Source organism: Microcystis sp. LEGE 00066, from assembly GCF_015207925.1.
Classification (GTDB): Bacteria; Cyanobacteriota; Cyanobacteriia; order Cyanobacteriales; family Microcystaceae; genus Microcystis; species Microcystis ichthyoblabe_A.
The window spans coordinates 1-95858 of the sequence record NZ_JADEVX010000002.1; the positions used below are offsets into that span (position 1 = coordinate 1).

Annotated in this window: 99 protein-coding genes, 1 tRNA gene and 7 pseudogenes; 65 read left to right on the plus strand and 42 right to left on the minus strand. The window is 42.0% G+C overall.

Annotated features, from left to right (window positions below; genetic code table 11):
• Positions 1 to 24: 24 nt before the first annotated feature.
• The gene (locus IQ224_RS00315) at positions 25 to 822 is read right to left on the minus strand and encodes a glutathione S-transferase family protein (RefSeq protein WP_002744215.1); all 798 of its coding nucleotides are present in this window, start codon (positions 820 to 822) and stop codon (positions 25 to 27) included.
• Between the two features lie 128 nt (positions 823 to 950).
• Between IQ224_RS00315 and IQ224_RS24775 the strand changes: the two are divergent.
• The 5 genes and pseudogenes from IQ224_RS24775 to IQ224_RS00335 all read left to right on the plus strand — a co-directional run bounded on the left by IQ224_RS24775 (position 951) and on the right by IQ224_RS00335 (position 4526).
• Positions 951 to 1131: pseudogene (locus tag IQ224_RS24775) on the plus strand (hypothetical protein).
• Positions 1132 to 1258: 127 nt separating this feature from the next.
• Complete coding sequence (locus tag IQ224_RS00320) at positions 1259 to 1687, plus strand: RimK/LysX family protein (protein WP_002744208.1); 429 nt, start codon at positions 1259 to 1261, stop codon at positions 1685 to 1687.
• Positions 1688 to 1942: 255 nt separating this feature from the next.
• Positions 1943 to 2866, plus strand: coding sequence for a restriction endonuclease (locus IQ224_RS00325; RefSeq protein ID WP_002744200.1), 924 nt, complete (start codon positions 1943 to 1945; stop codon positions 2864 to 2866).
• 75 nt (positions 2867 to 2941) lie between these two features.
• The gene (locus IQ224_RS00330) at positions 2942 to 3523 is read left to right on the plus strand and encodes a phycobiliprotein lyase (RefSeq protein ID WP_036400992.1); all 582 of its coding nucleotides are present in this window, start codon (positions 2942 to 2944) and stop codon (positions 3521 to 3523) included.
• A 250-nt stretch (positions 3524 to 3773) separates the two neighbouring features.
• Positions 3774 to 4526 (plus strand): phycobilisome rod-core linker polypeptide, encoded by a 753-nt coding sequence (locus IQ224_RS00335; protein WP_002744197.1) that lies wholly within the window; start codon positions 3774 to 3776, stop codon positions 4524 to 4526.
• An 89-nt stretch (positions 4527 to 4615) separates the two neighbouring features.
• Here IQ224_RS00335 and mnmA read toward each other — a convergent pair whose 3' ends face one another.
• The gene (gene mnmA / locus IQ224_RS00340; RefSeq protein ID WP_194032333.1) at positions 4616 to 5674 is read right to left on the minus strand and encodes a tRNA 2-thiouridine(34) synthase MnmA; all 1059 of its coding nucleotides are present in this window, start codon (positions 5672 to 5674) and stop codon (positions 4616 to 4618) included.
• Between the two features lie 102 nt (positions 5675 to 5776).
• Between mnmA and IQ224_RS00345 the strand changes: the two genes are divergently transcribed.
• Positions 5777 to 6421 (plus strand): hypothetical protein, encoded by a 645-nt coding sequence (locus IQ224_RS00345; protein ID WP_194032334.1) that lies wholly within the window; start codon positions 5777 to 5779, stop codon positions 6419 to 6421.
• A 377-nt stretch (positions 6422 to 6798) separates the two neighbouring features.
• On the opposite strand, the gene IQ224_RS00350 is transcribed toward IQ224_RS00345, so the two are convergent.
• Positions 6799 to 7776, minus strand: a complete 978-nt coding sequence (locus IQ224_RS00350; RefSeq protein WP_194032335.1) for an alpha/beta fold hydrolase — start codon at positions 7774 to 7776, stop codon at positions 6799 to 6801.
• Positions 7777 to 8420: 644 nt separating this feature from the next.
• Here IQ224_RS00350 and IQ224_RS00355 point away from each other — a divergent pair.
• The gene (locus tag IQ224_RS00355) at positions 8421 to 9275 is read left to right on the plus strand and encodes a universal stress protein (RefSeq protein WP_194032336.1); all 855 of its coding nucleotides are present in this window, start codon (positions 8421 to 8423) and stop codon (positions 9273 to 9275) included.
• Between the two features lie 3 nt (positions 9276 to 9278).
• Here the strand turns inward: IQ224_RS00355 and IQ224_RS00360 are convergent, their stop codons facing one another.
• Together IQ224_RS00360 and IQ224_RS00365 are read right to left on the minus strand one after the other, a co-directional pair.
• Positions 9279 to 9452 carry a hypothetical protein gene (locus tag IQ224_RS00360; protein WP_194032337.1) on the minus strand — a complete coding sequence of 58 codons (174 nt, stop codon included), beginning with the start codon at positions 9450 to 9452 and terminating at the stop codon, positions 9279 to 9281.
• Positions 9433 to 9783 (minus strand): site-specific integrase, encoded by a 351-nt coding sequence (locus tag IQ224_RS00365; RefSeq protein WP_194032366.1) that lies wholly within the window; start codon positions 9781 to 9783, stop codon positions 9433 to 9435. The genes IQ224_RS00360 and IQ224_RS00365 overlap by 20 nt, the downstream gene beginning before the upstream one ends.
• A 313-nt stretch (positions 9784 to 10096) precedes the next feature.
• Here IQ224_RS00365 and IQ224_RS00370 point away from each other — a divergent pair, with 313 nt between their 5' ends.
• From IQ224_RS00370 to IQ224_RS00400, 7 genes are all read left to right on the plus strand, one after another.
• Positions 10097 to 11434, plus strand: a complete 1338-nt coding sequence (locus IQ224_RS00370) for a hypothetical protein (RefSeq protein ID WP_228036039.1) — start codon at positions 10097 to 10099, stop codon at positions 11432 to 11434.
• 308 nt (positions 11435 to 11742) lie between these two features.
• Entirely contained in the window at positions 11743 to 12237 is a 495-nt protein-coding gene (locus IQ224_RS00375; protein ID WP_228036040.1) for a hypothetical protein, read from the plus strand.
• 195 nt (positions 12238 to 12432) lie between these two features.
• Positions 12433 to 12819, plus strand: a complete 387-nt coding sequence (locus IQ224_RS00380; protein WP_036403435.1) for a hypothetical protein — start codon at positions 12433 to 12435, stop codon at positions 12817 to 12819.
• 120 nt (positions 12820 to 12939) lie between these two features.
• Positions 12940 to 13155 carry a hypothetical protein gene (locus IQ224_RS00385; protein WP_036403432.1) on the plus strand — a complete coding sequence of 72 codons (216 nt, stop codon included), beginning with the start codon at positions 12940 to 12942 and terminating at the stop codon, positions 13153 to 13155.
• Entirely contained in the window at positions 13148 to 13585 is a 438-nt protein-coding gene (locus tag IQ224_RS00390) for an aspartyl protease family protein (protein ID WP_190357128.1), read from the plus strand. Before IQ224_RS00385 ends, IQ224_RS00390 begins: the two co-directional genes overlap by 8 nt.
• A 380-nt stretch (positions 13586 to 13965) precedes the next feature.
• On the plus strand, positions 13966 to 14241 hold the full coding sequence (locus IQ224_RS00395; RefSeq protein ID WP_002749638.1) for a hypothetical protein: 276 nt from the start codon (positions 13966 to 13968) through the stop codon (positions 14239 to 14241).
• Positions 14238 to 14609 (plus strand): clan AA aspartic protease, encoded by a 372-nt coding sequence (locus IQ224_RS00400; RefSeq protein WP_002788766.1) that lies wholly within the window; start codon positions 14238 to 14240, stop codon positions 14607 to 14609. Before IQ224_RS00395 ends, IQ224_RS00400 begins: the two co-directional genes overlap by 4 nt.
• A 183-nt stretch (positions 14610 to 14792) precedes the next feature.
• On the opposite strand, the gene IQ224_RS00405 is transcribed toward IQ224_RS00400, so the two are convergent.
• Positions 14793 to 17003 (minus strand): hypothetical protein, encoded by a 2211-nt coding sequence (locus tag IQ224_RS00405; RefSeq protein ID WP_194032340.1) that lies wholly within the window; start codon positions 17001 to 17003, stop codon positions 14793 to 14795.
• A gap of 295 nt (positions 17004 to 17298) precedes the next feature.
• Here IQ224_RS00405 and IQ224_RS00410 point away from each other — a divergent pair, with 295 nt between their 5' ends.
• Together IQ224_RS00410 and IQ224_RS00415 are read left to right on the plus strand one after the other, a co-directional pair.
• The gene (locus IQ224_RS00410; protein ID WP_002744188.1) at positions 17299 to 17511 is read left to right on the plus strand and encodes a hypothetical protein; all 213 of its coding nucleotides are present in this window, start codon (positions 17299 to 17301) and stop codon (positions 17509 to 17511) included.
• A 2-nt stretch (positions 17512 to 17513) separates the two neighbouring features.
• Positions 17514 to 17942 carry a type II toxin-antitoxin system VapC family toxin gene (locus tag IQ224_RS00415; RefSeq protein ID WP_002744187.1) on the plus strand — a complete coding sequence of 143 codons (429 nt, stop codon included), beginning with the start codon at positions 17514 to 17516 and terminating at the stop codon, positions 17940 to 17942.
• Positions 17943 to 18571: 629 nt separating this feature from the next.
• Here IQ224_RS00415 and IQ224_RS00425 read toward each other — a convergent pair.
• Both IQ224_RS00425 and IQ224_RS00430 read right to left on the minus strand, forming a co-directional pair.
• Complete coding sequence (locus IQ224_RS00425) at positions 18572 to 18748, minus strand: hypothetical protein (protein ID WP_002744185.1); 177 nt, start codon at positions 18746 to 18748, stop codon at positions 18572 to 18574.
• A gap of 64 nt (positions 18749 to 18812) precedes the next feature.
• Entirely contained in the window at positions 18813 to 20345 is a 1533-nt protein-coding gene (locus tag IQ224_RS00430; RefSeq protein WP_194032341.1) for an NHLP bacteriocin system secretion protein, read from the minus strand.
• 597 nt (positions 20346 to 20942) lie between these two features.
• Between IQ224_RS00430 and IQ224_RS00435 the strand changes: the two genes are divergently transcribed.
• From IQ224_RS00435 to IQ224_RS00485, 11 genes and pseudogenes are all read left to right on the plus strand, one after another.
• On the plus strand, positions 20943 to 21545 hold the full coding sequence (locus IQ224_RS00435; RefSeq protein WP_084990063.1) for a DUF3782 domain-containing protein: 603 nt from the start codon (positions 20943 to 20945) through the stop codon (positions 21543 to 21545).
• A gap of 245 nt (positions 21546 to 21790) precedes the next feature.
• Positions 21791 to 22456, plus strand: coding sequence for a DUF3782 domain-containing protein (locus tag IQ224_RS00440; RefSeq protein ID WP_084990062.1), 666 nt, complete (start codon positions 21791 to 21793; stop codon positions 22454 to 22456).
• Positions 22457 to 22660: 204 nt separating this feature from the next.
• Positions 22661 to 23242: a DUF3782 domain-containing protein gene (locus IQ224_RS00445; protein ID WP_002744178.1), complete on the plus strand. Its 582-nt coding sequence runs from the start codon at positions 22661 to 22663 to the stop codon at positions 23240 to 23242.
• Between the two features lie 175 nt (positions 23243 to 23417).
• On the plus strand, positions 23418 to 23855 hold the full coding sequence (locus tag IQ224_RS00450; RefSeq protein WP_194032367.1) for a hypothetical protein: 438 nt from the start codon (positions 23418 to 23420) through the stop codon (positions 23853 to 23855).
• A 17-nt stretch (positions 23856 to 23872) separates the two neighbouring features.
• Complete coding sequence (locus IQ224_RS00455) at positions 23873 to 25246, plus strand: NB-ARC domain-containing protein (protein ID WP_194032342.1); 1374 nt, start codon at positions 23873 to 23875, stop codon at positions 25244 to 25246.
• Positions 25227 to 26372: a tetratricopeptide repeat protein gene (locus IQ224_RS00460; protein WP_194032343.1), complete on the plus strand. Its 1146-nt coding sequence runs from the start codon at positions 25227 to 25229 to the stop codon at positions 26370 to 26372. The genes IQ224_RS00455 and IQ224_RS00460 overlap by 20 nt, the downstream gene beginning before the upstream one ends.
• 44 nt (positions 26373 to 26416) lie before the next feature.
• Positions 26417 to 27646, plus strand: a pseudogene (locus IQ224_RS00465) (tetratricopeptide repeat protein); the annotation flags it as partial.
• Positions 27647 to 27735: 89 nt separating this feature from the next.
• The gene (locus IQ224_RS00470) at positions 27736 to 27978 is read left to right on the plus strand and encodes a DUF433 domain-containing protein (RefSeq protein WP_002744173.1); all 243 of its coding nucleotides are present in this window, start codon (positions 27736 to 27738) and stop codon (positions 27976 to 27978) included.
• Positions 27975 to 28343 carry a DUF5615 family PIN-like protein gene (locus tag IQ224_RS00475; RefSeq protein ID WP_002744172.1) on the plus strand — a complete coding sequence of 123 codons (369 nt, stop codon included), beginning with the start codon at positions 27975 to 27977 and terminating at the stop codon, positions 28341 to 28343. Before IQ224_RS00470 ends, IQ224_RS00475 begins: the two co-directional genes overlap by 4 nt.
• A 136-nt stretch (positions 28344 to 28479) precedes the next feature.
• On the plus strand, positions 28480 to 28737 hold the full coding sequence (locus tag IQ224_RS00480) for a hypothetical protein (protein WP_002744171.1): 258 nt from the start codon (positions 28480 to 28482) through the stop codon (positions 28735 to 28737).
• A gap of 1 nt (position 28738) precedes the next feature.
• Complete coding sequence (locus IQ224_RS00485) at positions 28739 to 28969, plus strand: HNH endonuclease (RefSeq protein ID WP_228036043.1); 231 nt, start codon at positions 28739 to 28741, stop codon at positions 28967 to 28969.
• A 111-nt stretch (positions 28970 to 29080) separates the two neighbouring features.
• On the opposite strand, the gene IQ224_RS00490 is transcribed toward IQ224_RS00485, so the two are convergent.
• Positions 29081 to 29614, minus strand: coding sequence for a DUF2062 domain-containing protein (locus IQ224_RS00490; RefSeq protein WP_194032344.1), 534 nt, complete (start codon positions 29612 to 29614; stop codon positions 29081 to 29083).
• 53 nt (positions 29615 to 29667) lie between these two features.
• Between IQ224_RS00490 and mnmE the strand changes: the two genes are divergently transcribed.
• Positions 29668 to 31041, plus strand: coding sequence for a tRNA uridine-5-carboxymethylaminomethyl(34) synthesis GTPase MnmE (mnmE, locus tag IQ224_RS00495; RefSeq protein ID WP_194032345.1), 1374 nt, complete (start codon positions 29668 to 29670; stop codon positions 31039 to 31041).
• A gap of 62 nt (positions 31042 to 31103) precedes the next feature.
• Here the strand turns inward: mnmE and IQ224_RS00500 are convergent, their stop codons facing one another.
• From IQ224_RS00500 to IQ224_RS00510, 3 genes are all read right to left on the minus strand, one after another.
• Positions 31104 to 31421, minus strand: coding sequence for a DUF4164 family protein (locus IQ224_RS00500; RefSeq protein ID WP_016514447.1), 318 nt, complete (start codon positions 31419 to 31421; stop codon positions 31104 to 31106).
• Between the two features lie 112 nt (positions 31422 to 31533).
• Positions 31534 to 31842, minus strand: a complete 309-nt coding sequence (locus tag IQ224_RS00505; RefSeq protein WP_002744166.1) for a DUF4164 family protein — start codon at positions 31840 to 31842, stop codon at positions 31534 to 31536.
• A 112-nt stretch (positions 31843 to 31954) separates the two neighbouring features.
• A complete protein-coding gene (locus IQ224_RS00510) occupies positions 31955 to 32230 on the minus strand; it encodes a polyhydroxyalkanoate biosynthesis repressor PhaR (protein ID WP_084990060.1) in 276 nt (91 codons plus the stop codon).
• 368 nt (positions 32231 to 32598) lie between these two features.
• Here IQ224_RS00510 and alr point away from each other — a divergent pair, with 368 nt between their 5' ends.
• Positions 32599 to 33795, plus strand: a complete 1197-nt coding sequence (gene alr / locus IQ224_RS00515; protein ID WP_036400981.1) for an alanine racemase — start codon at positions 32599 to 32601, stop codon at positions 33793 to 33795.
• A 209-nt stretch (positions 33796 to 34004) separates the two neighbouring features.
• On the plus strand, positions 34005 to 35309 hold the full coding sequence (locus tag IQ224_RS00520) for a cytochrome P450 (RefSeq protein ID WP_036400995.1): 1305 nt from the start codon (positions 34005 to 34007) through the stop codon (positions 35307 to 35309).
• A gap of 90 nt (positions 35310 to 35399) precedes the next feature.
• Here the strand turns inward: IQ224_RS00520 and IQ224_RS00525 are convergent, their stop codons facing one another.
• Entirely contained in the window at positions 35400 to 37391 is a 1992-nt protein-coding gene (locus IQ224_RS00525; RefSeq protein ID WP_036400978.1) for an AarF/ABC1/UbiB kinase family protein, read from the minus strand.
• A 526-nt stretch (positions 37392 to 37917) separates the two neighbouring features.
• On the opposite strand from IQ224_RS00525, the pseudogene IQ224_RS00530 reads away from it, so the two are divergent.
• Positions 37918 to 38784, plus strand: a pseudogene (locus tag IQ224_RS00530) (ISAs1 family transposase); the annotation flags it as partial.
• A gap of 480 nt (positions 38785 to 39264) precedes the next feature.
• Here the strand turns inward: IQ224_RS00530 and arsC are convergent.
• The 4 genes from arsC to IQ224_RS00550 all read right to left on the minus strand — a co-directional run bounded on the left by arsC (position 39265) and on the right by IQ224_RS00550 (position 41528).
• Positions 39265 to 39663 (minus strand): arsenate reductase, glutathione/glutaredoxin type, encoded by a 399-nt coding sequence (gene arsC, locus IQ224_RS00535; protein WP_002744149.1) that lies wholly within the window; start codon positions 39661 to 39663, stop codon positions 39265 to 39267.
• 23 nt (positions 39664 to 39686) lie between these two features.
• The gene (gene arsH / locus IQ224_RS00540) at positions 39687 to 40334 is read right to left on the minus strand and encodes an arsenical resistance protein ArsH (protein ID WP_002744148.1); all 648 of its coding nucleotides are present in this window, start codon (positions 40332 to 40334) and stop codon (positions 39687 to 39689) included.
• 19 nt (positions 40335 to 40353) lie between these two features.
• Positions 40354 to 41085 (minus strand): MIP/aquaporin family protein, encoded by a 732-nt coding sequence (locus IQ224_RS00545; protein WP_194032346.1) that lies wholly within the window; start codon positions 41083 to 41085, stop codon positions 40354 to 40356.
• Positions 41086 to 41189: 104 nt separating this feature from the next.
• Entirely contained in the window at positions 41190 to 41528 is a 339-nt protein-coding gene (locus tag IQ224_RS00550) for a helix-turn-helix transcriptional regulator (protein ID WP_002744139.1), read from the minus strand.
• A gap of 194 nt (positions 41529 to 41722) precedes the next feature.
• On the opposite strand from IQ224_RS00550, the gene psb30 reads away from it, so the two are divergent.
• The 4 genes from psb30 (at position 41723) to IQ224_RS00570 (ending at position 47678) form a co-directional block, all read left to right on the plus strand.
• Positions 41723 to 41842, plus strand: coding sequence for a photosystem II reaction center protein Ycf12/Psb30 (psb30, locus tag IQ224_RS00555; RefSeq protein ID WP_002736367.1), 120 nt, complete (start codon positions 41723 to 41725; stop codon positions 41840 to 41842).
• A 243-nt stretch (positions 41843 to 42085) separates the two neighbouring features.
• The gene (locus tag IQ224_RS00560; protein ID WP_194032347.1) at positions 42086 to 44413 is read left to right on the plus strand and encodes an NACHT domain-containing protein; all 2328 of its coding nucleotides are present in this window, start codon (positions 42086 to 42088) and stop codon (positions 44411 to 44413) included.
• A gap of 10 nt (positions 44414 to 44423) precedes the next feature.
• Positions 44424 to 45575: a hypothetical protein gene (locus IQ224_RS00565; RefSeq protein ID WP_194032370.1), complete on the plus strand. Its 1152-nt coding sequence runs from the start codon at positions 44424 to 44426 to the stop codon at positions 45573 to 45575.
• A gap of 546 nt (positions 45576 to 46121) precedes the next feature.
• Entirely contained in the window at positions 46122 to 47678 is a 1557-nt protein-coding gene (locus IQ224_RS00570) for a pitrilysin family protein (protein ID WP_194032348.1), read from the plus strand.
• A gap of 270 nt (positions 47679 to 47948) precedes the next feature.
• Here IQ224_RS00570 and IQ224_RS00575 read toward each other — a convergent pair whose 3' ends face one another.
• Entirely contained in the window at positions 47949 to 48350 is a 402-nt protein-coding gene (locus tag IQ224_RS00575) for a DUF2203 domain-containing protein (RefSeq protein ID WP_130756923.1), read from the minus strand.
• A 72-nt stretch (positions 48351 to 48422) separates the two neighbouring features.
• Here IQ224_RS00575 and IQ224_RS00580 point away from each other — a divergent pair, with 72 nt between their 5' ends.
• Positions 48423 to 48704: a DUF6439 family protein gene (locus IQ224_RS00580; protein ID WP_002744124.1), complete on the plus strand. Its 282-nt coding sequence runs from the start codon at positions 48423 to 48425 to the stop codon at positions 48702 to 48704.
• On the opposite strand, the gene IQ224_RS00585 is transcribed toward IQ224_RS00580, so the two are convergent.
• The 5 genes from IQ224_RS00585 to menA all read right to left on the minus strand — a co-directional run bounded on the left by IQ224_RS00585 (position 48701) and on the right by menA (position 54151).
• Positions 48701 to 49102 (minus strand): anti-sigma regulatory factor, encoded by a 402-nt coding sequence (locus IQ224_RS00585; RefSeq protein WP_194032349.1) that lies wholly within the window; start codon positions 49100 to 49102, stop codon positions 48701 to 48703. The genes IQ224_RS00580 and IQ224_RS00585 overlap by 4 nt on opposite strands.
• Before the next feature lie 341 nt (positions 49103 to 49443).
• Positions 49444 to 50811: a 23S rRNA (uracil(1939)-C(5))-methyltransferase RlmD gene (gene rlmD, locus IQ224_RS00590; RefSeq protein ID WP_194032350.1), complete on the minus strand. Its 1368-nt coding sequence runs from the start codon at positions 50809 to 50811 to the stop codon at positions 49444 to 49446.
• Positions 50812 to 50813: 2 nt separating this feature from the next.
• Complete coding sequence (locus tag IQ224_RS00595; RefSeq protein WP_002744112.1) at positions 50814 to 51266, minus strand: DUF29 domain-containing protein; 453 nt, start codon at positions 51264 to 51266, stop codon at positions 50814 to 50816.
• Positions 51267 to 51322: 56 nt separating this feature from the next.
• Positions 51323 to 53017 carry an ATP-binding protein gene (locus IQ224_RS00600; RefSeq protein ID WP_002750369.1) on the minus strand — a complete coding sequence of 565 codons (1695 nt, stop codon included), beginning with the start codon at positions 53015 to 53017 and terminating at the stop codon, positions 51323 to 51325.
• Between the two features lie 225 nt (positions 53018 to 53242).
• Positions 53243 to 54151, minus strand: a complete 909-nt coding sequence (gene menA, locus IQ224_RS00605) for a 2-carboxy-1,4-naphthoquinone phytyltransferase (protein ID WP_002744108.1) — start codon at positions 54149 to 54151, stop codon at positions 53243 to 53245.
• A gap of 229 nt (positions 54152 to 54380) precedes the next feature.
• Here menA and IQ224_RS00610 point away from each other — a divergent pair, with 229 nt between their 5' ends.
• On the plus strand, positions 54381 to 54674 hold the full coding sequence (locus tag IQ224_RS00610) for a hypothetical protein (protein ID WP_002735877.1): 294 nt from the start codon (positions 54381 to 54383) through the stop codon (positions 54672 to 54674).
• On the opposite strand, the gene hrcA is transcribed toward IQ224_RS00610, so the two are convergent.
• Positions 54661 to 55737, minus strand: a complete 1077-nt coding sequence (gene hrcA / locus IQ224_RS00615) for a heat-inducible transcriptional repressor HrcA (protein ID WP_002744107.1) — start codon at positions 55735 to 55737, stop codon at positions 54661 to 54663. The two genes, IQ224_RS00610 and hrcA, sit on opposite strands and share 14 nt — an antisense overlap.
• A gap of 301 nt (positions 55738 to 56038) precedes the next feature.
• A complete protein-coding gene (locus tag IQ224_RS00620) occupies positions 56039 to 56377 on the minus strand; it encodes a rhodanese-like domain-containing protein (protein ID WP_002744103.1) in 339 nt (112 codons plus the stop codon).
• Between the two features lie 535 nt (positions 56378 to 56912).
• Here IQ224_RS00620 and sbcC point away from each other — a divergent pair.
• The 3 genes from sbcC (at position 56913) to recJ (ending at position 62558) form a co-directional block, all read left to right on the plus strand.
• Positions 56913 to 59936, plus strand: coding sequence for an exonuclease subunit SbcC (sbcC, locus tag IQ224_RS00625; RefSeq protein ID WP_194032351.1), 3024 nt, complete (start codon positions 56913 to 56915; stop codon positions 59934 to 59936).
• Positions 59937 to 59955: 19 nt separating this feature from the next.
• Complete coding sequence (locus IQ224_RS00630; protein WP_002744101.1) at positions 59956 to 60210, plus strand: MoaD/ThiS family protein; 255 nt, start codon at positions 59956 to 59958, stop codon at positions 60208 to 60210.
• 65 nt (positions 60211 to 60275) lie between these two features.
• Positions 60276 to 62558, plus strand: coding sequence for a single-stranded-DNA-specific exonuclease RecJ (recJ, locus tag IQ224_RS00635; protein WP_002744100.1), 2283 nt, complete (start codon positions 60276 to 60278; stop codon positions 62556 to 62558).
• A 44-nt stretch (positions 62559 to 62602) separates the two neighbouring features.
• On the opposite strand, the gene IQ224_RS00640 is transcribed toward recJ, so the two are convergent.
• Positions 62603 to 63550, minus strand: a complete 948-nt coding sequence (locus tag IQ224_RS00640; protein ID WP_002744099.1) for a fused MFS/spermidine synthase — start codon at positions 63548 to 63550, stop codon at positions 62603 to 62605.
• 313 nt (positions 63551 to 63863) lie between these two features.
• Here IQ224_RS00640 and accA point away from each other — a divergent pair, with 313 nt between their 5' ends.
• From accA to IQ224_RS00655, 3 genes are all read left to right on the plus strand, one after another.
• On the plus strand, positions 63864 to 64853 hold the full coding sequence (gene accA / locus IQ224_RS00645) for an acetyl-CoA carboxylase carboxyl transferase subunit alpha (protein WP_002744097.1): 990 nt from the start codon (positions 63864 to 63866) through the stop codon (positions 64851 to 64853).
• Between the two features lie 137 nt (positions 64854 to 64990).
• Positions 64991 to 65281: a nucleotidyltransferase family protein gene (locus IQ224_RS00650; RefSeq protein ID WP_002744096.1), complete on the plus strand. Its 291-nt coding sequence runs from the start codon at positions 64991 to 64993 to the stop codon at positions 65279 to 65281.
• Positions 65271 to 65624: a DUF86 domain-containing protein gene (locus IQ224_RS00655; protein ID WP_002744095.1), complete on the plus strand. Its 354-nt coding sequence runs from the start codon at positions 65271 to 65273 to the stop codon at positions 65622 to 65624. Before IQ224_RS00650 ends, IQ224_RS00655 begins: the two co-directional genes overlap by 11 nt.
• Positions 65625 to 65656: 32 nt before the next feature.
• Here the strand turns inward: IQ224_RS00655 and IQ224_RS23705 are convergent.
• The 3 genes and pseudogenes from IQ224_RS23705 to rplU form a co-directional block, all read right to left on the minus strand.
• Positions 65657 to 65734 (minus strand): annotated as a pseudogene (locus IQ224_RS23705) (PEP-CTERM sorting domain-containing protein); the annotation flags it as partial.
• 101 nt (positions 65735 to 65835) lie between these two features.
• Entirely contained in the window at positions 65836 to 66105 is a 270-nt protein-coding gene (gene rpmA / locus IQ224_RS00660; protein WP_002744094.1) for a 50S ribosomal protein L27, read from the minus strand.
• 34 nt (positions 66106 to 66139) lie between these two features.
• Positions 66140 to 66529, minus strand: a complete 390-nt coding sequence (gene rplU, locus IQ224_RS00665) for a 50S ribosomal protein L21 (protein ID WP_194032352.1) — start codon at positions 66527 to 66529, stop codon at positions 66140 to 66142.
• 195 nt (positions 66530 to 66724) lie between these two features.
• Here rplU and murQ point away from each other — a divergent pair, with 195 nt between their 5' ends.
• The 8 genes from murQ to xth all read left to right on the plus strand — a co-directional run bounded on the left by murQ (position 66725) and on the right by xth (position 72907).
• Entirely contained in the window at positions 66725 to 67645 is a 921-nt protein-coding gene (gene murQ / locus IQ224_RS00670) for an N-acetylmuramic acid 6-phosphate etherase (RefSeq protein WP_194032353.1), read from the plus strand.
• A gap of 27 nt (positions 67646 to 67672) precedes the next feature.
• Positions 67673 to 69163, plus strand: a complete 1491-nt coding sequence (locus tag IQ224_RS00675; RefSeq protein WP_194032354.1) for a site-2 protease family protein — start codon at positions 67673 to 67675, stop codon at positions 69161 to 69163.
• A 180-nt stretch (positions 69164 to 69343) separates the two neighbouring features.
• Complete coding sequence (locus tag IQ224_RS00680) at positions 69344 to 69721, plus strand: DUF4164 domain-containing protein (RefSeq protein ID WP_194032355.1); 378 nt, start codon at positions 69344 to 69346, stop codon at positions 69719 to 69721.
• 109 nt (positions 69722 to 69830) lie between these two features.
• On the plus strand, positions 69831 to 70409 hold the full coding sequence (locus IQ224_RS00685; RefSeq protein WP_046662998.1) for a triacylglycerol lipase: 579 nt from the start codon (positions 69831 to 69833) through the stop codon (positions 70407 to 70409).
• A gap of 94 nt (positions 70410 to 70503) precedes the next feature.
• Positions 70504 to 70884 (plus strand): hypothetical protein, encoded by a 381-nt coding sequence (locus IQ224_RS00690; protein ID WP_185240450.1) that lies wholly within the window; start codon positions 70504 to 70506, stop codon positions 70882 to 70884.
• Between the two features lie 69 nt (positions 70885 to 70953).
• Positions 70954 to 71412 (plus strand): 50S ribosomal protein L9, encoded by a 459-nt coding sequence (rplI, locus tag IQ224_RS00695; protein ID WP_002737358.1) that lies wholly within the window; start codon positions 70954 to 70956, stop codon positions 71410 to 71412.
• Positions 71413 to 71511: 99 nt separating this feature from the next.
• Positions 71512 to 72096, plus strand: coding sequence for a chromophore lyase CpcT/CpeT (locus tag IQ224_RS00700; protein ID WP_002744084.1), 585 nt, complete (start codon positions 71512 to 71514; stop codon positions 72094 to 72096).
• A gap of 22 nt (positions 72097 to 72118) precedes the next feature.
• Positions 72119 to 72907 carry an exodeoxyribonuclease III gene (gene xth, locus IQ224_RS00705; protein ID WP_194032356.1) on the plus strand — a complete coding sequence of 263 codons (789 nt, stop codon included), beginning with the start codon at positions 72119 to 72121 and terminating at the stop codon, positions 72905 to 72907.
• Positions 72908 to 72919: 12 nt separating this feature from the next.
• Here xth and IQ224_RS00710 read toward each other — a convergent pair.
• Positions 72920 to 73150, minus strand: a pseudogene (locus IQ224_RS00710) (transposase); the annotation flags it as partial.
• A 231-nt stretch (positions 73151 to 73381) separates the two neighbouring features.
• A complete protein-coding gene (purM, locus tag IQ224_RS00715; RefSeq protein WP_194032369.1) occupies positions 73382 to 74407 on the minus strand; it encodes a phosphoribosylformylglycinamidine cyclo-ligase in 1026 nt (341 codons plus the stop codon).
• 583 nt (positions 74408 to 74990) lie between these two features.
• Between purM and lysA the strand changes: the two genes are divergently transcribed.
• From lysA to IQ224_RS00740, 5 genes are all read left to right on the plus strand, one after another.
• Positions 74991 to 76394 (plus strand): diaminopimelate decarboxylase, encoded by a 1404-nt coding sequence (lysA, locus tag IQ224_RS00720; RefSeq protein WP_194032357.1) that lies wholly within the window; start codon positions 74991 to 74993, stop codon positions 76392 to 76394.
• Between the two features lie 22 nt (positions 76395 to 76416).
• A complete protein-coding gene (cdaA, locus tag IQ224_RS00725) occupies positions 76417 to 77337 on the plus strand; it encodes a diadenylate cyclase CdaA (RefSeq protein WP_036400954.1) in 921 nt (306 codons plus the stop codon).
• Positions 77334 to 78083, plus strand: coding sequence for an isoprenyl transferase (locus tag IQ224_RS00730; RefSeq protein ID WP_194032358.1), 750 nt, complete (start codon positions 77334 to 77336; stop codon positions 78081 to 78083). Before cdaA ends, IQ224_RS00730 begins: the two co-directional genes overlap by 4 nt.
• A gap of 240 nt (positions 78084 to 78323) precedes the next feature.
• Positions 78324 to 78638: a DUF1825 family protein gene (locus IQ224_RS00735; protein ID WP_002738222.1), complete on the plus strand. Its 315-nt coding sequence runs from the start codon at positions 78324 to 78326 to the stop codon at positions 78636 to 78638.
• A gap of 130 nt (positions 78639 to 78768) precedes the next feature.
• The gene (locus tag IQ224_RS00740) at positions 78769 to 79881 is read left to right on the plus strand and encodes a hypothetical protein (RefSeq protein WP_194032359.1); all 1113 of its coding nucleotides are present in this window, start codon (positions 78769 to 78771) and stop codon (positions 79879 to 79881) included.
• A 16-nt stretch (positions 79882 to 79897) separates the two neighbouring features.
• Here the strand turns inward: IQ224_RS00740 and IQ224_RS00745 are convergent, their stop codons facing one another.
• The 3 genes from IQ224_RS00745 to speB form a co-directional block, all read right to left on the minus strand.
• Entirely contained in the window at positions 79898 to 80947 is a 1050-nt protein-coding gene (locus tag IQ224_RS00745) for a Rieske 2Fe-2S domain-containing protein (RefSeq protein WP_002735996.1), read from the minus strand.
• 80 nt (positions 80948 to 81027) lie between these two features.
• Positions 81028 to 81101: transfer RNA gene (locus IQ224_RS00750), tRNA-Val, on the minus strand.
• 46 nt (positions 81102 to 81147) lie between these two features.
• The gene (speB, locus tag IQ224_RS00755) at positions 81148 to 82047 is read right to left on the minus strand and encodes an agmatinase (protein ID WP_194032360.1); all 900 of its coding nucleotides are present in this window, start codon (positions 82045 to 82047) and stop codon (positions 81148 to 81150) included.
• 484 nt (positions 82048 to 82531) lie between these two features.
• On the opposite strand from speB, the gene IQ224_RS00760 reads away from it, so the two are divergent.
• From IQ224_RS00760 to IQ224_RS00770, 3 genes are all read left to right on the plus strand, one after another.
• Entirely contained in the window at positions 82532 to 83368 is an 837-nt protein-coding gene (locus IQ224_RS00760; protein WP_002750346.1) for a lysozyme, read from the plus strand.
• 715 nt (positions 83369 to 84083) lie between these two features.
• Positions 84084 to 84347, plus strand: coding sequence for a DUF433 domain-containing protein (locus IQ224_RS00765; RefSeq protein WP_084990057.1), 264 nt, complete (start codon positions 84084 to 84086; stop codon positions 84345 to 84347).
• Positions 84331 to 84657, plus strand: a complete 327-nt coding sequence (locus IQ224_RS00770; protein ID WP_084990056.1) for a DUF5615 family PIN-like protein — start codon at positions 84331 to 84333, stop codon at positions 84655 to 84657. The genes IQ224_RS00765 and IQ224_RS00770 overlap by 17 nt, the downstream gene beginning before the upstream one ends.
• Before the next feature lie 32 nt (positions 84658 to 84689).
• Here the strand turns inward: IQ224_RS00770 and IQ224_RS00775 are convergent.
• Positions 84690 to 84992: pseudogene (locus tag IQ224_RS00775) on the minus strand (arginase family protein); the annotation flags it as partial.
• 349 nt (positions 84993 to 85341) lie between these two features.
• On the opposite strand from IQ224_RS00775, the gene IQ224_RS00780 reads away from it, so the two are divergent.
• From IQ224_RS00780 to IQ224_RS00800, 6 genes and pseudogenes are all read left to right on the plus strand, one after another.
• Positions 85342 to 85569: a hypothetical protein gene (locus tag IQ224_RS00780; RefSeq protein ID WP_002744072.1), complete on the plus strand. Its 228-nt coding sequence runs from the start codon at positions 85342 to 85344 to the stop codon at positions 85567 to 85569.
• A gap of 53 nt (positions 85570 to 85622) precedes the next feature.
• A pseudogene (locus IQ224_RS23710) lies at positions 85623 to 85839 on the plus strand (hypothetical protein).
• Positions 85840 to 86022: 183 nt separating this feature from the next.
• On the plus strand, positions 86023 to 86478 hold the full coding sequence (locus IQ224_RS00785; RefSeq protein ID WP_228036045.1) for a hypothetical protein: 456 nt from the start codon (positions 86023 to 86025) through the stop codon (positions 86476 to 86478).
• A complete protein-coding gene (tnpA, locus tag IQ224_RS00790) occupies positions 86475 to 86918 on the plus strand; it encodes an IS200/IS605 family transposase (protein WP_002740761.1) in 444 nt (147 codons plus the stop codon). Before IQ224_RS00785 ends, tnpA begins: the two co-directional genes overlap by 4 nt.
• Positions 86919 to 87204: 286 nt before the next feature.
• Complete coding sequence (locus tag IQ224_RS00795) at positions 87205 to 87378, plus strand: DUF4160 domain-containing protein (RefSeq protein WP_002744071.1); 174 nt, start codon at positions 87205 to 87207, stop codon at positions 87376 to 87378.
• The gene (locus IQ224_RS00800) at positions 87338 to 87601 is read left to right on the plus strand and encodes a DUF2442 domain-containing protein (protein ID WP_036400951.1); all 264 of its coding nucleotides are present in this window, start codon (positions 87338 to 87340) and stop codon (positions 87599 to 87601) included. The genes IQ224_RS00795 and IQ224_RS00800 overlap by 41 nt, the downstream gene beginning before the upstream one ends.
• A gap of 407 nt (positions 87602 to 88008) precedes the next feature.
• Here IQ224_RS00800 and IQ224_RS00805 read toward each other — a convergent pair whose 3' ends face one another.
• The 7 genes from IQ224_RS00805 to IQ224_RS00835 all read right to left on the minus strand — a co-directional run bounded on the left by IQ224_RS00805 (position 88009) and on the right by IQ224_RS00835 (position 95670).
• A complete protein-coding gene (locus IQ224_RS00805) occupies positions 88009 to 88593 on the minus strand; it encodes a HEAT repeat domain-containing protein (protein ID WP_002744069.1) in 585 nt (194 codons plus the stop codon).
• Between the two features lie 6 nt (positions 88594 to 88599).
• Positions 88600 to 89391 (minus strand): HEAT repeat domain-containing protein, encoded by a 792-nt coding sequence (locus IQ224_RS00810; protein WP_194032361.1) that lies wholly within the window; start codon positions 89389 to 89391, stop codon positions 88600 to 88602.
• A gap of 84 nt (positions 89392 to 89475) precedes the next feature.
• On the minus strand, positions 89476 to 89676 hold the full coding sequence (locus IQ224_RS00815) for a DUF4926 domain-containing protein (protein WP_194032362.1): 201 nt from the start codon (positions 89674 to 89676) through the stop codon (positions 89476 to 89478).
• Positions 89669 to 89947: a type II toxin-antitoxin system Phd/YefM family antitoxin gene (locus IQ224_RS00820; RefSeq protein ID WP_194032363.1), complete on the minus strand. Its 279-nt coding sequence runs from the start codon at positions 89945 to 89947 to the stop codon at positions 89669 to 89671. The genes IQ224_RS00815 and IQ224_RS00820 overlap by 8 nt, the downstream gene beginning before the upstream one ends.
• A 106-nt stretch (positions 89948 to 90053) precedes the next feature.
• The gene (locus IQ224_RS00825; RefSeq protein ID WP_194032364.1) at positions 90054 to 93245 is read right to left on the minus strand and encodes a HEAT repeat domain-containing protein; all 3192 of its coding nucleotides are present in this window, start codon (positions 93243 to 93245) and stop codon (positions 90054 to 90056) included.
• Positions 93246 to 93512: 267 nt separating this feature from the next.
• Positions 93513 to 94247: a M15 family metallopeptidase gene (locus tag IQ224_RS00830; protein ID WP_193956388.1), complete on the minus strand. Its 735-nt coding sequence runs from the start codon at positions 94245 to 94247 to the stop codon at positions 93513 to 93515.
• Between the two features lie 31 nt (positions 94248 to 94278).
• Positions 94279 to 95670: an NAD-dependent malic enzyme gene (locus tag IQ224_RS00835; RefSeq protein ID WP_194032365.1), complete on the minus strand. Its 1392-nt coding sequence runs from the start codon at positions 95668 to 95670 to the stop codon at positions 94279 to 94281.
• Between the last annotated feature and the right edge of the window lie 188 nt (positions 95671 to 95858).

Sequence of the window (95858 nt, forward strand, 5' to 3'; positions counted from 1 at the left end):
CCCCACCACCCTAGTCAAGCTCTGCTATTCGATCTGGATAGAGGTGGGGGAATCGATGGGAGGGGTGGAACTCCCCGGGGTAATAGTTTGACGGTATTGACTATAAAGACGGTCGCGCCAGACAAAAAAGCCCTCGTAGGCGCTATTATCAGCTAACCCCGGAATCCCCTTGCCTTGCAATTCCGGGGGTAAGTTGAGATAGGAACCCTGGGGAAACTGAAGCAGTACACTTAATCCCGCCACGGCTAAATCGGCTAAAGTGGGCTGATCACCGACTAAATAGGTACGATTGGCTAAAATGAGGTTCAAAGCTTCTAAGTCCTGTTGTAGCCCTTTTTTAGCGGTATTGATAGCATCTTTTCCCAGACCTACACCCGTCCCAAAAATATCAATTAATTCCCCCGGCAAGGAACCCAGCAACAAGCGCATAAAATCGGGAGTTTCCCGGGGTAAAAAGGCGGTACGAAAGTTTTGATTTTGAGCAAAAGCGCCGAGAAAAGCGGTTCTTCCTTTTAATCCCAGGGATTCATCGGCCCATTCTTCGATTAATAAACATTGACCCCGTTGGAGGGGATCTGTGGGTATAATTGGTTTTTCAGGATACTTGCGATCGAGATAAAAAGCAATCTCCGTCGAGTCGGCAATATAGGTATCACCATCCTTGAGAACGGGAACCTGTCGCTGTCCAGAAAGACGGAATAATTCTAATTGTCCCACCCCCGGCACCACGTCCCTTTTTTTATAGGCAAGTCCTTTATAGTCGAGGATGAGACGAACTTTCTCGCAATAGGCAGATAGTTCAAATTGATAGAGTTCTAGCATGGGATGATATGGCCTCTCGATAAATCAGTTTCTCCCTGATTACTCTAACCCTATCGGGCATCGGTCGTCTAAACTTAAAGACTTTACTCCGATTTTACTCAAACATTTGTGGTTCTTCGGTTTGTGTTATGCAATGGACGGGGGTTATAAGGGATGAAACCCTTATAGAAACAGACATTACCGCAATTTTTGTCAATTGTTTGCGATCTGGAGCGAACTAATCAATTAAGTCTCTTGCCAGATAAGGATTTAGTCGATTTATGCCCCCCTATCGAACCATACCAAGTAACGAAGAAGCAGATGTTTTAAATTCATACCACACCCAGGAGTTTGAATGGTCTAATTGTAGTCGCTCAAATTCAATCTGTAAACTTTTAGAGGGAGGAAATTAAGAATTCTGCTACATTAATGAATATTCTAGACGAGAGACAAAAAAATGACCCTCGATCGAGTGATCGTCGGTTGGCGAGAATGGCTCGATTTACCCGATTTAGGCATTACCAAAATTAAGGCCAAGATTGATACAGGCGCTCGCTCCTCGGCCTTACACGCTTTTCATCTGCATCCTTTTCGAGATGGCGATCGCAATTGGCTGCGCTTTCAAGTTCATCCCTACCAAAAAGATAGTCACCACACTGTCACCACCACCGCAGAAATCCTCGAATGGCGACAGGTAAAAAATTCCGGGGGTCAAAGTCAACTACGTCCCGTTATCAGAACAAGTGTATTGCTCGGCGGTCGTCAATGGGCGATCGAATTAACCTTGACTAATCGCGATGTCATGGGTTTTCGGATGTTATTAGGACGAGAGGCCCTGAAAAAAGGCTTTCTTGTCCATCCGAATCAGTCTTTTTTACTGAGTTAAGTTTCTGGAGAGTTATCAGATGTGAGTTTTTAGTCCACTGTTTACTGTTTACTGTTCACTAAAAAGGCTCCACTGCTTTCCTATACCTTTTAAACAAGATTTAGTATTAGATGCCCATAATATTGATTCTCTCTCAGATTCTTGAGGAATGCCTCTCGACATTCTTAATAATTTCAGGTGTATTATTATCTATCTAAATTCTTGGAGTTTGTTGCTGTATAATTGTGATGACTGCCCCTGCTTTTTATCTGAACTATGCCCATTCCCGATTTTCAATCGATTATGTTGCCCCTATTAAAAATACTTGCAGATGGCAAAGTTTATAAATATCGAGAAATTTTTGAAGCCTTGGTCAGAGAGTTTCAAGTCACGGAAGCGGAAAGAAAAGAAATGCTTCCCAGTGGACAACAAAAAATTTTTGCTAATCGAGTCGGTTGGGCAAAAACCTATTTAAAGAAAGCGGGATTAATTGAGTCACCCCAAAGGGCAACTTTTGTAATTTCTGAGAAAGGAAAAGAAATCTTATCTCAAAATCCTGCTCGAATTGATACAAAATTTCTCAGGCAATTTCCTGAGTTTCAAGAATTTACTAGAGTCAATAAGCAAAATGAAACTATTACTCTTGAAAGCAATTTATCAACTTCTGATCAAGAACAAAATCCCGAGGAATTACTAGAAAACTCCTATCAAGAAATTCGTCAAGCATTAGCAACAGACTTACTTTTTATTCTGCGAAAATTATCCCCAGATGCGTTTGAAAAATTAGTAGTAGAATTACTGGTAAAAATGGGTTATGGTGGCTCGATTAGAGATGCTGGTAAAGCGGTAGGTAAGAGCGGTGATCAAGGGATTGATGGGATAATAAAAGAAGATAGACTCGGTTTAGATATAATCTATATTCAAGCCAAAAGATGGGCTGATAATAATGCCGTTGGTCGTCCAGAAATCCAGAAATTTGTCGGGGCATTAGCGGGACAAGGAGCCAAAAAAGGTATTTTCATCACCACTTCCTATTTTACCCAAGATGCTTTAGAATATGCTCCTAGAAATGAGATAAAAATAGTGCTGATTGATGGGGAAGAATTAGGTCAATTGATGATTGATTATAATTTAGGTGTATCGACCCAAAAAATCTATGAAATCAAGAGAATTGATCATGATTATTTTGGGGATGAATGAGAGAGAGAGGGGAACAAGGGTTACAGAAAACGACGATGGCGTTAAAATAGATGGAAAAAATAGAGGATAAAAACTATGGACGGGATGACCTTTTTTCAGAAAAGTGCGGGACAGTGGAAATCTCAGCGCACCACCCATCATTTACCCTTTCGACGCTCAGAAACTGGCGATTCCGAGATTTATGTGGAAGCTTTAAGCGCCGATAACCCGAAAATTATCGCTATCTGTGAAATGCACGAAGTGGATCCCGCTAAGACTGTGGGGGGTGCCTTTGTCAGTTGGGATGGTTCGATGCAGTGGGACAAAGAAGACGAAAATCATCAAGGAACCACCATTTTTGCGCTAATTCCCGATGAAAATAATCCCCAAGCTGGTGTTCTGTTGCGGGAGCGAGGTTATGCGGAAATCGTTCCCGTGGCGGGCCGTTATCACATTGATGAACAGGAAGGTTTAGTCTTAATTACAGAATACGAAACTATGACCTCGATCGAGCGTTTTTGGTTTGCCGATGCCGATTTACGTCTCCGCACTAGCACAGTTCAACGTTTTGGCGGTTTTAATACGGCCACTTTCTGTGCTGAATCCCGCAATCAGTCATCGGAGTCAGTCTCTAGTGATTTCCCCGAACCATCATCCTATTCGATTAGTGGCTGGTAAATTCAGTTATCAGTTATCAGTCATCAGTCATCAGTCATCAGTCATCAGTTTTTTCTCCCATCTCCCCGCTCCCCGCTCCGGCGCTCCCATCTCCCTGCTCCCTGCTCCGGCGCTCCCATCTCCCTGGATGGTAAGCAAGTTTTCTTAACAATTGTAAGAATTTTTAATATTTCTTTTCTAGTTGACACCTACTCCCTTATCATTAGGAGGAAAGTTTTTTAAGCATTTCTAAGGATACGGAGGTTTACCCTTGGCCATTCCTCTTTTAAATTACGCCCCCAAGTCCCAAAACGTGCGGGTAGCTGGTTATGATGTCGGTGGAGACGAAAAACCGAAAGTTTACACGACAGAAAATGTCCTCTCCCCTACCGACCTGGACGATTTAATCGAAGCCGCTTACCGTCAGATTTTCTTCCATGCCTTCAAATGGGATCGGGAACCCTTCCTCGAATCCCAATTACGCAATGGACAATTATCGGTGCGGGATTTCATTCGTGGTTTACTGTTATCGAAAACCTTCTATAACAGCTTCTACGAGAAAAACAGCAACTATCGCTTTGTCGAACAGGTAGTACAAAGAGTTCTCGGTCGCGATGTCTATAGCGAAAGAGAAAAAATTGCTTGGTCGATTGTCGTTGCCACCAAAGGGATTCAAGGTTTTGTCGATCAACTTCTCAACAGTGACGAGTATCTGCAAAGCTTTGGTTATGATACCGTTCCCTACCAACGTCGTCGCACCCTGGCCAGCCGCGAAATTGGTGAACGTCCATTCAACATCACCTCGCCTCGCTACGATGGCTACTATCGTGGTATTTTGGGCTTCCCTCAAATCGTTTGGCAGAATGCTGTCCGTCGCTATGTTCCCCAAGAGCAAAAACCCAAAGCTGGCGATCCTTCCAGCTTCTTGGCTATGGCCCGGGGTCTCGGTAGCGCCAAAGGCAATCCTGTACCAAGAGTCTCCGCTATGAATATTAACATCGAGGCTTCTGTACCCCGTCGTTAATTTTTAGCTAAACCTGCCGGGGAGAGTCCCTAATTGGCAGAATGACCTGCGAACCATAATCAGGTTATTCTGTGAATTGGTGGCTCTCCCTATGGGGTTGCTCCTGAGATAATCCCCCCACCGAGGACGATTTCCCCTTCATAAATCACGGCTGCTTGGCCCGGGGTGATACTAAATTGTGGTTCATCGAAAACCAGCTTCACTTGATTATTTTCTAGGGGGATAACATTAACGGGAACAGCCGGAGAACGATAACGGACCTGTACTTGAGCGCGGATAGGGGTGGTGGGTTGAGCAATAGAAACCCAGTTCATCCGTCCGACAAGACAATCGGCACTAACGGCACTTTCGCGATTACCGACGATAACCCGATTCATGACGGGATCCAGTTTTACCACATAGAGGGGTTCGGCGGCGGCGATGCCGATGCCTTTGCGTTGTCCGATCGTATAATGATGGATGCCGCTATGTTTACCCAAAACTTTGCCATCGAGATCGACGATATCCCCCTCACTAACAGCGATATACTTATCCAAGAACGATCGCATAGTTCCGTGAGCTTCAATCAAGCATAAATCCTGACTATCGGGTTTATCTGCCGTTTTTAAGCCGAATTCCTGGGCAATTCTGCGGGTTTCTGCCTTGGTTTGTTCTCCCAAGGGAAATAAAGTCCCACGCAGTACATCTTGAGTTAGATCATAGAGAAAATAGGATTGATCTTTATTTTTATCGACGGCACGCAGCAGTTGATAACGGTTATTTTCAGGAGAAAAACGAATTCTGGCGTAGTGACCGGTGGCAATAGTGTCCGTTTCTAGGGTTTCCCTAGCATAATGCAGCATCGGGCTAAATTTTACCGCTTTATTGCACTGAGAACAGGGCAGCGGTGTGATTCCCGCTTCGTAACCGGAAACTAGATAATCAATAATTTCTTTTTGGAAAAGCTCGCGACTATCGACGATATGATGGGGAACCCCCAACTGCTCACAAATAAAGGCCGCATCTACCATTCCCTCGGAGCAGCATTGACCTTTACCCTTCATTAACCACAGGGTCAAGCCAATAACATCATAACCTTGAGCGTGTAAGGCGGCAGCGGCAACAGAGCTATCCACTCCCCCTGATAGACCGACAACAACTTTTCCCATAAATCTTGTAATGATTTTTAACCAATATACTTTCTAGACTAGCATCTCCTACTTTAAAATTTGGACATGGTGTACCCAAATTTCGTGTGAGGACAAACCAGCATGATAAGAACAAACTTACTGTTTTTCTCGGCTTTATTTTGGTTAAAAGTCGGGATAATCGCTCAAGGAACGCTGCTGCTAAAAGCAAACTTATCTTTTGCCCAGAATCTTTATCCCGGTCGTCGTTTGCCCCCACCCCCGGCGGTGAGACAACCAACTAAACGTTCAGACAGTCCCAGTGCTGTTAATTGTTCCCAATGTTCACCCTTAAATTTACCCCTCGTTAATTCTCCATCAGTTCGCCCCCCGGTGGCGGACGCAGTTTCCGGTAATCAACCCCTGAGAGAATACGTTTTTCAAGCTCCCGCTACCGTGCGTCCTGCCGATGCTACGCTGGTTAATAATCATAATCGTCAAACTGTCAATCCACCTGCTCCCACACCGCAAAATCGCACCAATAAACCCCCTTCTCCCCCACCACAGCAGCGGGTTATTGCGACTAATCAACTCTTTCGGGTTGAAGTTCAGAGTAATAGTGCAGCAGCGTTGGCAAAAATTCAAGAAATTGAACCCCTCGCATTTATCCGCGCGGGAGAAAATGTTATTCAAGTGGGGTTATTTCAGCAACAATACCAAGCTAAACAACGGGTACAAGATTTAACTAAACAGGGTTTTAGCGCTCAGATTATTACCCTCAATAATTAGGGTATGCTGAAACAGTCTGTTGGTGGGGTGTAGGGTTTGGGGTGTAGGGTTTTATTCCCCCCCGTTCACTCCAATGGCTGACACTTTTTGATATCAAAAAAGTCTAAAATTTTTATCCAACAAGGTTTTTAGATTTATTCAGCAAACCCTAATTATGCAATAATTCTCTAGAATTTCAGCTAATCTCGATCGAATCTCTTGCCTCTTGCCTATCCTAACCAAAAAGTTAATTTTACCCTATTAAGTAGTCGGACATAAATTCTGTTGTCTATCTTAAGAAATGTAAATTGCCGCAATTCTTACTGACGACCGGCTCCTGACAACCGGCTACTGACTCCTTACCCCACAGTTAACTTTACTTTTGTCCAACTACTTACCTAGCACACAGGGTTAATTTTGTCAAGCAAAATTCTGACCGCATCGATGATCACATCTGGTTGATCCATCCAGACAAAATGACCACTTTTATCCGCTTGTATTTCCATAAAATCTTTGGATAACTTGCCTAATTCTAGGTGCATCTCCTCCCGGAGTTGGTTGGCACTTTTGAGGGGAATAAAGCGAGTCCAAAGGGAAGGTTTAAAAAAAGAATTAGCTTTAATACTAACTATCGGTAAATTACCGAAATTGTTAGCCTCACTTACCTGACGAGCGCTTTGGTCGAGATTAAGCATTTCTCTACTCATCGTCATCCAGTGTTTAGCGCGACAGAAAGAACGCTTAACTCGATCACAAGAATCCGGGGAAAAGCGACGCAATTCTGGTTTTAATAATTCAAAAACTCCCATAACTCTCAAAACTCGGATAATGCCTAAAATTGAGCCAATAATCGACATCCAAAATCCAGAGATGAAAAATAATTTTAATGCCTTTAATGCTGGGGACATTTTCAGCATTCCTTTGTCGTGTAAACCGTCGGTGAGTACCAAACCTACTACTTTTTCTGGGAAGAGATAAGCATACAGTCGAACATTATAACTGCCAAAAGAATCACCAACTAAAATATAAGGTGGCTCTATTTTTGCTTGGGTAAGTAATTGATCTAATTCCTGAACAATTTGGTAGCTAGTTCGGGGATAGGGACTAGAATCGCTCCAACCATAACCCGCTCGATCATAAATAAAAACCCTAGCCAATTGTGACAATTCTTCTATCAAAAAATATCCCTCAATTCCCCCTAAACTATGGTCAATAATAATAGTGGGACTAGCCTCTCCCGCTAGACAAAAATGTAGGCGATATTTACCCAGATTAATCAAATTACCCGGCGGTGCTTTTTGTTCTTCTAACCAAACAGATAACGTCTGATAAACTGTCGTCGCTACTAGGATAATTACCCGAATTGATAAAGACATAACTAGACCTCTTGTAAAAATCAAAAATTCTCGTGGTTGCTGGAGAAGTAAGAATGATTAAGTAGCTGGTTATAATTCAATTAAAAATGAATTTTAGGTTCGATCCCCCCTGCCCCCCTTGATCTGTCCTTTAGTCACATCTTTCTTAACATTTCAAACCTTTGTAGCACAAGGCTTTCAAGACTCGGTTAACAATTTGTAATATTCCTTGTTGACACCCTTACAAAACAAAGAAAAAACTGAAATCAAGTCAGGATAAGGATTGGAGTGCTTGCTGCAAAAATTGTTAAGAAAGATCCCTATAAGGGATAGCTTGATAAGGGGGGTGTCTGACAACTTTCAACACCTACCTACTTAATCATCAATTAAATGGTCGATTTAGCTGTGATTAAAAGAGAGCGCCAGCATTACAGGCACAATATAATACAAATGAACGCTTGACACGATGATTTTGAGCCAAGGATTTCTAGTCAATTAAGCATAAATACTTAAAACACCCTCAATTGCGAGCTGCTACGCAGTGCCTTCGGCATCGCATTTACCTAAGAAAAAGTGCTTAATAAGTTGTTAAATTTCGGGAACAACATTAGCAGTATGCTGAAAATTAGCGAAAACCATTAAGATCATAGACCGAGTTTAATCTTATGCTAGAGAAAATACTATACGCTGATTCCGGCGCAGGTCAAACCCAAGAAATGCTACAAGCATTGATGGATCTCCCGGCTATCCGGAAAGCGTCGATTACCATTCTCCGGGTTGTTCCCCCTCAGATTACCACCGAAGCTCTGGCCAGTAAATGGGAAGAAGGAACCCAAATGCTGACTAAAATCCTGCAAGAAGTCAAAATTGAACCCAGCAAAGTCTCCACGATTCTGCGCCAAGGAGATCCCAAAGATACCGTCTGTCAAGTTGCCGACGAAATCGGGGCCGATTTGATCCTGATGGGTTCCCGAGGACTGAAGCGACTGGAGGCAATTCTAGAAAATTCCGTCAGTCAATACGTCTTTCAACTGACTAATCACCCGATGTTATTGGTAAAAGACGATATTTACGTCAAAAAAATCAAAAAGGTGATGGTAGCTCTCGATAAGTCTAGCTCGGCTGATTTAGCTCTCGATCTGGCTATTTATCTCCTGCGAGACTATCCTTCAGCAGAGTTAATTCTGGCCCGCGTCAACCCCGACTTAAAACCGGAATTTGCCCCCACTTCCGCCAAAGAAATGGAAGAAAACCCGATTTTAGGGCCAGCAGTAGTAAAAGTAAAACGGATGAATATACCCCATCGCTGCGTGGTGACGGGGGGTAAACCGGGGGAACAACTGTGCAAACTCGTCGATGATTATGGTGTCGATCTCTTACTGTTGGGGTCGCCGGATCGCCGTCCTTCCGTGGCTAAGAGTTTACCGGATCTCGATCGCCTTCTCGGTACTTCCCTCTCGGATTATGTGCGGGTTAATGTCAATTGTCCCGTCCTTTTAGCTAGAAAAGAAGGGATTTAGCCCCTATTGGGTGTAGGCAGCTAAGTCTTGACTCATTTGATTTAAGTTGCTGGCAATGGCTTTCATCGTCATAAAAGCCGAGCTAAAGGCGATTAGCTCATTTAAGGGATAACTTCGACTCTCAACCCGCAAGCTCAGTAATTGCTTCTCAAGAGATTCAATTTCTTCGATGAGCAATTCTAACTTTGGTGGGTTGAGAATTACCTAGGCAGCGATCGCAGTCTGTTGTGCGATCGCTAAAATCATCAGCCATTTTTACTTCTTTGGTGAGGACGGTGGGCAGGCGTTTGGAGCGTTTTGCCCGTAAATATGCACCGATATTTTCCAGTTCAATTTTAAGAACTTCCCGATAAAGGAAGAGGATGGCGTTGAGGGCTTGGTTTTGGGTGGCGGCGGCAACGTTTTTGTCAACGGCAAGATGGGTCAAAAAGGACTTGATCTCTTCTTTTCCCATCTCACGGGGATGTTTTTTCTGATGGAAGAGCAGATAACGCTTAATCCAGTCCAGATATGTTTGTTCGGTGCGGTAGGAGTAATGCGGTAGGGCGGATCGTCTCTCGCACTACGTCTAGGAGTTTTCGGGGTGGGGGAGGGTTCATAACAGAGTACGCTAATCGGCATAACACGCTTATCGTAATATTATACGGAAAACTTCTCGCGATCGCTCCATTTGAGCGTAATATACGAAAAGATTCTTAAAAAAATGTGTATTTGGCGTGATATACGGAAAATTTCCGCATAATATATAGTTAGACCACTCTACTCAATCGGCATTGATCTTTGTTACACCTAATGCCAGAAGACTAGCTTAATTAAACATGATGAAAAATATGCAGCCACTCAACGTTGATGCAATTATTCCACTCAGCCTTGATGAAATCATTCAAACAAACTATGCCTCAGGGATAACTTACGATAAATCTAATAAATTCGACATTGAGCAAGCCATGGAACTGGCTAACTTAGTAAGAATTTCATATAAAGATTACGAGAACTGCGAATCTTACCAAAAGAGTAAGACAACAAAAGATATTATATTAAAATCAGGACTTTATTTAAAAACTGATTCTTTGATTAATCAAAAAAGACTAAAAGAGTATCAAATAAGCGAAGTTCAAACCGTTGAATCGAGGAAAAAAGAATACGAAATATTAGATACTTTTTGTTATACTTCTTTCCATTTATGGCCACCTTTTATAGACTTCTTTAATCATAATACTTCGAGATTTGGTTTTATCGCGAAAGATTGTTCGGAAAAAAAGGCTTCCAAAAACCTTTATCTTATTTTTAGAGGGACTCGTGAAGCGGCTGAGTGGATGAATAACCTTCAGCCCCACCAAATTGGTGTCCTAACACGCAACAAAGACCGAAGTGAGTGGAACAAATCTCTTCTAACTAGAGAAAGAGTGCATTGGGGATTTCATAAAATATATTCAAGTTTTCATCCTGGGCCTTTTTGGTATCGCAGATTTCTATTTGGCTTATTAGATATAAACTTTCTTTTTTCACTGCCAGGGACTATACATAGATATCTCGTATGTAAAAAATGGTCATTAAAAGATAATGATAAAACAAAAAACATATCCATAAATGAAGAGTTAGATCTTAATACTATAAATTCATCAAAATCTATAATTAAAATTATTGAAAAAACCATTATAGATGAGTTAAATAATGATAGTTCTATATCTTCTATTTACATAAGTGGGCATAGTCTGGGTGCAGCTTTAGCAACTATCGCTACGTATCATCTAGCGCAAAAAATTAACCATCCAATTTATCTTTATTCATTTGCATCGCCAAGGGTAGGCAATGATGCCTTTGAGCAAAATCTGAAAGAAAAAACTAATGTTAAATGTTATAGATTAGCAAATAGCGAAGATAGTGTTCCTAACGTACCTCCATCTAGTCTAATTGTAAACGGTCTTGAAATGCCAAAAGAAAATATAGCAATCTCCTTTATTAAGCAAATAGGAGATAAGCTAGTGAATTTTATTACAGGTAATATCAGAAATCAACCTTTCACTCACATTGGTATACCGATTATTTTTACTTGCAATACTGGTCGTATTTCAAGTAACCATAATATGAATGCAACGTACAGCAAAGTAATTGAAGAAGCCATTGATAGTAAACAAAACACTAATAGAGAAGCTTAAATTATCGAGCCTGCCGTTATTCACCTCAAACTTAACTCTTTTCTCACGCAAAAATATTTTGTTTTTCTGTATGAATATTGATTGTGCGTTCAATCGTAAAAATGTTAGTTACCTAGATCGCATTGTCTGGTCTAACACTTCATTGCAGCGGAGCGGGGGGCATAAAATCAGTTATGATTGAAAGTGCAAAGCCGCCCGCTGAATTCAAAGCCGTTAGACCGCTAAATCATCTGTCAGGGCGCAGTCAAAAATGCGTTCTCTTTAGATTTCATTACCTTGAGTGCTTATTTCTCTGCGCTGTTGAAAACATGAAGAAATATTTTTCATCCCATCGATTTCTCAAAAAAATTGTTCGTTTGAGTGGTATCTTTTTTGCTGTAGGCTCTTTCAGCTACCCAAATATTTCATTAGCCTCTGGGTACTATGCTGGAGTGCAAGCTGGTGTACTTCTAGATGTTTTTAACAAAGCTCAGGACAAGCAAAGTCCCACAAGTTGCGCTAGTATAGGGTCTGAGTGGCAAAAAGGATATTTAACTGAATTTTGGGATCGTGGGATAAAATACGAAGGACAAGTTTTTTTCACTACTTCCAATGGGGTTAGTTATATTCGCTGGCCTGATTCTAATGATTGGTTTCGATTGAATCTAAAAGGTAATAACTTTCAATTTAAAAGAGGAAAGAATTGGCAAGATTATACAGGAACTTGCTTTGTGCATAACGGTGATTTTATTGTTTCTGGGAGTATGTTTTCGCACCCTGACCAAGTCAACGGGAGATTCCATTTAAAATTATTTAGATATTGAATATTTCGTAAGCATTCAGGGGGTGGTGAGAGCATAATATATTTACAGCTTATAAATCAGTGCGATCGCCGCTCTTGTAGGGTGCGTTAATGAAATGTAACGGTGCGATCTACGTCATTCTACTATAGTAAAAGGATTTTATTGCTATGCTAGAGATTAAGTGTCAGCAGTTATCATAGATAGGCGGTTCATATCGTGGACATTGTAATTGAGTCAACGAGCGGATTTGAAAAGTATCTTGACCAACTGGGCAAAGACGACAAAGCTATAACAGTCAAAAAAATCAATGATTGTGCCAGTCTATTCCCAACTCAAAAAAAGCACGTTTATCGTAAGCTTCATCGCTTCCCTCTGTTATCAGGACTAAATGGATATGAATCTTCTCTGTACACGTTGAAGGTTTCGCAAAAGCTAAGGGTGATTTTAGCGATCGACGAAGATCCTATTTTTGGACAAGTTATATTTACCCTTTTTCGAGTAGTGAAGTGTGATGACCTTGCCAAAACATATCAAAGCATTGCAAAGTCTCTGTACCAAGAAATATCCCATCATCATGATCGAGAAATAGCTCAACTCTCATAATTTTTTTATGGTACAAACTCCGCCGATTCAAAAATGAAACGCATCAGGTACAATCAGCTAATACCGCTGCCCCGGACTGGAGCGACTACAATAGAAAAGTAACCCTAGCTTCACGAGTATATGGTTTCATCAAAATTAATCGCGACATTAAGAGAACTGAGCCGCTCAGACAAGTTTTACATTATGCAGTTTCTGATCTCTGAGCTAGCCCAGCAGGAAACCGAGCTAATTAAGCCTGAACAAGCTTATCCAGTATGGTCTCCCTATGGCGCGGATGAGGCTGCGGATACAATGTTAAAAGCGCTACAGGCTACCAAAGCTCAAAACCATGCCTAACACCGAGCGGTATCCATTTCTTGCTGGCGATGCCACTTTAGGTGAAGCTAGTTTTCGCCCCTACTTGCCATTCACCCTGGTTCATCAACAGGTTTCTATTGCAGCATCCGGACTGCTGGACACTGGTGCAAGTGTTAATGTGCTGCCGTATTCAATAGGGGTCGAGCTTGGGTACAATTGGGAACGACAAACAACAGCACTGAGTTTGACAGGAAATTTGGCTCAGTACGAGGCGCGTGTCGTGCTTGCCCAAGCCGTCGTTGGGCAGTTTGAGCCTATTCAACTGGTTTTTGCTTGGACACAGGCTACAAATGTTCCGCTCATTCTGGGGCAGGTGAATTTTTTTATGGAGTTCGATGTTTGTTTCTACCGTTCACAGCTAGAGTTTGCAGTTAGCCCTAAAGTTAGCCCTAAAGCTCTTTTGGAGTAGGTTGTTGATGTTCTTGCCAGCCACCTAACACTGCGTGGCAGCGGACGAAAGCTGCTGGTGCTGAGTTAGAGGTTATCTGCCGCCGCTGCACTTCACCGTTAGACAGCCGCAAAAACTTATTGAACAGACATAGGAGAGAAACTCATGAGTTCAAGCTGAGCAACAAGAACCACATCATGTCCAGTATCAATTAGAAATCTCGCAGTGATTGCGTAAACGTCTCAGCAGTTCTCATTTTAAGGTTTCATGACATTAAAACCCTTGCACCTAGAGGGGTTAATAATTCTTAACGAATCTCTAGATCGCTGAAACAACGCAAAATCGTTTCAAAATGAGAATTGCTGGGTTAAAATGGAGAAGGCAGTCAATGGGGCAAGGCTATGACAGTTCGGCAAAGGCGTTACAGCAAAGAGGAGATCGCTCGTCGGGGGAAAGAACTCTACGAGTCTGGCATTCGGCAGCAAGTCGAAGCGGGTAATGAGGGTAAAATTATCGCGATCGACATCGAAACCGGAGATTTTGAGGTTGATGAAACGGTCGTAGCTGCAACCAATCGGCTATTTGAGCGTAACCCTGATGCCCAGCCTTTTGGAATTCGGATTGGACACCGTGCCGTGTATCACTTTGGTTCGCGGAGCTTAAAGAAGAATTCATGATACACGGAGTTGTGAATTTGCGCCGTGAAGCTACACTTTCCCTTGTAGTTGGTAACTACTCATCTGGTCAGAGGGAATTCATCAATACCGTGATTGATACCGGGTTTGATGGCTTTCTGTCTTTACCATCTGAAATCATCACTCGCCTGGGGTTGCCTTGGACGATCTCCAATCCAGCGACTCTAGGCGATGGTAGCGAAGTCTTGTTTGATTTTTACACTGCAACAGTCATTTGGGATGGGCAATATCGCGAGGTTGATATCGCAGCATCAGAGACAGAGCCGTTGCTCGGAATGGCGATGCTCTACGGTTATCGATTGCAGGTGGATAATGTTGAGGGCGGCATCGTTGAGATCAAAGCATTGTGATCCCATTAAGAAGTGCGATGCCGAAGGCACTGCGTAGCAGCACGCCGCTCTTGTAGGGTGCGTTACGGCGAATTATTAATTTTAGTTTTTTGACTAAATTGATAGCCGCCTAACGCACCCTACACTCTGAATATACAGCCCTGAGAGCAGAAATCCTTCAGGCTGATAATGTTTGCCTATTACCTATTGGGTGTAAGCAGGTAAGTCTTGACTCATTTGATTTAAGTTGCTGGCAATGGCTTTCATCGTCATAAAAGCCGAGCTAAAGGCGATTAGCTCATTTAAGGGATAACTTCGACTCTCAACCCGCAAGCTCAGTAACTGCTTCTCAAGAGATTCAATTTCTTCGATGAGCAATCCTAACTTTGGTGGGTTGAGAATGACCTGGGCAGCGATCGCCTCAGCCATTTCATCAAAAGCGATCGCAGTTTGTTGTGCGATCGCTTGTAATTCAGGTAAAAACTTTTGTCGTATCGGTTCAGGAAGCGGTTGCTGTAGCCCATCTTGTAAAGCATCCAGTTGAGCCAAGAGTTTTTGTTCGTAGCCGATGGAGAAATTCCAAAAATTTTGGTGTTTGGTTGCTAAAACTGTGGAAATTTGTTCGAGACTGGCAATCTTAACCGAGGCTGGATGTTGAGCGATCGCCCCTGTGATGGCCTGCTTCAGTTGGGCGATATCTGACGGTGGTATCGTATCCTGAAAATAGCCTGACAGCAGTTTTTGATATAGCTGTCCCATTTTCTTAAAAGTCACAGAAAAATCTGTTTCCAGTTGGTTTGTAGCCGATTTTGTCATAAATACAGTGGTCAGCAACACCCCCAGAAACGCGCCTACGGGAACTGAAATTAGTGCGGCCCAAATTCCTTGCTCGAAAAAAGGAAAAATATCCTTCCCGATGGCATCGGCTGCTACAATCGCACCGATGCGAGCGATCGGCGTAAACCCCAGCCAAGCACAACTGAAGTAGGCGAAAAAATAAGCCAGACTGCTACTAAAAGGATTATAACCAAAGGACTTGACCAACAGGTAAATACAGAGAATCGTCAAACTCAAGGAAACAGTGGCCGCCCAACCGATTGCGATCGCTCGCCCCCGTGTCGGTTGAATGACAGTGACCACTGCACCTATTATCACAATATCTGCCACTTTTTCGTAAGCAGAAGGATAGGGAAACTCGATGTGACGAATAATAGCCAGTAACAAACCAATAACCAGGCCAAGACTGACAATTTCTCTCAGGCGTTTTAGGGGTATAGGGGCCCATTTGGGAAAGGTAATCAGGTGTCTTCGCCTGAAAGTTGCAGTTACTTTGGTTTTATCGATTATCCTGCCTCCTAATCCCTCGCATTGTTGAATAAATCGAGATACAAGTTGAATAAATTGATAAAACTGTAGTGATTCTTGAACATCATACCGATCAATCTCTCCACTGGTTCGGAGATGATCAAGTTTACCCCCAATATTCGCTAAATCTTCTTCTAATTCTCTGAGGTAAGGGGTAGCTAAGATTTTTTTGGCGTTACTCATATCCCTCAAGTTATCAAAGCTGTCGGTAAGATGAGTCGCCAATTGGTGAAATTCCGCCCTGAACTGATGCACTAAATTTTGTTCATGCTTTTCGCCTTTAAAAGCCATCAGATCAGCTAATTGTCGAGTCAATTGGTTCTGAATTGCCAAGATTTCACTCCAATTTTCTGCCACCAATATCTCACTACCGAATTCATGGGTTGCTTTTGTGAGCATTGAAAGGCTAGTTTGTGTTGATTTTTTAATCTGATTGAGTAAATTAAGCTCGTTCTGCTCAATAGAAAGAGGATAATCCCGCTCGTCGCCATCAGTTTTTAGGTAGCGATCGAGGATTTTTTGGAACAAGTGCGGTATATCTTGAAGGATTCCCATCAAGTTCCGGTTGAGATCGGATCGAGTATTCTGAGGCCAAAATAGTAAGGCCACAGCAATTCCCACAGCGATTCCGATCCAGTTATCGATGAGGCGCGATCGCAAATAAAGCCAGATATTTTGTTGTGCTGATGTTCCTACCACTCTCATGGCAATTAAAGCGCCCAGTAGTGTGGCTTGGGAATAAGCGGCTTGCCATCGGTAAGTTTCAGAGATCAGGGCGGCTAAAATGTAGGTGAGAGAGGGAATGACAAAAAAACTTGAGCCTTGGATTCCGTAGGCGTTCACCAGGATAGCGGCAATGATTCCCCCCAAAGCACTTCCCCCCAAACGCCCCAAACCTGCGGCGATCGCACCTCCCATCGATGGCTCAATCAGTACAGATACATAGCCAAAGACGGGATAGACAAAGTTGTCTAATACATTTCCTCGGTGCCAAAAGAAACTCGTTAAGAGAGCAGCACCCAAGGAAAATTTCAATCCCTGTCTGATCATTAGCCCGTTTTTACTGTCCAAGGTATCTCTATATCCTTTTTCGACTTACTCATTTTACCCATTAATCGGTCGCTCAATCCCATATAAAATCAGTGCCAAAAACGTCACCAACCAAAACCAAAAATAGATTGTTGGTGCGGTCGCAACGCGCTCGCTACGCGAGATCGCCTATCTTGTTGGCTGCATTAGTGAATTACAACACACCTTATTTTTGTTTATATTGACATTGACTTGGACACAGATACAATTTTTTAGTTAGACTACAGAGTAATAACTTTCAATCTGGGAGAAGCCCATGCTAGACACAGCAACACTTGAGCAGCGCTTGATAACCCTTGAGCAAGTAGTTTTTGATCTTCAACATAAATTTGAAAGTCAGTCTAGCTCCGACAATTGGCTTGATAAACTCATAGGTTCAATCTCTGATGACTCAGCTTTTCTTGAAGCTCTAGAGTATGGACGTGCATTTCGACAGTCAGACAAACCTAATGATGACGCTGACAAATAATCGTGAAATATTTGCTCGATACCGACCACATCAGCTTTCTACAGCGCCGTTCCAATTCAGAGTTTATTCGATTAACTTTGCGGATGTCACAACATTCGCTCTCTGACTTTGCTTTATCAGTTATTAGTTTTCATGAGCAAGTAATAGGCGCTCATAGCTTTATCAATCGCGCCCAAACAAATACTGATATCGCTCGTGGATATACGCTGTTGTTAGAAACTCTCAACAGTTTTGCAAAGGCTCCAGTTTTACCATTTGATGCTAAGGCGATCGCCATATTTGACGAGATGCGAAGTCAGAAAGTTCGTGTATCTACAATGGACTTGAGAATTGCCGCGATCGCCATTTCTAACAACTTGGTATTACTTACCCGAAATACTGGCGACTTCAGTAAAATTCCGAGATTAATAACCGAAGATTGGACGGTGTAGGGCAAACTCACGGTAATAGCGATCGCCTTTAGAAACTGAGGAGGCTGACTATGGATCAAGATTACTAAGACAAAGGCTGCGGCGATAATCCACCCCTTAAACCACCAAGTCCACCATCAAGGGACTTGCGCTTTGATAATGTACCTTTTGGGCGAACGCAGTTCGCCCCTACATTGTGGACAAAATCCGTTACTGTAGGGGCGCAATGCTTGCGCCCTCCGATCGCTCAGGTTTGCCGATCACCCTAAGTAGGGGGAGAGCCTTCGAGATGTTAGGGACTTGCGCTTTGATAATGTGCCATCTGGCTGGTCTGGTTTTTCTACGGAGCGATTTTCTGGCTGGGATATTATTTATTTCTACGCCAGTCCCTAACCGTTTATTCTAGTCCAGTCGTTGTTTCTTTAAGCTACTTGCGGTCGCAACGCGCTCGCTACGCCAGATCGCCTGATGGGGTGACAAGCGGCTTGAAAATGAGACAGGGGGTAGGAGGTTTCTCCTGAAACACCGAACCCAACAGACAATCCCCCAATCCAAAATCCCCTGATCAATAGACTTCTCCAATAACTGTGAAAATAAGGGCTAAAGCTCTTACTACAGGCCGATCAAAAATCTTTTTTAGAGATGTCTATTTACCCATTAATCGCTCGCTCAATCCCATATAAAATCAGTGCCAAAAATGTCACCAACCAAAACCAAAGCTGAGGAGGCTCACTATGGATCAAGATGACTAAGACAAAGGCTGCGGCAATAATCCACCACTTAAACCACCAAGTCCACCATTGAGAACGTTTTTTCGGATTTTCCATATTAGGTTCAACCGTTTATTCTAGTCGTTGTTTCTTTCAGCTACTTACGCTCGCAAGATTGTGGTTAACGGTCGTACACCCCTGTAACCCAGCGAAAAGCAGGGGTTATGTAACTCACTAAAGAACGCTCTTCTACCACAGCATGGACATCTGCGGTGGTCCCGTTGGTAATTCTTTGGGGCGCTCCCTTAGCTTGAGTCCAGTAAAAACCACTCGGTGTATTCCGATCGACCTTCAGCGCTAAAGTGGCTTTGATAACACTTGCATTCACGGGTATAGGCTTATCGCGATCGTCTTCATCCCTACCCAGAAACAGCTTGCTGGCCAGTTCATGACTTCCCACTATATTTGCCAGTTCTGCCACAGTTACCGGCTGCTGATCGACGGAAACGACCTTAGCGACGATACCCCCATAGCGTTCGCGATCATAGAGATCGGGAACGACTTCTACTTCCTGGCCCGGTTCTAATCGTTTGGCATCACCACTCTTAAACAAAGCTACCACGTTGGTCTTAGCCTTTAGATTAGAGACTTCTAACGTACCGATGCGCCCCCCCGGAGCCAGAACTTCCCCCGGATTAACAGATAAGTCTAAAATCTGGCCGTTGTACAGACTCACTACATTTTTGTTGGCTTGAATAGTGGTTTTTAACGTATTAATCTCTCGTTGCTGGTCAGCGATCGCATTGTAACGAAGAATATCACTGGCTGTATCTTGCAGGTCTATTTGCCGTTTTTCTGTGTTTAGTATATTATTCTGGGCCGTCAATGCGTTCATCTGCGCTCGCAGGCTTTCATCAACCCCCTTAAGGCGATCGAGTTCTATTTGGACGCGATTGATACTATTAGAAGCCTCTAGATTATTGAACTGAAATAAATAGGAGGGAAAATCTAGCTTGGCGACGGCCCCCTCTTCGATAAGTTTATCGTAGGCGGCTAGTCTTTCATCCGTTGAGTTCTGGAAATTTTTAAGGTATCGAGCATGGGAGAGATAAGCTTCTCGCTGTTTTTGATTACTGGCTAATTGAACTTGAAGTGCTTTAATCTGAAGCTGATTGGCCTTTTGCTGGCGCTCTATTGAGGCTGCATTCAATTGACGACGACTCACTTCAATAGAGTCAACTCTTTTATCCTGCTGCTTGAGATCTGCTAGTCTATCCTTTTTATCCTTTAATTCTGTTTCTAATTCAGGAAACTCTAAAGTTGCCAGTAATTGCCCTTTTTTGACAGAATCTCCGGGTTGAATTAGGAGGGTTAACACTCGCCCACCTTGACGGGGTTCGATATTAACAATAGAACGAGGAATCAAAATGACCGCTCGTCCTTGAATAGGAGTCGGAATCTTGCCAACTATCGCCCAATAACTCAATCCTCCGAGCAAAAGACCCACCGGCATTAAGCGCAGGATTATCTCCCCTAATCTTCCTGTTGGCTCCGAATATTTAAACGTTTTTTCCGAATTAATTTTAGGATCAATTCCCGTTTTTATTTGCTTATTATCCTGATGTTCTATTCTAGCCTGCGTTGTTTTCTTCGCACCCATATCTGGCTGCTGATGATTCTGATCAGACATAGATTCGGCTTGATTTTTTGCCATTGTAATGAATAAAAATCACTTAATTTGTAACATGATAAACATTCAGAGAATATTACTTTAGACTAGAAAAATCCCCTGAAAAAATCGCTCAAGCTATTTTTGACATAAGATAACTAGGCTACCTCGAAAGATTTACCGAAGGCTCAAACCTTTAAAATTTCCTGTAAGAAACCTAATAAAGTAGTACACTTGATGCGACCTAAAACAACCTAATAGGGATCAAGTGTTTGAGTCCAACACCCCGACTAGAGAGATAATCTATCGAAGGAGTTTACACCATTCCAGCTTCTAACTTACATAAGGCGTACAGTTCCATTGTAACCGTTCAGGGCGGGGATGTCAAGCCGCCAGTGGCATTGACTCCGTGGAAGAACTCTCCTAGGGCAGCAGAGAGAGCCACGGATACTACTCTCTCACAGTAGCGGCTCTTTTCTAAGTCTTTTTAGATTACTAGATTTTGTCCCCTCCTGAACTAGGGTTGATTCATTGTAGGGTTGATTCATGAATCAACCCTACCCCCTGAACGGTTACTTCAAGGGAGAAAAAGCGATCGGGCTATAATAGAGAAAATTTCATTTTAACTTGAGAAAATTCATTATGACAGCTACTATTGAAGACATTCGGGAAATACTAAAGGAATTGGCCCAATCCCAACAAGAGTTATCCCAATCCCAACAAGAGTTATCCCAAGCTCAACAAGAGTTATCCCAAGCTCAAAAAGAAACGGATAAACAAATCAAGGAAACGGATAAACAAATTAACAGAGTTAGTCAGCAGATTGGGGAGTTGGGCAATCGTTTAGGAGAATTTGTCGAGTGGCAAGTACGTCCTGCGGTGGTGCGTCTATTTCAGGAGCGGGGTATTGATGTGCATGAGTTTCACCCCGGCATTTCGGTAAAACGGGATAATGAGGGTTTAGAGATTGATCTATTAGTAGTGAATGATACCGATGCCATTTTAGTGGAGGTCAAAAGTAAGTTAACTCAAAGAGATGTGGATGAGCATTTACAACGTTTGGCTAAGTTTAAGCGGTTAATGCCGCGTTTTCGAGATGTAAAAGCTTTGGGAGCGGTGGCAGCGATGATTGTTCCCAATGAGGTGGCGAGTTACGCTTGTCGTCAGGGTTTATTTGTGTTGGTGCAGTCAGGGGAAAATGTAATAATTTTAAATGATGCGGAGTTTACGCCCCAGATTTGGTAGGTTTAGCTTTTTCTCGAAATCTTCTAGGTTCTGTGTGATCAGTTTAACTTACATTATGAGCGATCTTTGTGTCCTTTGTGTCTTCGTGGTTCCTTCCACTCCCTTGCTAGGAGAAATATATCTTAAAATACATTTTACCCACCAAATCCAAGAGAGCCGATTCCATTCCTGCCAATAATCAACGCTAAAATTATACTAAATCCCTTGAGTATCGGCTACATCACTTTAACTTGAGAAAATTCATTATGACAGCTACTATTGAAGACATTTGGGAAATACTAAAGGAATTGGCCCAATCCCAACAAGAGTTATCCCAATCCCAACAAGAGTTATCCCAATCCCAACAAGAGTTATCCCAATCCCAACAAGAGTTATCCCAATCCCAACAAGAGTTATCCCAAGCTCAACAAGAGTTATCCCAAGCTCAAAAAGAAACAGATAAACAAATCAAGGAAACGGATAAACAAATTAACAGAGTTAGTCAGCAGATTGGGGAGTTGGGCAATCGTTTAGGAGAATTTGTCGAGTGGCAAGTACGTCCTGCGGTGGTGCGTCTGTTTCAGGAGCGGGGTATTGATGTCCATGAGTTTCACCCTGGTATTTCGGTAAAACGGGATAATGAGGGTTTAGAAATTGATCTATTAGTAGTAAATGATACCGATGCCATTTTAGTGGAGGTCAAAAGTAAGTTAACTCAAAGAGATGTGGATGAGCATTTACAACGTTTGGCTAAGTTTAAGCGGTTAATGCCGCGTTTTCGAGATGTAAAAGCTTTGGGAGCGGTGGCAGCGATGATTGTTCCCAATGAGGTGGCGAGTTACGCTTGTCGTCAGGGTTTATTTGTGTTGGTGCAGTCAGGGGAAAATGTAATAATTTTAAATGATGCGGAGTTTACGCCCCAGATTTGGTAGGTTTAGCTTTTTCTCGAAATCTTCTAGGTTCTGTGTGATCAGTTTAACTTACATTATGAGCGATCTTTGTGTCCTTTGTGTCTTCGTGGTTCCTTCCACTCCCTTGCTAGGAGAAATATATCTTAAAATACATTTTACCCACCAAATCCAAGAGAGCCGATTCCATTCCTGCCAATAATCAACTTAACTTGAGAGAAATTCATTATGACAGCTACGATTGAAGACATTCGGGAAATACTAAAGCAATTAGCTCAATCCCAACAAGAGTTATCCCAAGCTCAACAAGAGTTATCCCAAGCTCAAAAAGAAACGGATCAACAAATCAAGGAAACAGATAAGCAAATTAACAGAGTTAGTCAGCAGATTGGGGAGTTGGGCAATCGTTTAGGAGAGTTTGTTGAGTGGCAAGTACGTCCTGCGGTGGTGCGTCTATTTCAGGAGCGGGGTATTGATGTGCATGAGTTTCACCCCGGCATTTCGGTAAAACGGGATAATGAGGGTTTAGAGATTGATCTATTAGTAGTGAATGATACCGATGCCATTTTAGTGGAGGTCAAAAGTAAGTTAACTCAAAGAGATGTGGATGAGCATTTACAACGTTTGGCTAAGTTTAAGCGGTTAATGCCGCGTTTTCGAGATGTAAAAGCTTTGGGAGCGGTGGCAGCGATGATTGTTCCCAATGAGGTGGCGAGTTATGCTTGTCGTCAGGGTTTATTTGTGTTGGTGCAGTCAGGGGAAAATGTAATAATTTTAAATGATGCGGAGTTTACGCCCCAGATTTGGTAGGTTTAGCTTTCGTTCCACCCCTTCGCTAGGAGAAATTTATCTTAGAATACATTTTACCCACCAAATCCAAGAGAGCCATGAGAGTGGAGAGATTGAAAATTTAGAGATTTTATTTTTCTCCAAACGTTTAGAGTCTCAAACCCAATTTGAATTACTATTAGAGGAAAATTTAAAAATGACTGAGCCATTAACAGCAGGTTTACTGATCACCTTAGCAGTACAAGAGTTTGTGAAGTCTGGGACGGGGGATTTAGCGAAACGGTTTACGGCTGAAGCTTTGGCTAAGATTCCTGTTTTATGGGAAAAAATCAAAACTCGCTTAACAGGAAAATCTTCTAAAGTTGATGAAGCATTGGCTAAGGTTGAGAGGGGTGATAGTACAGCCGTTGAAACCTTGACTAAAAATTTAGATGTGATTTTAGATGAAGATCCTGCTTTTGCGAAAGAGTTAAAAGTTTTAGCGCAGACAATCCAAGCGGGTAAAATTCAGGATAATAGTAGTATGATTCAAAATAATTCTGATAATGCTAAAGGTTGGCAGACAAAAGTTGAGGGGGGAACTGCCTATATTGGAGAGATTCACATTAACCAAGGTCAACAACCTAAAACTTAAATCGAGGCTTATTGTCAATGACTGACCTAATTTCTGAACTTTGCCAATTGACGGCGGAAATCCTGCAAGATAATCCCCAAGCGGATCTCGCTCGATTGGTGGCGTTGGTCAAAACCAACATTGATGCTAATTCACAATTAACTGAGGCAATTCAAGATGATCGTCGGTTAGTTCAGATTAACAAAGGAGATGCAAAGGGGTTTCAAACCTTGGTAACGGGGGGAATTGCCAATATTGGGATTCACTTAAATGATGTTAATCGGGAGACTTTACAAGAGGTTTTGCGAGAAGCTTTAGAGGATTTATTGAAGTCGTTGCAACCTATGGGTATTCCTGAGAATATTCCCCGTAGTGGTGTGACCAAGTTTGTAGGAAGGGAAGATGAACTTCTTACCCTACATAACCAGTTACAGCAAAATAAGGTAGTGGCGATTTCTGCGATCGCGGGAATGGGCGGTGTCGGGAAGACAGAACTGGCGATTCAGTATGCTGATTTGCATCAAGAAGATTATCAGGGTGGCTTATGTTGGGTGTTTGCAAGAGATGTCAATATTGGTATTCAAATTGTGAGTTTTGCTCAGGCAAAAATCGAGCTTAAAATTCCTGATTGGATAGATAAAATTGAGGATCAGGTTTCTTTTTGCTGGCGTAATTGGCGATCAGGGAATGTGTTGATTATTTTGGATGATGTGGTCAATTATCCCATGATTGAACCCTATCTACCGCCGAAAGATTCACGTTTTAAGGTCTTGATGACTACGCGGTTAAAGTTTGGTTCTCCAATTCAAACGATTCCCCTAGAAGTTTTGAGTTTGGAAAATGCGTTAGAGTTATTAGAATCTATTATTGGCAAGGAACGCATCGGTAAAGAGCCAGAAATTGCAGAAACGCTTTGTCGCTGGTTAGAGTTTTTACCGTTAGGATTAGAGTTAGTCGGGCGTTATTTGAATGAGGTTCCAGATTTATCTTTATCTACTTTATTATTTCGGTTACAGGAAAAAGCGAAAAAACGTCAAACTCTCAAACATAAGGCTCTAGAAATTGAGAAAGAAACTCGAACTTCTACGGCTAAATTAGGGGTGGAATCTGCTTTTAATTTGAGTTGGGATTTGTTGGACGAGTTGAGTCAACATTTGGGCAAATTATTAAGTTTGTTTGCTAATGCACCGATTCCTTGGGAGTTAGCAGAACGAGTTGAGCAAAAATATTATTTAATGTATCCTGAAAAGGGCGAGTTTGATCTTGATGAATTAGAATTGGCGAGGGCAAAACTGCTCCGGTTTCATCTCTGCCAAAATATTGATCTACAGACTTATCGTTTACATTCTTTAATTCGAGAATTTTTTAGAGGCAAACTAGAAGGAGAAGAAGATGTTACAAACATTAGTTAAAGTTAAGCAAGAAACCGAGGCAGACCAACTAAAACGAGCCTTTGTTAAGGTAATGGTTGAAGTAGCCCAAAAGATTCCTCAGACCCTAACTCTCACAGATGTTAAGCAAGTATCCTCTGCTATTCCTCATCTTGCAGAAGTAGCCACCAATTTTAATATTTTGCTAACAGATGAGGATTTAATCTGGCCTTCTACTGGTATTGCAAGATTTTACGAAGGACAAGCAAACTATCAGGAGGCATTGGTTTGGTGTCAGCACTGTTTAGAAATTTTAGAATCTCGTCTGGGGAATGATCATATTAATGTCGCTACTAGCCTTAGCAATCTGGCAAGAATTTACCGATTACAGGGAGAATACAACAAAGCCGAGCCTCTGCTAAACCGAGCGCAAAAACTGACACAATTAGGCGAAAACCATCTCTTTACAGGAACTTGCTATAACGACTTAGGCTTACTGTATCGTCTAATGGGACGGTATGAAAAAGCCAAAACTTACCATAAACAAGCCTTGGCTATAAGGCTGTCACAACTAGGAGAAAAACACCCCTCGATAGCACAATCATATGACCATTTAGCTATGGTATATCGTTTGACTAAAAAGTATAAAGAAGCCGAAACTTACCATAAACAAGCCTTGACTATAGGGCTGGAACAATTAGGAGAGAATCATCCTTTTGTTGCACGATGTTACAATCACATAGGAAAATTGTACTATGAAATAGAGAGATATGGGGAAGCAGAATCTTACTATCAAAAGACATTAGCGATCTGGCTAGCAGAATTAGGAGAAAATCACCCCTCTGTTGCACAATCCTATACAAATTTTGCGGACTTATACTATGCAATGAAGAAGTATGAAAAGGCAGAACTTCTCTATCAAAAATCTTTAGATATTAGATTTGCAACATTAGGAGAAAACCATAATTTTGTGGCATTAACTTATCAAAATCTAGCAAAATTGTACTACGCAACGGAGAGATATGGCGAATCGGAACGTCTTTACCAAAAGGCTTTGGCAATTTTGATGGCAACAGTAGGCGAAAATCATCCCAACACTCAAAAAGTTCTAGATAGTTTGAAGACACTGAAACAACAAAGAACAACAGACAATGAATCCCCTAATTAACTGACAAAAATAAGGTGATAATGATGCAACAGACTTTAGTTAAAGTTAAGCAAGAAACCGAGGCAGACCAACTAAAAAGGGTTTTTGTTGACGTGATGATTGAGGTTTCTAAAACGATTCCCCAGAATCCCGTTATTGCAGATATTGACAGAGTGCGTCTGGCTATTCCTCATCTGGAGTTACTGAGTCAAGAGATGCTGGATGATATTTCTAATCCTGATGATAATTTAATGTGGGCATTTCTTGGGGTAGCATTGTTTTACCAAGGGCAAGGACAGTATAACTCAGCAGAAAGATATTGTGGTAATTGTCTCGAAGCGGTACAATCTCGCTTAGGAGACAATCATCCCGATGTGGCACAATCCCTCAACAATTTAGCACTATTGTACAATTCCCAAGGCAGGTACACAGAAGCGGAACCTCTCTATCTAGAAGCATTAGATTTGTATAAACAACTCTTAGGAGACAATCATCCCTCTGTGGCACTTTCCCTCAACAATTTAGCAGCATTGTACGATTCCCAAGGCAGGTACACAGAAGCAGAACCTCTCTATCTAGAAGCTTTAGATTTGAGAAAACGACTCTTAGGAGACAATCATCCCGATGTGGCAAATTCCCTCAACAATTTAGCAGCATTGTACGATTCCCAAGGCAGGTACACAGAAGCAGAACCTCTCTATCTAGAAGCTTTAGATTTGAGAAAACGACTCTTAGGAGACAATCATCCCGATGTGGCACTTTCCCTCAACAATTTAGCAGGATTGTACCGTTCCCAAGGCAGATACACAGAAGCGGAACCTCTCTTTCTAGAAGCATTAGATTTGAGAAAACGACTATTAGGAGACAATCATCCCGATGTGGCAAATTCCCTCAACAATTTAGCATACTTGTACCGTTCCCAAGGCAGGTACACAGAAGCGGAACCTCTCTATCTAGAAGCATTAGCAATTGCCGAGCAAGCTTTAGGGGAGAATCATCCCCATGTGGCAACTTCCCTCAACAATTTAGCAGAATTATACCGTTCCCAAGGCAGGTACACAGAAGCGGAACCTCTCTATCTAGAAGCATTAGCAATTGCCGAGCAAGCTTTAGGGGAGAATCATCCTAATACAATAATATTTCGGGAAAACTTACAAATAATGCGACAACAGCAAAAACCCACTTCTTTAACTTGGTGGCAGTGGATTATAGTTATTCCTATAGTTATTCTATGGATGCCGTTTTATTTGCTATGGATGCTGATTCGTTGGCTAGTGCGTCGCTTTATTAGGTGAAGAGTCTTAACTGTGATTGATGTGATTATGTCAAGTTTTTAGGAAATTAAATCAGTTTATTCTTAATCAAACTTAAACGGAGAAAATTAATGACAACCAACTTATTAAATAATGCTATTACCATAGATAACGAAATTCAACATGGTAAACCAATCTTAACGGGAACCCGAATCCCGATCGCCATTGTTATTGGTTCCCTGGCAGGAGGAATGAGCTATGAAGAAGTCATGGAGGAATATGGAGTTACTCAAGAGCAAATTCTTGCTTCTTTAGCATATTTTTCTGAACTTTTAAATAATGAAATCATTTATCCAATGGAGAAAACCAGTTGAAAATTCGCTTTTTAATTGATGAAGACTGCCCCTTAAGTTTAAGCAACTTGCTAAATTCTAAAGGTTATGACGCTATTCATGTAAAAACCTCTGGACTAAGTGGCACAAAAGACCCTGAGCTATTTCGATTTGCTCAACGAGAACAGCGAATTATTATTAGCCGTGATTTGGGATGGGCTAATATCAAAAATTATCCTCCCAATACCCATTGTGGTCTGATTATTTTACGATTTCCTTTTGAGGCGATAGCGGTAGAAATTAGACAGGTTTTAGAAAATTTTATCAATACCGTAGATATAGAAGAAATTATTGGCTCAACGGTAATTGTGGATAAAAATAAGTTTAGGATCAGAAAATCTGGTTGACAAATTAATAGTGTTCCTAATATAAATTAAACAGCGATCGCCACTTTTAAACCTGATAGAAAAACAGCAATTCTTTCACAGTTCATTAAATTGTAATTGCTTTTTCCCTACCCAATAAACCCAACAGAATAAACCCATGAATACAACAACTCAAACCATCAAAGTCTATGACGAAATTATTGAACTAATCGCAGGGGGAACCACCCCCCAATCGGTGATTAACTTTCATCTTTCCGATACCGCTCAAAATCGCCTAGAAGACCTAATTTATAACGCTAAAAATAATGAACTTACCCAAGAGGAAAAACAGGAACTCGATGCTTATTTAATGCTAGAACATATTATGACCCTAGCAAAAGCAAAAGCTCACCAATATCTCAATGGAGCTAACTAAAATGGCTCGACCTTACATTAGTGTAGAATTGCGAAAATTAGTTGCTGAACGTGCCGATTTTCTCTGTGAATATTGCTTAATTTCTGCTTCTGATAGGGTATCTGGCTGTCAGGTGGATCATATCATTAGTTTTAAACATGGGGGAGCAACTTCGGCTGATAATTTATGCTACGCCTGTATTTTTTGCAATTTACAAAAAGGTACAGACTTGCTGAATACAACACAATCATAGTATTCATTCAATCAAATAACAGTTTAGACTTATTATGGGATTACCGTAGGTGCTTCTCATCGATGCCTCTTAGATTACCAGATTTCGTCCCCCCCGAACGGTGACAATTTATCAGCGTTTTCTCCTTGTTTGTCGCCGGTGATGCCATTGACTGAGGAGACGATAACTAACAAAATAAGTGATAATGCTCGCCAACAGACCTGTAATCAAACTGCCAAAAAATAACGTTAAGAGAAATTCACCGCTCAAACTCCCCCAATTTTCCGCCCAACTTTGGTTAGAGGCAAAAATACGACTATCGATCGCTTGATTTCCTTTACCTAAAAACAATTCTCCCAATTTATAGTTAAACAAAAACACGGGAATATAGGTAAAGGGATTACTCACCCAAGTGGCTGCCGCTGCCGCGATTTTATTGCCCCGCACACAGAAAGCTAAAAAAATCGCAATAATGGTCTGTAATCCTAGCCAGGGAAAGGCCCCAGAAAACACCCCCACCGCTAACCCGCGAGCGATTTCGATCGGATGTCCCTGCAATCGCACCAAGCGAACCCACCAGTAGCGACAGGAGCGCGTCAGACGATTAATTAGGCTATTTTCTTTATTTTTCGCTTTTAATGACCGTGAGCGCATATTTTTGGGCATAAATGCTGACAAAATTGATACCAACTTCAATTTTAGCAAGGAGTTACTCAGAGATGTTAAACACAGGGGATACGATCGCCGCCATCGCTACGGCGATCGTTCCGGAACAGGGTAGTATCGGTATTGTCCGTTTATCTGGTAGTCAGGCAGTGGCGATCGCTAGTCGGCTTTTCCATACCCGCAATCGTCAAAAATGGCAAAGTCATCGTCTTCTCTACGGTTATATCCGGCACCCCCAAAGTCAGGCAATTATCGATGAAGCTTTGCTGTTGCTCATGTTAGCGCCCCGCTCTTTCACCCGCGAGGATGTGGTGGAATTTCACTGTCATGGCGGCATTATGCCCGTACAACAGGTGTTACAGTTATGTCTAGAAAATGGGGCGCGTTTGGCCCAAGCGGGGGAATTTAGCCTGCGTGCCTTTCTTAACGGCAGAATTGACCTAACTCAAGCCGAAAGCGTCGTCGATCTCGTTGGGGCGCGTTCTCCTCAAGCGGCACAATTTGCCCTCGCTGGTTTACAGGGAAAACTCGCGCAACCGATTCGGCATTTGCGTGCCACCTGTCTCGATATTTTAGCTGAAATTGAGGCCCGTATTGACTTTGAAGAGGATTTACCACCCTTGGATCACGAGGCGGTTCTCCATAGCATAGAACAGGTTTTTTGTCAAGTAAATTTAATTTTAGCTACTGCCGAGCGCGGGGAATTGCTGCGTAGTGGTCTAAAAGTGGCGATCGTGGGACGGCCGAATGTGGGTAAATCAAGTTTGTTAAATGCTTGGAGTCGGAGTGATCGAGCGATTGTCACCGATTTACCCGGCACTACCCGCGATATCGTCGAATCTCAGCTAGTTGTGGCGGGAATCCCCGTACAAGTCCTCGATACGGCTGGAATTCGCTCGGCCAGCGATCGAGTTGAACAAATTGGGGTGGAACGTTCCCGTCAAACGGCCCGGTCTGCTGATTTAGTTCTCTTAACCGTCTCCGCAGAGTCAGGATGGACCCAGGAGGACGAGGAAATTTATCGCTCTGTCAGCGATCGCCGATTAATTTTAGTGATTAATAAAATTGATTTAGCTCATCCCGAAACGGTAATTTATCCAGCAGAAATTGAGCGAGTTGTCAAGCTATCCGCCGTCCAAAATCAGGGTATTGAAGACTTAGAAAAAACTATTATTGATGCTGTCCAAAATCAAGAACTACAGGCGGCTAATTTGGATTTAGCCATTAATCAACGACAGGCGGCCGCTTTAACTAGGGCGAAAATTGCTTTGCAACAAGTCAAAAAAACAATTGACCAAGATTTACCTTTTGATTTTTGGTCGATCGATCTGCGTACTGCCATTCAAGCTTTAGGAGAAATTACCGGCGAAGAAGTGACTGAATCGGTACTTGATCGCATTTTTAGCCGTTTTTGTATTGGTAAATAAGCAATGAGGAAATCTGGTCAACTGTGTTCGGTTAACTGTAGTCTTGTTGAGAATTGAAGAACTCAGATATTGCCGGAAAAAAAGACTTTCCAAGCGGCCGTAATAATGGCACTTCCCAAAAGGATAATCAATGTCCAGACCTGATTTTTTTGGGTTCCTTCCACTGATTTTAGCCGATTGTCGATGCCTTCGATTTTCTCGTCTAAAACTTTAATATCCCCTTTGATATCAGCTTGTCCTATCTCAAGTTTTGTTAAGCGATTATCTAATCGATCAAACCGTTCATCAATCTTATCGAATTTCTGGCTAACTTCCTTGATACTGTCTTTAATTTCTTTAAGGACGACATCAAGGGAATAAGTAACAGTTTCGTTAGACATTGGGTCAACTCCTATACTGCATCTGGTTGGATATAATTTTATCTTAGTCTAGGCTTTAAGAAAATTTTCTTTCAGGAGCGATTAACTGTAGTCTTGTTGAGAATTAGAGAACTCAGATATTACTGGAAAAAAATACTTTCCAAGCAGCCGTAATAATGGCACTTCCCAAAAGGATAATCAATGTCCAGACCTGATTTTTTTGGGTTCCCTCTACCGATATTAGCCGATTGTCGATGCCTTCAATTTTCCCGTCTAACACTTTAATATCCCCTTTGAGATCAGTTACTCCTATTTCTAGTTTGGTTAACCGATCTTCTACCTTGTCAAATCTTTCGTTAACCCGCTTCTCAAGCGAGTCAATCTTCCCCTCAATCCTTGTGAGGACAGCTTCTAGGGAATAAGTAACAGTTTCGTTAGACATTGGGTCAACTCCTATACTGCATCTGGTTGGATATAATTTTATCTTAGTCTAGGCTTTAAGAAAATTTTCTTTCAGGAGCGATTAACTGTAGTCTTGTTGAGAATTAGAGAACTCAGATATTACTGGAAAAAAATACTTTCCAAGCAGCCGTAATAATGGCACTTCCCAAAAGGATAATCAATGTCCAGACCTGATTTTTTTGGGTTCCCTCTACCGATATTAGCCGATTGTCAATGCCTTCGATTTTCTCGTCTAACACTTTAATATCTCCTTTGAGATCGGTTAATCCTATTTCTACTTTTGTCAAGCGCTCATCAATCTTATCGATCTTCCCCTCAATCCTTGTGAGGACAGCTTCTAGGGAATAAGTAACAGTTTCGTTAGACATTGGCTAAACTCCTGTACTGCATCTGGTTGGATATAATAATTTTATCTTAGTCTAGGCTTTTTGGCATTCCTTACCCTATAGTTAACTTCACTTCTGTCCAACCACTGAGATAGTGTTAGGTGAAAACTTCGCTACTTTCTTGTCACTGATTAGCGGTTACTGTTCATTCTCTGCGAAAAAACCCTAACCCCTAACACCGATAACCCTAACTGCCAATTTTTTCGGGAACTTCCTAACATCCCATTCATCTTAAAACCCAGATTCCACAGGGAAAAAGGGGGAAATCCAGAGGAGTTTCAGGCTTTTTTCCTAGCCCTCTCGGTTTTCTTTTGGTATAAATTGGGTAATGTGTGCAAAGGAGTGAGCGAGTGACGTTTAGCATCGAACCAAAAATTATCAATCCGCCCAAAAACCGTCATGATTATCAATTGTCGGAAGTAATTCGCTATCGTGCTTGGGTAGAGATTGATCGATCAGCACTACAACAAAACGTGCGAAAAGTCAAGGCCTTATTAGCCCCAAAAACGGAATTAATGGCGGTAATTAAAGCCGATGCTTACGGACACGGGGCAGTTAAGGTGGCTAACAGCGTTTTAGAAGCCGGAGCGCAGTCTTTAGCCATCGCGACTATCGGGGAAGGTATCGAACTACGCGAAGCGGGAATCGTTGCCCCAATTATGATTTTAGGGGCAGTCAATACCCCAGAAGAAGTGGCAGCCCTAGCCCATTGGCAATTGCAACCCACCCTGGTGCAAATCGAACAGGTGCGGATTTTTGCCGCCGTTATGAGACGCTTAGAGCAGCGGCTGCCAGTCCATATCAAACTAGATACGGGAATGTCTCGCCTAGGTACACCATGGCACAACGGCACCAAATTCGTCGAACAGGTTTTAGAGGCTCCTAACCTGAAAATTGCCAGTATATACTCGCATTTTGCCACGGCTGACGATCCCAATCCCGAAATCATGCAGTTACAACGGCAAAGATTCCAACAAGCGATCGCCGAGTTAAAATCAAAAGGTTATCATCCCCCCTGTCTGCATTTAGCCAACTCTGCCGCTACCCTAAGCGATCGATCTCTGCACTACGATCGAGTTAGAGTCGGATTAGCTCTCTACGGTCTTTATCCCGCCGATCATCTCACCGATAAAGTCCCTTTGCAACCCGTCCTGCAAGTAAAAGCGCGCATTGCCCAAGTCAAAACCATTGCCGCCGGTTCGGGAGTGAGTTATGGTCATCAGTACATAGCGGCAAAAGACACCCGTATTGCTGTGGTCGGTATCGGTTACGCCGATGGAATTCCCCGCAATCTCTCCAATCGTCTAAAAGTATCCCTGAGAGGACGTTTAGTACCCCAAATCGGCGCGATAACCATGGATCAGTTAATGATTGACGTGAGCGAGATTCCAGAGGTAAAAACAGGGGAAATCGTCACACTTATCGGTAAAGACGGCCTACAGTGCATCACCGCCGATGATTGGGCGCGGGATTTGGGTACGATATCCTGGGAAATTCTCTGCGGTTTTAAGCATCGTTTGCCGCGAATTACTATTAGCAATGAGTGATTATGGCGGTGATCTTAAAAAATGTCAATTGGCGGCAATTCTTACTGTTGACTGGTGAGATGTGTAATTAATTTTGCTTAGGTACTTACCGTTGTTAAGTGCGATCGCTGATTGCTGGGCTAGATTAGGGGATGAATTCTCCAGTGCTTTAGGTTAGAATAAACAGGGTTAATCGACGGCAAATGATTAGTTTTACCCTAGAGGCAGCGATGACTATAAGCAACGATTTACCCTTACCCCCCGGCAGTTTCGGATTACCCCTATTAGGAGAAACAATCGCTTTTTTAACCGATGGGGATTTTGCCAGTAAACGTCATAATAAATATGGTCAACTTTTCCGCACTCACATTTTTGGCAGTCCCACGATTATTTTATCCGGTACCGAAGCTAACCGTTTTCTCCTCAGCAACGAGAATAAATACTTTGCGGCCACTTGGCCTAAAAGTACCAAAACTCTCCTAGGTAGCGCATCTTTAGCAGTGCATACGGGAGATGTTCACGCTTCCCGTCGTCGTTTAATCTATCAAGCTTTTCAACCCCGGTCCCTAGCAAGTTATATCCCTACGGTAGAAACAATTACCGCTCACTATTTAGAGCGTTGGCAAACCGCAAAAACCCTGTCATGGTATCCTGAATTAAGAAACTATACTCTCGATATCGCCTGTAAATTATTTATCGGTCTTGACCAGGGTTCTGCTACCAAATTAGGAGAAGTTTTTGATACTTGGTGTGCGGGACTATTTACCCTTCCCCTTCCCCTTCCCTGGACAGCTTTCGGCAAAGCATTACGCTGTCGAGAGGAATTACTGCAAGCGATCAAAACTATCATTTTAGAAAGACAAAAAAATGATGACTTAGGACAGGATGCTCTGGCTATCCTTTTAGAAGCTAAAGACGAAAACGGTCAAAGTTTATCCTTAGCGGAATTAAAGGATCAAGTGCTATTATTACTCTTTGCCGGTCATGAAACTTTAACCTCCGCTATCGCCACTTTCTGCCTACAAATGGCACTGCATCCCGATATTTTTCAGCTTGTATTGGAGGAAATAACTAATTTTGATCTATCCACTCCTTTAAGCGTTGATACCCTCAAACAGATGACCTATTTAGATCGCGTTTTAAAGGAAGTTTTACGTTTTACTCCCCCCGTGGGAGGAGGATTCCGTCGGGTAATAAAAGACTGTCAATTTAACGGTTATCATTTGCCGAAAGGATGGGTAGTGCAGTATCAAATCAGCAATACCCATAAAGATAATAATATTTATTCCCATCCTGAAACCTTTGATCCTGATCGCTTTTTAGCCGACGAAAAACCCTACGGATATATCCCCTTTGGTGGGGGATTGCGCGAATGTATCGGCAAGGAATTCGCTCGTTTAGAGATGAAAATTTTAGCCGTCCGTTTAGTAGAAAAATACGATTGGCAATTACTCCCCAATCAAGATCTCACCCTCACCACTATCCCCACTCCCCATCCCCGGGACGGTTTACAAGTCACCTTTAAACTCCGTTAACCGGCTAGGATAAAAAAACTTTAAAAACAGTTTAACGTTTTTCTCGGAGCCGTGAAATTTATTTCACGGCATTTATTGACCGAACAGAGGTTAATCGGCAGCGGGTAAAGCTTTCGATAATTCTCCATTTTGCCGATGATTTGGTGTATCAAATTCGAGAACTAGGTAACGAATCAAACGCGCTAGGGATTTTTGTAGTAAACCTTCAGCAATTTTTTGTCCCATCTGTTGGGTTTCCGGTTTAGCGATTAGTTTAGTCATCACTGGCACCATAGCCATGGCATCGAATCCTTTCGTTTCCTGTAAAATACTAAAGATGTTGCGAAGATGCTCAAAACTCTTAGAATCACCCAACAATTCTGGGGGAGTTTCTTGTACCGTTAAACCCACCTGTTGCCGGAAATTAACCGTGAGATTAAACCAAGTGCGACGGCCGAAATTATCGAGGGTATTTACTAACTCATTCACTAATTTTTCGCGGATAAATATACCCCTATCTGACAGAAGAAAATCTAATGCTTGTTCGCTGACTTTCTCGAAGTTAAAATCATTAGAATCTTTAGCATTACGCAAGAGATTTTCTAAACGATTCCAGCGAAAAGTACCGTCTTTAAACAATAAATCCCGCAGGGAATCTCGCAACTCCGTGGAAGGATCGGTCAGCAGACGTTTGGCAATATAAGGATAGGCTTTACTCAGTACCTTAAAATTAGGATCGATGCCAATCGCTATTCCCTCTAAAGTCACCATCGAGCGAATAATCAGGGCATAATAGGCAGGAACTCGAAAGGGAAACTCGTACATCATCGCCGACATTTTATCGGTGATACTTTTAAAGTTTAATTCTGCCACACTCGCCCCCAAAGCATTACCGAAAACTTCCGAAAAAGCGGGAATAATTGGCTCTAAATTGGTAGTTGGTGATAGGAAGTCTAGTTTAACATAATCCTTGGCCAGAGACTCAAAATCCCGGTTGACTAAATGCACCACCGCTTCGATTAAACCGTAGCGTTGATAGGGTTCAATATTGCTCATCATGCCGAAATCAAGATAAGCTAATTTACCATCGGGAGTTGCTAATAAATTACCCGGATGGGGGTCCGCATGGAAAAATCCATGTTCAAGTAATTGACGCAAAGAACACTGCACCCCCACATTAACTAAGTAGGTGGCATCAATACCTTGCGCTTGAATTTCTTTGATATTAGTTAATTTTGTGCCGTCCACCCACTCCATGGTTAAAACCCGTCGCCCGGTATATTTCCAGTAGATTTTGGGGATGTAAATTTCGGCAATGTGACCATAAAGTTGAGCGAATTTTTCGGCGTTTTGTCCTTCGTGCAGATAATTAATTTCTTCAAAAATACGACCAGCTAATTCGTCGGTAATTGCCACTAAATCGGAGCGAAGTCTTTTAACATTAATTTTCGCCCAACTCGCCAAACTACGCATGATATACACATCTAAAGTTATACAGCGAATCAAATCGGGACGCTGTACTTTAACGGCGACTCTCTCTCCGGTTTTTAATTTACCTTTATAAACTTGTCCTAGGGAAGCGGCCGCTATGGGATTGGGGGATAATTCTGCATAAATTTCTTCAGGAGAATAACCTAATTCTTCTTCGATAAAACGATAGGCGATTTCGTTAGGAAAAGAGGGAATTTGATCCTGGAGAGTGGTTAATTCTTCTAAATATAAAGGCGGTACTAAATCAGGCCGGGTAGAGAGAGCTTGACCGATTTTAATATAGGTCGGTCCCAATTTGGTCAACATTTCCCGCAATTGTACAGCCCGTCTAATTTCATTTTTCGGCGATTTTCCCCGCAGTTTATCCCACCAGATACCGATGAGAAAAGATAAAACTGGTAGAGTAATTTCGATTAATCTCCCCACAACGTCTAGAGGTCGCCCACGGTAATAGTCGTTAATAACTTGGGGATTGTAGCGCCAACTCTCGGCCACGTTGTCATCCATGGGGCCGATATCTTCCCGATGCTCTTCGGGAATATGGACGGGCTGCACTTCAACAGTAATCGCTTCTTCGGGTTGCGTCTCTGGGGAGATCATCTGTTCGGACATAGTTCGGTGACGGGGCAGGGTGATTTGTAAACTATTGTAACAAGTATCGGCTTTCTGCCCGATCTTGTTTTTGTCTCCCTAGTTCTAGGTTCAGGTTGGCCGTCAACTTTCCCCAGATGGTTATCGGTGTTTTTGACGATTTCGAGGCTGATACTGCCCTGATTATCCTTAATTGTAGGTGTCAAAAAATAGGGCGGTAATTTGGCTGATTTCTAGGACTTTGTTCAATAATTAGAAGGGTAAGTAGTCGTGCAAAATTAATTTCTTGGTTAGGATAGGCACTCATGCAATAGGCAATAGGCAAAAGCTTTAGGCTCTACCGAAACTGTCATGCAAAACTATCAACAACTGATGCTTGTAAAGCTTGTACAATAGGGCTTTGAGTTTTTATTAGATTGATATTTATCAACTTTACAGCCTTGCTGGACAGAGAGGAAGCTTGGGGAATTTTCTACAGTGTAAGTTCGGAAGAACCAAGCTTTATCGAAATGTGTAATTAATTTTGCTTAGGTACTTAATAATGGTAATTAAATGGCAGAGTTTGTTAAAAATGTTTAATGAATGGGGATTAGAAGAATATGGACAAAGATATGATATAAATTGGCTAGACATAGATAGAAAAAGTCTCAAAAACACCCTAAAGAATCCTAGCAATGAACAACAAAATTTTATCATGCTTGTCTCATTGTTTAGTCAAGAAAGTGTCACTGACCCTTTACATTGAGCTTTTACATTGAGCTTGTCAAAATGTGTCGAAATGTGTCGAAGTGTGGATTAGTATTACACTTAAAAAGAGTCGAAAACAAAAAAGGGTCTGAAATCGACAAAGGTTAAGCTATAATTGAGGATTGCTCTTTCCAAAATAAAGTTTTTACTGGGGATGCTTGACACTGTCAGAAAAAAACAATCAGCTTAATAGCCAAGAGTAAAAATGCTTATGTTATCACCGTCAAAATAATAGTCATGGACGAAAAATATCAAGAAAAATAGAAGTTTTTAAAGTGAGGAAAAATGAAAGACAAGGGTTTGAAAATCTGCGAAGACTTATTAAAGTATAAAGAAGGGGTAGTCGCGGGGATAAAACTTATGAAGAAACAGTTTACTATATCAGCGGTCACTGAGCCTGTCGAAGTGTAGCCTAACCGAATCCGCTCAAGTATTTGCTAAAATTATTCGAGGATATTGGAAAATAGAAAATCAGTTACATTGGGTAAAAGATGTAATTTTTGAGGAAGATAAAAGCGAGATCAGTGATTTTCAAGCGGCAAGCAATTGGTCAATTCTCACAACTATAGGATTGAATCTTTTCAGAGGTTTGGGTTTTCTCTCAATCACGGAGGGACAGAAGTGGTTAGCTGAACGTTGGGAAAAACTGATAGTTTTATCGACGTAAGAAGCAGAAAAATTAGCTAAATTAACAGGATGTACTCTCAGACAACTTCAAGAGAGATAGGCTTTTAGTGGCTTGAGAAAAAGTTTTATCAATTTATTCATAATAAATATTGGCAGAGGATTAAAGATTAGTTATTGTAACTAACTCTTTTGATTAGAAAAAGATCAACTTGAGAATCTTAAGTCAAATTTATTGACTCAAAATCAGCTGTACTTAATTTAAATGAATCAACCCTACCTTAATCCCCCCTTGATAAGCTATCCCTTATAGGGATCTTTCTTAACAATTTTTGCAGTAAGCACTCCAACCCTTATCCTGACTTGATTTCAGTTTTTTCTTTGTTTTGTAAGGGTGTCAACAAGGAATATTACAAATTGTTAACCGAGTCTTGAAAGCTTTGTGCTACAAAGGATTGAAATGTTAAGAAAGATGTGACTAAAGGACAGCTTGATAAGGGGGGTATCTGACAACTTTTAACAACTACCTACTTAACTGCTCGATTAATCTGATAACTTTAGCCTTAATTTCATCGCGAACTCGGCGAAAAGTTTCGATAGGTTGACCATCGGGATCATCAATTAACCAATCCTCGAAAATTTCCTGTAAAACCCATCCTTCTGGCAGATTGACACCGCAACCACATAGGGAGATAACGGCATCGTAATCTTCGGGATTAAAATCCCTAATTGATTTAGAAGTTTGGTCAGTAATATCGATACCAATTTCCCCCATAACTGCGATTGCTCCGGGGTGAACTTTGGCCGCTTCTAATCCAGAACTGGTGACGGAAATTTTACCCGCGCCTAAAGTTTTAGCGAAACCTTCGGCGATTTGGGAACGACAGGAATTTTTTCTACAGGCAAACATGACTTTTTTCATGATTTTAACTCCTAGAAATTGATTTAATTAATAGCTTTATGGGCAATTGTGGCTATTTCTTGGGCGGCTTTTTCTTTCCTTTCACTATAGCGATCGGTCAGATAATCTACCTGATCTCGCAGGAGAATGGTAAACTTATAAAGTTCCTCCATTACATCAATAACTCGATCTCGATAGGGGGAATCTTTCATCGTGCCATCCTCATTAAACTCCTGATAAGCTTTAGCCACCGAAGATTGATTAGGAATAGTAAACATTCGCATCCAACGACCAAGAATTCGCAGGGTATTAACCGCGTTAAAAGATTGGGAACCTCCGCTTACTTGCATGACTGCTAAGGTGCGGCCTTGAGTTGGCCGAATCGCACCAATACTTAAGGGAATCCAATCAATTTGGTTTTTGATAATGCCGCTAATATTGCCGTGTAGTTCAGGAGATGACCAGACTTGACCCTCAGACCATTGACTTAATTCTCGTAATTCCTGTACTTTGGCATGAGTATCGGGAACACTGCCATAAATCGGCAATTCACGAGGATCAAAAAAGCGCACTTCTGCCCCATATTCAGTGATAATTCTGGCCGCTTCTTCTGCTAATAAACGACTGTAGGAACGTGGCCGTAAAGAACCATACAGAAAAAGAATTCTTGGTTTGTGAGTCGATTGGATCATGATTACCAATAAGCAGAATTTATTTAAAGTCTCGGAAACCATTGGATAGTAAACCGTAAATAATTACAGCTAATTGAGCGCCTAAAATCGGTGCTATCCAGTAAACCCAATGGTGTTGCCAAATTCCTGCCACGAAAGCAGGCCCCAGAGAACGCGCTGGATTCATACTGGCACCGGTAATCTGCCCCATAAAAGTCGCTTCTAGAGCTACAGTTAAACCGATAGCGATGCCAGCAAAACCAATAGGTGCGCGACGGTCTAAACCAGAGCCTAAAATGACTAGCATGAGAATAAAGGTGATAATGGTTTCAATACAGAAAGCTTGTCCCCAATTTCCCTGTAAAGGCAGAGTTGCGCCCAAATTTCCCACTCGACCCAGACAAAGCACAAGGGTAGCAGAGGCGAGAATCGCACCGAGACACTGGGCGATAATATAGGGAATTACCCACGATTTTGGGAAAAAGCCACTTGTCCAAAAGGCCAGGGTCACGGCGGGGTTAAAATGAGCCTTACTGATATGACCAAGGGCATAAATCAGGGCTGCTACCACCCCACCGAAAACCATACTGATACCGAGATGGGTAATTGCACCATCGCTGATTTGATTGACCATTATTGCCCCTGTTCCTACGAAAATCAGGATAAAAGTCCCTAAACATTCCGCTAGACATTCCCGCACACCTGACCGTTTTAAGAGACGAAAAGATGAGCGAGTTTGACTTAAAGGCGCGATCGAGAAGGGTTTCGGCATAACAGACAATCGATCGAATAACCCGATAATATATCAATAAAAGTTGATGTGTCAAGGGTAAAAGCCAGTTATAAAGCTTTAATATTTCTAAAAATCTTGATTGGTTACTTATTTTCCTCGCAGGAACGAGCCGGGACGAGGGCAGCAAAACGACGATATTCGGATAGATATTCTTCTAGGAGAAGAAATTGAGATAAATTTAGGCTGTAGTAGATCCAACGACCTTCTTGACGACTGCGGACTAAATTGGCTTCTTTTAGCGTTTTTAGATGAAAAGATAATTTAGATTGGGCGATATCAAGATGGTCGCGCAATTCACAGACGCATAATTCCTGATGTCGCAACAGTTGCAGAATTTGCAGTCGTAGGGGATCCGAGAGTGCCTGAAAACCAGTATAAATCTGGGTTAACGAGTCGGGAGATGTGGCCAGAGAGTTGAACATTGAGAGGCTCCCTCGGTGGGAAGGAAATAGGAAAGCGGGAAAATTCAGAATTGCAACAAAACTTTATGTATTTTTGTATCGAATCAGGAAAACCAGCGAATCATCCCCTGTATGATAGACAATGGTTTTGACCAGAGACAATGGTTTTGACCAGATTAGCCTTTTAAATCATTGTAAACAGGTTAGGAGACATCATGGAATTATTTGCGGCTCTCAATTTAGAACCCATTTTTCAACTCACCTTCGTGGCGCTAATCATGTTAGCTGGCCCCTTTGTCATTTTCCTACTAGCTTTTCGTGGTGGCGACCTATAAAAACCGCCTCCTCCCATTGTTATTCGTGCTTTTTTTGACTTCTCTCCTCTTTAGGGAGAGATTTTTTGTCTAAAACCCAGTCATCAGTTATCAGTTATCAGTTATCAGTTATCAGATGTGAGTTTTCAGTTATCATAATGAATCTGGTTATTAAAAACTGGTTATTTATTCCCCCTCTTCCATGAGTGCCTCTCCTGATATGTAGCCTATACTGTATGAATCAGTGTTATATTGGTAGCTAGGATGTGGGAAAAAGGCAAAGAAACGGTAAAGAGAATGAAGTTTATTCACTGGAAAAAGCAGCAGTTATTGATGATTTTTGTCCTAGCGCTGGCAATTTCAGTCGCGTGGGGGACAATTTTGCCTGTTTTTACTCAAAAGCCTCCTGCACCTAATCCTTGTAACGAACTTAGGGGAAAGATTCAAAATCGGGCAAAACAAGATGCAGAAGCTGACCGGTTGAATTTTTTCAATACTGATAAAAAGAAAAAGACAATTGGTGATATTTTAAATTTGTATAAAGAGGCAAATTCTCAAGCTTCTTGTTTTCCACAGGCTCAATTATGGGATATCTATGAACAACAATATGATATTAATAAATATCCTGCCTGGATACCTGTGATTGTTATTCTTGTTTTGGGTGGTATTTTGTGGAATGTTATTAGTGATACCTTAAAAAAATGGGCTCTTCGGTTTTTAGAAGCGATTAGTAAATGGATTTATAAAACCTTTGCTGGAACACCCTTATTTGAAAATATTGCTCTTAAAAAGTATCGACAGGCATTAATTGATAAATATCAAAAACTTAATATACCTTTTCGTCCTCATCGTCCCCTAGAAATGCGGGAGATTTATGTTTCTTTAAATTCTAAAGCGAGCGATCGCTCTTTAATTGAAGTAGAAAATGCGGTGCAAAAATACCGCCGCTTAGTGGTTAAAGGTGCGCCTGGTTCGGGAAAGTCGATGTTATTAAAATATCTAGCACTTTCCTATTCAGAAGGACGATTCAAAAATTTATCGGGTCGTCCCGTGCCAATTTTACTAGAATTGAACCGCCTCAATGAGGCTAATTTGACAGTAGAAAAGTTAGAACAACAGTTAGTAGAAGTTTGCGATCGCCATAATTTTCCCAAAGCTAATCGTTTCATCTCTCAAGGTTTAAAAAACGGACGTTTGCTGCTGCTTTTAGATGGGTTAGATGAGGTTAGTAGTGGCGTTCGCTCTTCTGTTGTTCGGTGTCTTAAGGACTTTTTAGAATTAAAAAAGTATAAAAAATGTCGGGTAATTATTACCTGTCGGACGGCTGTTTATCATAATGAGTTTGTCGATAATACCGAGGAAACTTTAGAAATTGTCGAATTTAGTGACCAGCAAATTCGCCGTTTTTTGCAAGCTTGGAAGTCGCAAATGCCGCCAGAGAAATCAGTAGAACAATTGATTCAAACCTTGCGAGCTAGACCGAAAATTATGGCACTGGCGCGGAATCCCCTACTGTTAACAATCATCGCCTATCTTTATACTGATACTCCCTTTGTTTTACCTCATTCGCGAGCCGAATTTTACACTAAAGCTACTGATGTTTTATTAGAATTGCGTGATCAAGAAAGAAATATTGCTAATCAATATAGTGGTGTCAACAAGCGGCGAGTTCTGCAACATTTAGCACTCTATGCTCAGAATAGCACTAATCGACAACAGCAAGATCGCCGCATTCTTCTTGATTCTGAAGTATGGGAACAAGTTAAACAAGTCTTACCTTCATTAAATCTAGAGCCTAAAGATGCTAATTCTATCGTTGATGAAATCGTCAAACGCAGTGGATTATTGCTTCGCATTGATGGCGGACAGCGTTATTATTTTCCTCATCTCACTCTACAAGAATATTTCGTAGCAGCAGCTTTAACAGACAGACAAGCTGAATTAATTCAAAAATGGAAAAATGCTCCTAGCGACTGGCTAGAAATTGTCAAGTTATGGTGTGGATTGGCAAACAATAGTACGGATTTAATTGAGGCGGTATATCAACAGGATGCACTGACAGCATTTGAATGTCTAGCAGATGCTCAAGAAGTAAAACCAGAAGTTGCTCAGGAGATTATAGATTATTTTAAAACACAATTGAGAACCGATGAATCAATTTGTAGTGCTTTTGGCTCAGTCGCAGCTGATTTTCGTCCTAGAGGGAAAGCATTATTTGATTTTTTAGTTGCTAGTTTAGATAATTCAGCCAGCCAAAAAGCAGCGGCTCAAGCCTTATCCGCCACTAATTTGCCTCAAGCAGTAGAAAAATTAGTTATTTACTATGATCCCAATCAACCCCATTTTATAGAAGTGCGAGAAGCGTTAATCAGAATGGGAGGTTTAGCAGTCAATCAACTAGAATCTTTAGCTCGAAAAGGCTCTATAGAAGCAATGGATGATCTAGTTAAAATTGCCATACCAGAAGCGGCTGAGGCACTTGAAAGATTGCAGGAAGATCCGAACTTAAGCGGAAAAGTAAGTTATCGACTTGCAGCACTGTTGAAGGAGTTAGAAGATAGTCAAGCTGAACGCGATCGCACTCTATCATAAAGGAAAACTAATGCTATCAAGATTCATTCGCCGACTAAAAAATCGAGCCGTTAAACAAAAGCGCCAGCCACAAGAGGTAATCGAAACGGACTTAAATTGGATTTGGCAACCTTTTGAACATTCAAGCAATTTTCAGTTCTCTGCTACTGTCAAGAAAGTTGCTGCTGCAATTATTGAAAGCTCTGCTGATGATATTCCTAAAATCACTTTTGAACTCGATCCTCGGTTAGTCATTCCTTTATGTGCGATTCAGTTACAAGATGAAATTAATCTAACTCAATTAAGTTCTTTAAAAAATGAATTAGAATCAGTTTCAATTAAAAATTTAGCTGCTAAAATAGAGTTTGTTCATCGAGTTTTAAGTAAAATCACTCCAAACCAGCGTTGGTTATATTTATTTAATAGTCTGACACTTGAATTAAAATTTGCCTTACTGTTTCGCTTAATCAACTACCGCCGCCCCACAAGAAACGACTGGCGCAATCTTTTTGAAAAGATAGAATATGAGTTTAAAAAAGGCCGAGAATATCTAATTGTTTTAACTATTGTCTTCTTGCTTTCTCTTGCATCTGTAATTGAAATATTTGCTATCATGTACAGTCAGCCAGAAAGTTTGGTTAATGGCTGGATGGCAATCACAATTGTTGTTGTGCTGTATTTTTTAATAGTTTTATGGCGAGAATTTAAAGCCGAAGAAGATAAATCAGAGCCAACTTTATTGATGAAATTGGGCTTACTGGGACCCTGGACGTTTTGCCGAGAATGGTATCGACTACTCAGAAAAAACCTAGTTTGGGAAGGGGTGACAGCTTTGTATGTGGCTAAGGCTGAGGCTGGGCTTGTGGCTGTGGCTGCGGCTGCGGCTGGGGCTGGGGCTGGGGTTATTGTCTTTGGTTTGGGAATTTGGTATCAGGCTAAAGAAAAAACAGATTTAGGATGGGTGCGATTCTTGTCGATATTAGCTTTTCCCTGGTTTTGTTGGTTTCCCATTGTATTTGGGTTTACCTCTTTTGCTCTGTATCATCGCCTATCTTGGGAATGGCGATCAATATCCCTATTTTGGCTAGTTATCTTCGGATTTTGTGCTGTCCTTTGGGTGCGAGGTAAAAAATTAGAAGAAAAAGCCCGCAACCCCCTCAGAGGCGTTTTAGATGGGCAGTGATAGTCGCCCAAACAGTAGTAAACTTGACGATGTTATAGAAATTCTTCTACTGTTGAGATACAGTGAACAGTAAGCAATGAAATGATAACTGATAAGGGACTTGCGCTTTGATAATGTACCTTTTGGGCGAACGCAGTTCGCCCCTACATTGTGGACAAAATCCGTTACTGTAGGGGCGCAAAGCTTGCGCCCTCCGATCGATTGGGATATTATTCCCACGCAAGTCCCTAAGCTGTTCGTAATTTAAATTGCTTGTTGAGACGAGGCAAAAGGCAAGAGGCAAAAGGCAACAGTAAAGGGATTGGGGGAGGTTCAGCTAATCTAAGAATAAGCGGTTTAAATGCGTCTTAGCTTAACTGTTTACTGTTTACTGAAAAGCCCCCATTGCCACTTCCCCACTTCCCCACTTCCCCACTTCCCCACTTCCCAATTCATAATTTATAATTCATAATTCATAATTCCCACTCCCCCTCTCCTAACAATCGACTGCTAAGATCGAACAGAGCGATCGATCTCTCGCTCCCACGATACCTGATAAAACTATCCATGATCATTAAAAATAACCCCCATTATCGGGCTGTAATCGGCTTTTGGGTCGCTTTCCTTGTGTTTTGGGGTTTTGGGAGTTTCTCACCCCTTCTTGCCCAAGCGAAAGAGCAACCAGCCGATGTACAATCGATTACCCCCTACCTTAAGCAATTTCAACAAAAAATTACCGAATTTCGCCTCGACAACGGACTAAAATTCATTATCCTAGAAAATCGCGATGCTCCGGTTATTTCCTTTGTCACCTACGCGGATGTGGGGGGTGCCGATGAACCGGACGGTAAAACAGGAGTTGCCCACTTTTTGGAACATTTAGCCTTTAAAGGCACAAAAACCATCGGTACTACCGATTATCTTAGCGAGAAAAAAGTCCTCGATCGCCTTGAAGCTATAGACAAAGAACTGCAAGCAGCCAAAAAAGCGGGTAAAAGCGCAGAAGTGGCTAAATTAACGGAAGAATTTCAACAAGCGAAGGCAGAGTCCGAGAAATTCGTCCAACGCAACGAATACGGGCAAATCGTCGAAACTCAGGGAGGAGTCGGTTTAAATGCCACCACTTCCAGCGATGCAACTAGCTATTTTTACAGCTTCCCGTCGAATAAATTGGAATTATGGATGTCTTTGGAATCGGAAAGATTTTTAGAACCGGTGTTCCAACGGGAATTTTACAAAGAAAAAGACGTAATTCTGGAAGAAAGACGGATGCGGACGGATAATAGCCCCTTGGGTCTATTAATCGAAGCTTTTCTCGATCAAGCTTATACTGTCCATCCCTACAAACGTCCCGTTATCGGCTACGATCGAGATATTCGCAATCTGGAACCCTCGGATATCCAAAACTTTTTCGATAAATTTTATCCTGCCAGTAATTTGACCATAGCTATCGCCGGAGATGTGGACCCAGAACAGGTCAAACAGTTAGCTAAGGTTTATTTTGGTCGTTTTCCCGCTAAACCGAAACCCCCACAGGTGAAGGTAGTGGAACCGAACCAAACCAAAACAAAGGAAATTACCCTAAAATTAGCCTCGCAGCCTTGGTATTTAGAAGGATACCATCGTCCCGCCCTCAATCATCCCGATCATGCGGTTTACGAGGTTATCGCCACTTTAATGAGTGAAGGAAGAACCTCGCGACTGTATAAAGCTTTAGTGGAGGACAAACAACTTGCCCTCGCTGCCCAGGGATTTAACGGCTTTCCGGGGGATAAATACCCGAATTTGCTCTTATTCTATGCTCTGAGCGCTCCTAATGTCAGCCTGGAGGAAGTAGCGCAGGGTTTGAATTTGGAGTTGGAAAGATTGAAAAATGAACCGGTTTCGGAACAGGAATTAGAACGGGTTAAAAATCAACTACGGGCAGCCCTATTAAGAGGTCTTGATTCTAACATGGGCATGGCGCGATCCTTGATTGAATACGAGGTAAAAACCGGCGATTGGCGTAATTTATTCGCCCAATTAGATGCTTATAATGCTGTCACCGCTGCTGATATTCAACGGGTGGCTAAAGAGACTTTTACCCCCGAAAATCGCACTATTGGCCGAATTTTACCGAAATAGAGAGATGGGGAGATAGGCGATTTTTCAGTGAGCGGTATTAGGTGAGCATTCCCTGAAAAAAAGCTACCTTCTCTCCTCTTCTAGGTTCTGTGTGATAAGTTTAACTTACAATATGATCGATCGATCTTTGTGTCCTTTGTGTCTTTGTGGTTCGTTCCACCCCCTCGCTAGGAGGAATGTATCTTAGAATACATTTTACCCACCAAATCCAAGAGAGCCCCTTCTCTCCTCCCCAGTGCCGTCTTAACAAGTAATTTAGATACCAGTTAATCACCCGGTGCAGGATCGCAGAATCCAACCCAGTAAGACTCCAATACCACCAAAGCGGACAATTTGCCAAAAAACTTCCCCCAGCAGTCCGCGACGGATTCCTTCCCAGAATAGGCGCTTTAATTCCCCTTCTTTAAGCAAATTGCTTTCTAAAATTACCTCTAATTCTTGAATCTGTTCGCGAATTTGTACCAATTCCTTTTCTAGTTCAGGTAGGGGATTTTCCCGCCATTGGGGTTCTATTTGGCTAAATTGTGCTTCTAGGTCTTTTTTTTGCTGTTCTGCTTCGTTGATCTGTCGATAACGGTCTTTTAGTGATGCGATCGCCGCTTCGACTTCTTCAATCGCTTCGGTAAATTCTGCCGATTCATCGTTAGGGTATGGGTTTTCTTCTAAGGACATGGACTCGATCCGATTGCCTGCGTCTAAACTATAGTTATAGACGATTTTACGGTTTTACGAAACCTTTTGATTATGATTCCATCCCCTGTCTCTTCCTCCTCTCAGACTGTTGATGATCTATCTACCCTGGAATTGGCGCGGATTTTGGCGGAACGTTTGGCGATCGCACCAATTGACTGGCATCGTCTGAAGGCCAATCGTAATGCTCGGGCCGCTGAACAATTGGGGACGGCTTTGGTGTTTTTATTAGATAATCAGCCAGAAGAAGCACTTCCTCGGCTACAACAGGCTACAGGCTGGCTCGATCGCTCGATTTCTGCTCCTCCCTGTCCTTCTCACGGTCATGCTCATTAATTCAACCAGCGTTCCTGTTTAATTTGTTTAGAAAGTTTCAGTTGGGTTCCTGTTTGATTCCAGTGAACTTGGTCGAAGATTTGATATAACATACACAGTCCTCGGCCATTTTCCGCTTCTTCGGGGGGAAAATTGGGGCAATCGCAACTACAGCCATGATGGTGACAACGGGGGGTAAATCCACCACCTTCGTCGGTAATTACCCAAGAATACTCGTCTTTACTGCTGGAAAATTGAACAACCACGGTTTTGCTGGGATCGAGATGATTACCGTGTTTAGCGGCATTAACTAAAGCTTCCTGCAATCCTAATCTAATTTCTGGTTCTAACTCTTCGGGAATACTAGCGGTCAATAAATCTAAAATCGGACAAAGATACAAGGTAGAAGCGAAACTCATGGTGTTCCAGCTTCGTTTGCTTGTTGGCAGTGAAATAGCAATCACACGCTTTACCTCTAGCTTTTATTCAATGACTATTCTCTTACACAAAGATTAAGGTCTCTTAACCGTCGATCTAGATGATTGCCATACCTAATAAGTCATATTTTGTCCCTTTTCTGTCTCTGAGATGGATTAGATATTTTTATGATTGATCCACACACCAATCGAGAATCAAGGCAGCTTTGAGCGGGTAGTTAATCAAAAAAGTAGTTAACTGGAACGGGTCTTAATATGCTATTATCCTTAACCATTGACTTTTCAGCCACAAACGGCTAAAGAGTCAGGTTTTTCTCCTTATTTCATCCTACCATATTTGTGTTTTTTTGTCTAAGAAAAGCAGCGCATTCGACGTGGGGAGTTTGGGGAAAGAAATCGGCGGTTTGCACTTCTAGCAGTTGATAATCGCCTGTTTTACAAAGATATTGCAAGTCTCTGGCTAAAGTTGCACTTTGACAACTGATATAAACAATGCGTTGACTTTGCAGCTGTAACAGACTATCAAGGACAGATCGATCGCAACCTTTGCGGGGCGGATCGAGTAGAATAATGTCGGGTTTAACTGTCAGTTGCGGTAAAGTTTTTTCTACTGCCCCCAAAATAAAGGTTGTGTTGGTAATATCATTTAATTGGGCGTTAATCTTGGCTCGATCGAGGGAAAAGCTATAGGATTCTAGTCCAATCACCTCTTTAACCCGTTTAGCGAGGGGTAAAGTAAAAGTACCGATACCACAGTAGGCATCAATAAGAATTTCTTCACCTTTAAGCTCTAATTTCTGACAAATAAGCGAAAATAAGGCTTCAGCAGCCTCTGTATTAATCTGAAAAAAGGTATCGGCAGCCAATTGATAGGTTAATCCGGCGAACTTTTCGTTAATATAGTCCCTTCCGGCGATAGTTGTGGTCTGAGTGCCAAAAATAGCATTACCTCGATCGGGGTTATAATTCAGGGTTACACCAACTAAATTGGCGTATTTTGCCAGCCATTGCCGCGCTTGGGTCTCAATTCCCTGTAAATTATTATCGGTACTAATCAGGGTTAATAAAATTTCTCCCGTGTGGCGGCCAATTCTTAGGGATAAATGGCGTAATTGTCCTTGATGGGTCTTTTCATCGTAAATTGACCAGCCTTGCTCCTGAATATCCTGTTTTATCTCTGCTAGAAACGGATTTAAAGCCTGATCTTGAATTGGACATTGATTGAGATTAATTAGATGATGGCTGCCGCGACGATAATAACCCGCTTGCACATTGCCGGTGGGGGAAAATCCGAGAGGATAGGTAGCTTTATTGCGATAAGCGAGGGGAGAAGTACCGGTGAGGGGAGGATAAACCAAAGGATCGGTAAAACCGCCAATTCTGGTTAATACCTCTTGTACTTGCTCTTTTTTGACCTGCAGCTGAAATTGATCCTCGATGTGTTGCCATTGACAGCCACCACATTTATCGGCGACGATGCAGCGAGGCCGGATACGATGGGGAGATGCTTGTAGAATAGTTTGTAGTTTGCCGATCGCATGACTTTTTTTGATATAGGTGATGCGAGTTTGAATGCGATCGCCAATGACCGTATCTGGCACAAAAATCACTTGTCCTCGGTATTTTCCCACACCTTCGCCCGTATGGTTGAGGTCGGTAATCTCGATCTCGATTAAATCACCTTGTTGCATAGTTAGGGAAACCAGTTTTCAGCCAGGGTTTCTGCTGGGGTAATAATGACTTCTATGGGAATTTCTTGCTTGCTCAATTTCGAGACTATTTGCCTAGCTTTTCCATAACAAGAATCGAAATTTTCGAGGAGATAAGGTTTTAAGCTAGGACTGTCTTCCAGCAGATCGGCAATTTGAACTCGAAAATTAATAATTTCCGCTTCCCATTTATTAGCATTATACTCCCTTTCCGTCTGCCAATAAATTAACTTAAGCAGATGGGCTAATAATTGAATTAACAAACTTTTGAAAGCCTGTCGATTATTTTTTCCTATGCTTCCTAATTCCTCGATCAGATTAGTCCAGTCAACCGAGGCAAAATCCTCCTGTCGTAATTGGTTAACGGTTGTCTCGATCCATAGCTGAAAATCTCGATCGTATAAGCTGATCTTCGAGATCGGTATTTGAGCGGTCATGGGAGGTAAACAGTAAAAACAATCCAACTCTATTCTACAATCAAAAGTTAATTTTTCTAAAATCCTAGATCAGCTTTGGCAATTTTGGCCGCCGCTAAAACTTCCTCATCGGGTAATTCTCGCCAGTCGGTCGCACCTATTTCAGTGTAGAATTTTTGATCGTAGGCGCGAGTACGAATTACTACCGGCATAGGGACCGCATGACCTAAAACTAAAGCTTGTTGTTTTGAGTCTAATTTCGCTAAAACCGATCGCAAACTTCCCCCTCCAGAAACCCCAGTAAATATGGCTTCGATGTCTTTTTCATCGTTTAATAAACAGGTGATTCTCGTCCCTACCTGAGACATAACTTCGTTATCAATTCCTGAAGGTCTTTGATCGACAATTAAGAGAGTAACAAAGTATTTTCGCATCTCCCTGGCGATAGTTCCAAAAATAGTTTGATGTACCACAGCAGAATCTAAAAATCGATGAGCTTCTTCAATGGTAATCACTAACTGTTGCGGTCGATCAACGGGGTTTTTAGTTTGTAAAAAATATTCAGCTTTTTTAACATAATTAGCATGAATCCGACGGGTGATCATATTGGTGGCTAACATATAGGAAAGCATATTACTTTGGGAGCCAAATTCAATAACAACGTGCTTACCTGCATCTAAAGCTTGTAAAACCTGATCGATATAATTGTGGGGACAAACACTTCTTAAATATTTCAAACTATCTAGACGCATTAATTTTCTCTGGAGGGACATAATTGATCCCGCATGGCCTTGTTTTTCCGTACAGAAGATTTTAATATCCTCGTTACTCATATTTAATAACTGAGTAATCCAAGATTCTCCATACTCGTTATAGAGAATATTGGCATTATCTAAACTAGCTTCCGAGATGCCTAATTCCCGACCGATTAAACGAATATCCTCGATTTCAATCTGATTATAACTTAAGAATAATTCCTGCGCTCCTCGTACTCCCCGGCGTTTGGTAGAATCGGGATCGAGGGTGTAAATTTCCACCTGTCCGGGGAATAATTGACATAATCCTTTCACCGTAGAAACCTCCTTCCCCTCTTTCATCGCTTCCCAACCGTATTCCGAGTGCATATCAAACATGAGGTTAACCCCTGCTTGTTTGCGAATAATGCCCGAAATTAGTAATCTAGTTAAAAAGGATTTTCCCGTCCCGGATTTGCCAAAAACACCGTTACTACGTTCCACAAAGCGATCGAGATTAATACATATTGGCACGTCCATGTCAAGGGGTTGACCAATAGCAAAATTCTTTCTGGTGGGATCATCTTCCCAACCGAAAACCATGCGAAAATCCTGCTCACAAGCTTCATAAACTTGGCTAAAATGCGCGGGAATAGTTTTAACTGGCAGTAATTCTAAATCGGCGCTGGTTTGGGGTTGAAAAGAGCCTAAAGAAGTGTCGGAAACTGCCGGGGAATTACCTCCAGTCGGAGTAAACATGAGCATAGGAGATAGTTCAATAGTACCATAAGTGCCGCTACCCGCTAAAACATCGCGCATAAAACTATCATCGGGATGGGGAGGATTCGCGATAATTCGGGGACTGGAGTTACCCAGGGAGACATCGGTGAGGAGACAGAAAAAACGCGATCGAGTGCCTTGCACCACCAAAAATTTACCGACGCGCATATCTTCTACGGAAATATCCGGATAAAGACGGATTTCTAAACCTTCACTCAGGGAACCTTGAATAACCGATCCGAGGGGCTGTTCACTCATGCTAATCTTTATTTGTGGCGATCTATCTCCCTATTCTGTCACTTTTCCGTTAATCGGTGCAAACTCGATCGGGTACAGTAAACAGTGATCAGTCATCTATTTTTTTTCGGTCTATCCCACCTAAAAATGAGGGGTTCGCAGGCAGGCACGGATTCCCATTATGAATATAAGTATATGTCAAGTGATGGGGTTTTGTCAAGGGGTTTAAGAAAAAAATCGGGTTGATCAACGGGAAGCAAGGAAATAGCCAAGGGAGAAAAGAATGCCGCTAAAAAAGTGGAGATTAACCGCGATAAACTTGCAGTTACTGACTAGCTGAGGTTGGTCATGATTTTGGTTGACGTGGTGGACTAATTGCCAAGCGAAAGGGAGACTAAGGAAGATTAAGAGGGTGAGAGGGGGATAAACTTGCAGCAGGACAAAAACTACCGTTAAAACGTAAATGAGAACCGTCACTACGGTTAAAACTTTAGAACCTTTTAAAGTACCTAAACGAGCAATAGGTGATTTTTTACCCGCTTTGAGATCATCGGCAACTTGATGGAAATGGGAACAAAAAAGGATGATAGAAGTGGTAATCCCGATAATAATTGAAGCCGCTAGACTAGAGAGAGAAAAAGCACCAACTTGGGAATAGTAGGCAGCCGCAATCGCCAAGGGTCCAAAAGTAAAGAAACAGATAATTTCACCTAATCCTTGATAACCGAGACGGAAGGGAGGCCCTTGATAGGTATAGCCCAAAAAACAGCAGAGGGCGATTAATTCTAGGATAGTCCAATCGCCTCGCCAATAACTAATAGCAAAAATGCCAGCAATGCCTAATAATAGAAAAAGATTACTCAGCCAGAAAATTAAAGATTTATTGCCAGTTAAATTAACGATCGAATGAGCTTTATTAACATCGATCCCAGTATCGGCATCAAAAACATCATTACTGAGATTTAACCAAGCGAGAATTAAAATAGCTGAGAGGATAAAAGTGGCAAAAATCGGGGGAGAAAATTGACCTGTTTCTTGATAAGCGATCGCTGTCCCCAAAATAATCGGTATAATTGCCACACTATACATTGGTGGTTTCAGGGCTGCTAACCAGAGTTTTTTGGGTGAGGGAGTGGTGATAGTATCGGTGGTCATAGCTGAATAATAATCAGGAAAACTCGATCGCTCTAGGGATAAAAAACGAGGGTTTCAGGTAGAATTATAGCTTTTTGTGCCTCAACTAGAAAGACGACATTTCCTATTTGTGATGATAAACAGAAGTTATCAAAAATGGTAGGAGTGCAGGGGATGCGCCCAAAATTTCCTATAGGGTGTTATTCTCTAGACGATAAGCTGAAAATTCCTATAACTTTCCTAGCCACCGATGAGAGCGATCGCTAAAGATGATATTCTTTATATTCACCATGAAGATGTGCCGGTTTACAAAAAAGGCGGTTCAGTGGTGAGAAATAGTTATTTTTGGGCGCTAAAATCGATCGCCTGTGGAGCGCGTCGGGGACAGGATTGGGAGTTCGATGCACAGGTGTGGGTGGCGCTGGTGCGGATGTTGCTCTGTTTTGCCAATTCTGGCTATTTGGGGGATGGTGAGACAATTTTAGAGTTTACTGTCGATTGTCCTATTCCCGAACCTTTACGGGGGATATCTACTTACTTATAGCCTCGCTGAGATAGTTAGCGGTGGATTCCACTAGGGGAATAGTATTTTCGTATAACATTCGCGTCGGTCCGATAATGCCAACACTACCGACGGGAGTATCTCCCTGTTTATAAAAAGCGGAGATAAGAGTACAAGGGCGCATGGATTCCAGAGGATTTTCGGAACCAATGGTGATTTTGACTTTTTTAGCTGATTTTTCTAGTTCTGGTCTTTGTAAAATCAGGGGTAAAAGGCGATCCTGTTCTGCTTCCAATAGATGCAGTAACATTTGTACTTGTTGCCATTGGGCGAATTCTGGCTGTCGAATGACTTCAGCGACACCATGGACGATAATCTCTGGGATGGCAGTGGATTGGAGACTCGCGCTGATTTCTTGGCTTAATTGTTGGAGAAAATGGGTATAACGGGTAAATTCTCGCTCGATTTGCTGCCAATCGAGGTTAATTAAATCTGCCAAGCAATAACCTTTTAATTTTTCCCCCAGAAAATTAGAGAGGATTTGTAATTCTTCTGCTAATCCATCCTCCTTGTCCGTTGCCATAGACTCAGGAATCTCTATCATAACCGAGCGTGTTTGTAAACTATCTGTAACAATAATTAACATTATCTGCTTGGCTGAGACAGGGATTAATTGCAGATGACGCAGGGTATTAGTGAGGGTGTGGGGAAGGGTAACGATAGCGATATAACCGCTTAAACCGGCTAAAAATTGGGTGGCCCGTTGCAGCAGACTTTCGAGACTCCAAGCGGGAGATTTAGCGTTTTGATGCAGATAATAGCCGATTTTTTCGCCGATACGGTCATCGGGAGTCATTAACTCATCGACGTAGAGACGATAACCCCAATCGGAGGGAATGCGTCCGGAGGAAGTGTGGGGTTGATAGAGTAAACCTTCTTTTTCCAGTTTACCCAGAGCATTGCGAATCGTGGCGGAACTAACAGTAAACTTGTACTCCTCCAGCAGAGTTTTCGAGCCAACTGGTTCGGCCGTGGCGATATAATGTTGGATTGTCGCCTTTAAGATATGTTGATAGCGATCGCTGAGATGGGTTCTAGCGGACATAGGGGGATGATCTTAACAAAAGATTTATAACATTTTTCTAGACAGTATAACGCTTAATCAGTTATCAGTTATCAGTTATCAGTTATCAGTAGTCAGTAATCAAGGTTCTTCGTTACTTGGTATGGTTCGATCGGGTGGCATAAATCGACTAAATCCTTATCTGGCAAAAGATTTAATTGATTAGTTCGCTCTAGATCAAAAACAATTGACAAAAATCGCAGAAGACAAACCGAAGAACCGTAATCAATGGGGAGAAAGGGGATAGTTTACCCCTCTCTTTTCCCGATGGGGGCTATAAAAATTAGTAACGGGGAATATTAGGATCGACGAGGAGGGAATAAGCATCGATGCCACCGTTAATATTTTTAACATTAGTAAAACCCTGACTTTGTAGCCATTGGCACATTTGCAGGGATCTCATGCCATGGTGACAGATAACGAGGGTTTCCGCTTGGGGGTTGAATTGGGTGGCAATAGTGGGCGACCATTCTTGGTATTGACTCAAGGGTAAAATGGTAAAATTGGCCACAGATGCCATGGCAACTTCCTCCGGTTCGCGCACATCAATAAGTTGTAAATTAGGATCATGATCGGCTAAACGGAGAGCGAGTTCATGGACGCTAATTTCGGGAATGCTCATAGATTTGGTCTTAAGAATCGGTTATCTTTCCTGGCTCTTCGGTTTGTGTTATGCAATGGACTGGGTTTATAGGGGATGGAATCCTTATGTAGAAAGGCATTTGGCGATTTTTGTCAATTGTTTTTAACCTAAAGCGAACTCATCAATTAAGTCTCTTGCCAGATAAGGATTTAGTCAATTTATGCCCCCCTATCGAACCATACCAAGTAACGAAGAGCCTCTTTCCTTTAGAGTAGCAAATCGAGGGACCCTGAGCGGTTATCTGTGAACAGTGCCTAGGTTGTAATGATGGTGAGGAAAATTCTGGGAAACAAAAAAAAGCGCATTTGTCCCCGGCTTGATTTCAGTTAAGCTTTAATTAGAGGTTATTGCAGGAGGGAGTTATTGATACCGAATAGATTCACCCAGATGTATTGCGCTGAAGCTATCTTTTCCCCAGTTTTTTATCCTCTGATGAATTTCTAACCTATACTGCTTTCTCCCTCTCTCCCTACTTCATAATTCATAATTCATAATTGATAATTTCTCCCAGCTTATGATTCCCCTACAATTAACCCTAAAAAATTTTCTCAGTTATCGCGAGGCAGTGCTAGATTTTCGCGGATTACATACTGCTTGTATTTGTGGTGCCAATGGTGCGGGAAAATCCTCTTTACTGGAAGCAATTACTTGGGCAATTTGGGGGGAAAGTCGCGTCTCGATTGGTGATGATGTGATTCATGCGGGCAGCGATTATGCGCGGGTAGATTTCGAGTTTAGTTATGGGGGAGAAATCTATAAAATTATCCGTAGTCGTCACCGGGGGGGGAAAGCTTCTGGTTTAGATTTTCAGGTGATTAATGATCAAAGTTTTCGTCCTTTATCGGGTAAAAGTATTAAAGATACCCAAGCACAGATTAATACTTATCTAAAAATAGACCATAAAACTTTCATTAATTCTGCTTATTTACGACAGGGACAAGCGGACGAGTTTATGAAACAGCCTCCCAGTGGTCGTAAACAGATTTTAGCAGAATTATTACAACTCGATCGCTATGAAATTTTAGCTAATAAAGCCAAGGATATATCGAAACAATTTGATGGACAATCCCTCCAGATCGAGCAGCAAGTAGAAACTATCAAACTCCGTCTTCAGGAGAAAAATTCTTATCAGGAACACCTGCAAGAGTTAAGCACCCAAATTAACCAAATTAATCAAGAACAAGAGGTAAATAATTGGCGTTTACAGCAACTGCAAGGGGAAGAAAATCAGCGTCAGAATTGGGAAAAACAGCTGCAGTGGCAACGAGAACAGGAGCGAGTTTTATTAGCAGAAATCGAGAGATTAGACCGGGAAAAAGTTAGTCTAGACAATCAATTAAATCAAATAAGGACCATTCTTCATCGCAAAAATGACATTATTACTGCACACGAGCGCCTAATCAATTTAGACCAGAAAGAGGCCAGTTTGTCAAGTCAATTGCAAGCTTGGCAACAGGCCCAGTATGATAAACAACAATTAGAACAGAAATTACAGCAAAAAATTAACGAATTTACCCTTCCCATCCAACAAACGAGCGCTCGTTTAGAAGAATTGCGAAGACAGGAACAAGAAACTCAAAAAATTATCGAGCAAGCGGGGGATATTCAAGCAGCATTAGAGAAGTTAAATTATCATCGTCAACGTCTTCAGGAATTGGATAGATTAGCTTTAAAATATGCTCCTTTAAATAGCCGAAAAGCTGATCTAAATATGCAGTTGGAACGGGAAAAAGCCAGGATTAATGCTCGTCGGGAACAACTGCAAAGAAATCGGCAACAATTAGAGACAGAAATCGCTCGTATTCCTCTACTAAGAGAGGAAGCTCTCAATTTAGCCAAGCGAATTAAGGAATTAGATAAAAAACAAACCTATTGTGAACGAGTGGAAGAAAAAGAAACGGTTAAACAAGTGGATAAAAAAAGTTTATTGGAGCAACAGAAAAGATATGAAGAACAACTTTTAGAGTTAACTGATAAGTTGGAAAAATTAAATATTCCCGATTCGGTTTGTCCTTTGTGTGAACAGAATTTAGACAGTCATCACCGTCATCAGGTAATCAGGAAAACCCATCAACATCAAGAACAAATTCAAGAGCAAATCTGGTCCCTACAGGAACAGATGGCAGACTGCGATCGAGATTTAAAACGTTTACGCGAGGAATTAGCCCAAATTAAACAAGAATTGCCAGTAAGATCGAATCTACAACAAAAATATGTGCAGTTAGAAGTCAAGTTAGAAACTATTGAAGAAAAGGAAATAGAACTAGAGAAAAACGAGGAGATACTTGTGGAGTTAGAAGCACTTTTAAGCAGTGGCAATTATGCCCTAGAATTACAGCAAGAATTGCAAATTGTCAATCAAGAAATCGCCTTATTAAACTATGATGAACAAAGTCATGCTTTAGTCAGAGGAGAAGAAAAAAGATGGCGTTGGGCAGAAATTCAAGAATCAGAACTTAAGCAAGCAAACCGTCGTTTAGCTAATATCAAGGCCGAGAAACCTAATTTAATTAATCAATTAGCTAGACTAGAACAGGAGAAGCAAGAACTAGGTCAAAATTCTCCAATTAAACAGGAAATTAAACGCTTAGAAAAGCTTATTCAAAACTTAAATTATGATCGCAGTGAACATCAGAATATTCAAAATCTGATTCGACAATTACAGGGGGTAAGATTACAGTATCAAGACTGGCAACAAGCGGAAAAAATTTATCCAGAAATAGCCGCTAAAATCGCTGACATTGAGCAAAGATTACAGCTGCGAAATGAGGATCGCCAGAAGCTGAATCAGGAGTTAGCAAATATTATTCAAAAGATTGGTACTTTGACCGACTATCGCCAAGAAATAGCCGCATTATCGACTAATATTCAACAGCGGAGACAGATAATTGATGGATTGCTCTCCCAAAAAGGTCGGGTTGAGGAGAAGTTATATCAACTGGAAACTTTAGGTAAACAACTGACAGAAAAAGAGAGCGATTTAGCTAAAGTTAAAAAACAATATAGAGTTCATAAAGAGTTAGCCCTAGCTTTCGGCAAAAATGGTTTACAAACTCTGATGATTGAGAATGTTTTACCAGAGTTAGAAGCACAAACTAATCATATCTTAGCTCGCTTAACCGGTAATCAATTTCATGTGCAGTTTTTAACCCAAAAAAGCGGTAAAGGTACGAAGAAACAGCGAGAAAAGTTAATCGATACTTTAGACATTATTATTGGTGATACCCGGGGATCCCGTCCCTACGAAACCTATTCAGGAGGGGAAGCTTTTCGGATTAATTTCTCGATTCGATTAGCTTTAGCGAGATTATTGGCACAAAGAGCCGGAACAGCTCTACAAATGCTCATTGTTGACGAAGGATTCGGAACTCAGGATGCGGAAGGATGCGATCGCTTAATTGCGGCAATTAACGCTATATCCGCCGATTTTGCCTGTATTTTGACTGTAACTCATATGCCCCAATTTAAAGAAGCTTTTCAACATCGCATCGAAGTCCGCAAAACCGAACAGGGTTCCCAATTGATGTTATTATCCTAGGAAAAATATTGATATAAATATGGAAAAAATTACGGTAACAGTAAAACTATTTGCTATTTATCAAGAAGTCTATCAAACTTCACAATTAAACCTCGAATTTCCTGCCCAAACTTCCCTTACAGAAGTGTTAAACTATATTATAGCCCCCTATCCTCAATTAGAAAGATGGCGCAATGTTACTCGTTTTGGAGTTAATCTTCAGTTTGTTTCGGGAGAGAAAGTCCTCGAAAATGGCGATGAGATAGTTCTAATTCCCCCCGTTAGTGGTGGCTAAATGGAGATAGGGAAAATCACAAAAACTGCCACCTTTTTCCCTTTTTACTTTTTCCTTGATATCCCGTGTCTAACTGGCAAATTCCCCCATCGGTAACTCTTCCCCAAGAGTTTTTAAAAATAGTCCAAGACTACACCCCAGAGTCGGATGGCAGCGTCGTGGCACAAATATTATGGCATCGCGGTGTCTGGGATCGGGCGACTCTGCGGACGTTTCTGGATGAGAAAGCTTATCAGTCAAAAACTCCCTTTGATTTTGGGCAAGAAATGAACTTTGCCGTCAAAAGACTGGAAAAAGCCCTAAATAAAGGCGAAAAAGTGACTATTTGGGGTGATTTCGATGCCGATGGTGTCACCGCTACCAGTGTCCTCTGGGAAGGATTAGGGCAGTTTTTTCCACCCTATCAACAGTTAGATTATTACATACCCGATCGCCAAAAAGAATCCCACGGCCTCAATTGTCCAGGTATCGAGAAACTAGCGCATCAAGGAACCCGTTTAATCGTCACCTGTGACACGGGAAGCACGAATATCGCTGAAATTGACTATGCAAACGGTTTAGGCATCGATATTATCATCACCGATCATCATACCCTACCCGACGAGCGCCCCGAGGTGATTGCCCTGATTAATCCCCGCTACTTTGTGGAAACCCATCCTTTCTATCATCTTTCTGGGGTTGCTGTTGCTTATAAATTAGTGGAAGCGATGTATTTAACCCTAGCAGATATTCCCAGAAAACCCCTAGAAAATTTACTTGATTTAGTTGCGATTGGTTTAATTGCTGATTTAGTCAAATTGACGGGAGAATGTCGTTATTTAGCTCAAAAAGGTATGCAAAAACTGCAAAATACTCAGCGTTTAGGAGTTAAAAAATTACTCGATTTATGTAACAAAACCGGAGATAGACCGATGGATATATCCTTCGGTATTGGACCGCGAATTAATGCCGTCAGTCGCATTTATGGCGATGCTAGATTTTGTGTGGAATTACTCACCAGTGAAGATGAAAAACGTTGTCACGAATTAGCTGAACAAGCGGAATTAGCCAACATTCGTCGGCAAGAAATCCAACGGGATATTATTAAACAAGTTCAGAAAAAACTAGAGAGAATTGATCTTTCTACCACTAATGTAATTATTTTAGATGATCCCCAATGGCCAGCGGGAATTTTAGGATTAGTTGCGGGACAAATTGCCCAAGAATACCAGCGACCAACAATTTTATTAAGTACCAGTGAACCACCTTTTGCTCAGGGTTCCGCTCGGTCAATTCGTGAGATCGATCTTTATCAATTAGTATCCTCTCAATCCCATCTTTTACATCGTTTTGGTGGTCATCCTTTGGCCGCGGGTTTAAGTTTAACTATAGAAAATTTACCCCTATTTATTGAGGGAATTAATCAACAGTTGCGACGCACAGGAATTGATTTAACTTCCCTTTCTTCCCAGATAGAAGTAGATGCGGTGGTGACGGTTTCCCAATTGGGAAAAAGTCTATTTCGAGAATTAAAATTACTGGAACCCTGCGGGATGGGTAATCCGACACCAAAGCTATTAATTCAAAATTGTTATTTTCAAAATCTTTGGCATAACAATCTTGAGGATTTAAAAGGCAAAAAAATAGCTTATCCCCGGACAACTTTTGAGATATGGGATAGTTCAATTGAGCAGGGATTCCCCGGTATGTGGTGGGGTCATCACAAAGATGAAATTGCTGTCGATACCCGTTATGATGCCGTAGTAGAATTGGATTTTAATACCTCCAAAAATCGCTATGAAGTGCGCTTAATTGCTCTGCAACTTTATCAACAAGAATCATTAAGCTATGGCAATAAAAAAGATTTTTTAATCGACAATCGCAATCGAGAAATTAATCAAGAAGTTAACCAATTAAATCCCCTTTTTCTCCGGGAATGTCCCCGGGATTGGACAAAACTTTCTAGGGAATATCAACAGGCAATTTTACGCGATAAAAAGTTAGTTCTTGCCTATGCTAGTCCTTTAAAAAAATCCGCTCACACCAGATGGATAAACCTTGTGGGGATTGGGAAATATTTAGCTAGAACTAAAACCAGTATTTCCCGTCAACAATTACAAAACCGCTTAAACCTCAGCTATCATACCCTAGAATTAGGATTAGTTTCCCTAGCAGAAAATGGCTTTAAAGTCAAGGAAAATCAAGAAAATTTATCCTTTGAATTAGTCAATCATGAGGCAAAAATTAATAAGATTGAGCAATTTCTGGAAGCGGTGGCCTTAGAAAACTTTCTCCAGCAATACTTTGCTACTGTTCCCCTAGAAATTCTGCAAACAATTCTTAATCATGAAGACTCGATCGATTTCTAATTATAACTCTTATTTACTGATAACTGATAACTGATAACTGATGATTACTGATTACTGATAACTCCTTGACCGAAGAATTTCGGGGGTTTTGCTAGGGTATAAATTTCCGTATTTTGTGCGATTGCTTGACGAATATAGAGAGGAGTTTGTAACATTCCTAGTAAAGTAATACCATCAATTAAACGTAATCCTCCCGTAGTTGTATCGGTGATTAATTCATCCACCACATCGGGATCGGGACGAGTATTTAAAGGATGATTAGCACAGAGAGTAAAACCCCAAGGAGAACCATAACTAGGAGTGGGAGCGCAATAGGAATGAACGTAGGGAAAAACTGCTTTTAAAGTATTCACCAAACGCGCATGATACATCACCGAAGGAGGAGAAACCGGGCCAGATTGGACAACAACAATGCCATTTTCGGCCAAAACTCTTTGTAGTTTTTCAAAGTATTCTTTCGTGAATAGGGGGAAAGAAGGACCCTCTCCGATGGGATCAACCAGATCAGAAATAATAATATCCCATTGATCGTTAGTAGTGTCTAAAACTTCTAAAGCATCGGCCACAACTAACTCAAAACGAGGATCATCAAAAGTGCCTTGGTGCATTTCGGGAAGATGTTCCTTACAGGCTGCCACCACATCCCCATCGATATCGATCATCATCACTTTTTCGATTGTTTTCCAACGCAATAACTCCCGCGTTGTCGCACCTTCACCACCTCCCAGAATTAAAGCAGTTTTTGCTTCTTGGTGGGCAATCATTGCCGGTTGCACTAATGCTTCATGATAAATAAATTCATCCCCCGTACAAGATTGCCATTTCCCATCCAGTACCAAGGCTTTTCCATAGGCCCCCGACTCAACAATATACATCTCCTGAAAAGCGGTTTTTTTGTAGGCTAAAATCCGCGAAACCCCATGACTATAAATGTCCCAGGGGGTAATATATTCGTTAACCCATAGATCCGCTTTTAGTTCACTTCCTGCCATAACTAATCCTCCTTGTGGTGAAAAAGGCACGATCTATCATTATACAACAATTGACAAAATTTGATCGATAACCTGAAATTATCTCCCAGTCATCCTGAAGCTGCCGATAATCGATCGCTGAAAAACGTTAAGCTAGAAAAGATTAAGGAAGTAGTTATAATTAAATTGAAGATAGATTTTGCCTCTGATCCCCCCTGCCCCCCTTGATAAGGGGGGTGCCGATCCCCCCTTGATCCCCCGTTGATAAGGGGGGTATTTGATAATTTTTAACGCCTACCTACTTAGCGAACAGTAAACTTCTAGCCACTAACCTATGACCAAAAACGAGACTACCGAGAAAAAGATTTTTCTCCTAGATTTTGAAAAACCCCTCTACGAATTAGAATCCCGCATCGAACAGATTAAAGAATTAGCCCAAGAAAATAGCGTAGATGTCTCGGAACAAATTAGTCAACTAGACGAACGAGCTAATCAATTACGTCGTGAAATTTTTAGCAATCTCACCCCTTCCCAACGGCTACAATTAGCCCGTCATCCCCGGCGCCCCAGCACCCTAGATTATATTCAAGCCATCACCGATGAATGGTTCGAGTTACACGGGGATCGCGGTGGTTACGACGATCCCGCTCTTGTGGGTGGTGTTGCCCGTTTTAACGGTCGTCCCGTGGTGATTATCGGGCATCAAAAAGGCCGGGATACTAAGGATAATGTGGCTAGAAATTTCGGCATGGCTGCCCCCGGTGGTTATCGTAAAGCCATGCGTTTAATGGAACACGCCCATCAGTTTAATCAGCCAATTTTAACCTTTATTGACACCCCCGGCGCCTGGGCGGGGGTGGAAGCGGAAAAATTAGGTCAAGGAGAAGCGATCGCCTATAATCTTCGGGAGATGTTCCGTTTAGATGTGCCGATCATTTGTACTGTTATTGGCGAAGGTGGTTCCGGCGGTGCTTTGGGCATTGGGGTCGGCGATCGCCTATTAATGTTAGAGCATTCTGTCTATACCGTGGCGACTCCCGAAGCTTGTGCCGCCATTCTCTGGAAAGATGCCAAAAAATCCGATAAAGCAGCAGTTGCCCTCAAAATTACCTCAAAAGATTTAAAAGAGTTAAATATTATCGATCAGATCGTTCCTGAACCCTCCAGAGGGGCCCATGCTGATCCGATAAAAGCGGCAGCCAATTTAAAAGCCGCTATTAGTGAAAATTTAGAGGCTTTATCTTTGTTAACTCCCCAACAACGGCGCGAATCTCGTTATCAAAAATTCCGCAATTTAGGCGTATTTTTAGAGGCTACAGCTTAATCAGTGAGCAGTGAGCAGTTATCAGATGTGAGTTTTCAGTGATTAGTTTGTTTTGTAGATTTGGAAGATTTCAGCTTCAGTTTAAGGGTTGCACCGACAAAGCTATAATATTAATGGCAGGTTCAAGGACAAACCAAATGAAACAGGACGAGGTGCTGGCAATTCTAGAGGCACACCGAGAACAGTTACAAAAACTAGGGGTGAAATCTTTGTCTTTATTTGGTTCAGTGGCCAGGGATAAAGCTGATGCCGATAGTGATGTAGATTTGTTAGTAGAATTCGATCGACAAGGTGGTTTTTTTCAACTTCTGCAAGTACAGTATTATTTAGAAGATATTCTGGGATGCTCTGTGGATTTAGGAACTCAGGATGCCTTAAGAGAACATTTACGAGAACCTGTGCTTGAGGATCTGATCAATGCCTTCTAGAGATTGGCGACTTCGCCTTCAAGACATTTTAGAATCTATCAGTGAAATTGAACAGCGAACAAAGGCAATGACGTTTGAGGAATTTGCCAAGAATCAAACAAATATCAAAGCGGTTCTCTATGATTTTATTATTATCGGAGAAGCAACTAGAAATGTACCGAAGGAAATTCAGTCTCGCTATCCTCTTATTCCTTGGCGTTTAATGGCAGGAATGAGAAATGTGGCAACTCACGAATATTTTCAAGTTAATTTAAGTAGAATTTGGGCAACAATTCGAGAAGATTTGCCGACCTTAGTACCACAACTACAAGAAGTATTAGCAAGGGAAACAGACCCGGAATAGTTGCGGGGCATTTGTCATATTTATTGGGCAATTTAGCCTACTTTTGTGGTTTCTTTTTCGCTGGATTGGGAGGGTTTTAGTTTGCCCTTGAGGATTGAAGCTGCACTAAGAGTAGCGGGGGTGAGGAGTGCTTGAGTCCTACGCCCCCACAGAACAACTAATATGTAGTAATGTCGGGGCGCAATTGACACCATGATGTCAAGAGAGTCGATTAACTGGCGCTAACTTCAGCGGGATAAACGCTAACTTGACGGCGACTTTTATCCTTGTATTCAAATTTGACCACACCATCAATTAAAGCGAATAAAGTATCATCGCCACCACGACCAACATTTTTACCCGGGTGAACTTTAGTACCCCGTTGACGGATGAGAATATTTCCCGCTTTTACCACTTGACCACCGTAGCGCTTAACGCCTAGGCGTTGGGAACGAGAATCGCGTCCGTTGCGGGTACTACCCGTACCTTTCTTATGAGCCATAATTTCTCTCCAAATGCTTTTTTGATTCTAAAAGTTATTCTTCTTTCTCGCTACTATCTTCCACAACTTCAGCGACGGAGGTGGCAGCAGTGGCGACTAGGGTTTTACCGTTATAATTGATTGAATCAATCATAAAACGGGTAATTTCTTGACGATGACCGCGTTTTTTACGGGTTTTCTTTTTCGGGCGCATTTTATAGACAATAACTTTTTTGCCCCGACGATGTTGCATGACAGTCCCTTCGACGCTGGCCCCTTCGATAAAGGGCTGACCGATGCTAATATCATCCTCATCATGGATTAATAGCACTTTGTCGATGGTATGGGTACTTTGTTCATCGACGGGAAGAAGTTCGATATCGTAATAGCGACCGGGTTCCACCCGAATCTGTTTGCCACCGGTCTCAATAATTGCGTAACTCATGAATTTTCTGCGCTCGTTTTGCCGTACAGGTAGCTGAAAAAAATTCCAGCTTTTGTGGTAATGTCTTCACCTGATCCGAGCAGGAATTGACACAATTTACTATCATCTAATATTCGGGGGGCAATTGTCAAGCTTTTAGCCCACCGATTCGCTATATACTAAAAATAATCTTACGAAAAGCTCAATTAAACCGTTATGGAACAGTGGGAAAGCAGAGGACACCTGTTAACCGAACAAATTAACCCAAACAGCCTAAATTTAGACCAATTAAACCCGCTCGAATTGGTGGATCTCTTCAATCAGGAGGATGCCCAAACCCTAAAAGCGATCGCCATGGCCCGGCAAGAATTGGCCCTGGCAATCTCCCTGACCGGTCAAGCTCTGGCTAAAGGTGGCAGACTCTTTTACATTGGAGCAGGAACCAGTGGCCGGCTGGGGGTTTTGGACGCGGCCGAATGTCCCCCCACCTTCTGCACTCCCCCGGAATTGGTACAGGGAATTATTGCCGGTGGAGCGGCGGCGCTGGTGCGTAGTTCCGAAGATTTGGAGGATAAAGCGGAAGATGGAGCGGCGATTATTGCCCAGCGAGAAATTCACGAATTAGACGTGGTAGTGGGGATTACCGCCGGGGGTACTACTCCCTACGTTCACGGGGCTTTACAGGCGGCAAAACAGCGGGGTGCGACGACGATTGCTATTAGTTGTGTCCCCGCCGAACAGGTGGAGATTGCGGTGGATGTGGATATCCGCTTATTGACCGGACCAGAACTTCTGGCCGGCTCCACCCGTCTGAAAGCGGGAACGGTGACGAAAATGGCTTTAAATATCCTTTCCACAGGGACAATGGTAATGTTAGGCAAGGTTTACGGCAACCAGATGGTCGATGTGGCTGTTACTAATCATAAACTCCATGACCGCGCCCTGCGAATTATCTGCCACCTTACCGATGTTAGTCGCGAGGAAGCGGCAATTTTACTGGAAAAAAGTGGCCGCCGGGTTAAACTGGCTTTGTTAATGCAGAAAACGGGACTTTCGGCGGCCGCAGGACAAGAATTGTTACAAAAGCATCGGGGTCAATTACGGGCCGCTCTGCAAGCTTATAATCAAATTGATTGATAAAAACCTATTGATTTTGACTTTCCTATGGTTAATATTTCTTCGGAAATTGCTGCGATTGCTGTTATTTTCCTCGTCGCTGCTGGTATCTTGACGTGGAGCTTTTATCGGTCTAAACCCTACGGTCAACTGGGAATTTTACCTTGGTTACAATCCTTGGCACTAATCGCTCCTTGGTTAATTTTTTTCGGGCTATTTGCGGCGGGAATTGAACTCAATCTAGCGGTAATTCTCTTTTTACTGGTTGCTTCCACCATTATCTATATTTATTTAGGCAAGCGTTTACGCTTACTGAAAACCAATCAGATAATTGAACCAAAAGTTAACCCAGCAGTTAGCCAGTCCGTTACTCCCCTAGAAACCCCGGCAGCGGTGACAGCAATTGTGCCGGATGTGATGCCAATTTCCGAAGAGGATTTAAAAGTTATTCAGAGTATTTTTGGGATAGATACTTTTTTTGCCACCGAGACTATCTCTTTTCAGGAAGGGGCAATTTTTAAAGGCAATTTACGGGGAGAACCGGATCTAGTTCACTCGCGCTTAACCCAGAAATTAAGTAATCATTTTGGCGATAAATATCGTTTATTTTTGGTGGAAGGAACCGAGGAAAAACCGGTGGTAATTATCCTTCCCAAAACTAATGATCCTAGTCCTGCAACTCTTGCTCAAAAAAATCTCGCTTTAGTTTTGTTAGTGGCTACTATTGTCACCAGCTTAGAAGCGGCGGGAATTTTATTGGGTTTTGATTTGTTTAGTAATTGGCAGAGATATCGAGAAGCAATTCCCCTGAGTTTGGGTTTATGGTCGGTATTAATTGCCCACGAAATCGGTCATCTAATTATCGCTAAACGCCATAATGTTCGTCTCAGTTTACCCTATTTTCTTCCCACTTGGCAGATTGGTTCTTTTGGGGCGATTACTCGTTTTGAATCTTTATTACCTAACCGCAGTGTCCTATTTGATATAGCTTTCGCTGGTCCTGCTTTGGGAGGTTTGGTTTCTTTAATCTTGTTAATTGTTGGACTGACTTTATCTAATTCTGCCAGCCTTTTTCAAATCCCTAGTACCTTTTTCCAAAGTTCAATTTTAGTGAGTTTTTTAGCGCGGATAGTTTTGGGCGACGAGTTACAAAATGCTGTTATCTCCGTGCATCCTTTAACTGTTATTGGTTGGTTAGGATTGGTAATAACAGCCCTGAATTTACTGCCAGCTGGTCAATTAGACGGGGGTAGAATTGTGCAAGCAATTTATGGTCGCAAAATTGCCCGCCGTACCACTGTGGCCACTTTGGTTATTTTGGGCATTATTTCCTTAGTTAATTCTAGCAATCCCATTCCTCTCTATTGGACAATTTTAGTCGCTTTTTTACAAAGAGAGTTGGAAAGACCTAGTTTAAACGAGTTGACCGAACCCGATGACACCCGTGCTGGTTGGGGTTTATTACTGCTCTTTTTAATGTTAGCGACTCTGATTCCTTTAAGCCCTAGTTTAGCGGGACGTTTAGGCATTGGTGGCTAAATACTTCCCCGAAATTCTTGCCATTGATTGCCGTCAAAAAAAAGCTTGACAAAAACTCAAGTCTTGACTTATAATTTTATTATAATGGGAATCCGTGTACGCCTATAGACCCCTGATTTTTCGGTAAGATATAGCCCTCAGCATTTAGCCCTGGAGATTTGACTTTTGGAGTTGCTCAAAATGTCTAACGAAACTGTCACTTATTCCCCAGAAGCTGTCCTGACAAGAATTGAGGGGAAAATCGACTCTCTGGAAAAACGCCTTGACGAGAAAATCGACTCTCTGGAAAAACGTATTGATGAGAAAATCGACTCTCTGGAAAAACGTATTGACGAGAGATTTGACAAGATAGAAGACCGGTTAACTAAAGTAGAAATAGGACAGGCCGAACTCAAGGGAGAAATCAAAGCTCTGGATGAACGACTAAGCACAAAAATCGAGGGATTAACTGCAAGGGTTGCCTATCAGGAATTCACCAATCGAGGGATTCTGATAGCATTGGTGGTCGCTATTTTAGGAGGTGCCGCTAAACTTTTTGGTTTTTTCCCTAATCCTTAGAAGTTGACTGCAGCCGTACCTAGTAGATAGGCTCTTCCCAAAAATTTTTCCCTCATTACCCCGATCATCCGTTAGAATAGATTCAGAATTTAAGGATAAAACCTCATCTATGAATCCCGTTGTTTTGGTGCATGGTTTTCTGGACACTACGGCTGTTTTTAAACCGATGAGCGAGTATTTAAACTATCATGGTTGGCAGGTGCATAGTTTTAACCTAATTCCCAATCATGGTTACGAAAAGTTAGAAGTTTTAGCCAGTCAGGTGGAGAATTATATCGAGAAAAACTTTGCTAAAGAGCAGAAAGTAGATCTGATTGGGTTTAGTATGGGAGGACTAATTACCCGCTACTACCTGCAAAGATTGGGAGGGGTGGCAAGAGTGCAACGTTACCTAAATATTTCTGCCCCGAATCGAGGCACTTTAACCGCATATAGTTTACCCTTAGATGGGATTAGACAAATGCAGCCGGGGAGTCAATTTCTAGAGGATTTAAATCAAGATTGTCAACAAATTTTAAATAAAATTAAAACCACAATTATCTGGACTCCCTACGATTTAATGATATTTCCTGCCCATAGTTCCCGTTTATCGGTGGGCAAAGAAATTTCCATTCCCGTATTGCTTCATGCTTGGATGGTCAAAGATAGCAAAGTTTTAACAACAATTAAAGAGACCTTATTAGAATAGAAATACTGGTTGTCTCCAACACTGGAACAAGATCAAAATATTATCGACAAAAAAGTTAATTTTTATCAAAAAAGCTTGACTTAAGGTTATAATTGTGCTAGGCGATCAAATTCCCCAAGGTGTCACCATGTCCACTCAAGAACCCACCCTAACCGATGTTCTCAACGAATTGAAAAGCTTCCAAACAGCAGTAAATCAACGTTTTGAGGCGATAGACCAACGTTTTGAGGCGATAGATCAACGTTTTGAGGAAATAGACCAACGTTTTGATACTATGGGGCAACGCTTTCAGGAAATAGACCAAAGATTAGACAAGCTCGACTATAAATTTGACACCTACGAAAAAGCCTCCGAGAAAGTGCTGAGATTAGCCACGACAATTATTATCGCAGCCGCCACCGTAGCGGTTTTACCCTCGGCCTTTCAGGCAATCGGTCCCCTATTAACCCAAATAATCGCCGCCGGCAATAACTAACTTGTGATCGAGACTTGACGATTGCATGGTATGATAGGGGTTTTGGAACTATTGTTTTAGGTCAAGATCATGGCGAAACGAATGCAGGTTATCCTCAATCAAAAAGTCAGCAAATTAGGTGAAAATGGCGATGTGGTGGAAGTGGCCCCCGGTTATGCCCGCAATTACCTTATTCCCCAAGGTGTGGCCGTTTTAGCCACCAAAGGCGCGATTAAACAGGCAGAATTTAGGAAAGAAAAAGAGCGTCAACGTCTCCTCGCCGAAAAACAAGAAGCGGAAACCAGAAAAACTGCGATCGAAAAACTCAGTCCCTACACCATCCCTAAACAGGTGGGTGAAAACGAGGCAATTTTCGGTACTGTCACCAGTCAAGATGTGGCTACGGTTATTCTAGAAAATGCTAAATTAGAAATTGATCGCCGTGGTATTACCGTTCCCGATATCGGTCAATTGGGAGTCTATAAAGTACAAGTCAAACTCCATCCCGAAGTTAGTGCCGATATCGAAATTAAAGTAATTGCACAATAAAAATTGTCGGGGCATAGTTATCAGTAATCAGTGAAAAATTATCAGAGCAATTAACTAGCTGATCGCTGATAGCTAATAGCCATTCACATCTCAAAAATTATGACTCATTCTACGGATATAAAAACCCTAGCACGCTGGATGGCGGCCGATTTTAGTAATCAAGAACAAGCTTTTGCTAATCCGCCTTTTTTTGCCCATATTCGCGTGTGTATGCGTCCTTTACCCGATGAATTACTGAAGGGAACCAGTTTATTTTTAGAGCAGGCCTACGATTTTATGCTCAATACTCCCTATCGTTTACGAGTATTTAAATTATCGGTAGTCGATGACCATATTGAACTAGAAAACTTTAAAGTTAAAGAGGAAGCTAACTTTTTTGGTGCTTCTAGAGAACCCCAGCGTCTCAAAAATCTCAGCTTAGAGTTATTAGAACCGATGCCGGGTTGTGATATGAATGTAACTTGGACAGGTAACAGTTTTAAAGGGGTGGTGAAACCGGGGAAACAATGTTTAGTCTTTCGCAAAGATAAAATGACTTATTTGGATAATAGTTTTGAAATTAGTGAACAGGGATTAATTAGCGTTGATCGCGGTTTAGATACCGAAACCGATCAATTAGTCTGGGGTTCGATCGCCGGTCCCTTTGAGTTTGTGCGTCGCAGTAGTTTTGCTGAGGAAGTGTGAGAAAAATTCTCGGTTTTTAGCTATGAAAATCGCCACATGGAATGTCAACTCGATTCGCAGCCGACAAGATCAGGTAATTAATTGGTTACAACTCAATCCCGTTGAGGTTTTATGCTTGCAAGAAACCAAGGTAATCGATCGAGATTTTCCCAGAGAAGCTTTTGAATCTTTGGGTTATCATCTCTATATTTCTGGACAAAAAGCCTATAATGGTGTAGCGATTTTTAGCCAGAAACCCCTGGACGATATCACTGTGGGATTTAGTCCGATTATCGGCGAAAATTTAACGGGAGAACTAGACAAACAAAAACGTTTAATTACTGGAGTAATCGGCGATATTCGGATTATTAATCTCTACGTTCCTAATGGTTCTTCCCTAGATAGTGATAAATATATTTATAAGCTTAAATGGTTAGAAACTCTTAGGAAATATCTAGATAAAATTATTAATTCTCAACCCCAGGAATTATGTATCTGCGGTGATTTTAATATTGCCTTAGAAGATAAAGATATTTATGATCCCAAAGGCAAAGAAAATCATATTATGTCTTCAGCTAAAGAAAGAGAAGCTTTAGAAAAGGTCTTAGAAATTGGTTTACAAGATGCCTTTAGAAAATTCACCTCAGCAGCAGGACATTATAGTTGGTGGGATTATCGCAGCGGTGGTTTTGCTCGTAACCGAGGTTGGCGAATCGATCATCTTTATTTAACTCCTCAGCTATACGAAAAAGCCGTTAATTGTCTGATTGATCGAGAGCCCAGAAAACAAGAAAAACCTAGCGATCATACCCCCGTTATTCTCGAAATATAAGGCAAAAATAGCTAACTTCAAGGAGGGTTTTTTCGGCTGGTGACAGTAAGCAATCAAACCACAGGGAAGATTAACGCAAAAATTAACAGGACTGCGGTGGTGGGAATGTTCAATCCCAGAGATGTTCTTGAGTTGGTCAATAATAGTCTCGACAATAGAACGCTTACGGGATAAAAGCTGGTCATGAAGGCGGATTAAGCGATTTTTCAGGTTCCGTTTGGGTTTAGCAAAAAACTCAATATCCGTCGTCGACAGGACAGAAAAGAGCTTCTCGACTAGACATAGATGGGTTGGGGGTGCTGAGTTTATATATTTTTCAGCTTACTAGCCCCCGCCTTTTCTTTCCACCCTTATCCCGAACTGACGTTAATATAAATTGGGTTAGGGATAGGCCGAAACGCTGCTGCTATCCCAGCCAGTCAACCTGATTTTTTGGTGGAATTGATGGCAAAATCTTCTTAGCCTCAACTAACTTTAATCAAGCCCAACAATTTCTCCCTTACCGGCAATCACTTCGCCGATTTGGTAGGCATTAATCCCAGAGGATTGTAGTTGATTAATAGTCAATTGCGCCAGATCTGATGGGACAATGATCACAAAACCGATACCCATATTAAAAGTATTAAACATGGCTTCGGCATTAACCGAACCCATCTGGGCTAACCAGTGAAAAATTGGCAAAATTGGCCAACTTTCTCGGTAAATCTGCACAGAATGCCCTTTACCTAAGCAGCGGGGCAAATTTTCTGGGATGCCCCCCCCGGTAATGTGGGCCATGGCGTGAATATCTAACCCAGAGCGCAGCAGTTCTAGCACAGGTTTAACATAAAGTCTAGTGGGAGTTAACAAAACTTCACCTAAGCTAGAGCCGGCTAAAATTGCGGGGCAATCTTGCCAATTTAAGCCCTGGGTGTCGATAATCTTACGAACAAGACTAAAACCGTTACTGTGAACCCCACTACTGCCTAAACCGATAGCCACATCGCCGATTTGCACCTTACTGCCGTCGAGTAATTGACTTTTTTCGACAATACCGACGCAAAAACCCGCCAAATCGTACTCTCCCGCCGAATAAAACCCCGGCATCTCCGCCGTTTCCCCTCCCAAAAGAGTACAACCACTATCACGACAGGCACTAGCGATTCCCGATACCACCGCCGCTAACTGTGACGCTTCCAGTTTACCAGTGGCGAGATAATCCAAGAAAAATAAAGGTTCGGCCCCGGAGGTTAGGACATCGTTGACGCACATGGCCACCAGGTCAATTCCCACCGTATCATGGCAATTGAGACTATGGGCAATTTTCAGCTTGGTTCCCACACCATCAGTTCCCGATACTAACACCGGTTGCTGATAACCAGAAGGTAACTGAAAATAGCCGCCAAAACCGCCTAAACCGCCGATAACTTCGGGACGGAAGGTACTTTCCACATTTTGGCGAATTTTCTCGACGAAAGCGCGTCCCGCTTCCACATCCACGCCTGCTTCTTTATAATCCATGCCCAATTGACCGATTGTATCTCTCAAATTTTACCCAGATTTCAGTCCTATGGGAATTATGAGTTATAAATTATGAATTATGGTTCTTCGGTTTGTCTTATGCAACGGACAGGGTTATAAGGAATGAAACTCTTACAGAGAAAGGCATTTGGCAATTTAGGCATTTGGCAATAGGCAAAGGAGAATAAATAATCAGTTTTTAATAACCAGATTTAGTAAGTAGTCGTGCAAAATTAATTTCCTAGTGAAGATAGGCAAGAGGCAAGAGGCAAGAGCGGGGTTAGATATCTGTAATTAATTTTGCTTAGGTACTTAGCAGGATTTCCCAAGGATTTTTACTGATCAGAGAAAGGTTAGAACTGGTCGTAAAGTGAAAGAGATAACTATTTTGGTTATCGTCATTTCAGATAAGTCTGATACAATCTAGACTGGTTGAATCCTTATGAACTCTGGCATTGATATTCTCAATCTTAATTGAAATGACTATATCTAGATCACCGACGGTCAAAATTCCCTTGACTGAATCGGGGATGCGCGGAGATTGTAACAAAAATTATCGATTTCTTGACAAAAAACACCGATCATGCTATCAACTGAACCTAAAATCAGCAATTCCGGACAAAAATATTTAGCCTATCAAGATTGTCTATCCCCGAATCAAACCCTGTTACCCCTGACAGCCAAGGTTAATAACCGCGATTGTCTAGAAATCGGTGGTTGCGATGTGACCACCCTAGTGGAACGTTTCGGTTCACCCTTGTATATTATCGATGAAGTCACCCTCCGCACTGCCTGTGGTCAATACCTGCAAGGTTTCCAGACACATTATCCCGGAGAATCTAGGGTAATTTATGCCTCGAAAGCGTGGAATTGCCTGGCCGTATCGGCCGTGGTCGCTAGTGAAGGATTAGGTTTTGATGTGGTGTCCGCCGGAGAAATTCACACGGTGTTAACCGCTTTAGACCAGATCAATAAAACCGATGTGCCAATATACTTTCATGGTAATAACAAATCGATCGCCGAATTAGAATACGCGATCGAGCATAACTGCATTATTATCGTTGATAACTGGCTAGAGTTAGAAAATCTGGTTAAATTAGGCGAAAATCGTCCTGATACCCCTATTCCGGTTTTATTGCGGTTAACCCCCGGTATCGAGTGCCACACCCACGAATATATTCGCACGGGTCACTTAGACAGTAAATTTGGTTTTGACCCCCATCAAATCGAAGCAGTATTTGACTATGTTTTAGCTCATCCGGTGCTGAATTGTCTGGGTTTACACGCTCATATCGGTTCCCAGATTTTTGAACGTCAACCCCACCAAGACCTGGCCGCTGTCTTGGCAGATTGGTTTAAATTAGGTTTAGAACGGGGTTTACCCCTAGAGCAATTAAACGTCGGGGGTGGTTTAGGGATTCGCTACCTTGAAAGTGATGACCCCCCAAGTATCGAGGAATGGGTGCAAGCGGTGTCCTTAGCAGTGGCCAAAGCTTGTCAGGAAAGAGGTATCGCTTATCCGCTGCTGATTGCCGAACCGGGACGCTCTCTGATTGCCACCGCTTGCGTAACAGCCTATACAGTGGGTAATCGCAAAGAAATACCCGAAATCCGTACCTATATCGCCGTTGATGGCGGAATGTCCGACAATCCCCGACCGATTACCTATCAATCGGTTTACCGGGCCGTGGTCGCTAACAAAATGAGTCAAGAATGTCAGGAATTGGTGACAATAGCTGGAAAACATTGTGAATCTGGCGATATTCTAATTAAGGATATTGCGCTACCGAAAACCAACCCGGGGGATATTTTAGTGGTTTTAGCCACGGGGGCCTATAACTACAGTATGGCTTCTAATTACAACCGCTTACCCCGTCCAGCGGCGGTAATTGTCCAAAATGGAGAAGCTAATCTGATCCTTGAACGGGAAAATCTGGCGGATTTGCTGCGTCAAGACCGCTTACCCAATCGACTCTCCTTAATATAAACCTCATCGCTATTGTCCCCCCATGTCGGGTTTTTTTCTAGACCCTCGCCGGTTATTGTCCTGGATTCTCAGCCATGGTCTGTCATTCCTAGACTTTGGGTTAGTTCTCCTCCTTACCTATATGCTGCTGCTAATTATCGGCGAGCGGCGTACCTTTTGGATGGTGCGAGGACTAATCTACTTAATGCTGGCCTCGGTGATTAGCGATGCTCTAGGATTGCGCTTGCTGGGGTTAGTCCTAGAAAAATTGATTTTGGGGGCAGCTGTGGCGATCGCTGTGATTTTTCAGTCGGAATTCCGCCGTTTTTTAGAATTATTGGGCAAAGGTCAAGTGTGGGAGTTATTTCAGAAAAGTTCCCCCACTCCCAAGACCGATAATGTCATTGATGAGTTAGTGGACGCGGTGAAGGATCTATCTCAAAATCGCACCGGTGCGCTGATGGTATTAGAAACCAGTGGCAATCTCGATACCAAGGTGTTTGTCAATCCGGGGGTGACGCTCAATGGCCAAGTATCTAAGGAATTAATTCAAACTATTTTTCAAACTAAAACTTTACTGCACGATGGAGCCGTATTTATTCGGGGCGATCGAGTGGTGGCCGCTGGTGTTATTCTACCCCTATCGGAGCGCAGTACCTCTAGGCAATTAGGCACCCGTCATCGGGCAGCCATGGGTATTACCGAAAGGATAGATAATTGTATCTGTATTGTGGTTTCTGAGGAAACTGGCTCGATTTCCCTCGCGTCCGGAGGTAATTTGGATCGGCCTTTAACCAGTAGTAAACTAAAAGAGCTGCTCGAAGCGAAGTTTTCTCCGTCGGGAGAGGGGGAAGTGGTCGCACCGAGTTGGGGACGTTTAGGGCGTACAATTGGCTTAAAAGGCCGTCTAATCTTAGAAAAATTCTCCCGTTCGCCTAGCGCAACCCCGAAAGATAGAAAATGACTGTTAAACCGAGCTTGTCACCAGAATTACCTACGGATTTAGATAAAAACCGTTTGCCTCAGCACGTCGCAGTGATTATGGATGGGAACGGTCGTTGGGCGAAAAGTCGTGGTTTGCCACGGATTATGGGCCATCAACGGGGAGTAGATGCACTCAAAGACTTGCTGCGCTGTTGTGGTGAGTGGGGGATTCCCGCTTTAACCGCTTACGCTTTTTCTACGGAAAATTGGGGTCGTCCCCTCGAGGAAGTAGAATTTTTAATGACTCTATTCGAGCGGGTTTTGCAGCGGGAATTGGAAGAAATGATGCAGGAAAATGTCAAAATTCGCTTTATTGGTAATTTAGCAGCCTTGCCAGAGTCTTTAAGCCGGGAAATTGCTAAATCTCAAGCAGAAACTAGCAAAAATTCCGGTATTCAATTTACGGTGGCTGCTAATTATGGTGGCCGAGAGGAGATCGTGCAAGCTTGTCAGGCGATCGCTCGTCAGGTGCAACAGGGTTTAGTCTCCCCAGAAGCGATCGATGAATCTCTCTTTGCACAGTATCTTTATACTGCTGGGATTCCTAACCCAGACCTGTTAATTCGCAGTAGTGGGGAAATGCGAATTAGTAATTTTTTACTCTGGCAAATGGCCTACGCAGAAATCTACGTTACTGACACCCTCTGGCCCGATTTCGATCGAGTGCAATTTCACCGCGCTTTAAAAGATTATCAGGGTCGTCATCGTCGTTTTGGCAAATTATAAGGGCTGCAGCCCAAATTTAGCGAAATAGCCACTGTGGGGCAGTTAAAGGACAATTTTTGATTTTTCACTTTTTATCTTAAACTCCCTGGAGCAACGGTCAAACCGCGACGAGAAGGCCGTTTGTGATCTTGTCGATTTCCCCAATACGGTAATCCGTAAATCGGCCAGAGCTAGACTTTTTCCCCGACTAAAATAAAATAGGGGGGAGAATAACTATCGACGATAAGCAGTTTTAAGATTATGGGATTCTTTGACTCAGAAGTGGTTCAACAGGAAGCTAGACAGCTATTTGAGGATTACCAGTCTCTCACACAACTGGGCAGCGAGTACGGGAAATTCGATCGAGAGGGTAAAATAATCTTTATCGATAGGATGGAGGAGTTAATGGAACGCTACAAGATATTTATGAAGCGTTTCGAGTTATCTGAGGATTTTTCCGCCCAAATGACCGTAGAACAGCTAAAAACCCAATTAGGTCAATTTGGTATGACTCCGCAAATGATGTTCGACCAAATGCAGCAAACCCTTGAGCGGATGAAGGCAGAAATTCGCTAAAATTGCCGATATTTATCGGGTATTGGCTGTCTTCTGCCCGATATACTCTCTCGCTGTTTACTGCTCGGAAAATTGGGGTTTCTGCGGGTTTTCGAGAACGATGATCTAATAATTTTAACTAGGTTAGCTGATGAACTCCAGGCCAGATTCAGAAGAAAATATTGAGCCACCTCAGTATAGTGAAAAAACTAACCGCATTCAGGCAATCAGTCAACTGATTAAGGCGATCACCCCGTTAATTTGGGCTATAGTTGTTCTAGTGGTTATCGTGCCTCTTTTAGGGAAAATTTGGCTAGGAACTGCCAGCAATGAACCGTTAAAAACTAAGGTTGCTACCGAAACTAACCTAGAGATTCCCATCACTATACCCGAAAAATCTAACAGTAAAATCGATCAAGAAATTAGCCAAGCTTTACAGACAGCGAGAGCCAATTCTCAAAGCTTTGCCCTAGGAGAAATTGAGGGATGGGTGGAGGAGTTGATGACACGAGTAGATCAGGGTTTTTTGCCTTGGTATTTTAACTATTTCAATCAAAAACAATTTGAGGGTAAGGCCTTTTTAAGCGGATTATACTCCTCGATCGCTCACTGGGTCAATACAGATAATCTACCCCCGGAACAGGTGGTGGCAGAAAATTTGACCAAAACTATTCAAACCGAGTTTACTAAACGGGTAATTCGTCCCCAAGAAGCACAATTACGTCTAGAGAGAATTACTAGGGATGCTGTTAATTTATATGTCAATAATTTAAGCAATGAATTAGAGAATATTCAGGCCAGTTATCAAATTCCCCAAGGTAAATGGGATCGTTATCTTAGCGATATAGCCATAACAATTCAAGATACCGAGGGCAATATTTCTAACACATCAATTAAACTTTTAGTCGGTGGTGCCACTGCTTTGGGAGTTAAATCTCTGATCCCAGTGATGAAAGTGGGCAGCACAGTTTATTTGTCCCTAGCGGGAAAAACGGGGGCGAAAATTGCCACTAAAACCGGTGGAGCAGTAGCGAGTAGTTTTGGGGCAGAATTAATCGATCCAATCGTGGGAATTGGTTTGATAGTTTGGGATTTATGGGACTATCAGCACACGGTAAACATTGAAAAACCGATTCTGCGGGATGCCATTTTTAATTATTTACAAGAAGTCAAATACGATCTAGTCAATGATCATCAGGGTAGCGTCCTTTCGTCTATTTATCAAATTGAAACCAGTGTCAATAAATCCCTAGGCAGAACCTAAATAAAATCATCAAATTCTAACTACGCCACCGTAAAATTTGTGCTTTAATGGGGTTGACAAAATCCCGCTTTTCTGCTTGAGATTTTTCGTATTCTTGTTTGAGGCGATAATACCATTTAGCCTGGGTATCGGCATCATCAATTAACATCAAAGCTGGATGATAACTAAGTCCTTCCTGTTGTTTAATTACCACATCGCGATCCTGTTTGAGGAATTGTAGAGTTAAATAGCGCAAAAGAGGGGTTAAAAATGCCAACCAAGGAATCGTATAGTATAAACTTTGATGGACTTCGCAGTGATTTTCATCGATGGGAGTAATTGCCGTAAAAGCACAGGCCAAATAGCGATCGCCTCGTAGTATTTCTGTACGCACCGAGGGCAATTCAAAAACGATTTCAATCGATACTTTATTACCCAAAATTTTATAGGGTTTCGCACTTACAGGCATATCATAGGGAGCAAGACGAAAACCGAGGGGAACAGGTTCGTATTGTTTTTCCTTGACCCGAAATTTGCGCGGACCGCTGCGCCACCACCAAGAAGTATGAACGTAGGGACCGTGGGCCGGATCCATCAATCCCACCACTGCATGGTCAATATTGCAGTCAAAAGTGATAGTTTCGGCTATTTTGGGGGTAAGTTTGCCAAAATCGGCAATAGTCGGCACAGGGGGCAGATTTTCTCGATTAATTTCTCTTTTTGAGTCTGCCGGAATAAACACCCAAATATGACCTTGTATTTCACGACAGGGATAACTGGTGACACAAATTCTGCTAATATCAAGGCGATCGTGTTCCGTTAATGAGGGGATCTCAGAACAAACGCCATCGCTAGTGTTAAATTTCCAGCCATGATAGCAACAGTACACCCCATCTCCTTCAATCCAACCATGGTGCAGCGGAATGCCACGATGGGGGCAAATATCCCGCAATGCGAACACTTCTCCATCCTCTCTCCTACCGACAACAATCGGTTCACCTAGCATTTTTTTGGCCATTAGCTGACCGGGTTTAAGTTTATTTGCCGGTGTGGCCACATACCAAAAGTCGCGCAGTAAGCTAGTCATAGGGTTTCTCTGGAGAGCTTCGATCGTTCATCCTATCATCAGAGATGAAGGTTATGATCGGGACTAGGGCAGATAATTTATGGACGTAACTGGATTCGAACCAGTGACCCCATCGATGTCAACGATGTACTCTAACCAACTGAGCTATACGTCCGCACGGATTGCTATTATAACACGATTGCTTCTAATTAGGCAAGCCCCTAGTCAATAAATTGATAGCCAATTAACTTATAAATTAACTTGGCAGTGGTAAATTCCGAGACCACCGAATCACTAATCGGGGCCAATTCCATCACATCGCAGCCAATCACCTGATGAGTTTGGAAAAGACGACGGAGAAAGCCTAGGGTTTGATGCCAACTTAACCCCCCCGGTTCAGGTGTTCCCACCCCCGGAATTAAAGCCGGATCTATGCCATCCACATCTATAGTTAAAAATACCTTCTCGGTGGTAATTTTGGCGATCGCTTTTTCGATCCAATCCGCATCCCTGGCGATATCTCGATCCCAAACCACGGGAATCTGCTGTTTAGCGATTAATTCGGCTTCTTCTCGACAAATAGCCCGAATTCCCACGGGTAAGGTCGGTAAACCCATTTCTAACACCCGACGCATCACACAGGCATGGTTATGGTGGGAGCCTTCGTACTCAAAACGCATATCGCCATGGGCATCAATTTGAACCACAGTAAAAGGTTCCGATAAAGCTTGTCGATAAGCTATTACTACTCCCGTAGTAATAGCGTGTTCACCCCCGACGGCGACGACAAATTTATCATCGGCAATTAAACGCGAAACTGTAGCTGTGGTGACGGCTAACATCTCCTCGGCGGACAATTGCGGTTGCTGACGGGTATCGGCGATCGCATCATGGGTATAGATGCCCACTTCTAAACAGGTTTCCCTCTTAAGTTCCTCGTCATAGGCTTCCAATTGTTGGGAAGCGGTAATCACCGCCGCCGGTCCAGTTTCACAACCCTTGCGATAGGTGGTGGTGGCCTCGTAGGGAATCGGCAGGATCACGGCCTTAGCTGTGGCGTAAGTGGCGATCGCTTCACTCCCTAAAAACTGTTCGCTACCGGTGGCGCAAGACAATAACATGGGCAAGTCACAGAAAATTTTAGTTTAGCCTTCTATTGTAAATATTTTGACTATTTTTGTCTATCTCAACTGACTCCAAACGTATCTACTACAATGGCAGAAAACCCTTATCCATCAATGGATACATCCCTCGATTTCTCGATCAAGATTGGTTTCCTGCGGGCGATAATCTGGAAATATAGCCATCAGTTGGGCTGCTTCATACTGCTGTAACAAAAAACAATTATCCCCCGATAGCGATCGCTAAAGGTCGAATAATTATAAATTTTTGTCAAGGGGTGCGGTCAGATATAGGAGTCATCGCTAGAATGAGCCTAGTTGTCAGGAATTTAGTTAAACAAGGTTTTTGGCAATAGGCTAATCTGGCTAACAAGCTTTTGGGGGTGATATAGGGAAAAGTTCTGGTGATAGTTGACCCATATCGTTACGATGCAGAGTTTTATAGAGAAAGTTTCCGTTTTTGACCTTTATTAAGGAGAGCTAAATGTCCGAAGTAACTATTCAAGGGCTTGATAGAAGTGATCTCAATGAGGTGGAGAATCATGCTCTAGATATACTGCTTAACCTCCCGTTGGCTAATTTCAATCAGATTAAGCAAAGGCTAGAACTGGATGTCCCAGGAGTAGTAGGGCGAACTACTTTAGATAAGTTCATTGCCTTCTGCCAGCAAAAAGGTTTGGACTTATCTGAAGCTGGTGTAAATGCCTTCAAAGCTGCTAACGGTCTTGGTAATACTGGTCTCCTTCGAGGTGTGATTGGTCCTCAAACGGCAGGTATTTACTTTGATGTTCTGATGTCCGTAGCTCCTCCACCCAGTGGAGGAAGAAGGATTAACGATGCAGGACTGGAACTTGTAAAAGAATTTGAAGGTTTACATAGCCGAACCTTCCGATCGGGTCCGCGTCGAGGTCAGCTTGTGCCTAATGGCGGTGTAACAGCTTATTTCGATCCTGTAAGAGTGCCAACAATAGGCTGGGGGAATATAGACTCAGTAACAGCTAGGGACGTTGACGTTAAAGTTATTACTCTCCTTGAGGCAGAGAATCTGCTGAGGTCTGATTTAGCGAGTGCTGAAGATGCGGTGAGTGATCTAATCACAGTTCCTCTAAATGACAATGAGTTTTCTGCTTTAGTCAGTTTTACCTTCAACCTTGGTGCAGGTGCGCTTCAAGACTCGACTTTACGTAAACGTTTAAATCGAGGGGACAATCGTGTAAGTATTGCCAATGATGAATTTAGAAAATGGGTGCTGGCTGGTGGCAGAGAATTGCCAGGTCTTGTTCGGAGAAGAAAAGCTGAACGAGATTTGTTCTTGAGCTAAATACAACAGGGAGCATCTCATTTATGCAAGTGAGTAATTATACTTATCCATAAAACTGGTTTCTAGCAATGATGGTGGTGTTCATGATAATCATGCTCACATTGATATAGAAACACCCCAACTCTAAGACCTTTTTGAGCGCGAACTCTATAGCGTAAGAATCACTCATTGCATCATTCAACTTTTATGGAGAAATCAGCTATCGCCGTAGGGTGCGTTCCCTAATGCAACTTCTACCGCTCCACAGATCGATTTTTGGGGAACGCACCATGCACATTGATTGAAGTTGTAAGTCTAGGCGTTGCAGAATCAAGGTATGATACTAAATCCGTTGAGTACAGGCGGCTCTCCCAGGTTTGGTGGGTAAAATGTATTCTAAGATACATTCCTCCTAGCGAGGGGTTGGAATGAACCACAGAGACACAAAGGACACAAAGATCGATCGCTTCTATGGTAAGTTAAGCTGATCACACAGAACCTAGAAGAGCCTACAGGCTAGTTATGAGGAGAGGCAAAAGGCAAGAGGCAAAAGGCAAAAGGCAAAGGGGAATAAATAATCAGTTTTTAATAACCAGATTTAGTATGAATGCCAACTGTGCATCGTATCCAAAAGTTAGTTTGGGTCTAGCGGCAAGATGTAGGCAGAGTAGTCAAGTGAAGTGTCCCATGCCTGAGCCTCACCTTGTATAGAGCCGACAAATGACTTTAGGATACAATGACTGTAAAAGCTAGTAGCCAGTTGGATATATTTGTTATGGCATTAATATCCCGTGTTGTTCACAGTGATCCCGACATTCTAGGGGGAACCCCTGTTTTTGTAGGAACTCGTGTGCCGATGAGAACCCTACTTGATTATCTTGAGGCTGGTGATTCATTAGAAGTATTTCTAGACCATTTTCCCAGTGTCAGTCGAGAACAGGCGATCTCAGCCCTTGAATTAGCAAAGGAAATGTTGACAACCTATGCGAATCCTGCTTGATGAATGCGCCCCACGCCCGTTAAAGCGTGAGCTTGCCGATTACGAGGTATGCACAGTTGTTGAGATGGGATGGTCAGGGAAAAAGAACGGTGAGTTGCTGAGGCTGATGATTCAGGAGGGTTTCACGATTCTCCTCACTACAGATCAAAATTTGCGTTATCAGCAAAATTTACAGCAAACTGGAGTGGCAGTTATTGTTCTTGTAGCAACCAGCAACAAACTTTCTGACTTACTTCCCCTAATGCCAGATGCCTGTAGCGTATTAGATAAAGTCTCTCCAGGAGAAGTGATTGAAGTTGGAGGCTCCTGAAAGTTGTGTTGGCGAAAGCAGCATAACTCCGCATCCCTAGCGATATCTCGATCGCAAATCACGGGAATCTGCTGTTTAGCGATTAATTCCGCTTCTTCTCGACAAATAGCCCGAATTCCCACGGGTAAGGTCGGTAAACCCATTTCTAACACCCGATGCATCACACAGGCGTGGTTATGGTGGGAGCCTTCGTACTCAAAAAGCATATCGCCATGGGCATCAATTTGAACCACCGTAAAAGGTTCCGATCAAGCCTATTAGTAACCTTGTACTACTTCCGTGGTGATAGCGTGTTCACCCCCGACGGCGACGACAAATTTATCATCGGCAATTATTGGTTTCCTGCGGGCGATAATCTGGAAATATAGCCATCAGTTGGGCTGCTCCACACTGCTGTAACAAAAAACAATTATCCCCCGATAGCGATCGCTAAAGGTCGAATAATTGTCAGTTTTTGTCAAGGGGTGCGGTCAGATATAGGAATCATCGCTAGAATGAGCCTAATTGTCAGGAATTTAGTTACACAAGGTTTTTGGCAATAGGCTAATCTGGCTAACAAGCTTTTGGGGGTGATATAGGGAAAAGTTCTGGCGATAGTTGACCCATATCGTTACTCTGGAGAGTTTTATACAGAAAGTTGACCTATAATATGTAGTGATGTTTTCAAGAGAAGAGAAGAAAGAAATGTTATCAACACTTCTAAGTAAAGCTGTACAAAAAGCTCAAGAACTGCCAGAAGCAATTCAAGACGAACTGGCAGAGCAGTTTATTGAAGACATCGAAAATGAAATCAAATGGCAAGAAACATTATCTAAACCCCAAGACAGCTTAATTCTCAAAGAACTTGCTCAGAAAGCTATTGCGGATTCAGAAAACGGACAGACTGAAGAAATGGGATTTGATGATCTATGAAGTCGTAACTAAATCCAGATTTCGTCGGCTTATTTCAACAGCTACCAGAAAGAGTGAAAAGAACAGCCAGAAAAAATTACAAGTTATGGAAAGATAACCCAAGTCATCCAAGCTTAGAATTTAAGGAGGTCAATCAAGAAGACCAGATCTGGTCAATCAGAGTCGGTATAGGTTGGAGAGCGCAAGGGAAGAATCAAGAATAAGAATGTAATTGTTTGGTTTTGGATAGGCTCTCACCCAGAGTATGACAAATTGTTAAAGAAGTTGTGAACCAAGAAACCTAACAAATCACCGCACCCGAAATAATAGTGAAATTTTGTGAAAAAGTGCAGTCATATCTAAGAATCTTTGCTACAATTCCGGAAAGCTTCCGTGATAAGTTTCCTTAAAGGAGATTGTTTGCAGTAAGCTAATCTGGCTAACACGCTTTTGGGGGTGATATAGGGAGCTAGTATGAGTAATACTGAGATAACTGCTTATTTGGATAGGCTTTTGAAATTGTATGAGGAAAAACTTAATCGTTTTCGACTGTCGTTAGCTCTACTATTAGTCGGCACACTTGTTTTCTTCTTCCTAATTTTCTTTCCATATATAACTCTTTTGGGCAACCAAGAAGCTTGTCGAAAAAATACTCAATGTACTAAACCTGAAAAATCTAAACTAGAAGATCGCTTATCAGAAATTACAACTAGCTGGGGCAAAGTACCCATATCAACTGCTGAAGTGACTGCTCTTTTTCCAGTAGGGGTTGCTTGTGGCTTTGTTGTTGTGACAGCACAGTTACAAGGATTAACACGTCTGCGTCGAGCAATTACTCAACAATTAGAAGCTTCCAGTAATTACATAGATGTTACTTTAATCTCTTCGGGTCTAATTCCCCGCCGCTCGCGGCGTACAATAGAAAAATGAGTGAATACATCCATAAGAGCCATAATGTAAGTGTTTTGCTATATCATTTAGTGTTCCCAGCCAAATATCGTAAAGCCGTTTTCGACGAACAGGTAGATAGCTTGTTGAAAGAAGTCTGTCTAGAGATGGAAAAACGATACGAGATAAAGTTTGTAGAAATTGGAGTGGATAAAGATCATGTGCATTTTCTGGTGCAATCAGTACCGACCTATAGTGTGACAAGGATAGTGACAATGATTAAAAGTATAACGGCGAGAGAAATTTTCAAAAAGTGTCCTCAAGTGAAAAAGCAGTTGTGGGGAGGAGAGTTTTGGAGTGATGGATATTACGCAAGTACGGTAGGAAAGCATGGGGATGAAGGTATGATAGCGAGATATGTAAAAGAACAAGATAAAGAATACCTGCAGCTACACCAAAATCTACAATTGAGTCTATTTTGATTCTGATACCCCGTCCGCTTGCGGCGGGGTAGTTCATTTGCTCCTCTTCTGATTGACCCTAAAAGTGGTTGGGTAGATCGGATGGCAGGAGTAACAATACTATTATTTCCCTTTTGTGTCTTTATATACTCAAGCGTAAAAATATTAACTCGCCTTGAAGTACTTAAAAATAAGCTCCCTTATATTCAAGCTGCAAGATTTTATTATTTGATTTATTTTCTAAGTGCATTTACAGCTATTTATACCTTAGTAAGGTTATCTTTTCTTTTCCCGCGAAGAAACAAGAATGCACGTTCATGTTCATTGTGCAGAAGGAGAAGCTAAATTTTGGCTGGAACCACAAATTGAATTAGCTCGTAATTATAACCTATCTCGAAAACAACTTCAAGCGATAGAAACTATTATTGAGGAACGACAAAATGAACTTAGAAATGCTTGGACAAAACACTTCTCAAGCTGAAGTAACTCATATTTCTTCCCATGGAATATGGATTCTGGCAAACGATGAAGAAATGTTTCTTTCCTATCAAGATTTTCCTTGGTTTGAAGATGTCCCTATTAGACAAATTTTAAATATACAAGAGCCTTTTCCTAATCATTTTTATTGGCCAGATTTAGATGTAGATTTAAGCAAAGAAATTATTAAAAATCCTGAGATATTTCCCTTAAAAGCTAAATCCTAGTGCGATGCCAAAGGCACTGCGTAGCAGATCGCCGATCTTGTAGGGTGCGTTCCCTAATGCAACTTCTACCGCTCCAGCGATCGATTTTTGGGGAACACACCATGCACATTGATTGAAGTTGTAAGTCTAGGCTTTGCAGAATCAAGGTATGAATGCCAACTGTGCATCGTATCCAAAAGTTAGTTTGGGTCTAGGTTTTAAAAATCCCACAAGAGAAGATTCATATCTCAAATCAGCAACGCCATGCAACGCATTTTAACCTTCGATTCTAATTTTTTCTTTTATCGAATTAACGATTCCGAAGCATTTGATATGATCGATCTATACAATTGATAGATTTAAATGATGTTGATCATGGAATAATTCCGATTTAATCGTTTCTAACTAATAAGATTGAGATGCTCTGTTTACTCACTTAAATTAGCAGTTTCTAGCCATTTTTTACCCATTTCAATGGGAATACCGAGGGGAGGACAGAGAATTTTAATTAATTCAATTCCTCCCGTGATTAAAATGCTTCTTAGGCGAGAATTTTTCTTGATTTCTGCGTCAACTTGTGCGACAAAAGTTTGTTTTTCAATTTCGGTATTAGTGGGATAAGTTTGGGTGAGTTGGCTGATAAGTTGTTGGATTTCTTGGGTGGCTTCGGCTAAATTTTGGGGTGTGGCGTAATTATGAATAATGCCATCACCCTGTTCAATAATTTGCACGTTTTGGGGTTGAACAATGTTGTATTTAGAGCCTTGAGTATTTTCTGACATAGGTGTTTCTGAAGTTAAGTTATTTATTAACACTATAGCATCCATAATAGAGGATTGAACATCGAGATCATTTTCTGCTTCTAAGGCCTGACATAGGAGAGGAATTATTGATTCATTACCCATTTTTCCAAAACATTCAGCGGCTTTTTTTCGCATTTGAGCATCGGAATGTTTTAGCCTTTTAGAAAAAGTTTCGATAACTATCCGCAAATATTCAGGATTTAGTGTCATTCTAGCTTAGATTTTAGCGTAATTTGAGCCGATTTTGCCTATAGCATCGGTGGCACTAAGACGCACACTATCTTCTTCGTCAGATAAAGCATTAATTAAGGCAGGAATAGCTTCTTCTAAACCAATTTCTCCGAGGGATTTTGCCGCATTTGTTCGTACTTCAGGAGATGGATCTTGTTGTAATGCTTTTATGAGACAGTTGATCGTTTTTTCAGAGCTAATTTGTCCTAATGCTTCTGCTGCACTACTGCGAATTTTATCGTTAGGTTCTTCTAATGCTTTAATTAGTGCCTTAATCGATTTTTCAGAGTTAATTTGTGCTAACCCATGTCCAGCAAAATAGACTATTTGAATGTCTTTATCTTTCAATGAATTAACTAAGGGAGGAATAGCATCTTCAGAGCAAGTTTTTCCGAGAGATTGTACAGCGGACAGACGAACAGATGGTTCTGGATCGTGGTTTAATAATTCAATGAGATGTAAAATGGCTTGAGTTCCACCAATTTGACCGAGGGCTTCTGCTGTTGCTGTACGGATAGTAGGATTAGAATCGGTGAGGGTAGATACTAATTTAGGGATAGCGACTTCACTGCTAATTTTCCCTAAAGCCTGGATGACTTTTAAGCGAACATTGATGTGGCTGTCATCTAAATGATTAGCTAAGGCTGGGATAGCAGTTTCTTCTCCAATTTTTCCCAATGATTCTGCGGCTTTAGCGCGAATTTCGGGGTGGTTATCATCTAATTTTTTAGCGATGGCGCTAATTGCTATTTGGGTGTAACTAGGTGTTTGAATCATAGATTGCTTTGGTTCATCACATCAAGTATAGTGTATTTTTAATCTTTTTCCCCTGTTCGTAGTGACGACTTCAGTCGTCCCTGATTATAACTGTACTTTATAAGCAGGATTTGGTATAACTACATCAATTGATTCTCCCTCAGAATCAAAAATCTCTAAAACATAACCTTCTTCACCTCCAGTAGGATGGGGAACAATATCAACGAGAGTTCCTACCTCTCCTTTTTTCAGATTGTATTCTGGAAAGTCGCAGTTTAAAGAAACTTCTTGATAGAGTTTAGTCATTTATTTTATTCATTCCGAGTTGTTTTTTAGCATCTTCCCAAGTAATTCTTTGTCCTGATTGATCCTGTTGAATCGCTTCAGATAGGATTTCGGTAAACTCTTTGTCTTGTAAAATATCAAGAGTTTCTAACCAAGATTCAATTTGAGCATAATTCAGGGCCACCATAATGGGTTGACCTTCTTTGGTAATAATAATAGGTTCGTCAGTCATTTGCTCAGACCATTCAACCAGCTTTTGTCCTGTTTCAGTAATGTTTAGATATTTAGTCATGTCAGCAATTAAAATTTATCAAAAAAATCGGGTTTAAAACCTCGCCTTTTAAAGCGAAAAGTTTTCGGTATTTCTGCAAATCTGAGATGCACCCGCTTAAGCACAACTACGAACTAGAATCCTGAATCTGTCCATCACCTTTTTCAATAATCTGGACGTTTTTGGCATGGATAGTATATTTAGATTCTGACTTGACTGGAGATTGATTAGATAATTTTTGACCATCCTCTGCAAGTTTAGTTTCTACTTTTTGAATCATAGCTGCAAATTCCGATTGGCGGTGTAAGTCGATATTGAGAAGATTCATATCCTTAAGAATGTTGGTTAGATTATCAATATTGCCCCTGATTTCATCATATAAGTTTAATGTCGCCATGATACTATGAGTTTTAGCTAAATCAATTTCTTTGTATTTTGCTTGTAGTTTTGCTTTTTCGTCTTCCCAATATTTCAGGTAGTCTATGCGCTCGAAGTCTTTATGAATTCTGGCATCTGGTAAAATAATCGGGAATATTCTTTGATAAAAGTCACCATTTCTGGCAATTTCTACTAATTCAAACATACAGTTTTCTGATTTTAAGTATCTATCGCTGATGACGACGACGACACATTTCCCCTGTCCAATTTGCTGCATGAAGTTTTTGATGGAGTCTTTATAGCTGGTGTGGGTTTTATCCCGAATAATCTCAATTCCTTTAGCGGCAAATGCTTGGACGAGTTGATTAGCCATTTCGTTGCTGTCTTCTTGCCAGTTGTAGGAGATGTAAACTTGTTGATTCATGGGTTGGGAGAGGGGGTGATAGTATTTAAGTTTGTTTTGAATTATTTCTAGTGCTTCTCTAGCTAATGTGACAGAATCAGGATTTTTCAGGCATTTGATAAGTTCAGTCATCGCTGTTTCTGTGCCAATCTTACCCAAAGCCTCGACTGCGTTCCAATAAACATCCTCATCATAGTCTTCTAAAGCCTTGAGTAACCCCGGAATCGCTGTTTCCGAGCCAATCTTACCCAAAGCCTCGGCTGCCTTCCCACGAACATACCCATTCTCATTAGAGTCTTCTAAAGCCTTAAGTAACTCCGGAATGGCTGTTTCTGAGCCAATATTACCCAAGACGAAGGCTGCGTTCCTACCAGACCAATCCCAATCATAAGAGTCTTCTAAAGCCTTGAGTAACTCCGGAATGGCTGTTTCTGAGCCAATTTTACCCAAAGCCTCGGCTGCCTTCATACGAAGATACTGATCAGAGTCTTCTAAAGCCTTGAGTAACCCCGCAATGGCTGTTTCTGAGCCAATTTCACCCAAAGCGAAGGCTGCCTTCCAACGAACATACTCATCAGAGTTTTCTAAAACCTTGAGTAACTCCGGGATGGCTGTTTCTGTGCCAATCTTACCCAAAGCCTCGGCTGCCTTCCCACGAACATCTTTTTTAGAGTGTTCTAAAGCCTTGAGTAACCCCGGAATGGCTGTTTCTGAGCCAATCTTACCCAAAGCCTCGGCTGCGTTCCAACGAACCAACACACCAGAGTCTTCTAAAGCCTTGAGTAACCCAGGAATGGCTGTTTCTGAGCCAATATTACCCAAAGCCTCGGCTGCGTTACTACGAACATACCAATCAGAGTCTTCTAAAGCTTTGAGTAATCCCGGAATGGCTGTTTCTGAGCCAATTTCACCCAAAGCCTCGGCTGCGTTCCTACGAACATCATAATCAGAGTCTTCTAAAGCCTTGAGTAACCCCGGAATGGCTGTTTCCGAGCCAATATTACCCAAAGCGAAGGCTGCGTACCCACGAACAACCCCATCAGAGTCTTTTAAAGCTTGACTTAACTCATTAATAACTTGATTAGACTTTGTTAATCCCAATAACTCCACCTTAAACCGTTTCGGTACATCCAACCCAAGCACTAACCCCACTGTCTGCTTTTGAAACTTAAAGTTGACTTCTCCTGCTAACCTTGCTCCTAGTTTTAAATCAATCTCTAACCCTAATTTAACCACCCGTTTTGCTTGGGTTTCATTATCCAATAACCCCAGCAGCAACGCCATAGGTTCCGTCCATTTGAGATAATTCAAATAGTCCCACTGTAACTGCTCATCACTGAGATGGGGTAACTTTTTCTTTAATTCCTCAGCCGTGTAATACTCTTGAATCAGTTGATGGCGAAAAGCAATTTTATCATTACCTTCTAGGTGAATTAGATGATATTTCAATAAATCCTTTAACCACTGCTTACTGTAATATTCTGGGAATCCTTTATTTTTGATAAATTTGCTTAATTCTTCCTCTGCTTCTGTTCGGGAAATGGCCACCTGAATCTCAGTTTTTGACTCCCCTTGGGTCATTTTCCACGCTAATACTTGCAGCAATTCTCGCCACCAATCCCGGGATTCTTGGTAAGTAGTAACATCTGCTTTTAATTTCTTGTCATAAATTCCTGTAAAAATCTGGAAAACTAAGCCCAAATTAGCAGGAATTTTGTTCTGATTATTATCAAAAACTGAACAAAGCATCCACAAAAGCAGGGGGGTTTCTGCCAATTCCTTGAGACGATTTCCCAACTGTTTAAGCATTTCTTCGCCTTTTTCAGGCAAATAGGCCTTGACAAAATCCCGCATCTGTGGTTCAGTCAGGGGGAGCATTTCCAGCTTTTTTTCAATGTTTAAGTCGTCGCTGCCTAAATCCCTTGTAGTGAAAATCATCGAAATTTCTGCATACTGCTGGCGAAAGTTTTTTAAATCTCGTCGTGCAGGATCTGAGGGCAATTCATTGATACCATCAAATAATAATAATGGTCTAAAATTATGATTTTCTAACAGCCAACTTTCTAGGGTATTACTATCAATAATTAATTTATGGCGTTTCAGGAATTGTAAAATTAAATCAAGAATTGAGGTTTCATACAAGCGTAATTCGATGAGAATGGGAATTTGAATGATTTTAGCCTGACTTTGTTGATTTAGGCGCAAGCTTTGGGCCTCTACGGATTCTTCTAATAATAATCTGGCTAAAGCGGTCGATTTTCCTGAACCGGGACGACCTTTTAAAAGAACGTGAACGTGATTAGCGGCATACTTGCGTAAACCATCTAAAACTGTGAATCTTTCGGTTTTTTCTGGTCTTTCTGGTCTTTCCTGCGGGTTTTCCCGTTCTTTTTCAATCGTCTGCACCCATAAATCCCTTAGCAAAGGTGCAGTTTTCGACGGGCGTGTTTTTCCCTCTACGTCCGTGAGGGTGTAAAATGTCTCCCACTGGGCGTACTTTTCCGAGATTGATTCGAGATAGGGAGTCCAGTCAATCATTGATGCTGTCTGTTAGTTCGAGAAGAAACCCTGATTAAACTTGCGGCTCTCTTGGATTTGGTGGGTAAAATGTATTCTAAGATACAGTCCTCCTAGCGAGGGGGTGGAAGGAACCACAAAGACACAGAGGACACAAAGGAAAGATCGATCCTATAGTTAAGTTAAGCTGATCACACAGAACCTAGAAGAGCCAACTTCTAATATTTTAATTGTAGGCTAAGAAGATTTGGTCATGACTTACAAGATAGAATCGGAGTAGAGGTTATCTTATTTTTGTTTTCCTAATTGTTGGGCCTTATAAAAAGTTTCTAAACTGTCACTATCCCCGACAAAACGCCAGTGCCAAGGTTCATAACTAATACCCTGGGGATTATTTTCGGGGAAAGATAACTCGAAACTATACTGAGCGGCGTTATTTTGCAACCAACGAAAAGCGGCAGTATTAGCAAAACTAAGATTTAAATTCGTTGCGGGAGTGCGACCATCGCCAATATCGATCGCATAACCGGTATGATGTTCGCTGTAACCCGGAGGTGCGCTCACTTCTGCTCGTTTGCGGGTTTCCTGATTGCGTTGTTTTTTAACTTCAAAAAAGAGCTTTTCTTGGGTTGCTTTCGATCGAAATGCGGAAATCGGCATTAAAATCACCCCCGACCTTCTCGCGTCACTCTGCATCTGGATAAAAGCCTTGGCTGCTGCTTTCCTTAAACGCATACCACCATCCCCAGTAATAGGGGCTAATTCCGTCTCTGGAGCCTCTTGATAGGGTAAATGACCTAGAATGTTCTCAATGGGGCTAGGAGTGGCTTTAATCAGGGGGGAGGGGTTAATAACCGGTTTTTTTACGGTAGCAGGGGGACGATTCAAGACTGCTATGGCAATTAGGCCGGTTCCCACCAGAGCAAGTAAACCGCTTGCGATCGCTATAAGACCATTAGGATTAGTAGTTTTTCTGTACTGGCTGTCCCGCAAAGCTTCGGGAATATCATCGATCGGTTTCACGGTTTACTTGCCCTCCTGCACGATAATTACATTATTCCCCGGCCACTCCATCTTGACGAGCAGCGTGTTGAACGGCGGCGGCCACAGCCGTAACTACACGACTATCAAAAACCGAGGGAATAATATTCTCTCGATCAAGATTAGCAGGATTGATCAAAGAAGCGATCGCTTTGGCCGCTTCCAGATACATATTATCGGTGATGGCCCTAGCGCGACAGTCCAAGGCCCCGCGAAATAATCCGGGGAAAGCGAGAACGTTATTAATCTGATTGGGATAATCACTGCGTCCGGTAGCCACCACGGCCACTAAATCATTGATTAATTCCGGTTGAATTTCGGGAATCGGATTAGCCATGGCAAAGACGATCGCATTTTTAGCCATTCCCTTAACCATTTCGGGAGTCAATACCCCCGGTGCGCTCACTCCCAAGAAAACATCAGCGCCTTTAAGAGCATCCCCTAGCTTACCACTGGCAGCCACGGCCCAAGCTTGTTTTTCTGGGGTTAAATCGTCCCGGTTTTGGGAGAGGATACCAAGGGAATCACAGAGGGTTATATCTGTAGCTCCTGCGGTTTTAAAGAGAGTAGCGATGGCGATACCCGCTGCACCTGCACCATTAATGACGATTTTGGCTGTATCAAGCGATTTTTTGACTAATTTGAGGGCATTAATCAGGGCAGCCAGGGAAACGATCGCTGTACCATGTTGATCATCGTGGAAAACGGGAATATTTAATTCCGCTCGCAGACGTTTCTCAATTTCAAAACAGCGTGGAGCGCCGATATCCTCTAGGTTAATACCCCCAAAAACCGGAGCGATTCTTTTGACGGTTGCGATGATTTCTTCGGGGTCTTGGGTGGCTAAACAGATGGGAAAAGCATCAATTCCGGCGAATTCCTTGAATAACATCGCTTTCCCTTCCATTACTGGTAGGGCAGCCTCTGGCCCGAGATTTCCTAATCCTAATACCGCGCTACCATCGGTCACTACAGCGACGGTGTTACCCTTGATGGTCAATGAGTACACTTGTTCGGGTTCGTGGGCGATAGCGGTGCAGATGCGACCAACTCCGGGGGTGTAGGCCATGGCCAGGTCATCTTGGGAGGTGAGGGGAATACGACTTTCAATGGAGATTTTACCCCGACGATGGAGATCGAAGGTGCGATCGGAAACTTTGAGCAGTTTAACATCCGGTAGAGCTTTAACCGCAGCGATAATCTGTTCCGCTTGGTCGGTACTAGCGGCATCAACCATAATCTCGCGGGTGCTAATCTTTAAATTGCGTTCGATCAGAGAAATTTGCCCTAAATTCCCCCCGACATCGGCGATCGCATTGAGGACAGAAGCGAAGGTTCCCGCTTGATTGGGGATTTCTATCTTGAGACTTAAACTATAGCTAGGATTGGGCGTTAAATGAACCATGCTGAAGGCTTCCAATACTGATAAATATTGATTATCTTCTATCTGTGAAGGACTTTGGTATCTAATCGTGCAGTTTCTTTAGCTATTATGATATCTGTGGTCATAATACCAGTGGGAGCGAGGGAGTCACACTAGATACTGTTTAAAAGGTGTGGGGTGTGGGGTGTGTAGGGTGTGGGGTGTGGGGT

What these genes read in the sequence shown, in the direction of transcription:
- IQ224_RS00315 (WP_002744215.1), bottom strand. Translation starts at nt 822, where the DNA reads ATGCTAGAACTCTATCAATTTGAACTATCTGCCTATTGCGAGAAAGTT.
- IQ224_RS00320 (WP_002744208.1), top strand. Translation starts at nt 1,259, where the DNA reads ATGACCCTCGATCGAGTGATCGTCGGTTGGCGAGAATGGCTCGATTTA.
- IQ224_RS00325 (WP_002744200.1), top strand. Translation starts at nt 1,943, where the DNA reads ATGCCCATTCCCGATTTTCAATCGATTATGTTGCCCCTATTAAAAATA.
- IQ224_RS00330 (WP_036400992.1), top strand. Translation starts at nt 2,942, where the DNA reads ATGGACGGGATGACCTTTTTTCAGAAAAGTGCGGGACAGTGGAAATCT.
- mnmA (WP_194032333.1), bottom strand. Translation starts at nt 5,674, where the DNA reads ATGGGAAAAGTTGTTGTCGGTCTATCAGGGGGAGTGGATAGCTCTGTT.
- IQ224_RS00345 (WP_194032334.1), top strand. Translation starts at nt 5,777, where the DNA reads ATGATAAGAACAAACTTACTGTTTTTCTCGGCTTTATTTTGGTTAAAA.
- IQ224_RS00350 (WP_194032335.1), bottom strand. Translation starts at nt 7,776, where the DNA reads ATGTCTTTATCAATTCGGGTAATTATCCTAGTAGCGACGACAGTTTAT.
- IQ224_RS00355 (WP_194032336.1), top strand. Translation starts at nt 8,421, where the DNA reads ATGCTAGAGAAAATACTATACGCTGATTCCGGCGCAGGTCAAACCCAA.
- IQ224_RS00370 (WP_228036039.1), top strand. Translation starts at nt 10,097, where the DNA reads ATGAAAAATATGCAGCCACTCAACGTTGATGCAATTATTCCACTCAGC.
- IQ224_RS00375 (WP_228036040.1), top strand. Translation starts at nt 11,743, where the DNA reads ATGAAGAAATATTTTTCATCCCATCGATTTCTCAAAAAAATTGTTCGT.
- IQ224_RS00385 (WP_036403432.1), top strand. Translation starts at nt 12,940, where the DNA reads ATGGTTTCATCAAAATTAATCGCGACATTAAGAGAACTGAGCCGCTCA.
- IQ224_RS00390 (WP_190357128.1), top strand. Translation starts at nt 13,148, where the DNA reads ATGCCTAACACCGAGCGGTATCCATTTCTTGCTGGCGATGCCACTTTA.
- IQ224_RS00395 (WP_002749638.1), top strand. Translation starts at nt 13,966, where the DNA reads ATGACAGTTCGGCAAAGGCGTTACAGCAAAGAGGAGATCGCTCGTCGG.
- IQ224_RS00400 (WP_002788766.1), top strand. Translation starts at nt 14,238, where the DNA reads ATGATACACGGAGTTGTGAATTTGCGCCGTGAAGCTACACTTTCCCTT.
- IQ224_RS00405 (WP_194032340.1), bottom strand. Translation starts at nt 17,003, where the DNA reads ATGATCAGACAGGGATTGAAATTTTCCTTGGGTGCTGCTCTCTTAACG.
- IQ224_RS00410 (WP_002744188.1), top strand. Translation starts at nt 17,299, where the DNA reads ATGCTAGACACAGCAACACTTGAGCAGCGCTTGATAACCCTTGAGCAA.
- IQ224_RS00425 (WP_002744185.1), bottom strand. Translation starts at nt 18,748, where the DNA reads ATGGAAAATCCGAAAAAACGTTCTCAATGGTGGACTTGGTGGTTTAAG.
- IQ224_RS00430 (WP_194032341.1), bottom strand. Translation starts at nt 20,345, where the DNA reads ATGGCAAAAAATCAAGCCGAATCTATGTCTGATCAGAATCATCAGCAG.
- IQ224_RS00435 (WP_084990063.1), top strand. Translation starts at nt 20,943, where the DNA reads ATGACAGCTACTATTGAAGACATTCGGGAAATACTAAAGGAATTGGCC.
- IQ224_RS00440 (WP_084990062.1), top strand. Translation starts at nt 21,791, where the DNA reads ATGACAGCTACTATTGAAGACATTTGGGAAATACTAAAGGAATTGGCC.
- IQ224_RS00445 (WP_002744178.1), top strand. Translation starts at nt 22,661, where the DNA reads ATGACAGCTACGATTGAAGACATTCGGGAAATACTAAAGCAATTAGCT.
- IQ224_RS00450 (WP_194032367.1), top strand. Translation starts at nt 23,418, where the DNA reads ATGACTGAGCCATTAACAGCAGGTTTACTGATCACCTTAGCAGTACAA.
- IQ224_RS00455 (WP_194032342.1), top strand. Translation starts at nt 23,873, where the DNA reads ATGACTGACCTAATTTCTGAACTTTGCCAATTGACGGCGGAAATCCTG.
- IQ224_RS00460 (WP_194032343.1), top strand. Translation starts at nt 25,227, where the DNA reads ATGTTACAAACATTAGTTAAAGTTAAGCAAGAAACCGAGGCAGACCAA.
- IQ224_RS00470 (WP_002744173.1), top strand. Translation starts at nt 27,736, where the DNA reads ATGACAACCAACTTATTAAATAATGCTATTACCATAGATAACGAAATT.
- IQ224_RS00480 (WP_002744171.1), top strand. Translation starts at nt 28,480, where the DNA reads ATGAATACAACAACTCAAACCATCAAAGTCTATGACGAAATTATTGAA.
- IQ224_RS00485 (WP_228036043.1), top strand. Translation starts at nt 28,739, where the DNA reads ATGGCTCGACCTTACATTAGTGTAGAATTGCGAAAATTAGTTGCTGAA.
- IQ224_RS00490 (WP_194032344.1), bottom strand. Translation starts at nt 29,614, where the DNA reads ATGCCCAAAAATATGCGCTCACGGTCATTAAAAGCGAAAAATAAAGAA.
- mnmE (WP_194032345.1), top strand. Translation starts at nt 29,668, where the DNA reads ATGTTAAACACAGGGGATACGATCGCCGCCATCGCTACGGCGATCGTT.
- IQ224_RS00500 (WP_016514447.1), bottom strand. Translation starts at nt 31,421, where the DNA reads ATGTCTAACGAAACTGTTACTTATTCCCTTGATGTCGTCCTTAAAGAA.
- IQ224_RS00505 (WP_002744166.1), bottom strand. Translation starts at nt 31,842, where the DNA reads ATGTCTAACGAAACTGTTACTTATTCCCTAGAAGCTGTCCTCACAAGG.
- IQ224_RS00510 (WP_084990060.1), bottom strand. Translation starts at nt 32,230, where the DNA reads ATGTCTAACGAAACTGTTACTTATTCCCTAGAAGCTGTCCTCACAAGG.
- IQ224_RS00520 (WP_036400995.1), top strand. Translation starts at nt 34,005, where the DNA reads ATGACTATAAGCAACGATTTACCCTTACCCCCCGGCAGTTTCGGATTA.
- IQ224_RS00525 (WP_036400978.1), bottom strand. Translation starts at nt 37,391, where the DNA reads ATGTCCGAACAGATGATCTCCCCAGAGACGCAACCCGAAGAAGCGATT.
- arsC (WP_002744149.1), bottom strand. Translation starts at nt 39,663, where the DNA reads ATGAAAAAAGTCATGTTTGCCTGTAGAAAAAATTCCTGTCGTTCCCAA.
- arsH (WP_002744148.1), bottom strand. Translation starts at nt 40,334, where the DNA reads ATGATCCAATCGACTCACAAACCAAGAATTCTTTTTCTGTATGGTTCT.
- IQ224_RS00545 (WP_194032346.1), bottom strand. Translation starts at nt 41,085, where the DNA reads ATGCCGAAACCCTTCTCGATCGCGCCTTTAAGTCAAACTCGCTCATCT.
- IQ224_RS00550 (WP_002744139.1), bottom strand. Translation starts at nt 41,528, where the DNA reads ATGTTCAACTCTCTGGCCACATCTCCCGACTCGTTAACCCAGATTTAT.
- psb30 (WP_002736367.1), top strand. Translation starts at nt 41,723, where the DNA reads ATGGAATTATTTGCGGCTCTCAATTTAGAACCCATTTTTCAACTCACC.
- IQ224_RS00560 (WP_194032347.1), top strand. Translation starts at nt 42,086, where the DNA reads ATGTGGGAAAAAGGCAAAGAAACGGTAAAGAGAATGAAGTTTATTCAC.
- IQ224_RS00565 (WP_194032370.1), top strand. Translation starts at nt 44,424, where the DNA reads ATGCTATCAAGATTCATTCGCCGACTAAAAAATCGAGCCGTTAAACAA.
- IQ224_RS00570 (WP_194032348.1), top strand. Translation starts at nt 46,122, where the DNA reads ATGATCATTAAAAATAACCCCCATTATCGGGCTGTAATCGGCTTTTGG.
- IQ224_RS00575 (WP_130756923.1), bottom strand. Translation starts at nt 48,350, where the DNA reads ATGTCCTTAGAAGAAAACCCATACCCTAACGATGAATCGGCAGAATTT.
- IQ224_RS00580 (WP_002744124.1), top strand. Translation starts at nt 48,423, where the DNA reads ATGATTCCATCCCCTGTCTCTTCCTCCTCTCAGACTGTTGATGATCTA.
- IQ224_RS00585 (WP_194032349.1), bottom strand. Translation starts at nt 49,102, where the DNA reads ATGAGTTTCGCTTCTACCTTGTATCTTTGTCCGATTTTAGATTTATTG.
- rlmD (WP_194032350.1), bottom strand. Translation starts at nt 50,811, where the DNA reads ATGCAACAAGGTGATTTAATCGAGATCGAGATTACCGACCTCAACCAT.
- IQ224_RS00595 (WP_002744112.1), bottom strand. Translation starts at nt 51,266, where the DNA reads ATGACCGCTCAAATACCGATCTCGAAGATCAGCTTATACGATCGAGAT.
- IQ224_RS00600 (WP_002750369.1), bottom strand. Translation starts at nt 53,017, where the DNA reads ATGAGTGAACAGCCCCTCGGATCGGTTATTCAAGGTTCCCTGAGTGAA.
- menA (WP_002744108.1), bottom strand. Translation starts at nt 54,151, where the DNA reads ATGACCACCGATACTATCACCACTCCCTCACCCAAAAAACTCTGGTTA.
- IQ224_RS00610 (WP_002735877.1), top strand. Translation starts at nt 54,381, where the DNA reads ATGAGAGCGATCGCTAAAGATGATATTCTTTATATTCACCATGAAGAT.
- hrcA (WP_002744107.1), bottom strand. Translation starts at nt 55,737, where the DNA reads ATGTCCGCTAGAACCCATCTCAGCGATCGCTATCAACATATCTTAAAG.
- IQ224_RS00620 (WP_002744103.1), bottom strand. Translation starts at nt 56,377, where the DNA reads ATGAGCATTCCCGAAATTAGCGTCCATGAACTCGCTCTCCGTTTAGCC.
- sbcC (WP_194032351.1), top strand. Translation starts at nt 56,913, where the DNA reads ATGATTCCCCTACAATTAACCCTAAAAAATTTTCTCAGTTATCGCGAG.
- IQ224_RS00630 (WP_002744101.1), top strand. Translation starts at nt 59,956, where the DNA reads ATGGAAAAAATTACGGTAACAGTAAAACTATTTGCTATTTATCAAGAA.
- IQ224_RS00640 (WP_002744099.1), bottom strand. Translation starts at nt 63,550, where the DNA reads ATGGCAGGAAGTGAACTAAAAGCGGATCTATGGGTTAACGAATATATT.
- accA (WP_002744097.1), top strand. Translation starts at nt 63,864, where the DNA reads ATGACCAAAAACGAGACTACCGAGAAAAAGATTTTTCTCCTAGATTTT.
- IQ224_RS00650 (WP_002744096.1), top strand. Translation starts at nt 64,991, where the DNA reads ATGAAACAGGACGAGGTGCTGGCAATTCTAGAGGCACACCGAGAACAG.
- IQ224_RS00655 (WP_002744095.1), top strand. Translation starts at nt 65,271, where the DNA reads ATGCCTTCTAGAGATTGGCGACTTCGCCTTCAAGACATTTTAGAATCT.
- rpmA (WP_002744094.1), bottom strand. Translation starts at nt 66,105, where the DNA reads ATGGCTCATAAGAAAGGTACGGGTAGTACCCGCAACGGACGCGATTCT.
- rplU (WP_194032352.1), bottom strand. Translation starts at nt 66,529, where the DNA reads ATGAGTTACGCAATTATTGAGACCGGTGGCAAACAGATTCGGGTGGAA.
- murQ (WP_194032353.1), top strand. Translation starts at nt 66,725, where the DNA reads ATGGAACAGTGGGAAAGCAGAGGACACCTGTTAACCGAACAAATTAAC.
- IQ224_RS00675 (WP_194032354.1), top strand. Translation starts at nt 67,673, where the DNA reads ATGGTTAATATTTCTTCGGAAATTGCTGCGATTGCTGTTATTTTCCTC.
- IQ224_RS00680 (WP_194032355.1), top strand. Translation starts at nt 69,344, where the DNA reads ATGTCTAACGAAACTGTCACTTATTCCCCAGAAGCTGTCCTGACAAGA.
- IQ224_RS00685 (WP_046662998.1), top strand. Translation starts at nt 69,831, where the DNA reads ATGAATCCCGTTGTTTTGGTGCATGGTTTTCTGGACACTACGGCTGTT.
- rplI (WP_002737358.1), top strand. Translation starts at nt 70,954, where the DNA reads ATGGCGAAACGAATGCAGGTTATCCTCAATCAAAAAGTCAGCAAATTA.
- IQ224_RS00700 (WP_002744084.1), top strand. Translation starts at nt 71,512, where the DNA reads ATGACTCATTCTACGGATATAAAAACCCTAGCACGCTGGATGGCGGCC.
- xth (WP_194032356.1), top strand. Translation starts at nt 72,119, where the DNA reads ATGAAAATCGCCACATGGAATGTCAACTCGATTCGCAGCCGACAAGAT.
- purM (WP_194032369.1), bottom strand. Translation starts at nt 74,407, where the DNA reads ATGGATTATAAAGAAGCAGGCGTGGATGTGGAAGCGGGACGCGCTTTC.
- lysA (WP_194032357.1), top strand. Translation starts at nt 74,991, where the DNA reads ATGCTATCAACTGAACCTAAAATCAGCAATTCCGGACAAAAATATTTA.
- cdaA (WP_036400954.1), top strand. Translation starts at nt 76,417, where the DNA reads ATGTCGGGTTTTTTTCTAGACCCTCGCCGGTTATTGTCCTGGATTCTC.
- IQ224_RS00730 (WP_194032358.1), top strand. Translation starts at nt 77,334, where the DNA reads ATGACTGTTAAACCGAGCTTGTCACCAGAATTACCTACGGATTTAGAT.
- IQ224_RS00735 (WP_002738222.1), top strand. Translation starts at nt 78,324, where the DNA reads ATGGGATTCTTTGACTCAGAAGTGGTTCAACAGGAAGCTAGACAGCTA.
- IQ224_RS00740 (WP_194032359.1), top strand. Translation starts at nt 78,769, where the DNA reads ATGAACTCCAGGCCAGATTCAGAAGAAAATATTGAGCCACCTCAGTAT.
- IQ224_RS00745 (WP_002735996.1), bottom strand. Translation starts at nt 80,947, where the DNA reads ATGACTAGCTTACTGCGCGACTTTTGGTATGTGGCCACACCGGCAAAT.
- speB (WP_194032360.1), bottom strand. Translation starts at nt 82,047, where the DNA reads ATGTTATTGTCTTGCGCCACCGGTAGCGAACAGTTTTTAGGGAGTGAA.
- IQ224_RS00760 (WP_002750346.1), top strand. Translation starts at nt 82,532, where the DNA reads ATGTCCGAAGTAACTATTCAAGGGCTTGATAGAAGTGATCTCAATGAG.
- IQ224_RS00765 (WP_084990057.1), top strand. Translation starts at nt 84,084, where the DNA reads ATGACTGTAAAAGCTAGTAGCCAGTTGGATATATTTGTTATGGCATTA.
- IQ224_RS00770 (WP_084990056.1), top strand. Translation starts at nt 84,331, where the DNA reads ATGCGAATCCTGCTTGATGAATGCGCCCCACGCCCGTTAAAGCGTGAG.
- IQ224_RS00780 (WP_002744072.1), top strand. Translation starts at nt 85,342, where the DNA reads ATGTTATCAACACTTCTAAGTAAAGCTGTACAAAAAGCTCAAGAACTG.
- IQ224_RS00785 (WP_228036045.1), top strand. Translation starts at nt 86,023, where the DNA reads ATGAGTAATACTGAGATAACTGCTTATTTGGATAGGCTTTTGAAATTG.
- tnpA (WP_002740761.1), top strand. Translation starts at nt 86,475, where the DNA reads ATGAGTGAATACATCCATAAGAGCCATAATGTAAGTGTTTTGCTATAT.
- IQ224_RS00795 (WP_002744071.1), top strand. Translation starts at nt 87,205, where the DNA reads ATGCACGTTCATGTTCATTGTGCAGAAGGAGAAGCTAAATTTTGGCTG.
- IQ224_RS00800 (WP_036400951.1), top strand. Translation starts at nt 87,338, where the DNA reads ATGAACTTAGAAATGCTTGGACAAAACACTTCTCAAGCTGAAGTAACT.
- IQ224_RS00805 (WP_002744069.1), bottom strand. Translation starts at nt 88,593, where the DNA reads ATGACACTAAATCCTGAATATTTGCGGATAGTTATCGAAACTTTTTCT.
- IQ224_RS00810 (WP_194032361.1), bottom strand. Translation starts at nt 89,391, where the DNA reads ATGATTCAAACACCTAGTTACACCCAAATAGCAATTAGCGCCATCGCT.
- IQ224_RS00815 (WP_194032362.1), bottom strand. Translation starts at nt 89,676, where the DNA reads ATGACTAAACTCTATCAAGAAGTTTCTTTAAACTGCGACTTTCCAGAA.
- IQ224_RS00820 (WP_194032363.1), bottom strand. Translation starts at nt 89,947, where the DNA reads ATGACTAAATATCTAAACATTACTGAAACAGGACAAAAGCTGGTTGAA.
- IQ224_RS00825 (WP_194032364.1), bottom strand. Translation starts at nt 93,245, where the DNA reads ATGATTGACTGGACTCCCTATCTCGAATCAATCTCGGAAAAGTACGCC.
- IQ224_RS00835 (WP_194032365.1), bottom strand. Translation starts at nt 95,670, where the DNA reads ATGGTTCATTTAACGCCCAATCCTAGCTATAGTTTAAGTCTCAAGATA.